General features: G+C 49.4%; 111 protein-coding genes, 1 pseudogene and 1 riboswitch (1 of these 113 only partly in view). Of the genes and pseudogenes, 32 read left to right on the forward strand and 80 right to left on the reverse strand.

Features of this window, described 5'->3' with window-relative positions; translation table 11 throughout:
- Positions 1–173: 173 nt before the first annotated feature.
- From fdx to suhB, 9 genes are all read right to left on the reverse strand, one after another.
- On the reverse strand, positions 174–512 hold the full coding sequence (fdx, locus tag ASC40_RS07535) for an ISC system 2Fe-2S type ferredoxin (RefSeq protein WP_055439189.1): 339 nt from the start codon (positions 510–512) through the stop codon (positions 174–176).
- Between the two features lie 147 nt (positions 513–659).
- Complete coding sequence (gene hscA / locus ASC40_RS12020) at positions 660–2,735, reverse strand: molecular chaperone HscA (protein ID WP_055439190.1); 2,076 nt, start codon at positions 2,733–2,735, stop codon at positions 660–662.
- 90 nt (positions 2,736–2,825) lie between these two features.
- Positions 2,826–3,326 carry a co-chaperone HscB gene (hscB, locus tag ASC40_RS07545; RefSeq protein WP_055439191.1) on the reverse strand — a complete coding sequence of 167 codons (501 nt, stop codon included), beginning with the start codon at positions 3,324–3,326 and terminating at the stop codon, positions 2,826–2,828.
- A gap of 9 nt (positions 3,327–3,335) precedes the next feature.
- Positions 3,336–3,659, reverse strand: coding sequence for an iron-sulfur cluster assembly protein IscA (gene iscA / locus ASC40_RS07550; protein ID WP_055439192.1), 324 nt, complete (start codon positions 3,657–3,659; stop codon positions 3,336–3,338).
- Positions 3,660–3,671: 12 nt separating this feature from the next.
- A complete protein-coding gene (iscU, locus tag ASC40_RS07555) occupies positions 3,672–4,055 on the reverse strand; it encodes a Fe-S cluster assembly scaffold IscU (RefSeq protein WP_055439193.1) in 384 nt (127 codons plus the stop codon).
- A gap of 15 nt (positions 4,056–4,070) precedes the next feature.
- Positions 4,071–5,285 carry an IscS subfamily cysteine desulfurase gene (locus tag ASC40_RS07560; RefSeq protein ID WP_055439194.1) on the reverse strand — a complete coding sequence of 405 codons (1,215 nt, stop codon included), beginning with the start codon at positions 5,283–5,285 and terminating at the stop codon, positions 4,071–4,073.
- Positions 5,286–5,310: 25 nt separating this feature from the next.
- A complete protein-coding gene (gene iscR / locus ASC40_RS07565) occupies positions 5,311–5,793 on the reverse strand; it encodes a Fe-S cluster assembly transcriptional regulator IscR (protein ID WP_055439195.1) in 483 nt (160 codons plus the stop codon).
- A gap of 267 nt (positions 5,794–6,060) precedes the next feature.
- A complete protein-coding gene (gene trmJ / locus ASC40_RS07570) occupies positions 6,061–6,771 on the reverse strand; it encodes a tRNA (cytosine(32)/uridine(32)-2'-O)-methyltransferase TrmJ (RefSeq protein ID WP_055439196.1) in 711 nt (236 codons plus the stop codon).
- Positions 6,772–6,911: 140 nt separating this feature from the next.
- Positions 6,912–7,712, reverse strand: coding sequence for an inositol-1-monophosphatase (suhB, locus tag ASC40_RS07575; RefSeq protein ID WP_055439197.1), 801 nt, complete (start codon positions 7,710–7,712; stop codon positions 6,912–6,914).
- A 201-nt stretch (positions 7,713–7,913) separates the two neighbouring features.
- Between suhB and ASC40_RS11775 the strand changes: the two genes are divergently transcribed.
- The gene (locus ASC40_RS11775; RefSeq protein WP_072243416.1) at positions 7,914–8,078 is read left to right on the forward strand and encodes a DUF3545 family protein; all 165 of its coding nucleotides are present in this window, start codon (positions 7,914–7,916) and stop codon (positions 8,076–8,078) included.
- Between the two features lie 97 nt (positions 8,079–8,175).
- Here ASC40_RS11775 and ung read toward each other — a convergent pair whose 3' ends face one another.
- The 7 genes from ung to ASC40_RS07610 all read right to left on the reverse strand — a co-directional run bounded on the left by ung (position 8,176) and on the right by ASC40_RS07610 (position 16,845).
- A complete protein-coding gene (gene ung, locus ASC40_RS07580; protein WP_055439198.1) occupies positions 8,176–8,823 on the reverse strand; it encodes a uracil-DNA glycosylase in 648 nt (215 codons plus the stop codon).
- Positions 8,824–8,831: 8 nt separating this feature from the next.
- Positions 8,832–10,877 carry a S9 family peptidase gene (locus ASC40_RS07585; protein ID WP_055439199.1) on the reverse strand — a complete coding sequence of 682 codons (2,046 nt, stop codon included), beginning with the start codon at positions 10,875–10,877 and terminating at the stop codon, positions 8,832–8,834.
- Complete coding sequence (locus ASC40_RS07590) at positions 10,874–11,956, reverse strand: polysialyltransferase family glycosyltransferase (protein ID WP_055439200.1); 1,083 nt, start codon at positions 11,954–11,956, stop codon at positions 10,874–10,876. The genes ASC40_RS07585 and ASC40_RS07590 overlap by 4 nt, the downstream gene beginning before the upstream one ends.
- Before the next feature lie 107 nt (positions 11,957–12,063).
- Complete coding sequence (locus ASC40_RS07595; RefSeq protein WP_072243417.1) at positions 12,064–13,908, reverse strand: DUF1302 domain-containing protein; 1,845 nt, start codon at positions 13,906–13,908, stop codon at positions 12,064–12,066.
- Positions 13,909–14,043: 135 nt separating this feature from the next.
- Positions 14,044–14,901 carry a hypothetical protein gene (locus tag ASC40_RS07600; RefSeq protein WP_055439202.1) on the reverse strand — a complete coding sequence of 286 codons (858 nt, stop codon included), beginning with the start codon at positions 14,899–14,901 and terminating at the stop codon, positions 14,044–14,046.
- Between the two features lie 268 nt (positions 14,902–15,169).
- The gene (locus ASC40_RS07605; protein ID WP_055439203.1) at positions 15,170–16,099 is read right to left on the reverse strand and encodes an electron transfer flavoprotein subunit alpha/FixB family protein; all 930 of its coding nucleotides are present in this window, start codon (positions 16,097–16,099) and stop codon (positions 15,170–15,172) included.
- A complete protein-coding gene (locus ASC40_RS07610; RefSeq protein ID WP_055439204.1) occupies positions 16,096–16,845 on the reverse strand; it encodes an electron transfer flavoprotein subunit beta/FixA family protein in 750 nt (249 codons plus the stop codon). Before ASC40_RS07610 ends, ASC40_RS07605 begins: the two co-directional genes overlap by 4 nt.
- Before the next feature lie 142 nt (positions 16,846–16,987).
- Between ASC40_RS07610 and ASC40_RS07615 the strand changes: the two genes are divergently transcribed.
- The 3 genes from ASC40_RS07615 to ASC40_RS07625 all read left to right on the forward strand — a co-directional run bounded on the left by ASC40_RS07615 (position 16,988) and on the right by ASC40_RS07625 (position 18,597).
- Positions 16,988–17,425 (forward strand): SufE family protein, encoded by a 438-nt coding sequence (locus ASC40_RS07615; RefSeq protein ID WP_055439205.1) that lies wholly within the window; start codon positions 16,988–16,990, stop codon positions 17,423–17,425.
- Between the two features lie 423 nt (positions 17,426–17,848).
- On the forward strand, positions 17,849–18,160 hold the full coding sequence (locus tag ASC40_RS07620; RefSeq protein WP_055439206.1) for a type II toxin-antitoxin system HigB family toxin: 312 nt from the start codon (positions 17,849–17,851) through the stop codon (positions 18,158–18,160).
- An 11-nt stretch (positions 18,161–18,171) separates the two neighbouring features.
- On the forward strand, positions 18,172–18,597 hold the full coding sequence (locus ASC40_RS07625; RefSeq protein ID WP_055439207.1) for a helix-turn-helix domain-containing protein: 426 nt from the start codon (positions 18,172–18,174) through the stop codon (positions 18,595–18,597).
- Here the strand turns inward: ASC40_RS07625 and tcdA are convergent.
- The 10 genes from tcdA to rppH all read right to left on the reverse strand — a co-directional run bounded on the left by tcdA (position 18,594) and on the right by rppH (position 27,606).
- Positions 18,594–19,385 carry a tRNA cyclic N6-threonylcarbamoyladenosine(37) synthase TcdA gene (tcdA, locus tag ASC40_RS07630; protein ID WP_055439208.1) on the reverse strand — a complete coding sequence of 264 codons (792 nt, stop codon included), beginning with the start codon at positions 19,383–19,385 and terminating at the stop codon, positions 18,594–18,596. The genes ASC40_RS07625 and tcdA overlap by 4 nt on opposite strands.
- 39 nt (positions 19,386–19,424) lie before the next feature.
- A complete protein-coding gene (locus ASC40_RS07635) occupies positions 19,425–19,757 on the reverse strand; it encodes a CcdB family protein (RefSeq protein WP_055439209.1) in 333 nt (110 codons plus the stop codon).
- On the reverse strand, positions 19,757–19,990 hold the full coding sequence (locus ASC40_RS07640; protein ID WP_055439210.1) for a type II toxin-antitoxin system CcdA family antitoxin: 234 nt from the start codon (positions 19,988–19,990) through the stop codon (positions 19,757–19,759). Before ASC40_RS07640 ends, ASC40_RS07635 begins: the two co-directional genes overlap by 1 nt.
- A 228-nt stretch (positions 19,991–20,218) precedes the next feature.
- Positions 20,219–21,547, reverse strand: coding sequence for a type II toxin-antitoxin system HipA family toxin (locus tag ASC40_RS07645; RefSeq protein WP_055439211.1), 1,329 nt, complete (start codon positions 21,545–21,547; stop codon positions 20,219–20,221).
- Positions 21,541–21,891, reverse strand: a complete 351-nt coding sequence (locus ASC40_RS07650) for a helix-turn-helix transcriptional regulator (protein WP_055439212.1) — start codon at positions 21,889–21,891, stop codon at positions 21,541–21,543. Before ASC40_RS07650 ends, ASC40_RS07645 begins: the two co-directional genes overlap by 7 nt.
- 436 nt (positions 21,892–22,327) lie before the next feature.
- Positions 22,328–23,179 carry a thymidylate synthase gene (locus ASC40_RS07655; protein ID WP_055439213.1) on the reverse strand — a complete coding sequence of 284 codons (852 nt, stop codon included), beginning with the start codon at positions 23,177–23,179 and terminating at the stop codon, positions 22,328–22,330.
- A complete protein-coding gene (gene lgt / locus ASC40_RS07660) occupies positions 23,176–23,982 on the reverse strand; it encodes a prolipoprotein diacylglyceryl transferase (RefSeq protein ID WP_055439214.1) in 807 nt (268 codons plus the stop codon). The genes ASC40_RS07655 and lgt overlap by 4 nt, the downstream gene beginning before the upstream one ends.
- A gap of 3 nt (positions 23,983–23,985) precedes the next feature.
- Positions 23,986–24,777: a sulfite exporter TauE/SafE family protein gene (locus tag ASC40_RS07665; protein ID WP_055439215.1), complete on the reverse strand. Its 792-nt coding sequence runs from the start codon at positions 24,775–24,777 to the stop codon at positions 23,986–23,988.
- A gap of 9 nt (positions 24,778–24,786) precedes the next feature.
- Positions 24,787–27,060 carry a phosphoenolpyruvate--protein phosphotransferase gene (ptsP, locus tag ASC40_RS07670; RefSeq protein WP_055439216.1) on the reverse strand — a complete coding sequence of 758 codons (2,274 nt, stop codon included), beginning with the start codon at positions 27,058–27,060 and terminating at the stop codon, positions 24,787–24,789.
- Between the two features lie 27 nt (positions 27,061–27,087).
- Positions 27,088–27,606 (reverse strand): RNA pyrophosphohydrolase, encoded by a 519-nt coding sequence (rppH, locus tag ASC40_RS07675; protein ID WP_055439217.1) that lies wholly within the window; start codon positions 27,604–27,606, stop codon positions 27,088–27,090.
- A gap of 57 nt (positions 27,607–27,663) precedes the next feature.
- Here rppH and mutH point away from each other — a divergent pair, with 57 nt between their 5' ends.
- The 8 genes from mutH (at position 27,664) to arcA (ending at position 35,258) form a co-directional block, all read left to right on the forward strand.
- Positions 27,664–28,356: a DNA mismatch repair endonuclease MutH gene (mutH, locus tag ASC40_RS07680; RefSeq protein ID WP_055439218.1), complete on the forward strand. Its 693-nt coding sequence runs from the start codon at positions 27,664–27,666 to the stop codon at positions 28,354–28,356.
- 26 nt (positions 28,357–28,382) lie between these two features.
- Positions 28,383–29,093 (forward strand): DUF2982 domain-containing protein, encoded by a 711-nt coding sequence (locus tag ASC40_RS07685; protein ID WP_055439219.1) that lies wholly within the window; start codon positions 28,383–28,385, stop codon positions 29,091–29,093.
- Positions 29,094–29,181: 88 nt separating this feature from the next.
- Entirely contained in the window at positions 29,182–29,613 is a 432-nt protein-coding gene (locus tag ASC40_RS07690; protein WP_055439220.1) for an ATP-dependent zinc protease family protein, read from the forward strand.
- Positions 29,610–30,515: a 30S ribosomal protein S6--L-glutamate ligase gene (gene rimK / locus ASC40_RS07695; protein ID WP_055439221.1), complete on the forward strand. Its 906-nt coding sequence runs from the start codon at positions 29,610–29,612 to the stop codon at positions 30,513–30,515. Before ASC40_RS07690 ends, rimK begins: the two co-directional genes overlap by 4 nt.
- 128 nt (positions 30,516–30,643) lie before the next feature.
- Positions 30,644–31,666 (forward strand): succinylglutamate desuccinylase/aspartoacylase family protein, encoded by a 1,023-nt coding sequence (locus ASC40_RS07700; protein WP_055439222.1) that lies wholly within the window; start codon positions 30,644–30,646, stop codon positions 31,664–31,666.
- The gene (locus tag ASC40_RS07705) at positions 31,663–32,706 is read left to right on the forward strand and encodes a methyltransferase (protein WP_055439223.1); all 1,044 of its coding nucleotides are present in this window, start codon (positions 31,663–31,665) and stop codon (positions 32,704–32,706) included. The genes ASC40_RS07700 and ASC40_RS07705 overlap by 4 nt, the downstream gene beginning before the upstream one ends.
- A 38-nt stretch (positions 32,707–32,744) precedes the next feature.
- Complete coding sequence (locus ASC40_RS07710; protein WP_055439224.1) at positions 32,745–34,397, forward strand: HAMP domain-containing sensor histidine kinase; 1,653 nt, start codon at positions 32,745–32,747, stop codon at positions 34,395–34,397.
- Between the two features lie 105 nt (positions 34,398–34,502).
- Positions 34,503–35,258 (forward strand): two-component system response regulator ArcA, encoded by a 756-nt coding sequence (gene arcA, locus ASC40_RS07715; RefSeq protein WP_055439225.1) that lies wholly within the window; start codon positions 34,503–34,505, stop codon positions 35,256–35,258.
- Here the strand turns inward: arcA and ASC40_RS07720 are convergent.
- Positions 35,238–35,576: an Hpt domain-containing protein gene (locus tag ASC40_RS07720; protein ID WP_055439226.1), complete on the reverse strand. Its 339-nt coding sequence runs from the start codon at positions 35,574–35,576 to the stop codon at positions 35,238–35,240. The two genes, arcA and ASC40_RS07720, sit on opposite strands and share 21 nt — an antisense overlap.
- 159 nt (positions 35,577–35,735) lie before the next feature.
- Here ASC40_RS07720 and folE2 point away from each other — a divergent pair, with 159 nt between their 5' ends.
- From folE2 to ASC40_RS11870, 6 genes are all read left to right on the forward strand, one after another.
- Positions 35,736–36,674 carry a GTP cyclohydrolase FolE2 gene (folE2, locus tag ASC40_RS07725; RefSeq protein ID WP_055439227.1) on the forward strand — a complete coding sequence of 313 codons (939 nt, stop codon included), beginning with the start codon at positions 35,736–35,738 and terminating at the stop codon, positions 36,672–36,674.
- A gap of 108 nt (positions 36,675–36,782) precedes the next feature.
- Positions 36,783–37,796, forward strand: coding sequence for an adenosine kinase (locus tag ASC40_RS07730; protein ID WP_055439228.1), 1,014 nt, complete (start codon positions 36,783–36,785; stop codon positions 37,794–37,796).
- Between the two features lie 108 nt (positions 37,797–37,904).
- Complete coding sequence (gene ahcY, locus ASC40_RS07735; protein ID WP_055439229.1) at positions 37,905–39,269, forward strand: adenosylhomocysteinase; 1,365 nt, start codon at positions 37,905–37,907, stop codon at positions 39,267–39,269.
- A 110-nt stretch (positions 39,270–39,379) separates the two neighbouring features.
- Positions 39,380–39,946 (forward strand): GNAT family N-acetyltransferase, encoded by a 567-nt coding sequence (locus tag ASC40_RS07740; RefSeq protein WP_055439230.1) that lies wholly within the window; start codon positions 39,380–39,382, stop codon positions 39,944–39,946.
- Positions 39,947–39,956: 10 nt separating this feature from the next.
- Positions 39,957–41,291: an NAD(P)/FAD-dependent oxidoreductase gene (locus ASC40_RS07745; protein WP_055439231.1), complete on the forward strand. Its 1,335-nt coding sequence runs from the start codon at positions 39,957–39,959 to the stop codon at positions 41,289–41,291.
- The gene (locus ASC40_RS11870; RefSeq protein ID WP_141656129.1) at positions 41,252–41,587 is read left to right on the forward strand and encodes a hypothetical protein; all 336 of its coding nucleotides are present in this window, start codon (positions 41,252–41,254) and stop codon (positions 41,585–41,587) included. The genes ASC40_RS07745 and ASC40_RS11870 overlap by 40 nt, the downstream gene beginning before the upstream one ends.
- On the opposite strand, the gene ASC40_RS07750 is transcribed toward ASC40_RS11870, so the two are convergent.
- The 11 genes from ASC40_RS07750 to mdh all read right to left on the reverse strand — a co-directional run bounded on the left by ASC40_RS07750 (position 41,516) and on the right by mdh (position 50,693).
- Positions 41,516–42,664 carry an ABC transporter permease gene (locus ASC40_RS07750; protein ID WP_055439232.1) on the reverse strand — a complete coding sequence of 383 codons (1,149 nt, stop codon included), beginning with the start codon at positions 42,662–42,664 and terminating at the stop codon, positions 41,516–41,518. The genes ASC40_RS11870 and ASC40_RS07750 overlap by 72 nt on opposite strands.
- On the reverse strand, positions 42,661–43,395 hold the full coding sequence (locus ASC40_RS07755; RefSeq protein ID WP_055439233.1) for an ABC transporter ATP-binding protein: 735 nt from the start codon (positions 43,393–43,395) through the stop codon (positions 42,661–42,663). The genes ASC40_RS07750 and ASC40_RS07755 overlap by 4 nt, the downstream gene beginning before the upstream one ends.
- Before the next feature lie 8 nt (positions 43,396–43,403).
- Positions 43,404–44,867 (reverse strand): alpha/beta hydrolase, encoded by a 1,464-nt coding sequence (locus tag ASC40_RS07760; RefSeq protein WP_055439234.1) that lies wholly within the window; start codon positions 44,865–44,867, stop codon positions 43,404–43,406.
- Between the two features lie 87 nt (positions 44,868–44,954).
- Complete coding sequence (locus ASC40_RS07765; protein WP_055439235.1) at positions 44,955–45,371, reverse strand: DUF3718 domain-containing protein; 417 nt, start codon at positions 45,369–45,371, stop codon at positions 44,955–44,957.
- Between the two features lie 131 nt (positions 45,372–45,502).
- On the reverse strand, positions 45,503–46,000 hold the full coding sequence (gene folA / locus ASC40_RS07770) for a type 3 dihydrofolate reductase (RefSeq protein ID WP_055439236.1): 498 nt from the start codon (positions 45,998–46,000) through the stop codon (positions 45,503–45,505).
- A 110-nt stretch (positions 46,001–46,110) separates the two neighbouring features.
- Positions 46,111–47,277, reverse strand: a complete 1,167-nt coding sequence (gene cgtA / locus ASC40_RS07775) for an Obg family GTPase CgtA (RefSeq protein ID WP_055439237.1) — start codon at positions 47,275–47,277, stop codon at positions 46,111–46,113.
- A gap of 127 nt (positions 47,278–47,404) precedes the next feature.
- On the reverse strand, positions 47,405–47,662 hold the full coding sequence (rpmA, locus tag ASC40_RS07780) for a 50S ribosomal protein L27 (protein ID WP_055439238.1): 258 nt from the start codon (positions 47,660–47,662) through the stop codon (positions 47,405–47,407).
- A gap of 18 nt (positions 47,663–47,680) precedes the next feature.
- Positions 47,681–47,992 carry a 50S ribosomal protein L21 gene (rplU, locus tag ASC40_RS07785; RefSeq protein ID WP_055439239.1) on the reverse strand — a complete coding sequence of 104 codons (312 nt, stop codon included), beginning with the start codon at positions 47,990–47,992 and terminating at the stop codon, positions 47,681–47,683.
- A 194-nt stretch (positions 47,993–48,186) separates the two neighbouring features.
- Positions 48,187–49,158 carry an octaprenyl diphosphate synthase gene (ispB, locus tag ASC40_RS07790; protein ID WP_055439240.1) on the reverse strand — a complete coding sequence of 324 codons (972 nt, stop codon included), beginning with the start codon at positions 49,156–49,158 and terminating at the stop codon, positions 48,187–48,189.
- Between the two features lie 21 nt (positions 49,159–49,179).
- Entirely contained in the window at positions 49,180–49,761 is a 582-nt protein-coding gene (rrtA, locus tag ASC40_RS07795) for a rhombosortase (protein WP_055439241.1), read from the reverse strand.
- Positions 49,761–50,693 (reverse strand): malate dehydrogenase, encoded by a 933-nt coding sequence (gene mdh / locus ASC40_RS07800; protein WP_055439242.1) that lies wholly within the window; start codon positions 50,691–50,693, stop codon positions 49,761–49,763. Before mdh ends, rrtA begins: the two co-directional genes overlap by 1 nt.
- Positions 50,694–50,883: 190 nt before the next feature.
- Here mdh and argR point away from each other — a divergent pair, with 190 nt between their 5' ends.
- On the forward strand, positions 50,884–51,354 hold the full coding sequence (gene argR / locus ASC40_RS07805; RefSeq protein ID WP_055439243.1) for a transcriptional regulator ArgR: 471 nt from the start codon (positions 50,884–50,886) through the stop codon (positions 51,352–51,354).
- A gap of 199 nt (positions 51,355–51,553) precedes the next feature.
- On the opposite strand, the gene ASC40_RS07810 is transcribed toward argR, so the two are convergent.
- Positions 51,554–52,468: a Dyp-type peroxidase gene (locus tag ASC40_RS07810; protein WP_245622246.1), complete on the reverse strand. Its 915-nt coding sequence runs from the start codon at positions 52,466–52,468 to the stop codon at positions 51,554–51,556.
- A 270-nt stretch (positions 52,469–52,738) separates the two neighbouring features.
- Between ASC40_RS07810 and ASC40_RS07815 the strand changes: the two genes are divergently transcribed.
- Positions 52,739–54,565 carry a DUF885 domain-containing protein gene (locus ASC40_RS07815; protein ID WP_055439245.1) on the forward strand — a complete coding sequence of 609 codons (1,827 nt, stop codon included), beginning with the start codon at positions 52,739–52,741 and terminating at the stop codon, positions 54,563–54,565.
- A gap of 54 nt (positions 54,566–54,619) precedes the next feature.
- Here ASC40_RS07815 and ASC40_RS07820 read toward each other — a convergent pair whose 3' ends face one another.
- From ASC40_RS07820 to acnB, 9 genes are all read right to left on the reverse strand, one after another.
- Positions 54,620–55,936 (reverse strand): S41 family peptidase, encoded by a 1,317-nt coding sequence (locus ASC40_RS07820; protein WP_055439246.1) that lies wholly within the window; start codon positions 55,934–55,936, stop codon positions 54,620–54,622.
- A 38-nt stretch (positions 55,937–55,974) separates the two neighbouring features.
- The gene (locus tag ASC40_RS07825; RefSeq protein WP_141656130.1) at positions 55,975–56,682 is read right to left on the reverse strand and encodes a hypothetical protein; all 708 of its coding nucleotides are present in this window, start codon (positions 56,680–56,682) and stop codon (positions 55,975–55,977) included.
- Positions 56,683–56,696: 14 nt separating this feature from the next.
- The gene (locus tag ASC40_RS07830) at positions 56,697–57,578 is read right to left on the reverse strand and encodes a hypothetical protein (RefSeq protein WP_055439248.1); all 882 of its coding nucleotides are present in this window, start codon (positions 57,576–57,578) and stop codon (positions 56,697–56,699) included.
- Position 57,579: 1 nt separating this feature from the next.
- On the reverse strand, positions 57,580–58,044 hold the full coding sequence (locus ASC40_RS07835; protein WP_055439249.1) for a putative periplasmic lipoprotein: 465 nt from the start codon (positions 58,042–58,044) through the stop codon (positions 57,580–57,582).
- A gap of 19 nt (positions 58,045–58,063) precedes the next feature.
- Complete coding sequence (locus tag ASC40_RS07840; RefSeq protein WP_072243419.1) at positions 58,064–59,296, reverse strand: tetratricopeptide repeat protein; 1,233 nt, start codon at positions 59,294–59,296, stop codon at positions 58,064–58,066.
- Entirely contained in the window at positions 59,253–59,885 is a 633-nt protein-coding gene (locus ASC40_RS07845; RefSeq protein ID WP_055439251.1) for a penicillin-binding protein activator LpoB, read from the reverse strand. The genes ASC40_RS07840 and ASC40_RS07845 overlap by 44 nt, the downstream gene beginning before the upstream one ends.
- Positions 59,886–59,916: 31 nt before the next feature.
- Entirely contained in the window at positions 59,917–60,444 is a 528-nt protein-coding gene (locus ASC40_RS07850; protein WP_055439252.1) for a hypothetical protein, read from the reverse strand.
- Positions 60,445–60,683: 239 nt separating this feature from the next.
- Entirely contained in the window at positions 60,684–61,772 is a 1,089-nt protein-coding gene (locus ASC40_RS07855; RefSeq protein ID WP_055439253.1) for an energy transducer TonB, read from the reverse strand.
- Between the two features lie 166 nt (positions 61,773–61,938).
- The gene (gene acnB, locus ASC40_RS07860) at positions 61,939–64,524 is read right to left on the reverse strand and encodes a bifunctional aconitate hydratase 2/2-methylisocitrate dehydratase (RefSeq protein WP_055439254.1); all 2,586 of its coding nucleotides are present in this window, start codon (positions 64,522–64,524) and stop codon (positions 61,939–61,941) included.
- A gap of 319 nt (positions 64,525–64,843) precedes the next feature.
- On the opposite strand from acnB, the gene ASC40_RS07865 reads away from it, so the two are divergent.
- The 3 genes from ASC40_RS07865 to ASC40_RS07875 all read left to right on the forward strand — a co-directional run bounded on the left by ASC40_RS07865 (position 64,844) and on the right by ASC40_RS07875 (position 65,858).
- On the forward strand, positions 64,844–65,179 hold the full coding sequence (locus tag ASC40_RS07865) for a hypothetical protein (RefSeq protein WP_055439255.1): 336 nt from the start codon (positions 64,844–64,846) through the stop codon (positions 65,177–65,179).
- Positions 65,180–65,285: 106 nt separating this feature from the next.
- Positions 65,286–65,555 (forward strand): type II toxin-antitoxin system Phd/YefM family antitoxin, encoded by a 270-nt coding sequence (locus ASC40_RS07870; protein WP_055439256.1) that lies wholly within the window; start codon positions 65,286–65,288, stop codon positions 65,553–65,555.
- Positions 65,556–65,858 (forward strand): type II toxin-antitoxin system RelE/ParE family toxin, encoded by a 303-nt coding sequence (locus tag ASC40_RS07875; protein ID WP_055439257.1) that lies wholly within the window; start codon positions 65,556–65,558, stop codon positions 65,856–65,858. It abuts the gene before it with no gap.
- On the opposite strand, the gene ASC40_RS07880 is transcribed toward ASC40_RS07875, so the two are convergent.
- Genes ASC40_RS07880 through ASC40_RS07890 form a run of 3 tightly spaced genes read right to left on the reverse strand, consistent with a single transcriptional unit; the run spans position 65,850 to position 70,743 of the window.
- Complete coding sequence (locus ASC40_RS07880) at positions 65,850–66,596, reverse strand: 3',5'-cyclic-nucleotide phosphodiesterase (RefSeq protein ID WP_055439258.1); 747 nt, start codon at positions 66,594–66,596, stop codon at positions 65,850–65,852. The two genes, ASC40_RS07875 and ASC40_RS07880, sit on opposite strands and share 9 nt — an antisense overlap.
- The gene (locus ASC40_RS07885) at positions 66,593–69,667 is read right to left on the reverse strand and encodes an efflux RND transporter permease subunit (RefSeq protein ID WP_055439259.1); all 3,075 of its coding nucleotides are present in this window, start codon (positions 69,665–69,667) and stop codon (positions 66,593–66,595) included. The genes ASC40_RS07880 and ASC40_RS07885 overlap by 4 nt, the downstream gene beginning before the upstream one ends.
- The gene (locus tag ASC40_RS07890) at positions 69,667–70,743 is read right to left on the reverse strand and encodes an efflux RND transporter periplasmic adaptor subunit (protein WP_055439260.1); all 1,077 of its coding nucleotides are present in this window, start codon (positions 70,741–70,743) and stop codon (positions 69,667–69,669) included. The genes ASC40_RS07885 and ASC40_RS07890 overlap by 1 nt, the downstream gene beginning before the upstream one ends.
- Positions 70,744–70,906: 163 nt before the next feature.
- On the opposite strand from ASC40_RS07890, the gene ASC40_RS07895 reads away from it, so the two are divergent.
- Complete coding sequence (locus ASC40_RS07895; RefSeq protein WP_055439261.1) at positions 70,907–71,782, forward strand: LysR family transcriptional regulator; 876 nt, start codon at positions 70,907–70,909, stop codon at positions 71,780–71,782.
- On the opposite strand, the gene ASC40_RS07900 is transcribed toward ASC40_RS07895, so the two are convergent.
- The 13 genes from ASC40_RS07900 to ASC40_RS07960 form a co-directional block, all read right to left on the reverse strand.
- Entirely contained in the window at positions 71,770–74,898 is a 3,129-nt protein-coding gene (locus ASC40_RS07900) for an efflux RND transporter permease subunit (RefSeq protein ID WP_055439262.1), read from the reverse strand. The genes ASC40_RS07895 and ASC40_RS07900 overlap by 13 nt on opposite strands.
- Positions 74,879–76,135, reverse strand: a complete 1,257-nt coding sequence (locus ASC40_RS07905) for an efflux RND transporter periplasmic adaptor subunit (protein WP_055439263.1) — start codon at positions 76,133–76,135, stop codon at positions 74,879–74,881. The genes ASC40_RS07900 and ASC40_RS07905 overlap by 20 nt, the downstream gene beginning before the upstream one ends.
- A gap of 62 nt (positions 76,136–76,197) precedes the next feature.
- Positions 76,198–76,575 carry a hypothetical protein gene (locus ASC40_RS07910; protein WP_055439264.1) on the reverse strand — a complete coding sequence of 126 codons (378 nt, stop codon included), beginning with the start codon at positions 76,573–76,575 and terminating at the stop codon, positions 76,198–76,200.
- An 80-nt stretch (positions 76,576–76,655) separates the two neighbouring features.
- Positions 76,656–78,719, reverse strand: a complete 2,064-nt coding sequence (locus ASC40_RS07915) for a M13 family metallopeptidase (protein ID WP_055439265.1) — start codon at positions 78,717–78,719, stop codon at positions 76,656–76,658.
- 17 nt (positions 78,720–78,736) lie between these two features.
- Positions 78,737–79,021, reverse strand: a complete 285-nt coding sequence (locus tag ASC40_RS07920) for an encapsulin-associated ferritin-like protein (protein ID WP_055439266.1) — start codon at positions 79,019–79,021, stop codon at positions 78,737–78,739.
- Positions 79,022–79,296: 275 nt separating this feature from the next.
- Positions 79,297–80,721 carry a dihydrolipoyl dehydrogenase gene (gene lpdA / locus ASC40_RS07925; protein ID WP_055439267.1) on the reverse strand — a complete coding sequence of 475 codons (1,425 nt, stop codon included), beginning with the start codon at positions 80,719–80,721 and terminating at the stop codon, positions 79,297–79,299.
- An 82-nt stretch (positions 80,722–80,803) separates the two neighbouring features.
- Complete coding sequence (gene aceF / locus ASC40_RS07930; RefSeq protein ID WP_055439268.1) at positions 80,804–82,615, reverse strand: dihydrolipoyllysine-residue acetyltransferase; 1,812 nt, start codon at positions 82,613–82,615, stop codon at positions 80,804–80,806.
- A gap of 21 nt (positions 82,616–82,636) precedes the next feature.
- A complete protein-coding gene (aceE, locus tag ASC40_RS07935; protein ID WP_055439269.1) occupies positions 82,637–85,306 on the reverse strand; it encodes a pyruvate dehydrogenase (acetyl-transferring), homodimeric type in 2,670 nt (889 codons plus the stop codon).
- Positions 85,307–85,316: 10 nt separating this feature from the next.
- Positions 85,317–86,072 (reverse strand): pyruvate dehydrogenase complex transcriptional repressor PdhR, encoded by a 756-nt coding sequence (gene pdhR / locus ASC40_RS07940; RefSeq protein WP_055439270.1) that lies wholly within the window; start codon positions 86,070–86,072, stop codon positions 85,317–85,319.
- Positions 86,073–86,283: 211 nt separating this feature from the next.
- Positions 86,284–87,066, reverse strand: a complete 783-nt coding sequence (gene ampE / locus ASC40_RS07945) for a regulatory signaling modulator protein AmpE (RefSeq protein WP_055439271.1) — start codon at positions 87,064–87,066, stop codon at positions 86,284–86,286.
- 6 nt (positions 87,067–87,072) lie between these two features.
- Complete coding sequence (ampD, locus tag ASC40_RS07950) at positions 87,073–87,633, reverse strand: 1,6-anhydro-N-acetylmuramyl-L-alanine amidase AmpD (protein WP_055439272.1); 561 nt, start codon at positions 87,631–87,633, stop codon at positions 87,073–87,075.
- Between the two features lie 26 nt (positions 87,634–87,659).
- Positions 87,660–87,971 (reverse strand): type II toxin-antitoxin system RelE/ParE family toxin, encoded by a 312-nt coding sequence (locus ASC40_RS12100; protein ID WP_055439273.1) that lies wholly within the window; start codon positions 87,969–87,971, stop codon positions 87,660–87,662.
- Positions 87,965–88,231, reverse strand: a complete 267-nt coding sequence (locus tag ASC40_RS07960) for a type II toxin-antitoxin system Phd/YefM family antitoxin (protein ID WP_055439370.1) — start codon at positions 88,229–88,231, stop codon at positions 87,965–87,967. The genes ASC40_RS12100 and ASC40_RS07960 overlap by 7 nt, the downstream gene beginning before the upstream one ends.
- A gap of 267 nt (positions 88,232–88,498) precedes the next feature.
- On the opposite strand from ASC40_RS07960, the gene nadC reads away from it, so the two are divergent.
- The 7 genes from nadC to zapD all read left to right on the forward strand — a co-directional run bounded on the left by nadC (position 88,499) and on the right by zapD (position 95,657).
- Positions 88,499–89,365, forward strand: coding sequence for a carboxylating nicotinate-nucleotide diphosphorylase (gene nadC, locus ASC40_RS07965; protein ID WP_055439274.1), 867 nt, complete (start codon positions 88,499–88,501; stop codon positions 89,363–89,365).
- Positions 89,366–89,446: 81 nt separating this feature from the next.
- A riboswitch (cyclic di-GMP riboswitch) is annotated at positions 89,447–89,541 on the forward strand.
- 191 nt (positions 89,542–89,732) lie between these two features.
- Complete coding sequence (locus ASC40_RS12055) at positions 89,733–90,281, forward strand: pilin (protein WP_082432509.1); 549 nt, start codon at positions 89,733–89,735, stop codon at positions 90,279–90,281.
- Between the two features lie 85 nt (positions 90,282–90,366).
- Positions 90,367–92,064, forward strand: a complete 1,698-nt coding sequence (gene pilB / locus ASC40_RS07975) for a type IV-A pilus assembly ATPase PilB (protein WP_055439275.1) — start codon at positions 90,367–90,369, stop codon at positions 92,062–92,064.
- Between the two features lie 47 nt (positions 92,065–92,111).
- Positions 92,112–93,338, forward strand: a complete 1,227-nt coding sequence (locus tag ASC40_RS07980) for a type II secretion system F family protein (protein WP_055439276.1) — start codon at positions 92,112–92,114, stop codon at positions 93,336–93,338.
- 12 nt (positions 93,339–93,350) lie between these two features.
- Positions 93,351–94,229, forward strand: a complete 879-nt coding sequence (locus tag ASC40_RS07985) for a prepilin peptidase (RefSeq protein WP_055439277.1) — start codon at positions 93,351–93,353, stop codon at positions 94,227–94,229.
- Complete coding sequence (coaE, locus tag ASC40_RS07990; protein ID WP_055439278.1) at positions 94,229–94,840, forward strand: dephospho-CoA kinase; 612 nt, start codon at positions 94,229–94,231, stop codon at positions 94,838–94,840. Before ASC40_RS07985 ends, coaE begins: the two co-directional genes overlap by 1 nt.
- A gap of 52 nt (positions 94,841–94,892) precedes the next feature.
- Positions 94,893–95,657, forward strand: coding sequence for a cell division protein ZapD (gene zapD, locus ASC40_RS07995; RefSeq protein WP_055439279.1), 765 nt, complete (start codon positions 94,893–94,895; stop codon positions 95,655–95,657).
- Here zapD and mutT read toward each other — a convergent pair.
- The 3 genes and pseudogenes from mutT to ASC40_RS08010 all read right to left on the reverse strand — a co-directional run bounded on the left by mutT (position 95,654) and on the right by ASC40_RS08010 (position 99,727).
- Entirely contained in the window at positions 95,654–96,067 is a 414-nt protein-coding gene (gene mutT, locus ASC40_RS08000; RefSeq protein ID WP_055439280.1) for an 8-oxo-dGTP diphosphatase MutT, read from the reverse strand. The genes zapD and mutT overlap by 4 nt on opposite strands.
- A gap of 150 nt (positions 96,068–96,217) precedes the next feature.
- Positions 96,218–98,759: pseudogene (gene secA, locus ASC40_RS08005) on the reverse strand (preprotein translocase subunit SecA); the annotation flags it as partial.
- A 35-nt stretch (positions 98,760–98,794) separates the two neighbouring features.
- Positions 98,795–99,727 carry a M23 family metallopeptidase gene (locus ASC40_RS08010; protein ID WP_055439282.1) on the reverse strand — a complete coding sequence of 311 codons (933 nt, stop codon included), beginning with the start codon at positions 99,725–99,727 and terminating at the stop codon, positions 98,795–98,797.
- Positions 99,728–99,754: 27 nt separating this feature from the next.
- Here ASC40_RS08010 and ASC40_RS08015 point away from each other — a divergent pair, with 27 nt between their 5' ends.
- Entirely contained in the window at positions 99,755–100,240 is a 486-nt protein-coding gene (locus tag ASC40_RS08015) for a DciA family protein (RefSeq protein WP_055439283.1), read from the forward strand.
- A gap of 158 nt (positions 100,241–100,398) precedes the next feature.
- On the opposite strand, the gene lpxC is transcribed toward ASC40_RS08015, so the two are convergent.
- The 13 genes from lpxC to ASC40_RS08080 all read right to left on the reverse strand — a co-directional run.
- Entirely contained in the window at positions 100,399–101,310 is a 912-nt protein-coding gene (gene lpxC, locus ASC40_RS08020) for a UDP-3-O-acyl-N-acetylglucosamine deacetylase (protein ID WP_055439284.1), read from the reverse strand.
- Positions 101,311–101,417: 107 nt separating this feature from the next.
- Positions 101,418–102,644, reverse strand: coding sequence for a cell division protein FtsZ (gene ftsZ, locus ASC40_RS08025; protein WP_055439285.1), 1,227 nt, complete (start codon positions 102,642–102,644; stop codon positions 101,418–101,420).
- Between the two features lie 64 nt (positions 102,645–102,708).
- Entirely contained in the window at positions 102,709–103,941 is a 1,233-nt protein-coding gene (ftsA, locus tag ASC40_RS08030) for a cell division protein FtsA (RefSeq protein ID WP_055439286.1), read from the reverse strand.
- Between the two features lie 51 nt (positions 103,942–103,992).
- Positions 103,993–104,718, reverse strand: coding sequence for a cell division protein FtsQ/DivIB (locus ASC40_RS08035; protein ID WP_055439287.1), 726 nt, complete (start codon positions 104,716–104,718; stop codon positions 103,993–103,995).
- A 1-nt stretch (position 104,719) separates the two neighbouring features.
- A complete protein-coding gene (locus ASC40_RS08040) occupies positions 104,720–105,643 on the reverse strand; it encodes a D-alanine--D-alanine ligase (protein ID WP_055439288.1) in 924 nt (307 codons plus the stop codon).
- Positions 105,640–107,136 (reverse strand): UDP-N-acetylmuramate--L-alanine ligase, encoded by a 1,497-nt coding sequence (gene murC / locus ASC40_RS08045; RefSeq protein WP_055439289.1) that lies wholly within the window; start codon positions 107,134–107,136, stop codon positions 105,640–105,642. Before murC ends, ASC40_RS08040 begins: the two co-directional genes overlap by 4 nt.
- Entirely contained in the window at positions 107,133–108,233 is a 1,101-nt protein-coding gene (gene murG, locus ASC40_RS08050; RefSeq protein WP_055439290.1) for an undecaprenyldiphospho-muramoylpentapeptide beta-N-acetylglucosaminyltransferase, read from the reverse strand. Before murG ends, murC begins: the two co-directional genes overlap by 4 nt.
- A complete protein-coding gene (gene ftsW, locus ASC40_RS08055; RefSeq protein WP_055439291.1) occupies positions 108,230–109,525 on the reverse strand; it encodes a cell division protein FtsW in 1,296 nt (431 codons plus the stop codon). Before ftsW ends, murG begins: the two co-directional genes overlap by 4 nt.
- A gap of 10 nt (positions 109,526–109,535) precedes the next feature.
- Complete coding sequence (murD, locus tag ASC40_RS08060) at positions 109,536–110,903, reverse strand: UDP-N-acetylmuramoyl-L-alanine--D-glutamate ligase (RefSeq protein ID WP_055439292.1); 1,368 nt, start codon at positions 110,901–110,903, stop codon at positions 109,536–109,538.
- A 4-nt stretch (positions 110,904–110,907) separates the two neighbouring features.
- Positions 110,908–111,990, reverse strand: coding sequence for a phospho-N-acetylmuramoyl-pentapeptide-transferase (mraY, locus tag ASC40_RS08065; protein ID WP_055439293.1), 1,083 nt, complete (start codon positions 111,988–111,990; stop codon positions 110,908–110,910).
- Entirely contained in the window at positions 111,984–113,423 is a 1,440-nt protein-coding gene (locus ASC40_RS08070) for a UDP-N-acetylmuramoyl-tripeptide--D-alanyl-D-alanine ligase (RefSeq protein ID WP_055439294.1), read from the reverse strand. Before ASC40_RS08070 ends, mraY begins: the two co-directional genes overlap by 7 nt.
- Entirely contained in the window at positions 113,420–114,916 is a 1,497-nt protein-coding gene (murE, locus tag ASC40_RS08075; RefSeq protein WP_055439295.1) for a UDP-N-acetylmuramoyl-L-alanyl-D-glutamate--2,6-diaminopimelate ligase, read from the reverse strand. Before murE ends, ASC40_RS08070 begins: the two co-directional genes overlap by 4 nt.
- Positions 114,909–115,343, reverse strand: the 3' portion of a protein-coding gene (locus tag ASC40_RS08080) for a peptidoglycan D,D-transpeptidase FtsI family protein (RefSeq protein WP_425415071.1). Its footprint extends 1,308 nt past the window's final position; only the last 435 of its 1,743 coding nucleotides appear in the window; its start codon lies beyond the right edge, outside the window — the gene reads right to left on this strand; the stop codon is at positions 114,909–114,911. Before ASC40_RS08080 ends, murE begins: the two co-directional genes overlap by 8 nt.

Raw genomic sequence — 115,343 nt, forward strand, 5'->3', positions numbered from 1 at the left:
CTGCCCTCCAGGCAGCCATAACATTGAAGAGTACAGCTTGTATGAGGCCAGGGTTAACGAAGCGTTAAGACTGGGTAAAGAAAAAAGGTAGGTTAAAAATTGATCAATATCAAGAAAGGTGAAAAAAGGAGAGCGGGGCGGCCCCGTGGCCGCCCCCTTCTCTGCTACAAAAATTAGTGGTTTTCTTTGGCGTGGTTGATGCTGTATTTGGGAATTTCGACAACCAGGTCTTCGCCGTCTAAGCGGGCTTGGCAGCTAAGGCGTGAGTCTGGGTCTAGGCCCCAGGCTTTGTCGAGCATGTCGTCTTCGTTTTCTTCGATTTCGTTTAATGAGTCCATGCCTTCGCGTATGTACACGTGGCAGGTGGTGCAAGCGCATACTTTTTCGCACGCATGTTCAATACCGATGCCGTTGCGCAGCGCAACGTCGAGTACGGTTTCGCCGTCTTGGGCTTCAAGGGCGGCGCCTTCTGGGCAAAGTTCTTCGTGCGGTAAAAAAATAATCTTTGGCATAAATAAAAAACCTCGCGTAGCCCGGCGTTCTACGCCGGGTGGCACAACGTGCCGTTAATCTAAACTTTTCTGCGGTGTCGGCGACTTAGCATCACCTTTTAATTCAGCATTCACGGTGCTGCGCACCACCCGGCGTGGAACGCCGGGCTACAGCTCTTCGGCTTTTTTGCCGGAGAGCGCTTTGCTGATGCTGGCGTCCATGCGGCGGGCGGCGAATTCGTCGCTCGCTTTGTCGACCGCTTCAATGGCTTTTTCTATGGCGTCGGCGTCGGTGCCATTGCGCGCAATGCGCAGGGCGTCCATAGCGTCATCTAACACGCTGCGCTCGTCGTCATTCAATAACTCTCCGTCCACGGCCAAGGCGCTGCTTAATGCTTCAAGCACGCGGTCGGCTTCAACTTGCTGTTCGCGCAACATGCGTGCGGCCATGTCTTCTTTGGCGTTGGTCATGGATGACTGAATCATTTTGGTAATGTCGTCATCGCCCAAGCCGTACGATGGTTTTACCTGTACCGACGCGGTAACGCCACTGGATTTTTCCATGGCGGTAACGCTTAGCAAACCGTCGGCGTCAACTTGAAAGGTAACCCGAATATGTGCGGCACCGGCGGCCATTGGCGGTATGTCGGTTAATACAAAGCGCGCTAAACTGCGACAGTCGTCTACTAGTTCACGTTCGCCCTGCACCACGTGAATCATCATCGCGGTTTGGCCGTCTTTGAAGGTGGTAAATTCTTGCGCTTTGGCCACTGGAATTGTGGTGTTACGCGAAATCACTTTTTCTACCAGGCCGCCCATGGTTTCAAGGCCGAGCGACAATGGAATGACGTCTAGCAGCAACATGTCTGAGTCGGGCTTGTTGCCGGCTAAAATGTCAGCCTGAATGGCGGCGCCAATGGCGACGACTTGGTCTGGGTCAATTGAGGTTAACGGCTGGCGGGCAAAAAACTCGCCCACTGCTTCGCGTACACGCGGTACCCGGGTTGAGCCGCCTACCATAACGACGTCGATGATTTCATCGGCGCTAACGTCGGCGTCTTTTAGGGCGCGACGGCAGGCTGACAAAGTGCGGCGCACCAGAGGCTCAATAAGCTCGTTCAGCTTCTCACGCGTTAGTACCGCGTAGCCCGGCGTTTCACGCCGGGGATCAAGGGTTGATTCGTCATGCGCTTCGATGGTGAATTCGGCATTAACGGCTGCGCCACCCGGCTCGATATCGCTGGTGAATTCGGCATTAACGGCTGCGCCACCCGGCTCGATATCGCTGTTGGATTCGAGATTAACGGCTGCGCCACCCGGCTCGATATCGCTGTTGGATTCGGCATTAACGGCTGCGCCACCCGGCGTGGAACGCCGGGCTACGACGCAATTGACGTCGGTTAATTGCTCTTTTGCGGCTTTGGCAGCGTTAACGAGGTCGCGTTCGGTGCGGGCGTCGACGCTGTCAGGCAATTGCCATTCTTGCTTCAGCCAATTGACAATCAATTGGTCAAAGTCGTCACCGCCAAGGGCGCTGTCGCCGCCAGTGGCGAGCACTTCAAACACGCCGCCCTGTAGGCGCAAAATAGAGATATCAAAAGTACCGCCGCCTAAGTCATACACCGCTATCAGGCCTTCTTGGCCAGAATCAAGGCCATAAGCAACCGCAGCTGCGGTCGGCTCGTTCAATAAGCGTAAAACTTTTAAGCCTGCCAGTTGCGCCGCGTCTTTGGTGCTTTGGCGCTGGGCATCATCAAAATAAGCCGGTACGGTAATCACCACGCCGGTGAGCTCGCCGCCTAGTGACGCTTCAGCGCGCGCCGCAAGGGTACGCAATATGTCAGCTGACACTTCAACGGCGTTGCGGTCGCCCGCTGCCGTATGAAACACCGGTACGCCGTTATCGGTTTCGCTCATGCGATATGGCAGGTTCGAGAAATTCTTTTGCACGTCAGCAATGGTGCGGCCAATAAAGCGCTTCACGGAAACAATGGTGTTTTCCGTGGCAATGGTTTTATCCGCATGTTTGGCTAACGCTTCGTGGCCGGTCAATACTTCGTCGGCGCCGTAATACACCACCGATGGTAAAATGGCGCGGTCTTGCTCATCTCGCAAAATAACCGGTGAACCGCTGCGAACGCTGGCCACCAATGAGTTGGTGGTGCCCAAGTCGATGCCGGCGGCAAGTCGATGTTGGTGCGGCGCGGTGCTTTGCCCGGGTTCTGCAATTTGTAGTAAAGCCATTCATTACCTCGTTTTTCGTTATTCGTTATTCGTTATTCGTTGGTGTTTACGCTTTTTCGAGTAACGACTAACGAATAACCAGTAACGCCTTTATTCCATTTGTTCTTCAATGCGTTCGAGTTCGTGGTGCAGCTTGTGCATGAATTTTAGCTTGCGCACCGTAATCGCCGCATTGTCATTCGCATCTTCAGCTAAAAACCCTTCCAGCTCCGCCTGCAAATCACGCATTTGCTCTTGCAAGTCTTTGTAAGCCGCATCTAACGATTCCCAATCATCGACTTCTTCAATGCGTTCACGCCATTCCATTTGCGCCATGAGAAACTCAGGATCTTGCAGCGTGGTCTGCTCGTGCGCAAGGTCAATGCCGCGTAATTCAAGCAGGTACTCTGCTCGCGACAACGGTGAACGTAGGGTTTGATAGGCATCGTTAAGTTGCGCGGTGCGCTGTACCGCGAGCAGTTTGTCGCGCTCACTGCCGTTGGCAAACCGATCGGGATGCATGGTTTGTTGCAGTTTGCGGTAGCGCTGTTGTAGCTCCGCCGCATCCAACTGGAATGCGGCGGGCAGATTAAACAGTTCGAAATGGTTCATTATCGGCTGCTATACGTTGAAACTTTCGCCACAACCACACTCGCCTTTGGCGTTCGGATTGCGAAACTCAAAGCCTTCGTTCAAACCTTCTTTGACGAAATCGATTTCGGTGCCGTCTAGGTACACCAAGCTTTTACCATCAATGACAATATTCACGCCTTTGTCTTCAATAATGGTGTCGGTGTCTTCAACGTCGTCGACAAATTCCATCACATAGGCTAGGCCTGAGCAGCCGGTGGTTTTCACCCCCAAGCGTATACCCACACCTTTGCCTCGTTGTTCCAAAAACGCGCGCGCGCGTTGCGCTGCGGCTTCGGTAATCGTAATTGCCATGCTGAAACCTAATTATTTAGCGTGTTTCGTTTTGTAGTCAGCAATCGCTGCTTTAATGGCGTCTTCGGCCAAAATTGAGCAGTGAATTTTAACCGGTGGCAGTGCAAGCTCTTCTGCAATTTGCGTATTTTTCAACTGCGATGCTTCGTCAATAGACTTGCCTTTTACCCACTCAGTCACCAACGAGCTAGACGCGATAGCCGAACCACACCCGTAGGTTTTGAACTTGGCGTCTTCAATAATGCCGTCGTCGTTAATTTTCAATTGCAGTTTCATAACGTCACCACAAGCTGGTGCGCCGACCATACCGGTTGCAATTGACGGGTCATTTTTGTCGAATGCGCCTACGTTGCGCGGGTTCTCATAATGGTCGATTACTTTTTCACTATATGCCATACCGTGATACCTCTCTTAGTGTGCCGCCCACTCGACGGTGCTTAAGTCGACGCCGTCTTTGTACATTTCCCAAAGGGGTGACATGTCGCGCAAGCGACCAATTGAACTGTTGATTTGCTTAATGGCGTAATCAACTTCTTCTTCGGTAGTAAAACGGCCGAAGCTGAAGCGAATTGAGCTATGTGCCAACTCGTCATTGCGGCCTAGAGCGCGCAATACGTACGATGGCTCAAGGCTAGCTGATGTACAGGCTGAACCTGAAGAAACCGCAAGGTCTTTCAGTGCCATAATCAGGCTTTCGCCCTCCACAAAGTTAAAGCTAATGTTGAAGATGTGTGGCACAGCATGCTCTTGGTCGCCGTTTACATACACTTCTTCGATATCTTTTACGCCGTTCCACAAGCGGTCGTGCAGCATTTTGAAGCGCTCACGCTCTGCCGCCATTTCTGCTTTGGCAATGCGTGCAGCTTCACCGAAACCAGCAATTTGGTGGGTTGCCAAGGTGCCTGAACGCATACCGCGCTCATGACCGCCGCCGTGCATTTGGGCGTTTAAACGTACCCGTGGCTTACGACGCACATACAAGGCGCCAATGCCTTTCGGGCCATACATTTTGTGAGCTGAAATGCTAAACAAATCAATCGGCATTTTTTCCATATCAACGTCGATTTTACCGCAGCTTTGGGCGCCGTCCACGTGGAAAATAGTTTTGTTGGCGCGGCACAAGTTACCGATGGTTTCGATATCTTGGATAACACCAGTTTCGTTGTTTACGTGCATAACGCTAACTAACACCGTGTCTTCACGCAATGCTGCTTTGAACACGTCCATGTCAATCAAGCCGTCTTCTTTAACGTCTAAATAAGTGACTTCGAAGCCTTCGCGCTCCATTTGGCGGCAGGTGTCTAGCACTGCTTTGTGCTCGGTTTTCACCGTAATAATGTGCTTACCTTTTTTGCTGTAGAACTCAGCTGCGCCTTTAATGGCCAAGTTATCTGACTCAGTCGCGCCTGAAGTAAATACAATTTCACGCGGGTCTGCGTTAATTAATTCGGCAATTTGATTACGGGCAATATCTACTGCCTCTTCAGCTTGCCAACCAAAACGGTGTGAACGCGACGCTGGGTTGCCGTATTGACCTTCTGGGGTCAAGAACTGAATCATTTTTTCGGCAACACGCGGGTCAACCGGGGTGGTTGCTGCGTAATCAAAGTAAATCGGTAATTTCATCAGGCTACTCCTCTTGCCAGACTGCTTACTGGCTCAATGCAATTTGGTTTTCGCGTCGTTTCTGGTCGTTTGCCAGGTTATTTTGGCGTAGCGCCACTTTGGCGATGTCTTCTTGAGTGACCAATTCGGCCAGCGTGATGCTGGTTAGAAAATCTTCAATACGTTCGCTTAAGTCTGTCCATAGCGAATGGGTTAAACAACGGGCGCCCCCTTGGCAACCGCCTTTACCTTGGCAACGGGTAGCGTCAATGCTTTCGTCAACCGCTTGAATAACAGCGCTAATTGAAATCATGCTAGCTTCAAGCCCTAAGCGGTAACCGCCACCAGGCCCACGCACACTGCTAACTAGTCCTTGCTTACGTAAGCGCGCAAATAATTGTTCAAGATAACTTAACGAAATGCCTTGGCGTTCTGAAATATCAGCCAATGGCACTGGCCCTTGTTCTGTATGTAGCGCTACGTCGAGCATTGCGGTAACGGCGTAACGGCCTTTTGAGGTTAAGCGCATAGCGGTGTTGCCTCCTTAAATGTATGCCGTAATTCTGCCATTCCCGACTAATTTAGTCAAGTATTCGCGACAAGTCGCGAATACCGTAGCCCGGCGTTCCACGCCGGGTAGCGCGAAGCCGCGAATACCGTAGCCCGGCGTTCTACGCCGGGTAGCGCGAAGCGCTGTTATTGCCCGCTATTCGGCGATGTTATTGCCCACTATTCGGCGATATTCATTCAATTCGACATTCACGGTGCTGCGCACCTCCCGGCGTGGAACGCCGGGCTACTTTTTATCGATTGAGGTGAGAATGCCGCGCAGAATATTGAGCTCGGCCGACTCTGGGCGCGCCCGACTAAACAACCGACGTAGCTTCGCCATCACCTGACCTGGGTGATTCTTAATGATAAAGCCAGTGTCAGTCAGCGTGTTTTCTAGATGCGCGTAGAAGCGTTCTAGATCTTCAGCGAGTGGGTACTCACTTTGCTCACGTTGTGGCTTCTCGTCTGCTTCTAAGAATTGCATGCGCACTTCGTAGGCTAAGGTTTGCACCGCCATGGCCAAGTTCAATGAGCTGTAATCTGGGTTTGACGGAATATGCACATGGTGAGTGCATTGTTGCAGCTCGTCGTTGGTTAGGCCGCTGCTTTCGCGCCCGAACACCATAGCTACTGGGTAATTGGGTGCTTCGGCTAGAACTTTGGCGGCGGTTTCGCGCGGGCCAAGCAATGGCCAGTCGAGTGTACGATTGCGAGCACTGGTGCCAACCACGAGGCCGCAGTCGGCGATGGCTTCGCTTAAGGTCGGTACTATTTTCGCATTGTACAGCACGTCGGTGGCACCGGCCGCTAGCGCTGAGGCATGGCTGTCGGGTTCTTGCACTGGGTCGACCAAGTACAGTTCGCTTAGCCCCATGGTTTTCATGGCGCGCGCGACTGAGCCAATATTGCCGGTGTGGCTGGTGTTAACGAGTACTATCCGAATTCTTTCCAGCATATTAAAACCTCAACTATTTTGCCGTAGCCCGGCGTTTTACGCCGGGACGTGGCTTCGCCACGGTTATACTTAACTTTCTGGCGATAGGCTTTCAATTCAACATTCACGGTGCTACGCACCTCCCGGCGTACAACGCCGGGCTACTTCAAGCTTTCAGGTAAGTGCGGGCGGGCTTTGGTGAGCAAGTGCTGCACCACTTTCGGGTTGCCCGCAACCACGTTGCCGCTACGCATAAAGCCATGACCGCCAGCAAAGTCAGTCACAATACCGCCCGCTTCACGCACAATTAGTTGGCCTGCGGCAATGTCCCACGGCTTCAAGCTAAATTCCCAGAAGCCGTCGATGCGGCCGTTAGCAACATAAACTAAGTCAAGCGCTGCTGAGCCGCTGCGACGCATGTCTGCGGTGTGCTCGAACAATGCCGAGAATACGGCCAAGTAGTCTTTGGTCATGTCTTTGCGCTTGAATGGGAAGCCGGTAGCTAACAAGGCGCCGTTGAGGTCGCGCTGTTTGGTGGCACGAATACGCTTACCGTTGAGCTGTGCGCCTTGGCCTTTTGAGGCGGTAAATAATTCTTCACGCAATGGGTCATATACGACGGCCGCTTGCACGACGTCTTTGTATAAATAAGCAATTGAGATGGCGAAATGAGGAACACCGCGCAAGTAATTGGTGGTGCCGTCGAGTGGGTCAATAATCCACTTGTGATCGGCTTCTTTACCTACCTGCTCGCCGCTTTCTTCAGCAAGAAACGAGTGGTCTGGGTAAGCTTTTTGAATGGTGCGAATGATGGCACTTTCAGCCGCTTTGTCGAGTTCGGTGACGAAATCGTTTTGGCTTTTCGTTTGAACATTAAGGTCAACTTCTACGCCAAAGTTTTTGACTAAAATTTTGCCGGCCGCACGCGCTGCGCGCACCGCTATGTTTAACATCGGATGCATACCAATTACCTGTGCTGTGAAAGAACAATTTTGTGGCCGCGGATTATACGCAGTTTGCGACAGCGATGCAAGTTAAGGCAAAGAAGCCTAGGGTGGTTAGCATTTGTACATTTATGTTCCGTTTTTTAATCGGTTATGTTATAACGCTGTTGCGCTACGCAAGAAAATTAGAACAACATAACAAAAAAGCCGGAGGGTCCCATGGATCATTCAGAAGAGCTAAAGCAAGTTGAATCTAAGTCTAAGAAAAATGCCCCACGCAAATGGCGTGAAATTGAAATGTTGAAAGAGAAGTATCGGTTGCGCGATGAGTTGCGCGATATGGATTTCGACTTTGACGCCGACCTCGACGAATTTGATCTGTAGCCCGGCGTTGCACGCCGGGACGCCGAAGGCGGTGATTCTACATCGCCTGATAACAAGCAATAACAGTGCTGCGCACTGCCCGGCGTAAAACGCCGGGCTACCACAGAATTGGCTTCGCCAAAAGTTCGTTGGTGCGGCGGAAGTGGCCGGCTGTGAGAAAGCCGCGATGCGCTGACAATGGCGATGGATGCACAGCTTCCAATACATGATGCCGTGCGCGGTCAATGAGCGCGCCCTTCTTTTGCGCATGGGCGCCCCAGAGTAAAAACACCACGCCTTCCCGGTGTTCATTCACTGCTTCAATAACGCGGTCGGTAAAGGTTTCCCAACCCCATTTGGCGTGCGAGTGCGCTTTGCCCTGCTCTACCGTCAACACCGTATTTAGCAACAAGACGCCCTGCTCGGCCCAGTGGGTTAAGTCACCCGATTTAGGCACCTCAAAATTAGGGTAGTCGTGCTGTATTGCTTTAAATATGTTGCGCAACGAAGGCGGATTCTTAACGCCTTCGGGTACTGAAAAACAGAGACCATGGGCTTGGCCGGGGCCGTGGTATGGGTCTTGCCCTAAAATAACCACACGAACATTGGCAAGCGGTGTTAATTTCAGTGCGGCAAACACTTCAGCAGCGGGCGGATAAATGGCTTTACCCGCGTCACGCTCAGCTTGCACGCGAGCAAGCAGCTCAACAAAGTAAGCTGCTTGCTTTTCTTCGGCTAATACGTCTTGCCAGGTGGTAACAGTCACGTTGCGCGTTACTCGTTCGGCTTATTCTCGTCGGCCTTATGGCTATCAAACCAATGCAGAATATACGCCACTTTGCTCATCAAGTTTGACGGCCGACCAGCAATACCGTGCGGCGCGTCAGGAATACGCACCATGGCGGTTTCCACACCGGCTAGTTTCAGCGCTTGGTAGTACTGCTCAGTTTCAGAAATAGGCGTACGGTAGTCGGCCTCACCGGTGAGCAACATGGTTGGTGTTTTCACGTTACCCACGTAGCTAATTGGTGAATACTTCATGTAATGTTCCTGATGCTCCCACGGCACGCCTGGGAACCAGTATTTGGTGAAGTAGTTGTATGCGTCTGCAGTAAGCACAAAGCTATACCAATTGATAACCGGCTTGGCGACCACAGCCGCGGCAAAACGATCGGTATGGCCAACTATCCATGCGGTGAGCACGCCGCCACCGCTACCGCCGGTAACGTACAAACGGTCTTCGTCAATAAAGCCTTTCTCGATGACTGCGTCCACGCCGTCCATAAGGTCGGTATAGTCGTTACTTGGGTAGTTATGGTGAATTTCTTGGGCGAATTTTTCGCCATAACTGGTGCTACCACGCGGGTTGGTGTACAGCACCACGTAGCCTTGCGCGGCCATCAACTGAATTTCTGCAGCAAATGAGCCGGCATAGGCGGTGTGTGGCCCGCCATGAATTTCCAAAATCAACGGATATTTTTTGGTCGCGTCAAAGTTTGGTGGGTAAGCAATCCAGCCTTGAATTTTGTAGTCATCGTGGCTGGAGTCGTACCAAATTTCTTCAATACGCCCTAGCTCCTTATGCCCAAGGGCGTCTTCGTTTAAGGCGGTTAGCTTACGTTTTAGTTTGCTGGTTTGCAGCATTAAGTCAGCCGGACGGTATGGGCTTGCCATAGTAAACACTAAGTCGCCGTCTTTGCTGACATCAAAACTGCCGCCGCTGTACGGGCGTGTATAGGTTAACCCGCCCATGCTGTCGGTCAGCACACGGCGCTTGCCGTTGAGGTTTTGATAAGCAATGTGGCCTTTGCCTTCACGGTCGTAGCTATAATAAACGCCGCGGCTGTCGGCTGACCATTTAACGCTATCCACGGAGTAGTCCAGCTCGCTGGTCATTAACTTTGGTGTTCCGCCGTTTATGTCCATCACGTACAACTGGGTAAGCTGGTAGCTCATGCGTTGGTCGTCATAGCCTAACCAAGCTATTTTTTTGCCGTCCGGGCTTACTTGCGGTGAACGGTCAGGGCCGTTGCGGTCGGTTAATTGTTTGATTGCGCCATCGGCCACAGCTAGCTGATACAGCTCTGAGTTATTAGGTTGCTCGAACGCGTTGGCACGACGATTGGCCGAAAAAATAATGTGCTTGCTGTCGCCAGTCCAAGTTAGTTGCCCGCCGTGATTAAACTCGTCGTGGGTTAACTGGCGTGGAGTGCCACCACTTGCTGGCACGACATAAATTTGCGTGTAGCCTTCAGGCGCATAGCCGGCGCCGTCAAAGCGGTAATTGTCTTTGTCAATATAACGTGCAGGTTCAGCCCACTCAGCACCTTGCGGCTTGCCTGGTAAGCTCACTGGTGCAGGTTTGCTGCCGGGGGTGAACATGGTAAATGCCAACCATTTGCCGTCTGGCGACCAGCTTAAATTGCTTGGGCTGCCGGTCAGCCGAGTTACCGGCGCATCTTCGCGAGTGTCGGTCCAGTACAAGTGAATTTGGTTGCTGCCTGAGCGGTTCGACACAAACGCTAAGGTTTTGCCGTCTGGCGACCAAGTTGGTGAATGGTCATTGGCTTCGCCGCCGGTTAGCGGGCGTAGTTCGCCTTTGTTGTCTACGCGCCATAAGTTGCCTAAGCGACGGTCGGACATAATATCCATATAATTACGCACAAACACCGTGTAACTGCCGTCTGGGTGCACAGCAGGTTGGCTTGCGTATTCAAGCTGAAAAACATCATCAAGCTTTAGCGTGTTGTCGTTGGCGTTAGCGTTGGCGTATACACTGGTTGCCGATAGCAACAAGCCTAACGTTAAGAATTTTTTCATAGTGTGTTCTCCAGCTCGTCATAACTTAACTGCGGTACATTTACTGAGCTTAATAAATTAGCGAGGGGCTGCACAAAGTGATCTGGCGTTTTTTGCTGTAGCTTCACCGCTAATACTTTCTGATTCTGGTTTAACCAACGAATAGTAAACAAAGTGGAACTTACATCACCAATAAAAGTACAGTTTTCATGGAACTGCGATAACAACAGCTCAAATCCAACACGGTTATCAATGTGCACCAGCTCGGGGTGTTCACGTTGAAATTCTGCTAAGTGCTCAGAGCGCGGGTGTGGCTTCAATGCAATACGGTTTTTACTGGTTTTCTTGGTTAAAACATCGAGCAGTTTGTTCAAATGTGCGCGCACGTCGGTGTAAAACGAATCACCGGTTAGCAAGATCACGTAGTCGACATTTTGCAATGGCACGGGGTCAATATCGGAAAGCTCCATGAGCTTTTTGGTAAACGCAGCAAATTCTGGCGTGGCGAACTGATCATGAGAAATCGCCTTGATTTCTTTGTCCTTATCGTCGCGCAGCACAGGGTGCACTAACTCTGGAAAAGTAGCATGAATGGTTTTTATCCAACCCGATGCGCCTATCATTTTGGGGCTCTTCCACCACCATCCATAGGCTAGTTTCTTCAATAACGGTTCTACGTACAGGTGCACAAACTTATGCATATAACGGTGGCCGAGGTAGGTTTGCGTGCCCTCGTCAAGGTACTCGCCTTCCACTGTGCGGCCATTTTTATTGCTCAAATGCATGCAGTATTGAAATTCAAGACTGCGATCAGAACCCGTATAAATACGCGACGGCGGAGTTTGCCCGACAAGTTCAGATAACGTCTTCAGCCGTGCTTTGCGTTTGGTTACTTTGCTTTTAATGTGTGAGTCGTCAAAGCTAATCACAGTTTCGAATATATCGCCTTGTTGTAGCACGTCAGTAAACAACTTACGGTTGCTTTCTAGGTAGTAATCTATAACGGCGATATTTCGTTGTTGCTTATTTTCTAGCGCTTTCACAACGCTAAACAAAAGATGTAGAGGGGATGCAATAAAGTAATAATTGGTAGTAGTCACGGTTTTTCCATTCGTTAAACGTTAAAAAACCCCCGCAGTTGTTTTGACAACCACGAGGGCTTTCTTAAAACGGTATTCCGTTTTGCTCTGTCGGCTGAAACTAAGCCTTAGAAGCTGTAGCTAAAGCTAACTGATGCGAAGTCACGGTCGTCAGCTGGGTCAAAATCAGCACCATCGGTGATGTTATAACCAACGCCAATTTTGTACTCGCTTAAGTAGCTGAAGTCTACGCTCAAGCCCAAGGTTTTACGACCTTCGATAAAGTTCGAGTTCGCAGAATAACCTTTCACATCGTGGCCAAAGGCAATAGTTGGAAACATGTTCCAACCTGAGAATACGTTGTTGTATTCACCCACTACGCGAGCACGGTAGCCCCACGATGTAGCGGTAACAAAGCCTTCACAGTTAATATTCGTGGTTGCCGTTGGGTTACCCAAGGCATTTTGGTCAGCAACGGTTAAGCACTTACCGAATACTGGGTTACGACCATAGCGCTGCTCGTCTAAGTCAGCAAGGCCATGTACTTTACTTACCGCTACTTCACCAATGAAGGTAATACGGTCAGAACCTAATGCACGGTCAAAGAAGCGCACACCTGTTAACTGCCATTGCGACACGTCGTACTCGTCATAACCTTCTTGCAATTCACCGAGGTTGGTAATTGCGCCAGTACCGTCACGTTGAATACGGTTAGAGAAGGTGCTTGGTACGCCGGCACGTAAACCTGCACTTAGGATTTCAGTGGTGTTAATTTGCACTGGCATGTCTAAGCGGTGGCTTACTTCACCGCCAACAGACCATTCACCGATTAAGGTTGAAGCACTCAAACCAAAGATTTTTTGATCTTCAGGGAACTGCAACACATAGTCAGGACCAGCAATTGGAATACCATCTGGGTGGCTCAATGCTGGAGACGGTTGTTGTTGCCAGTTGTAGGCAGAAATAATTGGCGTCTGCGTGTGAATGTTCATGAAATAGACACCAAATTCAGTGTCGATACTAGTCGCATAATGACGCAACGCAAAACCATATTGACCGCCGTCGTCTGGCTCAATGTCTGGGCGACGCTCTAAATAGGTACCATATTGAATAGACTCAAGGTCGCTCAAGTTTGAGCTAGCTAGGCCAGGCACCAACTGCGGGTTCAGGGTAACTTTGTTACAACCTGGGCCGCCTAAAATGTCTACCGTAGAGAAGAAGGTACCACAACCATCAAGTTTGTAGTCGTCCCACTCGTACTGATAAAACATGTCTAAACTGGTTTCGTCGGTTAAACCAACGTTTAAGTTGATCATGCCAACCGGTAACAATGCTTCTTTAATTTCAACACCTGGACGGCGAACCGCGTTCACGTCGACTGGGTTGATAGCGTTAATACCGTTAAAGATAAAGGTACTTTCACCCCAACTTAGTACTTGGCGACCAACACGCAAGTTAGCTGGCATGTCACCGATGTCAAAGTAACCGTATACAAACGCGTCAAGTAATTTAATACCTGAACCGGTTGACCAGTCGTCTAAACCGTCGTTGTCTAGGGTTACGTTTGGATAGTAGTTGGTTGACGTGTGGCCATGGGCAACTTCGTTATTCTTGATAACGTCGTCATACCAATATTTGAAACGAACAAATGCGCCGTAGTCGCCACCGTCGATGCTCAAGTCATGAACACCTTTAAGGACTGACGATACCATGTCGCCTTTGTCGTAGTTTAGGTTACCGTCGTCGGCTACGCCTGACTGGCCTAAACCACCTTCCATATTGCCTGGGTGGATGAGACGCATGTCGCGCTCTTCCATACGCCACGCGGCACCATAGGAAATAATGGAGTCGAATTTAACACGGAAATCACCAACTTCAAATTCCGCGGCTTGAACGCTTGCTGTTCCTGCTAATGCCAGCGCGATAGCTGACGCGATAGGTAATTTTTTTAGCATAGTTGTTCTTCTTTTCATGTTAGCCACCTAATCCGATTAGGATGTTATAGGTTCAATCATGTCCGATGAGTTACAAATATGCAAGTGATTCGTTGGGAAAAATTGCAAGTGCGATATCAGATAACAGATATTAGATATTAGAGGGGGCTGCGCTCAGAGTGAGCGCAGCAGTTGGCCTTGGGCACGACCGGTGATGGTACCCGCTTGGCGGAGTTCTTTGGCAAGGTGAGATACGCAAGAAACGGTGTCACCGTGGTTGTTGGCTTGCGCGAAACAAGCTTTGACGTGATCGGCTATTGAGCAGCCAGCAGCATCAATGCTGTTGGTCACGCCAGAGTCATTAGTACCTACCATCACTGTCGCTGTGGTGTCGGAGCCTGGGCAGCTATCGAGATCGTCCAAGACACCATCGCCGTCACTATCCACGCTAGCTTCTTGAATGCTAGTTACAGGCCCCTGCAAATAAAGGAGCGAGGTACCAGCGGCAGTTTCCACGCTTGAGGTTAGCGTTGCGTTCACGTACCTAGGGTTACTTATGAAGCGTGGAAACTCTGCCGTTGATGCCAAAAGCGATTCTCGTGGGCCTTGCAGGTTGAGCTTGGTTTGGCTGTTCATGCCCGCTGCGGTAACACCATTAAGTGTCCAACTGACAAAGTCTGTGTAACGGCCTTGATCAAAATAAAAAGTATTGGCGAGAGGCGTTAACTCAGCTGCCACAGTAATAGGTTGATTGACAATGATGTCGTTGCCTGCTGCGTCTTTTATTGACACCGTAACTTGCTCAATGGCGTCTTTGTATTGGCCCCACGAGCTGGCCGCATAAACCAGCGGCATATTAGCCTGTTGGCTTACTTCTATTAAATAAGTGGCTTGGTTGAATTCGGTGCGTTCATCTGCTTTCTGACTGTAGCCATAGTTAATGCTGCCGCGCAATTCTAGTTTGTTTGCTTGTGCCGCTAAGCTTGCTGAAGATAGGGCTAATGCTACCGCGAATGTTATTGTTTTTCTCATGTTCGGTATCCTCACATAAACCGCTTTATATGATCATTGACGTATGAGGATGTTATAGCAACGGGTGTAAAAACTGTCCACGCACTTTACTTCGTAAGAAATTTGTAAAGGCAAAGGCGATATTAGCTATTAGATATCGGATATTGGAAGGGCGAGCGCGATATTGGCTATTGGATATTGGATGGGCGGGCGCGATATTAGCTTTAGGGTAAAGCCCGAAGTTTCGGGCTAATATCCAATATCTAATAGCTAATATCGCTTTTGCTTTTTAAAGTTTTTGCTCGAGTTCTGGGAGAACGTCGAACAAATCAGCAACCAAACCATAGTCTGCAACTTGGAAAATTGGTGCTTCTTCGTCTTTGTTAATCGCCACAATAACTTTAGAGTCTTTCATACCGGCCAAATGCTGAATGGCACCGCTGATACCTACCGCAATGTACAGGTCAGGAGCGACAATTTTACCGGTTTGGCCAACTTGCATGTCGTTTGGTACGAAGCCTGCGTCAACCGCGGCACGTGATGCACCAACTGCTGCGCCAAGTTTGTCAGCTACTTTTTCAAGCAAATGGAAGTTTTCGCCATTTTGCATACCGCGACCACCTGAAATAACCACGCTTGCAGCGGTTAACTCTGGGCGTTCTGACTCGGCAAGTTCTTCGCCAACAAATTCAGCTTTGTCGTTGTTCACAACATTGCTGACTGCGTCAACGCTAGCATTGCCACCTTCGGCCGCGACCGCGTCAAATGCTGTGGTACGTAACGTGATCACCTTAATGGCGTCTTCTGACTGCACGGTAGCAATGGCGTTACCGGCGTAGATTGGACGCTTGAAGGTATCTGCGCTTTCTACCGCAATAATGTCTGAAATTTGCGCGACGTCTAACAACGCGGCTACACGCGGCATAAAGTTTTTGCCGGTAGTGGTTGCTGGGGCCAATACGTGTCCGTAGTCTTTGGCTAAGTCAGCAACGAGTTGGCCGAGGTTTTCTGCCAAAAAGTGACCGTAGGCAGCGTTGTCAGCTAACAAAACTTTGCTAACGCCTTCAGCTTTTGCCGCTTCATCGGCAACGGCTTGGCAACCTTCGCCAGCAACTAGAACATGAATGTCGCCGCCGATTTGTTTGGCAGCAGCTAAGGTTTTTAGTGTTGCCGCGTTTAAGCTGGCATTGTCGTGTTCGGCAATAACGAGAATACTCATATCACTTTTGCCTCATTCTTTAATTTTTCAACCAATTCAGCCACATCGGCAACTTTAATGCCGGCACTGCGTTCTGCGGGTGGCTCAACCTTCAATACTTTTACGGTACGCTTAACGCTCACGCCAAGCTCGTCTGCAGTCATGACGTCAAGCGGCTTTTTCTTCGCTTTCATAATGTTTGGCAATGATGCATAACGCGGCTCGTTCAAGCGTAAGTCGGTGGTTACTATTGCTGGCAATTGCAGCTTCACCGTTTGTAGGCCGCCGTCAACTTCACGGGTTACGTTTACACTACCGTCAGCTACGTCAACTTTTGACGCGAAGGTGCCTTGTGGCATACCAGTTAAGGCGCCAAGCATTTGGCCAGTTTGGTTATTGTCTGAGTCAATGGCTTGCTTGCCCAGAATGACCAACTGCGGTTGTTCTTTTTCAACCACGCCCTTGAGTAGTTTGGCTACCGCAAGCGAGTCTGGCATATCTTCAGTTTCTACCTGAATGGCGCGATCGGCGCCTAGTGCTAAAGCGGTGCGTAGCTGTTCTTGCACGGCTTTAGGGCCAATACTCACTACCACGACTTCTTCAGCAATGCCTTTTTCTTTGAGTCGTACTGCTTCCTCGACGGCGATTTCACAGAACGGGTTCAGGGCCATTTTAACGTTGGCCAGATCAACGTCTGAATTGTCCGCTTTTACGCGAACCTTCACGTTGTAATCAATGACGCGTTTGACCGCCACTAATACTTTCATGTTGTCGTTCCTGTTGTTTAAAGTTCTGTTCCAATGAATTTGAGACCGAGCAAGATTAACATTTTTCGATGCAAAAATGGTACTCTTACGGCCGCTTTTATTGATAAACCCGACGAATTTCTAATTTTCATTAAGGAATTTCATGCGCAAATCTGACACATCTTTACCTGACAACAGTTGCTACGGCATTTTGGCGGAATCTGATCTGTTAGCGCTGCGCAGCCAACTCGGTTCGCGCGAAAACCGCATGCGTTATTTGGTGCAGCTAGCCAAGCAGGCCGCGGTAGACCACGAGTTTCGTACACCTGAGCGCGAAGTGTTTGGTTGCGAGGCGCGCGTATGGATGCAAGCTGACTGGCGCGCTGACGCCGTTGCAGGCGAAGCCTTAAGCTTAACCGTCGACAGCGAATCGCGCGTGGTTCTTGGGCTACTGATGATTATTCGCCAAGCGCTCCATGGCGCGTCACGCGCTCAGGTAGCCGCCTATTCGCTTGACCAACACTTCGACACGCTGGGGCTTGCCGACTTCGTCACCAGCTCACGCCGCAACGGCCTACGCAACGTTATCGCGAAACTGTAGCCCGGCGTTCTACGCCGGGACGAGCGCAGCGAGGTTATACCTGTCGCTAAGATATTGCTCAACGTTCTACGCCGGGACGAGCGCAGCGAGGTTATACCTGTCGCTAAGATATTGCTCAACGTTCTACGCCGGGACGAGCGCAGCGAGGTTATACCTGTCGCTAAGATATTGCTCAACGTTCTACGCCGGGACGAGCGCAGCGAGGTTATACCCACCACTAAAGTAATGTTCAACGTTCTACGCCGGGTGGTGCGACGCACCGTGATTGCTCGAGTGCGCAGCACCGCACAACAGAATACGTATTCTCCCGCTATCCCTATTTTCCATAAAATTGCTAGCATCAACTTCATGGACTTTCGATTGGTTTACCTATTGTAAACCACCCTCACCCCTGTTAAAGTTTACCAAAAGTGAACCAGTAAAATGCATGTAATTTCTCGTAAACCGTTTTCTGATGCCACTAAACGTTTCCCAAACAAGGCGGCGAGCATCGATTTTGTATATCGTCTGCTAAGCAAGCACGACTTCGACAGCCCTACGGCAATGAAGAAAGTATTCGTTAGCCTTGATAACTTTAAATACAAGCCGAAACGGTGGGTGATCGACATTGGTGGCAATCAATTGCGATTAATTGCTTTCATCGATTTTGTTCATCATAAGGTTTTCGTTAAACACATTTGTGATCATAAAACCTATGACGCGCTGTGCGAAAGCTACCGCAAGATCAACAAGTGAGGGATAAGCTGATGAATTTTGAACGTCATTCGCAAGTTGCCAGTTTAATTACAGAATTAAATCACGCTTTTCCGCTAGCCCGTGAAATTCGCAATACCCGTGAGCATGCGCAGGCTTTAGAGCAAGTTGAAGACTTGCTTGAAGATTACGAAACCAATTACATTCTAATAGAAGCGCTGTCCGCTTCGATAGAACGTTACGAGTCATCTGCTGATGAATTCAGTGCGTTTAACCAACGTCAAACCGACATCGAGCCAGCCGTTGCCACGTTGCGTTTCTTAATGGAGCAGCACAATCTGAACACCACAGATTTTGAGAACGAAATTGGCAAGAAAAGCCTGGTATCACAAATTTTAAACGGTCATAAACAGCTAACGCGCCGCCACATTGAAAACCTAGCGGCACGCTTTGCTATTTCTCCAGCTTTGTTTTTTTAGCGCGCGAGCTTTTTCAATAGCAGGGCGACGGCATGCATGGCGAAGGTGGCGGTAACCGGCATGGCGGCACCGAAACCCGTGGCGCAGTTCATGCGCATGCTGCCGGCGCCTGGCTTGGCATGTGACCATTCGCCGTCTGCGGTTGGGTAACGTAGCTGCTCGGTGGAGTACACCGCAGTGACGCCAAACGAGCGCTTCGGGTTTTTCGAAAAGTTATAATCACGGCGCAGCATAGAGCGCACTTTGGCGAGCAACGGGTCTTGCGTGGCTTTGGCTAAATCAGCTGATGCCACTTGGCTTGGGTCAATTTGCCCACCGGCACCACCGCAGGTAACTAGCGGCAACTTACGCCGTTTGCACCAAGCAATTAGTGCGGCTTTCACGCTCACACTATCAATGGCGTCTAACACGGCAGTGACTGGCGTGCCGCTGTCGCCCGATCCTAAATATTCATTAAGATTATCTGCCGACAAAAAGTCATCAATCACCCGCACTTGGCAGTCCGGGTTGATGTCGCGCACGCGTGCTGCTAACACTTCGGTTTTCAGCTGCCCGACCGTGCTCGTCAACGCCGGTAGCTGGCGATTCATGTTGGTGACGCATACATCGTCAAGGTCAATGAGCGTTAACGCGCCGATGCCTGAGCGCGCAAGCGCTTCAACCGCCCACGAACCAACGCCACCTAAGCCAATAACGGCCACATGATGTTGGGAGAATTGGTTTGCCGCGGCGTGGCCATATACCCGCTCGACACCCGAAAAGCGCTGATTATTTTTTTCTGTCGTCATGGGGCGAATTTTACCACGCTCTTTGACACTTGTGATCAGCTAACTGCCGGTAATTAGAAAATCGAGCGCATTGAGCAGAACAAACTGCTGGTCTTTCAATGAAACCACTGGCACTTGATTGGCCGGCAATGGAATACTAGCAAGCTGATGCGTCATCACCACGAACTCTTCGTTACTGTCATACGCCCTTATCCCACGCACAACAGGACACAATGCTTGTATCGGCGCGCCATTAAAACTTTGCTTAAGAACAAGAGGCGCTACAACGCGTGTATTCAAGTCGTGCATTAGATCATTTTGCAAGTCGACAAAGAATGGATAGGCTTCTCGAGTATCGGCATCCAAATTCTCATACACATCAAACTGTGCCATTAGAACACCCGATGCTTCGCGGCAAACAAACCATGTTCGGTAACATAGCTATTCGCTTCTTGAATAGCCTGCTTATTTTCCTGCTGCCAACGTTGCTGTTTTTGCTTACGTACTTCTTCGACTAGCGCCGCCTCAAATGTTGCCGACAAATTAATCTTCAACGCTTTAGCTTCTTGCAACAAGGGTTCGCTAACACTCAAGTTGGTCGCTTTTTTAGGTGCTTGATAGTTCATTGCTATGCCCCTCTAATTCATGACAGTAGGTGTGGTGGTCGGCTTGAACTTTGAGTCAATGACATTGATTGCCAGCAGCCCTTTATGCGCATTAGCTATGCGCATTAGCTATGCGCATAAAACTTATACATAAATGTAGTCGTGATTCAGAGTTTGCGCAACGAATTTTTGATGCCGATTACTGAAAAACCGGCACCAACTAATGTTTCGAGATACTCACACCGAGCCCTATAAGTCGAGCCGTTGATGCCGCGCTATCAACTCAGCAAGCGACTGCGGCACGTCGTGTTGTTTGGCAAGAACCGGCCAGCGGCTGACCGCCTCAATGGTTTCATCAATCATGGCATCAAGTTTGCGCCGACTAAACAGTGGGCTGACTGGTTCTAAACTGTAAATATCGGCGCGGGTGAAGTTTTCGCGCTTGCCGTTTAGTTGCATCCAATGTTGGTTCACCCATTTGCTGTCGGGTTTATAGCTAAAGGCAACATCATAGGCCGGAGCTAGCTGCCAGCGGCTATTGCGATATTGAAAAGCAAAGTTTTTCGCGTGATCGTCGTGATTGCGCGCCACTAAATTAAATATCATGCGGCGCATCAATTGTTCAGCTTCAGGGGCGGTTAAACGTAACTTCCGAGCCACCGCAAAGAGTTCGCTGTACGAGAAGCTCCCCGGTTGTTTGTAGTCTACGTGGGCAATACCGTTGAGCGTTTGCGTATGTATTTTGCTGTTTCCAATGCGATCAAAACGCTGCGTAAGAAAATGTCTACGGTTACCTTCAGGCAATAAATGGCAAGGCATCATGTCAATGCCGCAAGCACTCGCCATTAAATAGTACACATACTCCATGGCCCCATAGCCTTGGGGGTCACCGAAGGTTTCATGGCCGCTGCCGCTTTCTTTTACCCCGTCAAACTTCATCAAGTAATGGGTAAAGCCTTCAGGCGCGTCGGTTTGACCTGAACGCACCTGTGAAAAGTCATGGTTAAAAGCCAGCACCGCTTTGGGCCGGGCACCGCCGGCACTGGTTCCCACCGACAACAACGCCAGCATGGCTTCGCGGTCAATATCACCGTTACTTGGCAGGTTTTGCTGAAACTGCGCGCGGTGATCAAGCACCTCTTGGGCAATTTCAGTCAGCTGAGCAATGTCTACTTGCTGCAGCGCTTCAAAACCACGCACTTTGGTGGCGGGCCGATATTCCAATGCGCCCATGCCGCGCCTACCTGTGTATTGCAGGCGTTGCAGTGGGGTAATCTCGCTTGGCTGCTTACCACGGTTTGCCACCCAAGCATTGAGCACTGCATTGCCGAAGTCATCAGGCAGTGAATCAGCCACTAGGCCAGGAAGCCCATGAAAGGTGCTGTTATTAAGCTGCGGGAAGCTGAAAATTTGTTTAGCATTCGTGGTTGGTAGCGGCATGGTTAATGGCGCTAATTCAAGGCCGCTGCGAATAAATTCCGGCGTGTACTCAAATGCACCAAAGCCTTGGTCACTGTCAAAGCTTAATGCACCAACTTCGTGCTCGTGATACCAAACGCTGACAACTTCCATCACCATGATGGCTCACCTTCGTCGGTTTTACCGCTTGGTTGGCTGCTACTTGCACGACGACCGCTTGCCCGCTCGCGCTTTTTGCCTTGCAACTTTTGCAGCTGTATTGGCGAAATTTGTGGTTTGGGAATGAAATTATTCAGCTGCTCGGCGAGCCCTAGCGCCAACAATAGCGCAGCGAAGTTTTCCAGCTGCACTTGACCTTTTTCAGCGCTAAGCACAATTTTACGGCTGACGCCGGCGCGCTTGGCCAGCTCAGCTTGGGTAATATTGGCATTCAGCCTAGCTTGCTTGAGACGTTGGCCGAGTTCTTCGGCAAGCGCGGCTGGTGATAAGTGGCTTAGTTGCATTATTCGTCCGCTTCGCTGTTCGTGGTTCGTGCGCTGCGCTGCTCGTCCGCTTCGCTGTTGGTAGCCCGGCGTTATACGCCGGGTAGCGCGTAGCGCTGTTGGTGGTTCGTGGTTCGTAGCCCGGCGTTATACGCCGGGTAGCGCGTAGCGCTGTTATTGTCGAACATTAGCCAACACTTGCACAGCTCAAGACCATTAAAGTTCCATATATTTAACTTTAAGAACATTAAGAGTATTAAAGTTCCTAATTTTGTACTTTATAGGAGTTTAGCTTTAAATTATTAAATAGCAAGAAAATACACAATGTTACCCAAAAAGAACTTTATACCTATAAAAAGATTATAATGTTACATAAACGGAACATTAACAAAATGAGAGTAATGGCTGGGTACTAACCATTAACGGCGCTGCGCGCCACCCGGCGTATAACGCCGGGCTACACGCTAAACGGATATTGAATAGCTGGGTGGTGCTGATAATTATGAACCGCAAAGTCGTCCATAGTTACCCAGGCTTCTAGGTCTTCTAGTGACTTAATGTCGGGGTTGATTTCTAGCTGTGGCGCAGGGAATGGCTCGCGCTTAAGTTGCACGTCGCGCATTAGCTCGAGTTGGTCTTCGTAAATGTGAGCGTTGACAATTTTATGATAAGCCACGCCAGCTTTGTGGCCAGTAATTTGCGCCATGAGTGCCAAAAACGTAAATACTTGTACTTGGTTGAAGTTTAAGCCGAGCGGTACGTCGCATGAGCGTTGGTAGCTGGTTAAGTACAAGGTGTCGCCAAGTAGCGAGAAGTTATGGGTGTGCATGCAGGGGCGCAAGCAGCCCATGTGAAACTCGCCGGGGTTATAAAAGCTGATAATTTCGCCGCGATCGTCCAAGCCGCGCGACAGGTTATCCACCACTTTACGCAGTTGGTCTACCACACCGCCGTCTGGTTTCGCCCAAGCGCGACCTTGTACACCGTACACGCGGCCCATGTCATCTTCGCCCTTACGGTGCGGGTTGGCTAGCCAGGCTTCGTTTAGGTTGGCATTGGCGTCCCATGTTGGGGTGCCTAGTGCGCGAAAGTCGGCCGCATTGGAATAGCCACGAATATAGCCCAGTAGCTCGGCAATGGCTGCCTTCCAATAGCTTTTGCGGGTGGTAATAAGCGGGAATTCGTTGCGATCAACACGGTATTCTAAGTCAGCGTTAATGACCGTGAGGCAGCGTTTGCCAGTGCGTTCGTTTGCTACCCATACGCCGTCATCAACAATACGTTGGCATAAGTCTAAATACTGTTTCACGCTTTGCTCCCACGTTTATAGGCAAATACCATTAACAATACGCCGCCCACAATCATGGGCGCTGATAGCCATTGCCCCATAGACCAGCCAAATAGTAACAAGCCCAAATGTTCGTCAGGTTGGCGGGCGTACTCCACCACAAAGCGGGCAAGGCCATAGCCAATTAAGAATAACCCGCCTATAGCACCGGTTGGCCGTGGCTTGCGACTATAAAATGCCAAAATAACAAACAATGCTAAGCCTTCAAGTCCGGCTTGGTACAGCTGTGACGGGTGCCGTGGCTCTGGCCCCGCCGCTGGGAAAATCATAGCCCAAGGTACGTCGGTAACCCGACCCCACAGTTCGCCATTAATGAAATTACCAATACGCCCTGCGCCCAAGCCTACTGGCACCAGCGGTGCGACAAAGTCGCCGATGGCCAAAAACGATTGCTTTGATTTCACAGAAAAAATCCACAGCACCGTAAGAACGCCGAGCAAACCACCGTGGAACGACATGCCACCACTTGTAATATCAAATAAATACAATGGGTTATCTATAAAGCGCTCGAATTGATAAAACAGCACATAGCCCACACGGCCGCCTAAAATAACGCCCATAAATGCCCAAAACAGTAAGTCGCTGAAGCGTTTTTCTGTCCACCCCTGAGCGGCGTAGTGCGGCATGCGGCATTGGCGATTGCCCCACCACCAGGCGAATAAAAAGCCAACGAGGTACATTAACCCGTACCAGCGCAAGTCAAACGGACCAATACTGACAATGATTGGATCGATATTGGGGTGCACCAAATAGTCTGACTGCATGAATTATCCTATGACGAGTTTTATTGAAATAATCACTAAAAATATCGCAAAACCGCGCTGCAAATGTTTCACCGGCAAGCGCTGGGTTAAGCTAGCACCAATGGGTGCACACAGCATAGAGGCGATAGAAATAGCTAACCAAGCTTGCACATGTACATAGCCAGACAGGCCGTCGGCGCCTTCAAGTTGCTGGCCCAACACCACAAAAGCGATTACCGCGCTTAAGCCAATGCTTAAACTTCCAACTGAGGATACCGCAATTGCTTGGCGAATAGGAACCCTTAAGCGCTGCAATAGCGGCACGGTTAACGAGCCTCCGCCAATGCCGACTAACGCTGACAGCGTTCCCATGCCGGCACTAATAAGTGCCATTAAGCGTTTCGAGACGTCAGTGAGTGGCTCGCCGCTGCGTTGCGGTATTAACATACGAATAGATAGCGCCATGAGCACCACGGCGAAGATACGTTGCAGCCAGTCGGGGTCAAGCATGGTGGCTAACCAGGCGCCACACACGGCCCCAACCATAAGGCCAGGAATAAGACGACGAACCCAAAAAAAGCTGACTTGCCCGTGTTTCAGGTGCGAGCGCGCTGAGCTTAAGGTGGTCATGACAATGGTGGCAAGCGAGGTGGCTACCGCCATTTGTACGACTAAATCGGGCGCAACACCCAGTAATGGCAGTAAATAAATTAACAGGGGAACAATAACAAGGCCGCCGCCGATACCTAACATACCGGCAAGTAGGCCCGCGACTACGCCCCCGGCAAGACACCATAACCAGCCTGCTAACAGCACATGTTCTCCTTAGCTTCCCGCCCTGACAAAACCACCGAGACCGGCATTTTCAAGTGCCATCACCACGTGTCTTTTCACTTCTTGAGGGGTGCGCGACGCCAGCGCTTTGTGTAGTACGTCGTGTAAGTCGGCGGCTTGAATATGGCGAATAATCCAGCGAATACGATCTATATTGTAGCTGTTCATGCTGAGGTTGCGATAGCCCATGGCCAATAGCAGCAAGGCACCACCTGGCTCACCAGCGAGTTCGCCACACACCGACACCGGTTTGTTCAGCTCGTCGCAGCGGTCAATAATTTGCTTCAGGGCATGCAACACCGCGGGGTGAAACGCATCGTATAAGCTCGCCACCCGCGAATTGTTGCGATCAACCGCCAGCATGTATTGGGTTAAGTCATTGGTACCCACCGAGAAAAAATCAATTTTATCGGCCACGCAGTGCAGTTGATAAATCATAGCTGGCACTTCTATCATGACGCCAATTTGTGGCTCATAAAGCTGTTCATCAACGCTGCAGGCAAGTTCTTCGGCTACTTCGTGGTATGCCTGATGAATCATGCGCACAGCTTCGTCGACTTCTTCGGCGCTGGTGATCATGGGCAGCAGAATGCGTAAATTGTTGCGCCCTACCGAGGCTCGCAGCAGCGCCCGAATTTGCACTAAAAATATTTCCGGGTGATCAAGCGTTAAACGAATACCGCGCCAGCCCAAAAATGGGTTTTCTTCATTCATGGGTAGATACGGCAGCGGTTTGTCACCACCAACATCTAGGGTGCGCATAACCACCGGCGCACCGCGAAACTGCTCTAGCACTTGCGCGTATAGCTCTTCTTGTTCGTCTTCCGTGGGCAAGCGCTCGCGCATCATAAATGGAATTTCAGTACGGTACAGCCCAACGCCTTGTACGTTCAGGTCATTCAACCAGTCACGTTCGGTGTTCAAACCGACATTTAAATTAAGCTGTACCCTCACCCCATCAATGGTCTCAGCCGGTAAGCTACGCGCTTGCATGACTTTTTGTCGTAGCACCAGCTCTTCATCAGCCAACTGGCGGTATTCGTTTTCAACCTGCAACGGCGGATTTACAAACACGTCGCCATTGTAGCCATCAACAATGAGGGTTTCGCCGTTAACGTCGTTAAGCGCAATACTGTCAACGCCAAGCACTGCCGGAATACCCATACTGCGTGCCATAATAGCAGCATGCGAATTGCCAGAGCCGCGTAATGACACCATACCAATAATATCGGCTTGCGGCAGTTCCGCTAACATAGTTGCGGTGACTTCGTCAGCCACTAAGATGCATTGCGACGGCGGCGTTAAATTGCGTGCCTCGCGATTTTGCAAATGGGCCAAAATACGATTGCCCAAGTCACGCACGTCGCTGGCACGTTCGCGTATGTATTCGTCATCAAGGTTTTCAAATTGGTCGACCAGTTGCTCAACCACCATTTTTAATGCGGTTTGCGCGCGCCAGCCTTCCTGAATAGTTTGTTCAACTTGCTGACCCAAACTCGCCGAGTCCATCATGGCGTGATAAACATCAAAAATAGCCAAAGTTTCTTCGGCCACATGGCCTTTCATGCTGTCGCTAATGTCGAGCAGTTCTTGTCGCGTTCGTGCAACCGCAGCACGAAAGGCACGAATTTCATGTTCGTGCATGTCGCTACGTTTGGGAGTAACTTCACTAAGCCGGGCTGGCGGTTTCACCACAAAGGCTTCGCCAATGGCCACCCCTGGTGCTGCGGGTAAGCCCTTAATGGTTTGCAGCCATGGAGATTGCTTGGCGGTGCGCAATAGGCCTTTGGCTTCGGCATGAGCAATAACCACCGCTAACTGAGCCGCTAAGGTGACCACAAAGGCTTCTTCGTCGCGGGTAAAGGCGCGCGCATGTTCTTGCTGCACGGCTAAAACCCCAAGTACCCGCCGGCGATGGATAACCGGCGCCGCCAACATGGCTTTGTAGCGGTCTTCAATAACGTGTTCTAGCTTTAAAAAGGCTGGGTGCTCAGAAGCATTGGGAATATTCAGTGGTTCTTCGCGCGAGGCGGCTAAACTAATAACCCCCTCGCCGAATGGCACATGAATAGGTTCGTCAGAGCGAATTTCTAGACCGTCAGTAGCGGCCAAGGCAAACATATGTTGCTCATGGTCGGCTAAATAAACAGTACAAGAGTCGGTATGTAAGGCTTCTTTTACTTGACGCACCATGGTTTGCAGCGCCAGCTCGAAATCTGGCGCCTGATTCACCGCTTCCACAATGCGTTGCAGTACTCGAAGCATATGTTGTTTAACCTAAGAGCTACCGACTCAAGAACGGCGGCGCCGGGCTGGACGGTGACGTTTATGCGACTGCAGATTTAGCACCACCGCGCTGAACTCTTTCAGCACCCGACGATAAACCTCACGCTTAAACGACACAACTTGTCGCACAGGGTACCAAAAGCTCACCCAACGCCAATCATCAAATTCAGGATGTGACGACTGAGTGACGTTTACATCCTCTTCATTACATTTTAACCGCAGTAAAAACCATTTCTGTTTTTGACCAATACAGGTCGGCCGCTGTTCGCGTCGTACCAAGCGCTTTGGCAACCGATAACGGAGCCATTGCCGACTGGTGTAAACTAATTCAACTTGTTCGGGCTTTAATCCGACCTCTTCCCAGAGCTCGCGATACATAGCCTGTTCTGGCGTTTCGCCATCATCTATTCCGCCTTGCGGAAACTGCCAACTATGTTGCCCGAATCGACGCGCCCAAAATACCTGTCCCTGCTCGTTACAGATAATGATTCCTACGTTAGCGCGGAATCCTTCTGCGTCTATCACGCGAGCGCCCTCATAAATTCGACATATGCTTTGGATTTTTCCATAATCGCGTCATGAATGAAAGGATTAATCCGTTTCGATGAGGTAAATGTGCAGCTTAAACAGCTCTTTGATAAGGCCAGCGCACTGGCTGGCTATAGCTTTGCCGAATTAGCCGCCGAACAAGGCATGGTGGTACCGAATGACTTGCGTCGCAACAAAGGTTGGGTAGGCCAGTTACTTGAAAGCGCTTTAGGTGCTAGCGCTGGCTCACAAGCGTTGCAAGATTTCCCCGAATTGGGCGTGGAGCTAAAAACCATTCCTTTAGATGCCAACGGCAAGCCGCTAGAAACGACTTTTGTATGCACCACACCGCTGGTCAACGTGCATGAGCTATCGTGGGAAAGCAGCAACGTGCGCAATAAACTACAATGTGTGCTGTGGATTCCAATTGACGGTCGGCGCGAGATACCGCTAGCTGAGCGCACCATTGGCACCGCGTTTTTATGGCAGCCAAGCGCCGCGCAAGAGGCGCAATTAAAAGCCGACTGGCAAGAACACATGGACAAAATTGCCCTAGGCGAAGTGGAGTCAATTACCGCCCACCAAGGCGAAGTACTGCAGTTGCGCCCCAAGGCCGCCAATAGCCGTGTATTAACCGACGCCATTGGCGCCAACGGCCAACCCATACAGACTTTACCGCGTGGTTTTTATTTAAAAACTAAGTTTACCGGCCAAATTATTCGCGATATTTTCAAGCTTGAGGGCTAGCTCTTTCAGCAAACCATAGGAGACATATGGCACCCAACACGCCAGCTCACGAACAACGCCACGTTACCGTTACCCCTTTAGCTCGTGCCCACGGGGCTGGTTTTAGTGCGCTAGGGTTGGTGATTTTTGCCGTGGCTATATTCTTGTGGCTGATTGACGCGCCCCTCCCTCCAGCGGCCTTCGGCTTACTATACATTGCGAGTGCGGCACTGTTATTTTTAGGCAGCGCCAAAGTATTCGAGCCGCCAATCAGTTTTGAAATAACCCCCGAAGCCATTCGTTACTGCCATCGCCGCGGCCACTGGCAGATTTTCTGGGATAATATTGTGCGCTATGACATACCACGCGTACACCGAGGCCTAGAGCTCGACGAAGTACCCTATATTGGCTTCGCTTTGCACGACATTGAGCCCCTTCTGGCCGATATAACTCCGCGCCTCGCCGTATATTTGCTTAGCGAGCAGCGCCACTTACTTGTCGTCGCCTTGCGGCACGAGCGCCCCGACATTCAAGATTATTCGCCCTATTTTGAAGTTCCTGACCGCTTTGTGGCAGCATCGGGAAAAATTTATAAGGGTGTACAGGCAATGTTCGCAACACGATGTACACACTTTCGTGAATTATTAGGTTATGATCTGTTTGTTCCGGTCAGTGCGTTAGATCGTCCACCCGAAGAATTCGTGGCCTGGCTTCACGCACTGCAAAATACAAAAGCGCTATCAGATATTGGATATTAGATATTTGGTGCGAAGTATCGGGTATTTGTGTTTCATCTAATATCTAATATCCAATAGCTAATATCGTTTTCGCTTTTAAAGAGGTTTTATGCAGACATTAGGTTGGCGCGAATGGGGCTCACTTCCTGAGCTTGGCATCGACGCCCTAAAAATGAAAGTTGACACGGGGGCGCGTACCTCTTGTTTGCACGCATTTAAATTAGAGCCGTTTGAAAAAAATGGCGAAGCTTGGTTGCGTATTTGGTTGCACCCAGAGCAACACAGCGATCGCGAGTTAATGATTGAGTCGAAAATACATGATCAGCGCGAGGTGACCGACTCTGGAGGTCACACCGAACTGCGCTATGTTATTCGCTCAACCTTGCACTTAGGTGAGTTTAAGCAACCGATTGAACTCACCTTAACCAATCGCGACACCATGAAGTTTCGAATGTTATTGGGTCGACAGGCCATGCGTGGCCATTTTTTAGTTGACCCCGACAAATCTTATTTACTCGGTCAGCCTGGAGCCACCGCATGAGAATAGCCATTTTATCGCGTAATCCGCGTCTTTATTCTACCCGCCGCTTAGTTGAAGCTGGCGAAGCACGCGGCCACACAGTCGATGTGCTTGACCCATTGCGTTGCTACATGAACATTAACGCGCGTGAGTCATCTATTCACATGAAAGGTAAAGACTTACCGCAGTACGACGCGATTATTCCGCGTATTGGTGCGTCCATTACGTTTTTCGGCACCGCGGTACTGCGTCAATTTGAAATGATTGGCACTTACCCATTGAACGAGTCTGTTGCGATTTCACGTAGCCGCGATAAATTGCGCTCGCTGCAATTGCTAAGCCGTAAAGGTATTGGCCTGCCAACCACTGGGTTTGCTAGCCAACCGCAAGATATTCCCGACTTGATTGACATGGTTGGCGGCGCGCCATTAGTGATTAAATTACTGGAAGGCACCCAAGGTATCGGTGTGGTGCTTGCTGAAACCCGCCAGGCTGCTGAAAGCGTTATTGAAGCATTTATGGGCCTTGAGTCGCACATTATGGTGCAGGAATACATTAAAGAAGCCGGCGGTGCAGATATTCGCTGTTTTGTGATTGGCGACAAAGTTATTGCGGCCATGAAACGCCAAGCCAAGGCTGGCGAATTTCGTTCGAATTTACACCGTGGTGGCTCGGCCAGTTTGGTTAAACTAACCCCAGCCGAGCGCGCAACCGCCGTGAAAGCTGCCAAAACCATGGGGCTGAATGTTGCAGGTGTCGATATTCTACGCTCAAACCATGGCCCGTTGGTGATGGAAGTAAACTCTTCGCCAGGCCTTGAAGGCATTGAAGGTGCAACCGGCAAGGATGTTGCCGATCAGATCATTTCGTTTATTGAAAAGAACGCCAAGGCCAATAAAACTCGCACCAAAGGCAAAGGCTAACAACGACAACGACGATATTAGCTGTTAGATATTGGATATTAGATCAAACCTAGATACCCGCTGCAGCAGCACTAATATCTAATATCTAATATCTAATATCTAACAGCTAATATCGCATTAAGGTTTTTATGAAGCATAAATCGTTTCAACTGGCGAATCAGCGTATTGCACCGGGCTCGCGGCATAGCGTTAAAATTCCGGCGGCGCGGCTGTATAACGACACGCCAATGGATTTGCATGCCGAGGTTTTTCATGGCGTGAAGGCCGGCCCAACCCTGCTGGTGTGTGCCGCTATACATGGCGATGAACTAAACGGCATTGAGGTATGCCGCCGTTTAATGGGCGAGTTAGATCCACTGCAGTTATCCGGTACGGTGATTATTGTGCCGGTGGTGAATGTGTTTGGCTTTATTCAGCAGTCACGGTATTTGCCTGACCGGCGCGATTTAAATCGTTGCTTTCCTGGTTCTGAGCGCGGTGCTTTGGGTAGCCGCTTGGCGTACTTGTTCAATGAAAGCTTGGTGCAAAACGCAACACATATTATTGACTTACATACCGGTGCTATTCATCGCAGCAACTTGCCACAAATTCGCGTTGACACCGACAACAAAGACGCGCTGGCCATGGCTGAAGCTTTCGGCACACCGGTTATTTTGCACAGCAAAGAACGTGACGGCTCGTTGCGCTCGTTAGCTTCCGAGCTTGGCATTCCGCTTATTTTATATGAGGCGGGTGAAGCCTTACGGTTTGACTATGCGGCAATTAAGGCCGGTGTTATTGGTGTACAAAACGTCATGAAGCGCTTAAAAATGCTTAAAGGCCGCCAACGTCGCAAAAAAGTGCAGCCGGTGGTTGCTCATCGTAGCGCTTGGATTCGTAATGAATATGACGGCTTGGTCGTACCTAAGGTTGAGCTGGGGCAAACCATTAATAAGGGCCAAGTGATTGCTCAAACAGTGAACCCGCATGGTGATGAACTGCATGCCATTAAGAGCCCATATCATGGTATTGTGATCGGCATCAGTAATATTCCGGTCGCTAATGAAGGCGAAGCTTTGTTTAACGTGGCACAATTTGATGGCGAGCGAATTGAACACGCAAGCGAAAACGTGGATGTCTTTGTCGAAGCTTACGATCAAAAACCAATATGAAACATTTAAGTACACCGTCTCAATTAGTGCTGCGCCATCAGCAGCGCTTTGATAATACGCCATTATTATTGGTCAATGCGCCTGATGCTGAAGTAGCTGATGCCCTGAATGTAGTGCAGTGCTGGCATTTTCATGCTGGGTACGCCAAACAATGGCGAGCATATGCGCCACAGGTGATGCACCACTTTGGTGCAGACGCACCGATGTATGATTCCGCCCAAGCACCGCAAGCCGCACTAGTATGGCTACCGAAAGAAAAGCAGCTTACTTGGTATTTGCTCGACGCGTTGCGCTCGGTATTACCGGCCGGCACGCCTATTTGGCTGGTGGGTGAAAATCGCGGTGGTATTAAAAGCATCAATAAACAATTTCCTGCCAGTTTAGCGCCAGCGCAAAAAGTAGCCGTGGGTAACCATAGTTTGTTACTGCGTAGTGAGGTTATTGAGACATTATCGAGCTTTGATGTGCAACAGCGCTTTGAATATGAAAGCTTAGCTCAGCCAGGCCAACCTACCCCATTGAAGCTGGCCAGTTTACCTGGCGTATTTGCGTTTCCTGGTATTGATGCTGGTAGCGCAATGTTGCTTGAACATTTACCGAGCTGGCAACAGGGCCACGTGTTGGACTTTGCCTGTGGGCATGGCGTATTGGGTGCATGGCTGCAACGTCAGGCTAAGCACCTGCGGGTTACTTATCTTGATGTGAGCGCATTGGCGTTAGCGGCAACTGCGGAGACGCTGCGGCAAAATGGTTTAACGGGCGAATGCATTGCCAGTGACGGGCTGACCAGTAATTTGCCCCAGTTTAATTACGTGGTCAGTCACCCACCGTTTCACACCGGCCTTGCCACCGACTATGAAATTGGTAAGCAGTTTTTACGACAAGTCCGTCAGCATATGTCGCCTGGCGGCGAGTTATGGTTAGTTGCCAACCGCTTTTTACCTTGGCCAGAGCTTATTGAACAAGCTTTTGCGCATTGCGAGCGCGTGGCCCAAGATAATAAGTTTGCAGTATATTTGGCCCGTCGTGGCTCCCGTTAACGAAGCAGAGTTTAACTAGCAAGGTTTAAGTAGCAAGAATGCAGATAAAACTCAGTTCTATTAAACGTAGCTTAACTAGTATGGTGATTTTAATCACCACGGTACTGGTGACTTTAGCCTGCGCGGTGCTGAGTTTTAGTTTTATTGCTGATACACAATCAAGGCTGTTACGCCAAACCAGTGAAGTTAGCCAAGTAATTGCTGAAAACTCCACCTCGTTTATGGTGTATAACCAGCCCGACGTTGCTGAGCGCTGGTTACAGAGTTTGCGTCATACGCCGCAGGTTCTGCATGTGCATCTATACCGTTTTGACACTGCCACCAATAGTTTGAAGTTTTTCGCAAGTTATTATGCTGACCGCGAATCGCCTATTCCGGTGCGCTTTGAGCGAGTGGCGAATCTTTCGAATGCGCGCATTACCGACACCTATGTTGAGTCATCAGTGCCTATTTACGTGCAAAACGTGTTGCAAGGTTATGCGTATGTGCGCACCTCGCGCCAGCAGTATGACGAGGCAAAACTATATGTACTTGCCATAAGCGGTATTATTAGCACCGCTGGTTTAATATTTAGTTGGTTGTTGTCGTTATGGCTGCGCCGCGCTATTACCCAGCCGCTTGATGGCATGGTTGAGAGTATTCAAGATATTGCCCGCGACAAAGAATATAACCGCGCCCTGCCTGAGTTCGACTTGCAAGAACTTGACCGCTTGGCGAACGCTTTTAATTCATTGTTGAGCCGTATACAACAGCACATAGAACGCCAAGAACAAGCTGAAAAGGCTGCTAGCGAACTCAATACCGAGCTTGAAGCACAAGTTAGACAGCGTACGCAAAAACTGTACGAGTCAAACCAAGAATTGCATCAAGCGCTTGAAACCGCTCATCGCTATCAAAGTGAGCTGGTGCAAGCGGAAAAAATGTCGTCGTTGGCTAAGCTGGTTTCTGGAGTTGCCCACGAAGTCAACACGCCTGTGGGGCTTGCGGTTACCTCAACCTCAATTTTGCAAGACACGCTACGCACCTTGAAGCAAAAGTTTGCTGAGAAAAAGCTGACCGCCCAAGAGTTTCAGCGGCATATGACATCATTTGATCAAAACTTGGCATTAATTAGCCGTAATATTTCGCGCACCGCTGATTTAATTAGTAATTTTAGTAAGCTTTCAATGGACCAGTTTAGTGACGAAGACCGTGCCATTCACTTAGCGAAATTCTGGGACGACGTGTCGCAAAGTTTACGCAATCGTCACGCCGAGCTCGCTGACGTTGAATTAAGCGCTAATGTTGCCGATGATTTGATTATTACCACACTGCCGGGCCCTCTGAATCAAGTAATTAGCCAACTGGTGCAAAACGCCTTACAACATGCGTTTACCAACACCAGCAAGCCCCACATTCATTTCGATTTCGAACTGCTTTCGAGTAGCGCAGCGACTGACGATACACTTGAATTACAAATGACTTACACCGACAATGGTGATGGCATTCCTGAAGAGCTATTAAAAAGTGTATTTGACCCCTTTGTCACGAGCAAGCGTAGTCATGGCGCTGCTGGCCTTGGTTTGCATTTAGTTTATAACTTAGTGGCCCAAGTTTTACATGGCCACATTGAGCTGCAAAGCGCGTCTGGCGAAGGCACCCGATACACAATTACGTTCCCTGTGCGTCATGCCAAACATTTGAAGGCTTAAATTAAAGAATTCTTGCACGATTATCGAGCTATATATAAAATCACATGCTACACTAAGTTTGATTACCAAATTTCAACACATGTTAACAGATTCTCGGAACTACTTATGAGCGCCAGATTATTAATCGTCGAAGACGAAGTCGTAACACGGAATACACTCACGCGATTGTTTCAGCAAGAAGGCTATGACGTGTTTGATGCTGCAGACGGCATGCAAATGCAACGCATTATGGCTCGTCAGCAAATCGATTTAGTCATTATGGATGTGAACTTACCGGGTAAAAGCGGTATTGAGCTGGCAGAAAAATTACGTGAAAACGATAACATTGGCTTGGTGTTTCTTACCGGCCGTGACGCGGAAGAAGATCGTTTGCTAGCCCTTGAATTAGGTGCAGATGACTATTTAATCAAGCCGTACAATCCGAAAGAATTGATTATTCGCGTACGCAACTTATACCGTCGCATTGAAGCACTGAAAAGCCAACAAAGAAACGTGGGCCATGACAGTGTGATATATGACTTCAATGGTTGGCGTTTAGAAAGCGACAGCCGCTGCTTATTCTCACCAGATGGCAAAATGTTCCGCTTGCCAAAAAGCGAATATCGCGCCATGGAATTATTTTTAACCAACCCTGGTAAAATTCTCGACCGCGAAACTTTGGTGAAGAAAATGCTTGACCGTGAGTTACGTCCGAATGACCGCACCGTTGATGTAGCCATTCGCCGTATTCGTCGTCATTTTGAGGCTGACCAAACCTCGCCAAACTTAATCACCACCATTCATGGTGAGGGTTACCGCTTTATTGGTGATGTGTCGATTAAGCACCTAGAGCAACCGTCTCTAAATACCCCGAGCATGTAGCCAGTGGCGTAACTCGTGTTGGTGCAGTGGTAATTCTAGTGACCACTGCGCCATCAGCTCATCAGCGTCTTGCCAGTGCCATTCTTCTCGTTCTAAGCGTTCCATTTGACTTGCTAATTGGCGTAGCCCAACCGATCGACAAGCTCCTTTAAGCTTATGAGCTTGACGTCTGGTTTCTGTTTCATCGCGCTCTTGCACCAGCTCGTTTAAACGCTTTAAATAACCGCCAATGTTGTCACTGAAGGTTTCGTACATTTCATGTACACCTTCTTTGCCTAACAACTCATAATACTGCTCAAGTAACTTTTCATCTAACATGGTGGTTTCCTTATCCATCTTTTTCGATACCCTTAATCGAAAACTTTTCCTTTGGTTCTGAACCCAATCTGGCAAACTACCGTATTGAGCTTAAATCTTGTATACTATCGCCCCCTTTTACGGGACTAAGTATTTTTAAACGTTTGGAGCCGTACACGCATGCCAACAGCTACACCAACTTTGATGCCAGATATCGCCAATCAAACCCGCGCGCAAACCGAGGGTAAACTCGATTGGGTGGGCATGAGCAACATTGAAATGCCACTGGTTGTCTTAGCTGCCCAAGAGCCGGAGCGCCCTGTGGGTGCACATGTCGATGCGTTTGTGAACCTCACAGACCCGAAAGCGAAAGGCATTCACATGTCTCGCTTATACCTGCTGTTGGAAGATTTATCAAACAATGATGTGCTTAGCCACCAATCGTTAGGCAAATTATTGCATGACTTTATAGATAGTCACGATGGGCTAGCAGATCAAGCCTATGTGAAGTTTAGTTTTGACTATCATTTACGTCGCAAATCTTTAATCAGCAAAAAGCAAGGCTGGAAGGCCTACCCAGTGACAGTGACTGGCCGTTATGACAACGGTCATTTAACCTTAGAGCTTGGCGTAGAAGTGCCGTACTCAAGTACCTGTCCGTGCTCAGCAGCTTTAGCTCGCCAGTTAATTCAAGATGCATTTGCTGACCAATTTGGTACCGACGCAGAGGTAGATGCAGAGTTAGTACACCGCTGGCTAGGCACTACCCAAGGTATTGTAGCAACGCCTCACAGCCAGCGCTCAGTGGCGCAAGTGAAAGTGATTATGGGCAACGACATTAGCGAACTGCCAATTATTGCCTTAATAGATGCCATTGAAGATGCCTTGAAAACACCAGTGCAGGCCGCCGTTAAGCGTGAAGATGAACAAGAGTTCGCGCGCTTAAACGGGCAAAACTTAATGTTCTGCGAAGACGCCGCTCGACGTTTACAGCACGCTCTAAATCAGCAATCACACTTCTCTGATTTCTGGGTGCGGGTAAACCATTATGAGTCGTTACACGCGCATGACGCGGTGAGTATTACCACCAAAGGTGTGCCTGGCGGCTATAAAGCTTAAGCATTTTATCGACCATCGAATCCGGCTGCGGTATACTTTGCGGCCGGATTTTTTTTGTTTTAAAAACCTAGTTTTAACTAGCTAACCAGAACCTTAATCGAGACAGGCATGGAACCTATTGATATCGTTGGCATCGGCAACGCACTCGTCGACCAGGAATTTGAAGTCACTGACGAATTTTTGCAGCAACACCAAATTGAAAAAGGCATGATGACGCTCATTGAAGACGCCGACCAAGAGCGCTTAATTCAGCTGCTTGCCCAACGTGGTGAACTGAAAAAGCAATCGGGCGGTGGCTCCGCAGCTAACTCTTTAGTTGGCTTCGCACAGTTTGGTGGCAAGGCTTTTTATTGTTGCAAGGTTGCTGACGATCAAGCCGGAGAATTTTATTGTGAAGACCTAGAAAGTATTGGCATTACCACCAATACCGGTAGCAAAAAACACGAAGGAAAAACCGGTCGCTGCTTAGTCATGGTAACCCCAGATGCCGAGCGCACCATGCGCACCTACTTAGGTATTACCGCCGACTTGTCAACCGATGAGCTTGATGAAGAAGCCATTGCCCGCGCCCAATACTTATACATTGAAGGTTACTTGGTCACCTCACCTATTGCGCGCCAAGCCATTGCCCGCGCCAAGGAGGTTGCGCGCGCTAACGGTACCAAAATTGCCATGACCTGCTCTGACCCTGCCATGGTCAAATATTTCCGCGACGGCATTGATGAAATTCTTGATGGCGGCGTAGACGTTATGTTCTGTAACGAAGAAGAAGCACGGATCTTAACCGGCAGCGATGACGTACAAGAAGCCATGCAGCTGTTACAAAAGCATGCCGATTTGGTGGCCATTACTTTAGGTAAAAACGGTGCTTTACTTGGCGATGGCGAGCGTTTAGTCACGGTGCCTGGCGTACCAGTGAAAGCCGTTGATACCAACGGTGCTGGCGATATGTTTGCCGGCGCCATGATGTTTGGTTTAACGCGTAGCTATTCGTTGGCGGCCTGCGGTTTGCTTGCTAGCAACGCTGCAGCAGAGGTGGTGTCGAATTTTGGCCCGCGTTTGAGTTTAGATCGTCAGCAGCAGTTGCTTATACGCCTGCAGCACACCCCAGAATTTAATTAACAACAACGATATTAGCTGTTGGATATTAGATATTAGCAACAGCAAATACCCGATACTTGGGCTCTAATATCCAATATCGAATAGCTGATATCGCAGTGAGGTTTTAACATGCAAGATTATAAAGTCGCAGATATCAACTTGGCCGCTTGGGGCCGCAAAGAAATCTCAATTGCCGAGTCAGAAATGCCGGCTTTGATGACTATTCGCCGCAAATATGCTGACAGCAAGCCACTTGCCGGTGCACGTATTATTGGTTGTATTCACATGACCATTCAAACTGCTGTACTTATTGAAACGCTAGTTGAGCTTGGCGCTGAAGTACGCTGGTCGTCGTGCAATATTTTCTCTACTCAAGACCATGCGGCGGCGGCTATGGCTGCAGCTGGTATTCCCGTATTTGCTTGGAAAGGCGAAACTGAAGAAGAATACGAGTGGTGTTTAGAGCAAACTTGCCACCAAGACGGCGAGCTGTGGGATGCCAACATGATTTTGGATGACGGCGGCGATTTGACCCTGCTCATTCATGACAAATACCCACAAATGTTGGACAAAATTCACGGTATCACCGAAGAAACTACCACTGGTGTGCACCGTTTGTTAGAAATGCTGAAACACGGTACCTTGCGCGTGCCAGCAATTAACGTGAACGACTCGGTTACCAAGTCGAAAAACGACAACAAGTATGGTTGCCGTCACTCACTGAATGACGCGATTAAACGCGCTACAGACCATTTATTGGCTGGTAAAAAAGCCTTAGTAATTGGTTACGGCGACGTGGGTAAAGGCTCTGCGGCAAGCTTACGCCAAGAAGGCATGATTGTTAAAGTAACTGAAATTGACCCAATTTGCGCCATGCAAGCATGCATGGACGGCTATGAAGTGGTGTCACCGTTTGTTAACGGCGTAAATACCAACTCGGCCGAAGGCATCAACCGCGATTTGTTGCAGAACATTGACTTAATTGTCACCACAACGGGTAACGTGAACGTGTGCGATCGCCACATGCTAGCTGCGTTAAAATCAACTGCGGTGGTATGTAACATTGGTCACTTCGACAACGAAATTGACACCAAATTTATGCGTGATAACTGGCGTTGGGACGAAGTGAAGCCACAAGTTCATAAAATTCATCGCAGCGATGATGACAACGATTACTTGTTGTTGTTATCAGAAGGCCGCTTGGTGAACTTAGGTAACGCAACAGGCCACCCAAGCCGTGTTATGGACGGTTCATTTGCAAACCAAGTTCTGGCGCAAATGCACTTGTTTGACGAGAAGTTCGCTGACTTGCCGGCTGCCGACAAAGCTGCGAAACTACGCGTTGAAGTATTGCCGAAGCAGCTTGATGAAGAAGTTGCACGCTATATGGTGCAGGGCTTTGGTGGGGTGATGACGAAGCTTACTCAGCAGCAAGCGGATTATATTCATGTTGCTGTTGAAGGCCCATTCAAGTCCGACGACTATCGCTACTAAACTGCAAAAGCGATATTAGCTGCCGAAAAGCGATATTAGATATTAGATCTGGTGTCGCTTTGCTTTTTCTAATATCTAATATCTAATATCTAATATCGAAGTTGCCCTTTATGAAGATTACGTACAAACAACTGACGACAGCTGAATATGACGAAGTGATCGAGCTTGGTAATCGCGTACACGGCGAGAACTATTTAACGCCCGAGTCACTTGCCGATTATCATCAACGTGGCGTGGTGGGCGACATCAATTTAAATTGGCTAGCCTATGCCGACGGTAAACTCGCAGGAATTCGGTTAACCTTTGCTCCGGGTAATTGGGACATTGATGGCCACTGTAGCCCCTCGCAATGGCCTGTGCCAGCTGAACAAATTTGCTATTTCAAGTGTGTGGCAGTAGACCCGAACGTGCGTGGCGGCGGCATTGGCCGTGGGTTATTGCAGCGCTCTATTAAAGAAGCAAAAAAACTGGGTTGTACCGCTGGGCTTGCTCATATTTGGATGCAAAGCCCCAAAAATGCGGCGTTTGAATATTTCACCCGCTGCGGTGGTGAGCTTATTCAAGAGCATAACAAGCGTTGGTACGACTTATCTGTCAACGAGGGCTACCATTGCCCAGTGTGTGATGGTGTTTGTTATTGCACTGCCGGCGAAATGATTTTGCCATTTAACAGGTAGCCTTTAGGGTATGTACGATCCGCTTGAAAGCAACAGCATACCCTCACAACAGCCTCATGCTGCTAGCTATTGGCATCAGCATACCCAAGTCGAGTTTCCCACTACCACAGAACAATTGCCTGATACCGCAGATGTTGTGGTGATTGGGGGCGGCTATTCTGGCCTGAACGCCGCTTTAGAACTGGCGGAAAATTATCAACAACGCGTGGTTTTAGTTGAAGCCAATCAGCTGGGCTGGGGCTGCTCGACTCGTAATGCAGGCTTTGCCATGCCAGGTACCGGGCGGCTTGGTTATTCGGCATGGAAGAAGCGTTGTGGAGAAGCTGTTGCACAAGGCATTCAAGCTGAATACCAACTTGCTTTTGCGCGCTTAGAACGCCATTTGGCGGCCTGCCCACAGCAGTTGCAGGCCCAACGGGGCGGTTATGTGAAAATTGCCCACCATGAGCGAGCTATTGCTGATTTGCACAGTCAATACCAGGCGTTATGTGAGTACGAGCCCAATACAATGTGGCTTAACCGTGAGCAAATTCGAATTCGGGTTAATTCGCCGCAGGCTCATGCAGCCATTCACTTTCCGCAAAGTTTTGGACTGAACCCGCTATTATTGCTGGCAAGCGTGGCTCGGCAGGCCGTTGCAGCGGGCGCTAGCTTGGTAGAGAATGCGGCGGTTAACGGCTGGCAAACGGAGCCAAGCGGCATGCATGTGCTGCACACCAATAAAGGCACTATTCGTGCGCCCAAGGTTATCGTGGCGACCAACGGGTATACGCCAAACCATTTACACCCCAGTATTCACGGCCGCTCGTTACCGGTGTTATCAAGTGTTATTGTCACGCGTACTTTGAGCCTTGACGAACGCGCTGCTATTCGGCTTAAACCCCATGAATTAGTGATGGATACACGCGCGTTAAAATATTACTTTCGGTTGTTGCCTGACGGCCGTTTGTTATTTGGGGGGCGCGGCGCTATTCGTGGCCGTGACGCCGAGCATCCGCGCTACGTAAGGCATTTACTACAGGCTATGGCAGCAACGTTTCCGGCGTTAAACCGCTTAAGCCAACAGGCGCCCGAGTATAGTTGGAGTGGCTGGGTATCGGTTGCTCTGGATGACTACCCACGCATTTACAGCCCTGCAGCGGGTATTTTTACCACCATGGGATATTGCGGTGCTGGAGTCACCTTCAGCCAGCTTGCGGGGCAGCGTGTTGCGCAATTGGCAATGGGTGAGACCATGCCCACCCTGCCTTTTTATCAGTCGCCGTTACCCAAATTTCCGCTACCTCAGCTGCGCCGCCTAGGCCAGTGGCTGTACTACGTAGTGAGCTACGTAGCCCGGCGTTGACGGACTCCTCCGTAGCAGCGGGCAATAACGGTGCTGCGCACCACCCGGCGTTGACGGACTCCTCCGTAGCAGCGGGCAATAACGGTGCTGCGCACCACCCGGCGTTGACGGACTCCTCCGTAGCAGCGGGCAATAACGGTGCTGCGCACCACCCGGCGTTGACGGACTTCTCCGTAGCAGCGGGCGATAACGGTGCTGCGCACCACCCGGCGTTGAACGCCGGGCTACAGGCCAAACACCACTTTTTCGCTGGCGAGCATGCGGCCGATGAAACGGATCAGCAGCCAGCTGACTAACAAGGTGGCAAGTGCGCTAATACCCATTGGCAGCCAATGCAAGCTTTCGCCTTTAATAATATCTAACAGGGCTTGGTGTTGGCCGGTAAGCGGCAAGTAATACAGCACTGGGTTTTTCAAGCGGGCGAATTCCACACCAAACACCGCCAACATAGGCAGCATTAATAAGAACGAGATATAAGTTTGCGCTTCTTTAAAGCTCTTCGCGCGAAAGCTAACAAACAGTTGCAGCGACGTGGCGAATAACGCAAGCGGTACTAGCATGAGCACAATTAACACCATCATGGTCCAATCAAGCGACAAGCTAATACCAATATTATGCAGCGGTAAAAAGCGGAAAATAATCGGTATTAACACCACACTTAACACCCCGCCAAAAATAGCAAAGCAGCTTGCAGCTAAGGCTTTGCCAAGCACCAACTGATGTGCGTTCAGCGGCTGTGAGAGCAACAACTCGAGCGAATTACGTTCGCGTTCGCCAGCGCTAATATCAATAGCCACGTTCATACCAGAAAAGAACACAGAAAGTAGGATAAAAATCAGCACGCTACCCATTAAAATAGCGGCGCGCGAACCCTTGGTGGCGGTATCATGCTTAACTAAGTCAATAGGCTTCACCACTCGCGGATCTAGACCGCGCATTTGCAGGCGTATATAGGCAATCTGGCTACCATATGCCTCAATTGCACGTTCAATACGATTGATATCGCCGCGTTGTTTAGTGGCACTAAAATCGGCTGTTAAGGTTACTTTCGCGGGCATAGCCATGGCTAAGTCATCAGCCCAGCTTGCGTCAATTTCTAGCGTAATAGGCTGTTGACCTGCCGCCCATGCTTTTTCGCGTTTAACAATACCGTTGCTATTTAAATGTTCAATAAGTGCCGGCGCATGCTCTGCGCCTTGAATGTCAATTTCAACATCGCTTGGGTCGGTCAACTGGCTGATCATCACGTAAAACGCGACGGCCATAAGCAGCGGACCAAAAAATGCGTACGACATTGCCGCCATAACCGAACGCTTATCACGAATGGCGTCTCGTAATTCTTTGCGCCAAACAATTTTCACCGGATTCGTCATGCTGCAATACCCTCGTCGGTACCAATAATCTTCACAAATGCTTCTTCTAATGCTGTTTCACCGGTGAGCTCACACAGTTCTTGTGTGGTTCCCTGCGCTGCCACTTTACCTTTGGCAACCACGACTACTTGGTCGCAGAGCGCTGCTACTTCTTGCATAACATGGCTTGAGAACAAAATACTGGTACCTTGCGCTCTAAGTTCACGCAATAAGTCACGTAAAATACGAGTACTCATCACATCGAGGCCGCGGCTCGGCTCATCTAAAATAAGGTGTTTGGGGCTATGAACAATAGCTTGTGCTAAGGCGACTTTCATACGTTGTCCCTGCGAAAACCCCGTCGCTCGACGGTCAGCAATCTCGAGCATATCAAGGCGCTGCAGCGCGGCTTCTGTTGCTTGGTCACCGGCTTCGCCCGCCAAACCATGCAGGGCCGCGAAATATGCCACCTGTTCGCGCGCGGTTAAGCGCTCATAAAGGCCAAATTTGTCGGGGAATATACCAATATTTCTGCGCGCTTCAAGCGGTTGCTGACCTGCGTCTATGCCGTCTATAAAAGCCTGCCCACTATCTGGTTTTAATAAGCCATAAATGGTGCGCAAACAGGTGGTTTTACCTGCGCCATTGGGCCCTAGCAAGCCGGTAATTTGCCCTTCTGGCGCAGAAAACGACAAACCGTCTAATGCGGTAACCTTGCCGAATTGTTTACGTAAATCTTTGACTTCAATCATTGCGCCTCCTACAGCCCTTTACCGTTTGCATTTAGTACGAACGGCGCCGGTTTTTGCTGCTGCAAGCAACTATCGTCGAGCGCTTCTAAGTTCAGTGTTTCTATAAACTCGCCAGCCAATTTATTGGCGCAGGTATGTCCGGCAATAGTGTGCGAACCTTGCGGTGCAATTAGATGACGGCTGTTACTTAAAGTTTGTGCCGCTAACGCACCCCAAGTTGGCGGGGTAACCGGATCATAGCGCCCCGACAATAATAATGTCGGTATATCGCTATACACAGGTTCGAACCAGGCTTCGGGCCTAGGTGCTTTGGGCCACACCGAACACATGTCAATAAATGCATCAGCGGTACGACTGCCAATAAAGTCGTTGTCTGCATCGGCTTGCAATAGCGCGTCTGTCGCACGTGGTAAGTCTTCACTGCACAAAACAGACAGCGTTAAGCCCATATACATTTCAGATTGGCTCATGATACTACCAAGCAGCCCTACCAAGGGCGTATAGTTTTCGACGTTGGTTTGTTGAATGACATAGGGCAGCATTTGTCGCGTGGTTGGATGGTACAACCCCACGCGCATTACCGAAGTAAACCGCCCGGCGGTAATTAAAATATCGGTTAGTTCATTCGTTAATGGGTCATTAACCTTTAACGGTACGGGCTTGTCTTCAAGCTTGCTTAATGTCTGCAAATAGGTTTGTTTTAAATTGGGGAAAGTTTCATTGCACTTTGGCGAGGCGGCACAGCGCTCCACCAGTAAATCAAATGATTGTGCACCGTGCGCACCAAAGGGGCCCACCACTACCTCTGGCGGCGCTACTGCGTCTAATGTTGCAGAGCGCACCGCCTGCGGTGCTTCTCGCATATAAACTAAGCCAGCGCGGCTGCCGTACGAACCGCCGTAAAGATTTACTTGGGCATAACCTAAATGTTCACGTACTGCTTCAAAGTCTTTAATGGCGTTAACCGTATGGTATTGCGTTAAGTCTTCTTCGCTATAGCGCGCTAAACATTCGCCGGCCATACGATCAAGCGCAATGTCTTCGTCGGCTTTAACAAGTTCATCCACATGACTTACTTCACAACTTAACGGATTAGATTTGCCGGTACCACGTTGATCAATCAGCAAAATGTCTCGTTGCTTACGCACGTCACTGAACATTCGGTTAATCATGGCTGCTAGTTCAGTGGCTGCTTGGCCTGGCCCACCCGCTAAAATTAATAACGGGTCTGGTTTTTTGTTTTCATTAACCGCCGGCAACACAGCGTAATTAATAGAAATTTTCCGACCTTGTGGCTGCTCATAATTTTCCGGAACGCTCAGCTGGCCGCATAATACTTGTTCGCTTATATTGCTCAAGTAACACGCTTCTAAGGGCAAACTTGGCTGTGCCTCCGGTTCATTGGTTTGTGCGCTTGCGTTAAACGTAACCAAGGTAAATAGCGCCGCAGTTATGAAGCTTTTATTTGTCATGAATTGTTATCCAGTTGTAACAAGATAACCTAGTGTATCTTTGCCCGTGAGGAATAGAAAGCAAGAAACTGTAAAAGATTGTGATGGTTAGCGATCGCTGCGAGCTGCTTGACTGCGCGCCCGAACAACTTCTGCAATGGGATGCGTTGGTTCCTGATTTTTAACCCAAGCAATGTCGCCTGAGCTATACAAGTCATCAATAAGAACGCTGTGAGCAATAAAGCGGCCGATATCGTAAGCATTACTGCTAGCGGAAAATTGGATCATGGAAGAACCATTACAACGAACTCGGGGGTAAATATCACGTAAGCGTAAACGCAAATCGCGCAAGGCATTGCGAAAGCCGGTAGAGTCATTTGCTTGCACATAGCTACAAAACAGCAACGCCAAATCATCGCCATTGGCACGGTACTGTGCGTGGCTAGGCGCTGTATAGCTCATTAAAACAAAACTGATAAATACAATGGCAAGTGCACTTGTTGACTTGCTACCCCAGAACAACATATTGATTTCTTCACTATTAATGATTACGAGCTCATGTTAGCTAGGGCTTTTGAAGGGTGCAACGGAATAAATTGTTAAGAAACCAGGTTACCTAACTTTTTTTTTACAGTTGGTAAGGGCTGTCTTAAAACTTACACACGGCGATAAATTTCTGTTACAAATTCATGCGGATTTTGAGCGTTTGCTAGGTGTGTTTCTGACTCGAGCAATTGCCAGTTTGCGTGAGCTTGGTAGTCAGGAAAGTAAGTATCGCCAGCGGTTTCTAGTTTTATTTGAGTAAGATAAAGTAAGTCGGCAAGTGGTAAAAATTCAGCGTAAATGCGCCCACCACCAATAACCATTAACTGTTCAATGTCGCCGGCTGCGTCAATGGCTTGCGCGGGTGAGCTCACCCAAATCACGCCTTTGTCATCGGTAAAAGGTTGCTTATACTGGCGGCTAAGCACAATATTGGTGCGCCCAGGTAACGGACGGCCGATGGACTCATAGGTTGCACGACCCATGACGACAGGTTTACCAAGGGTTATTTTTTTGAAGTGTTGCAGTTCTGCCGGCAGATGCCATGGCATATCGCCATCTTTACCGATCACTCGATTTGCAGCCATTGCTGCCACCAATGCAATCTTCATTACCCCCCCCCGTAGCCCGGCGTTTTACGCCGGGTCGTGACAACGTCACGGTTCATGTCTCACTTTTATCGATTCACGATGCTGCGCATCACTCGGCGTAAAACGCCGAGCTACTTTTGGTAGATTACTTCGACGTCGTAGTCGTCATCGTCGTCGTCAAAGTCGTCATCATCGTCTTCAAACTGCTCAAGTTGCTCTTTGTGGTAATCATCCCACTTGAACTCAACGCTTGCTTTCGCTTCAGCTTCCATTTCTTCCGGCGTTTGTTTTGGCAGCTTTTCTAAGTACTCAATAATGTCTTTGCAAAGCGCGTCGGTATTAATGTGCGACAAGCCAGAGATTTGATAAACCGGGCCGTCCCAATCAAGCGCAGCTTTCACGCGCTCAATACCTTCAGCAATTTCTTCTTCGCTTAACAAGTCAACTTTGTTGACCACCAACCAACGCGGTTTCGCGGCAAGCTCTGGGCTATACTTTTTTAGCTCATGAACAATTTTAACCGCTTGCTCGGCCGGATCAGTTTCATCATACGGCGCTAAATCAACAAGATGCAATAATAAACGGCAACGCTCAAGGTGCTTCAAGAAACGAATACCTAAGCCAGCACCTTCCGCTGCGCCTTCAATAAGGCCTGGAATATCAGCAATAACGAAAGTGGCATGTGGCACTGGGCGTACAACACCTAAGTTTGGCACCAAGGTGGTAAATGGATAGTCTGCAACTTTAGGTTTTGCCGCGGATACTGAACGAATAAATGTCGATTTGCCGGCATTAGGCATGCCAAGCAAGCCAACATCGGCTAACAGCATGAGCTCTAGTTTCAAGTTACGAATTTCGCCTGGGGTACCCATAGTTTTCTGGCGCGGTGCACGATTGGTTGAGCTTTTGAAGCGCGCGTTACCTAAGCCGTGGAAGCCGCCTTTGGCAACCATGCGACGCAAACCGTGACGGGTTAAGTCACCTAATACTTCGCCAGTTTCTTGATCTGTTGCACGGGTACCTACGGGCACTTTCAGTACTAAGTCTGAGCCGCGTTTACCAGTACAGTTTTTGCCATGGCCGTTTTCGCCGCGCTGGGCACGGTGAAAACGCTCAAAGCGATAATCAATCAGCGTGTTGAGGTTTTCATCGGCTTCTAGATAAACGTCGCCGCCATCGCCACCGTCACCGCCGTCGGGACCGCCTTTGGGGATATATTTTTCACGTCGAAAACTGACTACGCCGTTGCCGCCGTCGCCTGCTTCTACGCGAATTTCGACTTCATCTACAAACTTCATGATATTACCTACCTGCTTACATGAAAAAACCCCGCCACTTCGGACGGGGTTTCAATACTTCATTGTTAGCTGTATTAGAGAATAACCGTAGCTTCGCTACGTCCCGGCGTATAACGCCGGGCTACCATTATTCGGTAACGATGCTAACGTATTTGCGGTTTTTAGGACCTTTCTCCGCAAAAGAAACTTTGCCGTCCGCTAATGCGAACAAAGTGTGGTCACGGCCGATACCGACGTTATCACCAGCGTGGAATTTAGTACCACGTTGACGAACGATGATGCTACCAGCTAAAACTGACTCACCACCGAAGCGCTTTACACCCAGACGTTTACTTTCTGAGTCACGACCGTTACGAGTTGAACCTGCGGCTTTTTTATGTGCCATGTGTCGTTACTCCTTCAATTAACCGTTAATACCAGTGATTTTCACTTCGGTGAACCACTGACGATGACCTTGGCGTTTCATGTGGTGCTTGCGACGACGGAACTTGATAATGTTCACTTTGTCTGCACGACCGTGATTGATAACTTCCGCCTTGATAGATCCACCAGAAACAAAAGGTGCGCCGATTTTCACGTCGTCACCGTTCGATAGCATTAACACTTGATCGAACTCAACCACATCACCAGTGGCCGCTTCCAGCTTTTCCAGGCGGACGATTTGGCCTTCAGTTACACGGTGTTGCTTACCGCCACTTTGGAATACTGCGTACATGTCTTTCTCCGATTTTCCCCGAGGGGGTCTTATTTGAATTAAATTCAGGGCGCGAATTATATGCCCCTACCGGGCGAAATGCAACTACGATATTAGCTATTAGATATTAGATATTAGACAAACAATAAATACCCGATACATCAGTTCTTATATCCGATATCTAATAGCTAATAGCTAATATCGCTTTTGCTCTTCTAAGCGATGCGGTCGACGGCGATGTCGGCGAGAGCATGCAACGCATCGCGATGCGCTGAAGCCGGCAACTGCTCAAGCTGCTGCTGCGCTAGTTTCGCTTCGGCTAAGGCGCGATCACGCGTGTAGTCCAATGCGCCGGTGCGTTGCATGGCGGCTAAAATTGGCTGCAACTGGTCACGGCCATTGCCATTTTCTATGGCACCGCGGATCATTGTTTGCTCCGCTTCATTGCCGTTCCACATAGCGTACAGCAGTGGCAGGGTCGGTTTGCCTTCAGCCAAGTCGTCGCCCGCTTGCTTACCCATAACGTCGCTGTCTGCGGTGTAGTCCAGTAAGTCGTCAACCAATTGGAAGGCGGTGCCAAGATGGCGGCCATATGCGGCTAACGCGTCTTCAACCGCTTGTGGCTGGCCAGCTAAAACGGCGCCTAGCTGCGTGGCAGCTTCGAATAATTTACCGGTTTTGCCATAAATAACCTCAAAATAGCTGGCTTCGGTGGTGTCCGGATCATTGCAGTTCATTAACTGCAACACTTCGCCTTCAGAAATAATATTGGTGGCGTCAGCTAGAATTTTCATCACTTTCATTGAGTCAAGTGTGACCATGAGCTGAAACGCGCGGGTATACAAAAAGTCACCAACCAACACGCTGGCTTCATTGCCAAATACCGCGTTTGCCGTTTCTTTGCCGCGCCGTAATTCTGAAGCGTCAACGACGTCGTCGTGCAGCAAAGTGGCGGTATGAATAAACTCGATGATGGTTGCGAGTGTTAAGTGCCCTGCGCCTTCGTAACCGACAGCGCGAGCGGCGGTTACCGCCAATAGCGGACGCAAGCGTTTGCCGCCGCTATTCACAATATATAAGCCAAGCTGGTTAATCAGCGCAACGTCTGAGCGTAATTCTGCGCCAATAAGCTGGTTCACACCGTTCATGTCGGCGGCCATCAAAGCATTGATTTCTGATAACTTCATAGCTTCAGTTTAACAGGTAAATTAAGCCCCAGATTGTACATGAAATTTACCGTGCGCACAGCCTAAAAATACCAGAAACATGCCGCATATCACGCCACTCAGGTGCGCATAAATGGCAATGCCATCGGCAAACCCGGGCAGCACAAAATCAAGGAGGGTTTTGAGTAGAATTCCGGCCAGTACAATAACGCTTATCCAGTGCTTTGGAGACTGCGGCAACAGCAAGCTGTCTTTGAGCGCGGCCCAGGCAAATAAGCCATATAGGGTGCCCGAGAAACCAGCATAAATAACGTTAGGGGGCGCCAAAAAATACTGTCCGGCGCTAACTGCTACCACAATGGGCAGCACTGGCCACCAGTCTTGGTTATGGCGAAACTGATCGGGGAACAACATCCACCCCATCCACAACCCAGCAATGTTGTACCAAAGGTGTGGTTGGTCGTGGTGCATAAATTGACTGCTGAGCGGTTGCCACCAAGAGCCCTGTGCAACGGCTCGGTAGTCTAACAGCAACAGCTCATGCCATGGCATAAGCAGGTAATAAAACGACAAAAGCAGAGCGCTTAACACCAATGGGGCGAGTACGCTCTGCTTTTTAGTCATTACTTAACGAAGTCAAGGCCAATTTGAATGTCGTTTTTCAAGCCGTCAAGCATGTCTGCTTTGGCTTTTTCTTCGTATGCGCTTAATTCGCCGTATGGCAGAATTTCTTCAACGCCGTTGGCGCCCAAACGCACTGGGTGAGCGAAGAACAATGCATCTTTACCGTCAGTTTCAACGTAAGTGCATTCAACAACACTGTTGTCGCCTTGCAATGCTTTTACTAATGACAAGCAGAAACGTGCTGCTGCTTGACCCATAGACAAGGTTGCAGAGCCGCCGCCTGCTTTCGCTTCAACAACTTCGGTACCGGCGTTTTGAATACGCTTAGTTAAGGCTTCAATTTGCTCGTTAGTGAAGCTCAAACCAGTTTGTGACAACAATGGCAAAATAGTTGTACCGCTGTGGCCACCAATAACTGGCACGGTTACTTCAGCAGGGTTTTTGCCATGTACTTCAGCAACGAAAGTTTCTGCACGTATTACGTCAAGCGTGGTTACACCGAACAATTTGTTCTTGTTGTATACGCCTTTTTTCTCGAGCACTTTCTTGGCGATAGCAACGGTGGTGTTCACTGGGTTGGTGATAATACCAACACAGGCGTTCGGGCAGTTGTCTGCAATGGCTTCAACCAAGTTGGCAACAATGCCAGCATTAATGTTGAACAAGTCAGAACGGTCCATACCCGGCTTACGTGGTACGCCAGCTGGAATTAACACGATGTCGCTGCCCACTAACGCAGAAGCTAGGTCGTCTTTGCCGTAGCCTTTGACGTTTACAGCCGTTGGGATGTGGCTGAGGTCAACTGCAACGCCAGGAACAACAGGCGCTACGTCGTATAACGCAAGTTCAGAACCAACCGGTAATTGGGTTTTCAAAAGTAATGATAGTGCTTGGCCGATACCGCCAGCTGCACCTAAAACTGCAACTTTCATCTCAGACTCCATCCAGTTATTTGGGGAAATTTCAGGGCGAAAACTCTACTCCTTTTACGCCGAAATTACAACCAAATGGCGGCATATAAACGGCTTGCAACGCACTTTAAACAGTTGCTTAACGGCGCCGAAGCGCTATGATGGCCTATTCTTTTTTTTACCATGACAGCATAAATTTAGGTGCGAAAACATGCCAGAACATAAGCCTGAAGCGATGATTGAAGCCTTTAAAACGCTACTGCGAGAAGAGCGCTATGGTTCGCAAGGTGAAATTGTTGACGCCTTGAAAAATCAGGGGTTTACCAATATTAGTCAATCAAAAGTGTCGCGCTTGTTGAGCAAGTATGGTGCGGTGCGAACCCGCAATACACGGCAAGAGATGGTGTACTGTTTGCCCGCAGAATTGGGTATTCCAAGCACACGCGCGCCATTAACGCAGCTTGTTTTAGATATACAGCACAATGATGTCATGGTGATTATTCGAACCACTCCTGGCGCCGCGCAATTAATTGCTCGCTTGCTTGATTCGGTAGGTAAGCAAGAAGGTGTGTTAGGCACTATTGCCGGCGATGACACCATTTTTATCGCGCCATTGAAGGTTTCCGATATTGATTTCACGTTGCGCAATGTTAAGGCTTTGTTCGAAGAACAAAGCCGGTAGCCCGGCGTTGCACGCCGGGTGGTGCGCAGCACCGTGAATGTCCAATGCAATGGCTGCAGTTAATCGAAGCAATGGCTGCGGCTAATCGAAGCAATGGCTGCGGCTAATCGAAGCAATGGCTGCGGCTAATCGAAGCAATGGCTGCGGCTAATCGAAGCAATAACCGTGGCTGCGCCACGTCCCGGCGTAAAACGCCGGGCTACGCCCCTTTCAAGAACTCAATGGAAGGGGCGAAATAGGCGGCGTTACTGACTGCTTCAATGTAATCCAATAAAGGGTCGTAATCCCCCTGGTCATCCGCGATATAGCGGTTCTTCAGCCATTGCACGACATGCTGTGGCTTACCCGTGCAATACAAAGCCAACAAACCCTGATCACGCAAGTTCCCCCACGGCATATTCTGTCGTAGCAACTCAAACGGTTGTTCTTTAGCATCAATAAGCTGTGATTTTTGTGCATGGGTTACCATGTTAAGCACCGACTCAGGAATACGTTCGCCGGTTACTTTTTTGCGCCCCATGACGTGTTCTTGAATGTCGCTACTTAACTGTTCCCAACGGCGCAAGTCATAACGAAACTTCTGTATAAACACGTAGCTACCGTCAACAAACGCGGGGTCATCTTGCACTAATGTGACTTCGCGGCGCCGCATACCGCGTGGATTATCTGGAGAATCAATAAAACCCATTAAATCTCGCCCATCCATATAGCGAAACGTGTTGATTTGATCGATTAACTCGACGTCATGTCCCAGCCACTCCATGAGGGTTCGTGCCGCCTGAAAGTTAACGTCAAAGCGGTCAGAGCGAATGCTCAATAATAAGTCAGCTGGCTCGCGTGGGGCCTGGCGATCGCCATTGTCGAGTTCAGGAAAACCGGATAGTTGCAGCGGACGCTTTTCAGGGTAGAGAATATCCCAGTAGTCGCTGCCTACCGCAATAAAACCATTGAGCATAGATTCGGAAAAGCGTTGATCAAGGTCATCGAGCAACTGCGGAATACGCGAAAGTTTACGTCGAACATGGTCAACGTCATCGGTCATCACGTTAAGTAATAACGTGACGCCATGCAAATTAGGTTCCGCATAAATTCCCGTTTGTGCCTGCGTCATCATATTTCCGTAAGGTCCTTGTAAATTTCTGCTGCCCAAGACAACCTTTGTGTCACTTCCTCGTCAAATAAGACACATCGGTCGCATTGTACTTGAGTCGGTAAAGCGCTTGGTGCTTATATATTGACACGCCTTTTTGTGTCGTTAGAGTTTAGCATGAGTTTAACATAATCAAGTGTTGTAAAAACCTTGCAAAATCATGCCACAAAATAACGACTTGTATAGCTATAGTACAAGCTCAACTAAACGTTTTAACCAATGCGCGGAGTCACCATGGCAAAGACAACCATATCACGCTTACCTGTTTTTAAATCTACCTTCATTGCGGCGTCTTTAACGTTGCTATTGGCTGGCTGCGCAAATACCGCACCAAGTTCAGAAGCAACCGCTGCCGCTGAGCAAAACTTGAGTGCAACTCAATCCGCAGACGCTAGCTATACCGAATTAGCCAAGCGAATTTACCAAGCCATGCAAGAACACAGCTCTTGGGGTTCGGCCGAGTTGCCAGACATGTCTGCGCAAGCACTTGCTGAAAAGTACGAGCGCCAGCAAGCATGGTTGAACGAACTTATGGCGGTGAATGTTGCAGCGTTATCAACCCAAAACCAAATTAACCACAGAATGCTAACTTACGGGTTAAAAAACCAAGTGGATGGTTACCAATATAAAGACCACTACATGCCGCTAAACGCAGAAGGTGGTTTTCATTCTAGTCTTGGCTTTATGGCCCGCAACGCCAGTTTCCGTTCACAACAAGACGTTGATAACTACTTAAAGCGCCTGCGTTCTATTCCGCGTTACATGGCACAACAAACGGCTTGGCTAGAAAAAGCCCTAGCCGAAGGTTATACACAACCCAAAGCGTCGATGGTTGGGTTTGAAGAGAGTATTACTGCATTTATTGCACAAAACCCACAAGAAAGTTTGTTCTTTGGGCCGTTTAAAGTCGCAAAGCCTGTTTTTGTGACTACTGAGCAATGGGAAGACATACGTCAACAAGCGTTACAGATCATTGATCAAGAGGTGGTACCGGCCTACCAAAACTACTTTGACTTTATGGTCATGAACTATCTGCCAAACAGCCGTGAAAGCGTTGGCGCAAGCGAGCTGCCAAATGGTCGTGAGTTTTATCAGAACCGAATTAAGCACTACACCACGCTAGATTTAACGCCAGAAGAGATTCATCAAAAAGGCTTGGCCGAAGTAAAGCGTATTCGCAACGAAATGGCTGTGGTGATTGAAAAGACAGGATTCAAAGGTAGTTTCGAGGAATTCACCAACTTCTTGCGTACCGATCCTCAGTTTTATCCGAAAACGGCCGAAGAGCTGCTAAAAGAAGCTGCTTATATTTCAAAACAAGCCGATGGCCAGCTACCAAAATTCTTTAAGTTGTTGCCGCGCCAACCCTATGGCATTGCGCCAGTACCAGCAGAAATTGCACCAAAATACACAACCGGCCGCTATTCTGGCAGTAATAGTAGTGACCGCGCAGGTTTCTATTGGGTAAACACTTATGCATTAGACCGTCGTCCGCTGTACCAAATGGAAGCCTTGACCTTACACGAAGCCGTACCTGGGCACCATTTACAGGGCGCCTTGGCGCGTGAGCTTGAAAACATGCCAGATTACCGTCGCTACACCTATATTTCCGCATTTGGTGAGGGTTGGGGGCTTTATGCTGAGTGGCTTGGCAAAGAAATGGGCTTTTACCAAGACCCATACAGCGATTTTGGGCGGTTAAGCTACGAAATGTGGCGTGCCGCCCGCTTAGTCGTTGATACCGGCATGCATGCCATGGGCTGGAGCCGTGAACAAGCGATGGACTTTATGGCGTCTAACACCGCGCTAAGCCTGCACAATGTGAAAACTGAAATTGATCGTTACATTACATGGCCTGGCCAAGCGCTGTCGTACAAACTAGGTGAAATGTTAATTCGTCAGTTGCGCACCGAAGCCGAAGAAGCCTTAGGCGCTGATTTTGACATTCGCGAATTTCATTATCAGGTGCTCAAAAACGGTAGTATTCCACTGGATATTCTCGAGCGCGAAATTCGCCAGTGGATAGATGAGAGCGTCGCCCAACGCCCTGCGTCAGAGTAAAACGCGCAGCGCTGCGATCATCTGAACGCAGCGCTGCCATGACCGGCGAACAGGCTATTGCCGGGCTTTTTTATTCCCACGCGGAAATAACACCTCAACGGGCAAAGTATCGTCCGGCGTTAAGCCTTTGGTTTCTGGCAAAGGATTACCAAGCCCGTCCAGCACTTCATGTGGCGGATACATAGACATACCCACAATCCAGCCATTTGGCAGCGTGCGTACTGTGGTAGGGGCAAATGCCCCTCGAGTATGTTGCCCTTGCAGCACAAAGCCTCGCAGCCGTAACCCATGAGCCAAATGTTCTGCAGCACTGGCTGTTACTTCAGTGACCAGAACCTTACCGCGTTGATGTAGTCGGCTTAAGTCTGGCCGCCGTTGTTCGTTCACCTTATGCCCCGAAATTATTGCCAATGGCTCATCTTTTGGGACTAAACTCTGCGCCAACTGACTTGCGAACAACAAACTGCCGCCTTCGTTGTAGCGCAAGTCAATTATCAACTTTGGTGCTGCGCCCTTTACCTGCGCTACACGCTGCAAGTCTTCAGCAATTGAATGCAACGCTCGCTGCAAACAACGTTGACCGTTTTCACTATAACTGGCTTCGGGTGTAAAACGGTGCAAGCGCAACACACCAAGGTAATAGTCACCAGTGCTTAACAGCCCCCACCACAACGCCTGCTCACAGCCAGAATACAAGTCACTCGCCGTTAATTGGCGCAGTAAATCGCGCCGCGATAGCTCGCGTTGCGCCTCGCCCACCGCAAAATTGGTCACACGATAATAGCGCTCAAGCTCACGCGACAATAAATACGCATGTTCGTCGTTGCTGTCTGCGAGTAGTTCTGACAACAGCTCAAACAACCCCAAGCTGCTGGCTAGGTCAGACTGATTTTGGCTATCGAGCACAGTGGCCTGATAACGCCATTTTAGTAGCGCTGAATGAGAAATGCCGTGATGAAACTGGTGCAGGGTGTCTACCAAGGTATCAACCGCCACTACCGCGCTTGATTCGACACTACGTTCACATAACTTTGGCAAAAGTGGCTCTCGGGTAAAGGTTACGGGCAGGCCATCCGATAGGCGCTTAAACACAAGCGTTTGAAAACCCGCCCCCATCCATTCATGCTGCCCTGCGTTCGCCGCCGGACTAAATACGCTTGGCATTAGCCCGGCTGGCGCCAACCAGCAGTTGGTTGGGGTAAATTGGTAGCGGCTAACAATATTGTCATCGACAACTAAGTAACTCTGGTAACGCGACGACCAATAGACGCCGTCTTGCAGGGTTAACTGCGCCCCACCATAACGGTGCCCGCTACAACCGGCCCCAACCAATAAGCAACTTAAAACAATCGCTATTATTCTGGCGTTCACACTCACCACTCTAAATTAGCACAGACCTTTGGGCGCTATTAGGACTCAGGTGGCTCGTCCAATAAATGCCAAAGATGACGATTGTGCTTTTGCACAATATTATTTTTTACCCACTGGTATTTATCATAACGCAGATATTCAGGTGGTGGCGCAAAATAGCAATTGCCGTAGGAAATAAACGTGTTTGGCGTGCCGTGAATACAGCGCTTAGCGTAAGGTCCCGGAATAATCCAGACTTTAAAAAGCTTTTCATGCGCGCCTGGATACACAGCATCTAAAACTTGCACAATGTCGTCAAAATTTGGATGTAATGAATGGGTTGCATACATCCATGCCATCAAATCTGTCAGTTCGTTAAATGATAAGTCAGAGCCTGCGCGTACACCTTCTGCTCCGCCGGTTGCGCTCTGAATTGCATTACGTTGAGCGGCTTTACTCGCGGCGCTAACAAAGGCTCCAACAAAAGGAATGGCTTCACTCCCCAAATCTTGACTCGCAGCGAGTAACGATGCTGCTGAACCGCCCAATGCACCGGCAATTTGCCCACTTCGGTGAGCGTTCACCCACTCAGCTAGCACGCCATCAGAGGTAAACGGCACCATATAATTTCCGGAGTTATCGGGAATAGGTGTCGGTGCAATGATTTCCCATGGGTATGCATGTCTACGGTCATTGTTTAGTTCAGTAGTTCCACAACTAACTAAAAATGGCATCAGTAATACGATGCAAATTAACGGCTTTATCATTTTTTGGTTAGCCCTTATAAATAGCGGTCATAAAGCATTTGCAGGGTGGCTTGAGCTGCTAGCTCACCTTGTTCAGCCCAAAGTTCTGGGGTTTCTTCAATAATCTCGTAGCCGCCAGCTTGAGCGCTTACACCAGCCATTTGCCGCGGCCGCTCGGCGCTATAGCCCCCTCGACGCCCTCGATATTCCAGCATTCCCTGCGGAATTGGTACACGCTCGTCCGCCAACAATGTCGCGTCTTCAAGCGACGTCATGGTAATGTGATAACCAATAGGTTCGTAATTGAGTTTATTCTCACGATAGGGCATCACTTCAAGAATTAAACTTGTATGCTTGCGCAGCATATCCATTTCTAGCCGCTGGTTATCGTCTTGTGGATTACGATTGGTTTGGGCACGAATTTCTGAGTCGAGCAGGCGCATAGCAACCGCACGGTTAACCAAGCGAACACCATAACGCATGAGCATACTTTGATAGCCGCGTTGGTATTCGTCCCATTGCTCGTTGGTTAGCATGCCAGACCGCTTAGACGGCGCATAGCCACGCTGCTCAACACCAACTTGAACACTCTGCGATTCGGGCACAAAAGTACCTTGGGTTCCAGTTGCCTGCGCGTTAACACTAACGCGACGTTGCATGTGCCATTCAGACACCATACCGCTGAAAGGTTCGCCAACTAACATCACCAACTTCGGCCGCCCAGCCTTTTCGTAGGCGGCTTTGAAGGTGGCTTCGTCAACTGTTACTAAGCTTGTGGACTGCTGTTCAGCTGCACGTGCACGGTCAAAATACGAATCAGTCAGCATCGGTTGAGCCGGTGCATCCTGAGCCTGTGCATCGCTACTTAAAAGCAGAATAGCGGCTGCACATAAAGTGGATACAGGAACGGCTTTCATATTAACGCCCTTCTCGAAGTTCAACTAGAAAGTATTCAGCTTGGCTATTTAATGAGGTTTCTTTGTAAATTGCCGTGCCGTTGGCTGGTACATAAACGCGCCGCCACATAGACTCATCCATTAGTGGTGCTTGATTGGCGTCAAAAAACAATGCTTTTCCTTCAATTTGCAGATCATAATCTGTGCGGTTGCGTATCATGGTCCACACTTCAAGCTGTCCCGTTGCGGTGTTACTCATACCACTGCGATCAAGCGTCACCTTCACCGTATTACTGACTTTTTCACCAAATATGGTCTTGGTAATGTCGGTGCGGTTGAGGTTGTGATCAATAAATACAATTGTATTCAATTCGTTGGTGATAGTGCGCTGCACAGGGTTAGCACCGGTATAACCGTTTTGTGTGGTTGTTCCACAGGCTGCTAACGTCAACACCAGTGCAGAGGCCAAAGCTAATCTTGTTTTCATTGTGGGTCCCTTTTTATTGTTATCGAGCCCGAGAGCTATGCCAAATTAAGTGGTTACCCTTGGCGTCTTGGTAATGCCGAAACACGCCCGACTTCACTGCCACTGGGTTACCGTCTACGTCTGAATATTGCGCTTGCCACGCACTCACATTATTCGGGTTTGCTCGCATAGTTGCGCTGTGAACGGCGTCAGGCAGGCGCGACCAATACCGAATGTCTGCACGCGGTTTTACGTTGGCCGACAACGCCATACTCGCAACACCAATTAGCGCGAGCGTATTGCCTACTTGGCCACTACTACCACCGAGCGCTGGCGAGAACACGCGCGCTGTCACGCCAAGTTGGGCCAAGTCACGACCGAAATCTGCGGTGTTATTCGCAAACGAAGCCTTGCCTTCAATAATTTTGTCAACCGGCCGACCGCCTCGCGAGGTGGCTTGCCAATACACGCTTTCTACCGGCTGCAAAGACAGCTCTTGACCACCGGCATTCACACTTACGTGTTTTTCGGTAAAGTTTTTACCCGGCCGAAACACCAACTCGTAATGCCCCATACCGTCAGCCAGCTTGCGCGGCGAATAGCCGGTTTCGGCAATGATCAATACATTGTCGTCTGCACTAGGAATGGGAAAATCAGGGCGTAACGTCAGCAGCTCCGCATAAGCTTCTTCAGCCAATACTGGGCTACCCATTTTTTGCGCTGACCAGCCAGCAAGTAGCAACATCACGGCAAAGTCACTGCGGTTCTGTTCTTCTTCGGCGAAGGCATCCTGCATTAAGCCACTGACAAAGCTAGCGCGGGCGTTATCATATTGGCCATCTATAAGGTAAATTAGGCCGCGATAGTAGTACGCCATAGCGCGCTCATAGGGCTCGCCTTTAAAGTCTTTGCGGCCCTCTTCATGCCATAAACTGCGGGCTTTGGTAGCATTTTCATTGTCAGCGTATACCGTTTCTATCACTTCTAGGGCGGCGTCAAAGTTCTCACGAGCTAAATCAATGTCACCGCGGTAAAACGCTGCGGTGCCAATTTCCATGCGATTGAGTACTTCGTTGCGCTTGCCTTCTTGAAATAGCTTACGATACAGCGGCTGTGCATAACCTGGCTGGCCGGCAATCGCATCTTGTTCTTGTTGATTCAGTGCTAGCGGTTGGTACTGCGTTGGCCCAGTGCTCATGCACCCAGCCAACGCCAACACCAAAGCTGCACTAGCGATACATGATGTCGTCTTGTGCAGATTTCTTAAATTCATACATGCCACTCCAAACATAAGTTCCTAGCTCGAGGTCAACCAGCTCAAAGGTTATCTGGTGATAACGTGAGCGTTCTTGACTTTGTGCATCCATGGCATCTAGTGACATGATACGACCAACAAGACGGAAATCGGCGCCGGCAGTGGCTTGGGTTGAACGTATAGTGCCACCGTCAACCACGCCCATGCGTTTTAAGTCACGCTCCTTTTCAACCATATCTGCGTACTCACGCCCAACGAAAGTTAGGCGCCCGTTGGCAGCGCGGTTAAGGTTAATGCGGAGTCGGTCGGTGAGCATGTTTTTATTAATACGTGAGGAGCTTTCGTTGGTGAAGTATTGGCTGTCAATAATAATGCGCGGCGATACTTCTCTATTCATGAGCTGCGGGTTGCTTAACATGTCGCGCATCATTTGGTCGGTAACCGCCATAATGTCTTGCGACTCCACCCCAACACCCTGAACTTTCCCTGGTGAGCGCGTGTCTTCATAAACCGTGGCTCGCCCTGCACTATTGTCTATGGTAGATGTACTTTGGCAGCCGGCAAGCACTAAGGTGCTTGCGGCTACGGTCAATAAAAAATATTTCATAGCAAAGACCTGTTATTTGTTAGGCGTGAACTTAATACCCACTGCGCGCTGATGCAGCATACAAAGCTTGGGTATAGACGGTTTTCAGTTCAGGGTAAATTGCCATGGCTGACTCAAGCGCATCTTGATAGTGAGGGTGCGCAGAGTGAGTGACATACATCCAGACTGACAATTCTTCGAGGCTATTAAAGGAAATATCTGAAGTACCTCGAATAACTTCCTCGCCGCCAGCGGCTTCAAGCGCTATTTCACGGCCCACGGTATTACCGATTTCTTGACCTAGCCAACCACCAAAAAATGGAATGTTTTCAGCCAATTTTTGACCGGCATAAGCACCTGCCATGCCACCAATTGCGGCACCCATTTCGGCATTGCGAGCGTTATTCACCCACTCAGCAAGCACACCGTCTGAGGTGTACGGGCTCATGAATTGACCGCCATTGCTCTCAATCGGCGGTGGTGCGGTTAACTGATAAGGTTGCGCTAATTGGGGGCTATAAGCGCAGGCAGAAAGAAGTAGGGCAATAAATGCAAGGAATAAGAGTTTGATTGTATTCATGAGAGCTCTCCGATGAGCTGATGTTTGTTGTTATTTTTGCGATCGATCAATAATTAATCGATGATGTAAAGATTATGCAAAGATCGATTTAGCGCAAGTCGAATTTATAACATTTATTATAAACCCATGAATAACCAACAAAAAAAGAGCGCTTAAAGCGCTCTTTTGGTTTTATTCCGTATTCTCTTCAGGCTAGGGATGACCTCTCGATAGCTCGAAAATCTCTGCTCAAGCGGCAATTACTCCATTTCAAACACCATTTGCACCATACGACCCGTCGCAACCGTTGGTTTGCCATCTTTGATATATGGGGCATAACGCCATTGCTTCACTGCTTCTATCGAAACATTTGCAAGCGCTTTATAAGCGGATTCGATAATTTCGATGTTCTCAACCATGCCGATAGCATTAATATCGAACTTCATGGTGACTTTACCGCCCCGTTCAAGGCTTGCCAGCGACGATGGGTATTTGGGGTTAACCCGATAAAGAGGCTGCGGCTCTCGCTCTTCGCCAATACCATAACCAAGGTTTGCTATGGCCACGCAATGTTCCGTCGCTTCATCACTACGACCGAGTTTCTCAAGATGATTCACCAAACGAGCATGACTGACATATTTGGGATAGCTTAAGTTACGCGGTACCTTTTCAACTGCAGTTAGTTTTTGGAAATTTGCTACGGCCTGCTCGACCTCTCCTTTTGCTTCAAGGTAGCGACCAGCATGAAAGCTAGCCAATAGTGTCAACTCATGCTCATCACCAAACTGCTTATTGGCCGCCTCTGCAAACTCAACGAGCTCACTGCTAGCGCGGCTACCTAAGCGAAGCATTTGTGCACCTGCATCAACTTTCTCACGCAGCATGACTTCGGGCTGCGAAGCCATGTTCGCGTCCGCCACGTCAATCAGCTCATAAAAAATGTCTTTAAGTTTATTCATGTCACTTGAGCTGTCACGCGTGCTTAACACCATTTGCAGGGCCCCAATTAATTCAGGTGCGTCCGCTTGATAATGCTGGCGATAAGCTTCCAGTGCGCTATCCGCGAGCTGCTGCGATTCAGCTGAGCGTAAAGTTTCTATGGGAACCAAGTTGAGGTAAGACATTTTTAAATTGGCGGTGTTGATGTTATCTACGCCAAAATATTTTTCGCCAGTTTGGTAACTTTGCTGCGCAAGCTCAACCAGCTTTGACGATTCCGCTTGTTCGTTTAACGCCTGCTGAAATGCGCTATAGGTTTTTTCGAAATTTACTTTATCGCTATCGTTTGCGGCAGCGCTAGTGCTGACAGCGACAATGGCTGCTGCCACCAATAGTTTTTTGATCGTCATGAATTAGCCTTGTTGTTTGTTTTTTTTGTTATTAGCTGAGGCTAGCAGTATTGGTGGTAAAAAAAAAGAGCTCGAATGAGCTCTTTTTAGGGCATTAACGGCGCTTCGCGGCCGACATTAACGGCGCTTCGCGCCACCCAGCATTTCCTGACGGAAAAACGCCGGGCTACAGGTTAATGCTTGGGATGATGTTGGCTTTGGCGGTGGCTTCTGCCTCGCGGAAAGCGTCCATCTGATCGAAGTTCAAGTATTTGTAAACTTCGCCAGCCATTGCGTTAATGTCTTGTGCGTATTCCATGTACTCTGCAGGCGTTGGCAACTTGCCTAAAATTGCGCCTACTGCAGCCAATTCAGCTGAAGTTAAGTACACGTTCGCGCCGTCACCTAAACGGTTCGGGAAGTTACGCGTTGAGGTAGACAATACGGTTGCACCGGCTTCTACGCGTGCTTGGTTACCCATGCACAGTGAACAACCTGGCATTTCGGTACGTACGCCGTTGTTGGCGTAAATATTGTAGTAACCTTCTTCGCGTAATTGCGCTTCGTCCATCTTAGTTGGTGGCGCAATCCACAAACGCGTGTTTAGCTCTTGAGTGTTTTTCTCAAGCAATTTACCAGCTGCGCGGAAGTGACCGATGTTGGTCATGCACGAACCAATGAATACTTCGTCGACCTTGTCGCCAGCTACTTCGCTTAAGAATTTCGCGTCGTCTGGGTCATTCGGGCAACAAACGATTGGCTCTTTAATGTCAGCCAAGTCAATTTCGATAACCGCTGAGTATTCCGCGTCAGCGTCAGCACGCATGAGCTGCGGGTTCGCCAACCACTCTTCCATTTTACGTGCACGACGCTCAAGGGTGCGCGCATCACCGTAGCCTTCGTTGATCATCCAACGCAACATGGTAATGTTTGAACGTAAGTACTCGGCTACAGACTCTTCTGACAAGTTAATTGTACAACCTGCAGCAGAACGTTCAGCTGAAGCATCTGACAATTCAAACGCTTGCTCAACGGTTAAGTGATCCAAGCCTTCAATTTCTAGAATACGGCCTGAGAAGATGTTTTTCTTGCCGCGTTTTTCAACGGTTAGCAAACCTTCTTTAATAGCAAACGCAGGAATAGCATGTACCAAGTCACGTAGCGTGATACCCGGCTGCATTTCGCCTTTAAAGCGCACCAATACTGACTCAGGCATATCGAGTGGCATAACGCCAGTTGCTGCTGCGAAAGCAACCAAACCTGAACCCGCTGGGAACGAAATACCTAATGGGAAACGCGTGTGCGAATCGCCGCCAGTACCTACGGTGTCTGGTAATAACATACGGTTCAACCAGCTGTGGATGATACCGTCGCCTGGGCGCAAGCTCACACCGCCACGGTTCATGATGAAGTCAGGCAAGGTGTGCTGAGTTTCAATATCAACCGGCTTCGGATACGCCGCCGTGTGACAGAACGACTGCATGGTTAAATCAGCTGTAAAACCTAAACAAGCTAAGTCTTTCAGCTCGTCACGAGTCATTGGGCCGGTAGTATCTTGCGAACCTACGGTGGTCATTTTCGGCTCACAATAGGTACCTGGGCGTACGCCTTCCATACCACATGCTTTACCAACCATTTTCTGCGCTAACGTAAAGCCTTTACCGCTGTCTGCTGGTTGCTCAGGCTTCAAGAATAAGTCTGATGGGCCTAAACCTAATGATTCACGCGCTTTTTCAGTCAAACCACGACCAATGATCAAGTTGATACGACCACCGGCACGCACTTCGTCCAGAATAACGCGTGAAGCGTAGTCATATTCAGCAATAACTTCGCCAGCTTCGTTTTCAATTTTACCTGCGTATGGGTAAATAGTGATGACATCACCCATGTTCATTTTTTCAACGTCTGCTTCAAACACTAACGCGCCTGCGTCTTTCATGGTGTTGAAGAAAATTGGCGCCACTTTGCCACCAATACAAATACCGCCAGCACGCTTGTTTGGCGTACCAGGCATATCTTCACCAATGAACCACAACACTGAGTTGGTGGCTGATTTACGCGAAGAACCAGTACCTACTACGTCGCCTACGAAAGCAACTGGGTGGCCTTTTTGCTTCAATTCTTCAATTTGCTTCGCCGCGTCAGTTACGCCTTCGCGAGGCATTTTGTACATAGCTTTGGCGTGCAATGGAATATCAGGGCGCGACCAAGCATCTGGTGCTGGTGACAAGTCGTCGGTGTTGGTTTCGCCGGTGACTTTAAATACTGTCGCTTTAATAGCTTCAGCCATTTCGTCACGGCTAGTAAACCACTCTGCTTCAGCCCAAGACTCAATCACTTCTTTGGCTAGGGCGTTACCGTTTTTCATTTTTTCTTCCACATCGTGGAAGGCATCAAACATTAACAAAGTGTGCTTCAATTCCGCAGCAGCTAGCTCGCCTAACTCAGCGTCATCTAACAACTCAACCAAAGTCACGATGTTATAACCACCGTGCATGTTACCTAACAATGATACCGCAGCATCTTTGCTAATAATTGGGCTATTCGCTTCGCCCTTCACGATAGCTGACAAGAAACCAGCTTTTACGTAGGCCGCTTCGTCAACACCCGGCGGTACACGCTCAGAAATAAGCTCAACCAGGAAGTCTTCTTCGCCGGCTGGTGGGTTTTTCAGTAATTCAACTAAGTCAGCAACTTGCTCTGCTGTCAGTGGTTTTGGCGGAATGCCTTCTGCGGCCCGCTCTTCGACATGCTTACGATATTCTTGCAGCACTGGGTACCCCTTTTGCTGTTGCGGTTAGAAATTTGCGGCGAATTATACGGTTTTTTTGTGAGGAATTAAATTCATACAAGGATATATACGTCAATCTTTGCGATAAATACCGTGAATAAGAGCGAAAACGATATTAGCTATTAGATATCAGATATTAGCAGGATGTGGCGGGTATCTAGGTTTCATCTAATATCTGATATCTAATAGCTGATATCGCACTTGATTTACTATTGGTTACATTTGCGACATAAACCTTTCACACTTGCCGACTATCTTAATAAGTACGAATCTTGATAACCGTTCTGTGGGGGAACTTGTCATGAAAGTACTAACATTAACTACATTGGTTGCCGCAGCCATGATTACTAGCGGTGCAACAGCAGCACAAGCAAATGAAGCGAACCAGGGTAACGGTGCACCTATGCAGGTTTACAGCTATGTCTATTCGCCAGAGCGTGCGGTCGGTAGCTTGTACCATAGCTTCGATGCTGCTGCGCATGATATTTCGCGCCAAGCAGGGGCTTCAGCAAAGGCTGACTCTATCGCCAGCATTAAAGCTGGTTACGACCAACTGAAGCAGCAATTTGCGTACGTTATTTACGTGCCGAAAAAGCCGCAAGGGGAAGAAACTATCGATTGGCGGGGTTTTGCTTAGTTTAGAGTTTTCGTTACAGACTCTTTAAATCGGCGTGGCTATTGCCAGCAGCTAGAAGTGGCACTATAGTATCACTTTGGTTATCAAAGTGAGTGATACCCTCATCATGAAAGTTGAATTAGTCACTAGCCTGAAACGTCGAGCGACAAAAATTTTGGCCGAGCTTCATGAGTCTAAGGAGCCCGTGCTTATTACTGAACATGGGCAACCGTCGGCTTACTTGGTTGACGTGGAAGATTACGAATTTACCCAGCGGCGATTACGACTTCTCGAGGCGATTACGCGTGGCGAGCAAGATATTCTTGAACAACGTACACAAAGCCACGAAGACATCACTAGTGAATTACAAAACAAGATTGCCCGTTGGTCAGAATAAATGGCCGAAATAATATGGACTCTCAACGCCAAAAATGACTTGGTTGGCCTAGCCGATTACATTGCTTTGAACAACCCTAAAGCGGCTGCAAAACTGGTTAACTCAGTTTTAAAACGCATAAGTACACTAACCTTATTTCCTGAGTCAGGTCGTTCCGCACCCGAGCTTCCCAGCTTACCCATTCGTGAGCTTATCGTACCCCCTTGCCGTATATTCTATAAGGTTGCGGACCAGCGTGTTTACATCTTGCACATTATGCGCGAAGAGCAGCAGCTAAGGTTGTTTATGCTTAATTTAGAGTAGCTTCCACGCGCTTGGCAGTTGCGGAATAATTTGCTGCTCTACGTCTGGTTTGAGATGGTTTATCCAGATATTCCGCGGCTGCACGGCAAGTTCGCTGAGTAGTTTATCGCACAAGGCCGGGGTTAGATGGCACGACTGATTCGCAACGTCTTCAAGCTCATTTGGGAAGGAGCACTCAAGAATAATGTCGTCAATGGGCCCCAGCGCGTTCAAGTTGACGACCACACTTTGCGCATAGCCGCTGTCGGCGACAAATACGGTTTGGCGGCCGGTGCGGCGAACGGCGAAACCAAGCGTGGGCACGGTGTGGTAGGTTTTGAAAGGCTCCAGTGTGATATCACCGAACTGAAAAACTTCGCCTGCTTCTATTTCTTGTAACCGCAGTAACGGCTTTTCTTTGCTTGGTAATTCGCGCATATCGGGCCACACAACCCAGTTAAATACGTGCTCGCGAATAGCTTCTAAGGTGTCGTGTGAACCATATACCGTGACCGGTTGTTCAGTACTAGCCACATTAAATAAGTTACCCAACAGCATCGGTAAGCAGCAAATATGATCGCTATGGCTATGGGTTAAAAACACGTGCCGGACTTTTTGCATCTGCTGCAAATTAAGCGCTGTAACACCGGTGCCGACATCAATAAGAATATCATCAGCCACTTGCACGCAAGTACTGCCATTATTGGCACTGACATTGCCGCCTAATCCACCACTGGCACCTAAAAACTTCAGATTCATTTCACTCGCATAACCAACGCGTACATAACGGGAACCACAACCAGGGTTAGCAAGGTTGCGAAGCCTAAACCAAACATAATCACCACGGCCATACTGACAAAGAAGTCGTCGAATAACAATGGAATCATGCCAACAATGGTGGTGGCGGCGGTCATTGTAACTGGGCGGACGCGGCTTACTGAAGCGTCAACTAAGGCATCAATGGCTTGCTTACCAGCACGTAATTCGACACGAATTTGTTCCAGTAACACCACGCCGTTTTTAATGAGCATGCCCGATAGGCTTAAAAAACCAAGCAATGCCATAAAGCCAAATGGTTGATTGGTAACCCACAAACCTAGGGTCACGCCAATAACGCTCAACGGCACCGTGGTCCACAAAACACCGGCTTGGCGAATGGAGCTAAACAGCAACACGGTAATGATAAACATGACCAAAAATGCTAAGGGTAAGGCTTCGAAAACGGCTCCGGTAGCTTTCTTCGATGCTTCAAACTCACCGCCCCAGGTTAGTTCATAGCCTGCAGGTAACGAGATTGCTTCAATGGCTGGCCGTATGCGCGCCAGTACCATGGCTGGCGTTTCTTCACCAAAAATATCGTGATCGGCCATCACGGTAAGTGTTCGTTTTCGGTCACGGCGAACAATTAAGTTGTCTTCCGCTAGCAGTTGCATATCACTGACCACTTGGCCCAGCGGCACGTGTCGTTGCAGTGCGTTGCTGTATACCGGCAGCTCGCGCCAGTTTTCAAGGTCACTACGCTCATCGGCAGGGGCCCGCAAGACAATGGGTAGCAAGTCGGTGCCATCGCGATAAACGCCCACGCTCTGCCCCGTGAAATTACGTTTTAAGACATCATCAACGTCGGCTTTAGTGATTCCTAAACGACGCGCGGCAGCTTCATTGAAAACCGGCTGCAGTACCTTGCTACGTTGCCGCCAATTGTCGCGCAAATTGTGAATGCCCGAGTCGGCGGCCATAATCTCGCGTGCTTGTTCAGCCAACTTGCGCAGTACCACAGGGTCTGGGCCACTAAAACGTGCTTCAATTTTCGCTGCTTGGGTAGGCCCCATTTCCAGCGGCTTCATTTTGTATTCAACATCAGGCTGTTGAGTTTTAAGAAACTGTTCAAAGTCTTGCAGCACTAGCTGCAGCTGTTCTGTCGTGTCTGCTCTAAGAATAATCTGGGCATAACTTTCGTACGACTTTTCAACCATATAGGTCAGTGTAAACCGCGGCGCACCTTGCCCAACCGTGCTTGCCACATAAGCGACGCCATGCTCTGCTTCTCGCTGTAACAAATAGTGTTCAAGTTGGCGAACTTGCTGACTCGTCGCACGAATATCCGTACCTTGCGGGTACCATAAGTCAACAAATGCCATTGGGGTGGTACTCGGTGGGAAAAAGCTCTGCTTGACGGTGGTAAAGCCATAGCCGGCAATGACCAATAAGCCAAGCATGACCGCCAACGTGGTTTTGCGCCAACGCAAAAAGCCCTGTAATAACCGACGGTAGCCGCGAAATACCCAGTGGTTATAAACATGATCGTCGTCTTCAGGTTGCTCACGTGCTGAACGAGCGCGGGCGTCTTTACGAAATAGAATATTCCCCAAAAACGGCGTTAGGGTTATGGCTGTGAACCAGCTTAGCAACAGCGATATCAACAACACCCAGAACAAAGAATTGGCATATTCACCGCTGGCATCACGCGACAGCCCAATGGGCGCAAAGGCAATCACTGCAATAGCGGTCGCGCCAAGTAATGGCCATATATTTTGCTGTACCACGTCGCTAGCGGCCTGTATCCGAGACAATCCGCGTCGCACGCCAACTAACATACCTTCGGCAATGACAATGGCATTATCGACAAGCATACCTAACGCGATAATTAGTGCGCCAAGCGATACGCGCTGCAGTTGAATGTCCATAAGGTACATGAATATAAAACTACCGAGCACGGTCACTAGCAGCACACTACCTATGAGTACCCCCGAGCGTAGGCCCATGGTCAGCAATAGTGCAATAACTACAATGACCACAGCTTCGGCAAGGTTGATTAAGAAGTTACTTACCGAGTGCGCCACTTCACTGGGTTGATCATAAATTTTATCAATGTGCATGCCCACGGGCTGCACATAGCGCAGCTCTTCCAGCCGCTGCATAACTCGCTCGCCCACGTCAACCACGTTCACACCTTCGGCAAAAGACAGCGCCAGCCATAGTGACTCTTGGCCGTTGTAGCGCACTAAATGGGTGGGAATATCTTGGTACTGACGCGACACCGTGGCAACGTCGCGCAAAAGAATACGCTCTTGTGCACCGGGGTTGCTAATCATAAGGTTTGCTAACTCATCAACGCTTTTAAATTCACCGGTGGTTTGTAGCCGAATACGTTCACGACCAATTTGTACGCGGCCTGCATCGCTGACGACATTTTGGGTTTGCAGTAAATTAACCACTTGTTGCGGTGCAATTCCAAAGTTAGCTAGTTTTTCTCGTGAAACCTCAACAACGACTTGTTCGTTCTGCTTGCCAGACACCATTACTTTGCCAACGCCTTTTACCAGCACCAGCTCGCGCCGCAAGTAGTCGGTGTAGTCAGATATATCTTGGTAACTGTAACCCTCGCCACTAATGGCAAATGTCATGCCGTACACATCAGCGAAGTCGTCTTTGACCATTGGCTCACTGCTGCCAGGCGGCAGCTGTGCACGGGTATCGTTAACTTTACGTCGCAGCTCGTCCCACACTTGCGGCATTTGGTGCTTGCGCAAGGTGCTGTGCATTTCAATCATAATTTGGCTTAAGCCAGGCTTAGATACCGAGGTAATGTGGTCCACGTAGCTTAGCTCTTGAATAGCGTTTTCAAGACGATACGTCACCTCTTCTTCCACTTGTTGTGCGCTAGCGCCTGGGTACTGGGTAATTACCATCGCTTGCTTGAGTGTAAACTCCGGATCTTCCAAGCGACCAATTTGCTGTAACGCGACCAGGCCACCTAAAAGGAGTATCAGCAGCAACATCCAACTGGTGGTGGTGCGCTTCATACTAAAGCGCGCAATATTTAACATTACAGGCCTCGCTCCTTCACCCACTCGCGAACTTGCTGGCCGTTTTGCAAGGCATGCACCCCTGCCGCCACAATGCGCTCACCGGCAGTTAGGCCGCTGGATATTTCAACACCGTCGTTGGTTAGTGCCAGCACTGTCACTTGGCGGCGCTGCACGGTTTCGCTTTGCGCGTCAAATACCCAAACAAAATGGCCCTGCTCTGGGCTTTCGGAAGGCGGCGAAAATAGTGCCGATGTTGGCACTACTAAACTATGTTCTGCGCGCTGCGATACCGCACTCGCGTCAACGGCTACCACCGCTGACATACCGGGTAATACATTCAAATTTGCCGGAGTGGGCAGCGTAAACACCACTTTATAGGTGTTAGTGGCAGGGTCTGCGGTGCTGTCCCATTCTTTTAATGTTGCTTTGAAACGCTGTTCGGGCGCAGCTGCAAAAATAACATCTGGTTGATAGTCCAATTGACGTTGCACCCGCGCAAATAACCCTTCTGGCACCTGAATACTTACGTCAATGGCATTGCCCATTTGCAAGGTTGCAATAGGTCGCTGCGGTTGAACCGTTTCGAAACGCTCGACAAATACATGCGCAACGGTGCCGGCAAACGGTGCGCGCAATTCGGTGTAGCGCACATTGGCGCGGGCGGTTTCTAAGTTGGCTCGGGCCACGTCTAAATTTGATTTCACTTCGTCAAATTGTTGCGGTGAAATAACGCCTTGCTCAACCAAGTTTTTGGTACGGCTGAACTGTGCTTGTGCCAGTTCAAAACGGGCTTGGGCTTGGTCTAGCACCAATTGGTAATCGGTAGGGTCAAGTTTGGCAATTAAGTCGCCTTGGGCGACATCGTTCCCCGCTTTAACCGGAAACGCGCTAATTTCACCACCCACGCGAAACGCTAATTGCGCCACTTGGGCAGCTTCAACCACCGCCGGGAAAGTACGCATACGTTCGCCCGCGTTATCGCGCACGGTATACAGCTTCACCGGCTGCACCAGCGGTTCTTTGACCTGTTGCGCGGTCTCTGGTGAACACCCAGCCAACACCGTTAGCGCCAATACCATAACCGTAATACGCATATTTCCCCCAAACACCGAACAGTGCGCAGCACGAATAACAGCGTCGCGCACGAATAACGAATAACGAATAACGAATAACGAATAACGCTTTGTATTCTAGCTCGTTAAATATAAAATAATACTTAATTAAAATTTAATAGATATTAAGAATACCTTAACAAACATGAAGATTCAGCAACTGCAAATGCTCAACGCATTAAGTGAAACCGGTACCTTGCAAGGTGCGGCCGATACCTTGCATCGTACGCAATCTGCGGTGAGTATGGCCTTGAAAAAGCTTGAAGACGAGGCCGGATTTCCGCTGTTTGACCGCGAGGGCTATCGCTTAAAGCTGACTGCTTATGGTGAACAATTTTTGCGCCAAGCGCGTGAAGTGTTGCGTCAACAACAGCGTTTACAGTCGTTAACGCAACAGTTGCGTGAAGGCGCCGAGCCGATGCTGCGCATTGCCTACGACCACACCTGTGCGCCAAGCAGTTTGTTTGCAGCCATGCGCACGGTGCAAGCGCGCTACCCGACGACCGATTTGTTACTGAACGGCGAAAGCCAATTACGGGCGTTGCGCGCGGTGCGTGAGGGTGACGCCGACATTGCCCTGACCCCATGGTTGCCCGTATTTCGTCAGCATGGCGATTTTGAAACCAAGCTGGTACGGCCGTTTGAGTTGCTAGTGGTTTTGGCGCCTGCGTTAGTGCGAGAATTCGGTATGCCGAAGCAGCGGCGCGATTTACTTGATATTCCCATGCTAATGCCACAAAACCAAGATATTGGCATTAACCTTGATCAAATGATACGTATGCCCGGCCAGCAACGCATTCGGGCTAATGACTCGATAGCGCAGCGTGAGTTGCTCGTAGCGGGTATGGGCTGGGGCATTGTGCCGGCTGATATTGTTGGCGATGAACTCAGTCGTGGCGACTTAGTATTGATAGAAATTCCCGATTTTATCAACCAAGTACACTTAGAAATTCATATCGTTAGGTCAGCCGAGCGCATTGCTGGCCCGGCCGCCCAACTTATCTGGAACTATTTTTCTTGAGCTTTCAGCTTACGTTGCCAGTACAGCCAGTACACAGCAGGTAACACATATAAGCTCAATAACGGTGCTAAAATCATACCACCAATCATCGGAGCGGCAATACGCTGCATGACTTCACTACCGGTACCTTCGGTAAGCATAATTGGCAGCAAACCGGCAATAATCGTAACGACCGTCATGGCTTTCGGGCGCACACGCTGCACAGCCCCTTCCATAATGGCATCATGCAATGTAGTTAGCGACCGCTTACTTACGTCGCGCCACGCGTTGTTTAGATAAAGTAACATTACGACTCCAAACTCAGCGGCAACGCCGGCCAAGGCGATCATGCCCACGGCGACAGCAATCGACATATTAAAGCCCAGCGCCCAGATGTACCAAAGGCTACCCGCTAGCGCTAATGGTAACGTAGCCATAATCAGCACCGCTTGCTTAAGAGAACGGAACGTGAAGTACAGCAAAATAAGAATTATCGCCAAGGTAACCGGCACTACCTCAAGCATTTTTTGCTGCACGCGCTGCATTGACTCATACTGCCCTGACCATGTCACGCTGTAACGTGGTGGTAGCTTATAGTCGGCAACAATGGGCTCGGCCGCTGCTAATGCGTCACCTATCGGTACGTTCGCGGCCACATCAACAAATACCCAGCCGGTCGGTCGCGCATTTTCACTACGGATCATCGCTGGGCCATCGGTTACACGTATGTCGGCTACTTGCGAAAGTGTTACCCAAGCACCGTCACGGCTAATTATCGGTAGCTGTTGCAGTTGCTTAACGTGGTTACGTTGCGCGCGCGGATAGCGCAGTGTTATGGGATAGCGTTCGGTACCTTCTACGGTTTCCGCAATTTCGGCACCCCCAATGGCAAACTGAATCACCCGCTGGATATCGGTTTGACTTAAACCATAACGTGCAGCTTGTGCCAACTGTGGCCGAATTTCAATATACCGCCCTGCAGCTGGTCGCTCAGCAAATACCGAGCTAATGCCTGCAACCCCTTGTAACGCCTGCTCTAAGTCAGCTCCTATGCGCTGAATTTCAGCAAGATCTGGGCCGGCTATTTTTAGCCCTAACGGCGTTTTAAGACCCGTTGACAGCATGTCGATGCGGGTTTTAATAGGTTGCACCCAAGCATTGGTAATGCCCGGTACGCGCACGGTTGCATCAAGTTCGGCAATAATGTCATTAATGGTTACACCTTCACGCCATTCTGACTGTGGCTTTAACTGAATAGTGGTTTCCAACATGGTCAGTGGTGCCGGATCAGTCGCGGTGTCAGCCCGGCCAGATTTACCAAACACGGTAAGCACTTCTGGCACTTGCTTAATCAACCGATCGGTACGCTGCACTAAATCTGACGCGGCCTGTGGGCTTATACCTGGCAGCGTTGTTGGCATATACAACAAATCACCTTCTTGCATGCTTGGCATAAACTCACTGCCCATTTTTTGGAGGGGGTAGTAAGCACTAACTGCCACTAGAAGCGCCACAAGAATGGTTGCTTTAGGCCATTTCATCACCACATCGAGCGTCGGCTTATACACCGCAATCAGCAAGCGCGTAATTGGGTTTTTCTGCTCGCTAATAATCTTGCCGCGCACAAAGTACCCCATTAAAACTGGTACTAGCGTAACAGCCAACAACGCAGCCGCTGCCATAGCAAAGGTTTTGGTGTAGGCCAACGGCGCAAACAGCCGCCCTTCCTGTTGTTCAAGCGCAAATACCGGCACAAAGCTGAGGGTAATAATCAACAGTGATAAAAACAATGCTGGCCCTACTTCGCTGGCCGCTTTACTCATTACTTGCCAGTGCTCGGCACCCATAGGTGCATGGCCATGTTGCTCACGATAGCGTTCAAGATGTTTATGGGCGTTTTCCACCATCACAATGGCGGCATCAACCAGGGCGCCAATGGCAATAGCAATACCGCCTAGGCTCATAATGTTGGCGTTAATGCCCATTGCGCGCATCACCATAAAACTAATAAGCACCGCAAGCGGCAAAGTGACAATGGCCACTAACGATGAACGCACGTGCAGCAAAAACAACACGGTTACGAGCGCAACAAACGCCATTTCTTCTATCAATTTGGTGGTGAGGTTGTCCACCGCGTTGTTTATTAGCCCAGAGCGGTCATACACCGGCGTTATTTCTACCCCAGCAGGCAGGCCCTGTTGCAAGGTTTTAAGCTTGTCTTTTACGCGTTCAATGGTGGCCAGTGCGTTTTCGCCATGGCGCATTACCACAATGCCGCCAACCACTTCACCTTCACCATTGAGTTCCGCAATACCACGCCGGCTTACCGGGCCACGGCGCACTGTTGCTACGTCGCTTAAGGTAATTGCGGCGCCCGCCTCGCTGCGGACACTTAACGGTAAATTGCGTAAATCATCTAATGACTGAATGTAGCCGGTGCCGCGCACCATGTATTCGGCTTCCGCCATTTCAACAATGCCACCACCCACTTCGGTATTGGCGGTTTGAATGGCGCTTTGCACTTGCTCAAGCGTTAACCCATATGCAAGTAACCGCTGTGGCTCTAGCACCACTTGATACGCTTGCACCATGCCTCCAACAGTAGCGACTTCTGACACGCCGCTTACGCTCTGCAGTTCTTGTTTTAAGAACCAGTTCTGTAAGCTAGTCAGCTCGCCTAAGTTGTGGCCGCCACTGCGATCGGTTAATACGTACTGGAACACCCAGCCAACACCGCTGGCATCTGGTCCTAAGGCTGGCGTTAAACCTGCCGGTAGTTGCGATTGTGCTTGGCTTAAATACTCCAAAACGCGGCTACGGGCCCAGTAAATATCAGTGCCATCTTCAAACAAAATATACAGGTACGAGTCACCGAAAAACGAGTAACCACGCACATCGGTTGCGCCGGGTACCGCCAACATCGCATTGGCTAATGGCCAAGTTACTTGCTCTTCAACTAATTGCGGCGCTTGGCCGGGGTAACTGGTTTTAACAATTACCTGTACATCGGATAAATCGGGTATAGCGTCCAACGGGGTAGTGGTCATGGCACGCCAGCCAAACCATGCGGCGAGCACTGCCGCAAACAGCACGAGCATGCGATTACGCAGCGAGGCATTAATGATGTGCGTGAGCATCGGCTGCCTCCTCTGGTTGGTTCGTCGCTTTACGCTGTAGTCGGTTACCTTGCAATGTGGCCTCAGAGTCAAGCAAGAACTGTCCTGCAACGACAACCCGCTCACCCGCTTCTAAACCGTGTAAAATCTCGGCTTGTTCGCCAACCACCAAACCTACATGCACTGGGCGCTGTTCAAAGTCGCCAGCGGCGTTTTGTACAATCACGCGATTATCATTGCCGGTTACGATTAAACTGCTAAGCGGTACCACCAACGCTTCACGTTTGGGGCCTCCGTACAAGTCCACACTGGCTTGCATGCCAACCCGTAGCTGCTGGCCAACATCGCTATTGGGTAGGCGGACCCGTACGCGTTGCGTGCGCGCCACTGGATCAAGCTCTGGGTAAATATAATCAATGGTGGTTTCGTAGGCGTTCAAACCCGCTTGTGGCAAGGTAATATCTACTGGTGCACCCTGAGTTACCCAGTCACTGTAGCGCTCGGGTATATCGGCGATCAGCCAAAAACTATCGGTGCCGATTAGGGTCATCATCGCTAATCCGGGTTCAACATACATTCCCTCGGCAATCGTTAGCTCGGTGACTACACCGGCATGGGCAGCAAATACGGGTACGCGGTACAAAATAGTTTGGGTTTGCTCAAGCTGCTTAATCAGTTGCGGTGCAAAACCAAGTAGCTCCAAACGCAACTTCGCGTCACGCAATAAACGACTATTGGCGCCACTATTTAGGGCCTGCAGAAAATCTTGCTGTGCTACCACGAGCTCTCGGCTATAAATTTCATACAACTTGTCGCCTTGCTTAACCTGCTGTCCTTCGCTGCGCACGTGCAATTGCTCAACCCAGCCAGCTGCACGTGAATGTATATGCTGCTGCGCATTCTCGTTCCATTGCACCGTACCGATGGTGGGGTAATACCGCCATAGCGTGTCATACGCTGCAGCAGCGGTTTGAATACCAAGGTTTTGTTGCATTTGACCACTTACTGCCACATTAACTTGCTCGGCACGCTGCTGGGGCTCTAGGTCCATACCGCAAATTGGGCATGTGCCGGGCTCGTCACTGACAATGTGGCTGTGCATTGGGCACACGTATTCAACGGCTTGTTCAGCACTTTTTTCAGTGCTGTGTTCGGCGTCATGCTCTAGGTGAAACTCTTGCGCATGCACTAACGGGTGCGTATTTGGCATGATCAGTACAATGCCAATAATGATCAAAAACAGTCGAGCGAATTTCATAATGAATACCTACCTTTAAATTAAACATCGCGAACGCATGGGTTCGCCGTACAGCGGTTTAATTAGGCAGACATTGGGGGACGAATTTGGCTTTCCTGACGAGATAACGGAACGCCGTGGCTATGCGGCCACTGCGTTAGGGGGTGATATTGCGTGGGTAGCTGAATTAGCGCAATAAGCCCACTGGCTGACGAGCTACAATGGTGCTGACAATCGCCACAGCTGTTGTCACACTGCTGGTGCGCAGCTTGACTGAAATTAGCTTGCTGTTCGGTATCACAGCAGTCGTGGTTTGCCATCATAGCTGAATCATCGTGCATGGCATGCATTGCGTGCATGTCATTTGAACTATCGGCAGTTGGCATAGCAGAAGCTGCCGACCCCGAAAACGGCGCCAGCAACAGACTTACAATAACCAATAGCTTTATCAATATGTTCATGGTCTCGATTATAAACCCACTTCTGGGCAAAATGCCAGAAGTGGGTTTTGTTTTAGCAAATGCACTTTACCAAATGCACTTTACCAGATAGTAACGCGCTCTTCTGGTGGTAAGTACAAATCGTCACCTGGCTTGACATCAAAGGCTTCATAGAAGGCCGGGATGTTCACTACGGTGCCATTGACGCGGTAATCGGCTGGCGAATGTGGATCACTCAACACTTGGTTGCGAACAAACTCGTCGCGAGACTTGTTTTTCCACACTTGTGCCCAGCCTAAAAACACCCGTTGTTCACCGGTGTAGCCATCCATCACTGGCGACTCTTTGCCGTTGAGTGAATTCACGTAGGCACGGTAAGCAATGGTTAAACCAGCCAAGTCACCAATGTTTTCACCTAGGGTTAATTTACCGTTTATAAACGTTTCTGGAATAACTTCGTAGCTGTCGTACTGCGCGGCCAACTGTGCACCACGCGCGTCAAAGGCTTCGCGGTCGCCGTCTGTCCACCAGCTGTTCAAGTTTCCGTCACCGTCGTATTTAGAACCTTGGTCGTCAAAACCATGGCCCAATTCGTGGCCGATAACCGCACCGATACCGCCGTAGTTCACAGCGTCTTCTGCTTCCATATCAAAGAATGGCGGTTGCAAAATGCCAGCTGGGAACACAATTTCGTTACGCACTGGGCTGTAATAGGCGTTAACGGTTTGCGGTGTCATGCCCCAGTCTTCTTCTTTTACTGGCTGGCCGATTTCTGAAATCATTTCTTGGTAATCAAACGCATAAGAACGCTTAATGTTTTCTACCAAGTTATCGTCAGTAACGACTAAATCAGAATAATCACGCCATTCACTCGGGTAACCTACGTATGGCGTAAACTTGCCAAGTTTTTCAAGTGCTTTTTGTTTGGTCTCTTCAGACATCCACTCAAGCTCTTTAATAGACTCACCGTAAGCCACAATCAAGTTGTCAACCAACTCTTCCATGCGCGCTTTCGCTGCTGGCGGGAAGTACTCAGCCACATACAACTGACCTAACACTTCGCCCAATGCGCGGTCGGTCGCGTCTACACCACGCTTCCAGCGCGGCTCTTGCTCTGGCGTACCGCGCAATACCTTGCCGTAGAAGGCAAAGTTGCGATCATTAATTTCTTCAGTAAGCACAGAAGCGAAGCGGTTTACAGTACGCAGCGTCATGTAGTGCTTCCATGTTTCAACGCTAACGTCGTCAAACATGTCACCAAAAGTTTCGAAATAACTCAACTGCGACACAACGTATTCGTCCGCGCCATCGATGCCGGTAATTTTGGCGTAGGTTTCAAAATCAAAGCTACCCATTAACTGTTTTAGTTCTTCAGGCGACTTCGGATTATAGGTCGCTTCAGCATCACGGCTTTGTACGCGGCTCCAATGCGCTTGTGCAATTTTAGTTTCTAACTCTAAAATGGCGTCTGCAGCAGCTTCCGCTTGCTCGTAATCCACCATCGCTAAAATATCTTTAATATAGTCTTTATATTGCGCGCGAATTTCGACGAACTTTTCTTCGTCTTTCAGGTAATAGTCACGATCTGGCAGGCTTAACCCTGACTGACCAAAATACAACGCGTTGTAATCTGGGTTTTTCTTGTCGCCATAAACGTAGAAACCAAATGGCCCGCTTACGCCCAACTTCGCTAATTCTGCAAAACGAGCTGCCACATCAGCGTGAGTCTCAACTTGCGCAATGGCTTGCAAGTCTGCAGCAATTGGCGTGTAGCCTAAGCTGTTAAGTTTCTCAACATCCATGAAACTGTTGAAGAAATCACCGATTTTTTGCGAATTTGTGCCCGCTTCTGCTTGCTCTGCGGCGGCTGTTTCAATCAACGTGCGTAAACGCTCTTGATTGCGCTCACGCAACTCGAGAAACGAACCGATACGTGACTTGTCTGCTGGCATTTCAGTGTTGTCATACCATGTGCCGTTAACAAATTGGAACAAGTCGTCTTGGGGGCGCACTTCGGTGTTGAAGGCATCAAGGCGCAAGCCCGAAGTAAGCTGTTGCTGCTCTTGTTGAGCTTGGGTGTTTTGTTGTTCAGCCTGTTGTGGTGAGCACGCAGCCACACCTAACGCGAGCGCAACGCTCAGCGCAATTGTACTTACCTTATTCATATGTTCCCCGTTTTAAATTAATGACCTATTACTTCGTCGGTAAATAGGTACTCTTTAAGCTCTTCATCAAAAACTTTGTCACGGCGCCGTATCCACTCTAGGGTCATGGCTGCGTGTTCTTTTTCTTCATCGCGATTGTGAATTAAAATTTTTTTTAATTCTTCGTCTTTGCAGACATCAATGCGTTGGTTATACCAATCAACTGCTTCAAGTTCTTCCATTAACGAAATAATTGCCCGGTGCATGTCGCGGGTTTCGTCAGACAATAATTCGTACGGCTCGTGATACCCTTCGTTGGCCATAACTGCCTCCGTTGTTGTATGCGTGAATTGTCAGTGATTGTTGTCAGTACCCTTCTACCATATGCCATGCGCTAATTGTTCACAACATAAATGCTGTGCTAAGCGCCGCATGAGAGGGATTTTTTGTCGCAAAATGTTACTGAATGAGCATAAAAAAACCCCGTGATGTGTGTCACGGGGTTTTGGCATTAACAGCGCTGCGCGCTACCCGGCTTGACCTTGCGGTACCGGCCGGCAATCACAGCGCTGCGCGCTACCCGGCGTATAACGCCGGGCTACTTTTTCGCTTTTTTGTTTGGCAGGTCGGTGATTGAGCCTTCAAACACTTCGGCGGCTAAGCCAACTGATTCATGCAAGGTTGGATGCGCATGAATGGTTAATGCGATGTCTTCTGCGTCACAGCCCATTTCAATGGCTAAGCAGATTTCGCCTAATAGCTCACCAGCGTTTGAGCCAACAATTGCGCCACCAATAATGCGGTTGTTTTTGTCAAACAATAACTTGGTGAAGCCATCGGTTGCGCCTTGCGCAATGGCACGGCCAGAAGCAGCCCAAGGGAATACTGCGGCTTCGTACTCAACGCCTTGCTCTTTCGCTTCTTTCTCAGTTAAGCCAGCCCATGCAACTTCTGGGTCAGTGTAGGCAATTGAAGGAATTACTTTCGGGTCGAAGTAGTGCTTCTTACCAGCAATAACTTCAGCCGCTACGTGGCCTTCGTGCACTGCTTTGTGCGCCAACATTGGTTGGCCAACAATGTCACCAATTGCGAAGATGTTCTTCACGTTGGTACGCATTTGGTTGTCTACTTCAATAAAGCCACGGTCAGTCACGTTTACACCCGCGTTTTCTGCGCCAAGTTTCTTACCATTTGGCGCACGGCCAACAGCCACAAGAACAGCGTCGTACTTCACTGGTTTCTCAGGCGCTTTGTCGCCCTCAAAGGTCACGTGAATACCGTCTTTTTTCGCTTCAACTTTCGCTGCTTTAGTGTTCAACATAATGTTGTCGAACTTCTTCGAAATTGACTTGGTGAAGGTTTTGATAATGTCTTTGTCAGCTGGTGGAATAAGCTGCTCAGTCATTTCAACCACGTCTACTTTCGCACCTAATGCGCTATATACACAGCCCATTTCTAAACCGATAATACCGCCGCCCAAAATCAACATGCGACCCGGTACAAATGGCAGTTCTAGTGCGTCGGTTGAGTCCCAAATGCGCTCGTCGTCATGCGGAACGAAAGGTAGTTTGATTGACTGAGAACCAGCCGCGATAATCGCGTTTTCAAAGTTCACTACGGTTTCTTTACCGTCTGCGTCTTTTACTTTCAGTTGCTTGTCGCTTGCAAATTCGCCAACGCCGTTTACCACGGTAACTTTGCGCATTTTCGACATTTGACCTAAGCCACCGGTCAATTGACCGATTACTTTTTCTTTGTGCTTACGAATTTTGTCGAGGTCGATTTTTGGCTCGCCGAATTCTACGCCTTCAGCGCCCATGTGCTTCGCATCTTCAATATGCTTGGCAATGTGCAGCAACGCTTTTGAAGGAATACAGCCAACGTTCAAGCACACGCCACCTAAGGTGCTGTAGCGCTCAACTAATACGGTTTCTAAACCTAAGTCAGCAGCACGAAATGCCGCAGAGTAACCACCTGGGCCGCCACCAAGAACGACAACTTGGGCCTTCACTTCTTTGCTCATATCAACCTCGTTAGAATTCGGGAAAACAATTCGGTAAAAACGTTGGGGCTGATTATAACAGCCCCAGGGTCATTTGTTTAATTTATAGAACCAATTTGCGAATATCGGACAAAACAGCGCTTAAATACACACTAAAGCGTGCCGCAACAGCACCGTCGATAACACGGTGATCATAGCTTAAGCTCAGTGGCAACATTAAGCGTGGTTCAAACTCTTTGCCATTCCACTTTGGTTTCATGTCGCTTTTTGACACGCCCAAAATAGCAACGTCTGGCGCATTCACAATTGGCGTAAACGCTGTACCGCCAATACCGCCGAGGCTTGAAATTGAGAAACAGCCGCCTTGCATATCTTGCGCTTTAAGCTTGCCGTCACGCGCCTTGGCACTAATTTCTAGCAGTTCGTCAGAAAGCTCGTAAATGCCTTTTTTGTCGACATCACGAATAACCGGAACCACCAAGCCATTTGGCGTATCAACCGCAATACCAATATGCACGTATTTTTTCATGATCAAGTGCTCGCCGTCTTCGGCTAGCGACGAGTTAAACACTGGGTACTCGCGCAGCGCTTTGGCAACCGCTTTCATGATGAATACTAGCGGAGTAATTTTCACGCCGTCTTTTTTCTTCGCTTGCAGCTCGTTTTCTTGCTTACGGAAGGCTTCAAGCTCAGTAATGTCCGCTTCGTCAAATTGTGTAACGTGCGGAATAGTTACCCAGTTACGATGCAGGTTCGGCCCTGAAATTTTCTGAATACGCGTTAATGGCACTTTTTCAATTTCGCCAAATTTGCTGAAATCAACTTTCGGCGGCGCAATGACTTGCAACCCGCCAGCACCTTGGCTAACGCCACTTGAGGCAGTCGCTTTCGGACGCGACAGCTCGTACTTCACGTACTCTTGCACGTCTTCTTTAAGTATCCGCTCTTTACGACCAGAACCTTTTACATTGTTTAGATCAACACCAAACTCATGCGCTAAGCGGCGAACCGCAGGCGATGCATAAGCCAAGCCCTCAGCCTTTGACTTTTTATCCAACGGGTGGTCCGGCACCGGCGGTTGACGCACCTCGCCGGGTGCAGATCCAGCCCCTTGGGCTGGGTCTGCATCCCCCTTCACCTCTTCGCCTGAAGGCGAAGAGGACACGTCTTTCCCACCACTTTCCGCAATGTCAGCATTAACGGCAGCTTCGCTGCCACCCGGCGTAGAACGCCGGGCTACGGTGTCCGCAGATTCACCAGCAACCTCAAGCATCACCACCAAAGAGCCCTGCTTCACCTTGTCGCCAACCTTCACCTCAACAGACTTCACCACACCCGCCTCTGGGCACGGCACATCCATCGTAGCTTTGTCGGTTTCAAGCGTAATCAGACCATCTTCAGCGTTAACTTCGTCACCAGCGCTGACCAGCACCTCAATAACATCCACCTCACCATCTTCACCGATGTCAGGCACCGCCACCTCTATCACGCTGGGTGCAGATCCGCTCTCGTCGCTACCGCGATCGGGGTCAGATCCAGCGTCAGCTGGGTCTGACCCCACTTTCTCCTCTTCGCCTTCAGGCGAAGAGGCCATGTCTTTACCACCACTTTCCGCGGTCTCACCATCAACGCCAGCTTCGCTGTCACCCGGCGTGGAACGCCGGGCTACGTCATCACCTGCCGCTTCAAACATCGCCAACAAATCACCTTCTTTAATCTTGTCGCCAACCTTCACTTTCATCTCAGCAACAACACCAGCAAACGGCGCCGGAATATCCATTGAGGCTTTATCGCTCTCAACCGTGATCAGCGAGTCTTCAGCTTCAACGCTATCGCCGTTGCTGACCAAAATTTCGATGACTTCAACTTCATCACCGCCCACATCGGGGGCTTTTACTTCTTTTAAATCTGCCATGCTTGCCTCCGCTCCCGTTGCTTACGCGTATAGTGGGTTGATTTTGTTGGTGTCGATGCCGAAGTCTTTAATGGCTTTTTCCACCACTTTGGCATCAATGTCACCCGCTTTGGCTAACTCAGTCAGCGCCGCAACAACAATGTATTGCGGGTTCACTTCAAAGTGACGACGCAAGTTTTCGCGGCTGTCTGAACGACCAAATCCATCCGTACCTAACACACGGTAAGGCGTTGGCACCCACGCACGAATTTGATCAGCGTACTGCTTCATGTAATCGGTTGCTGCAATGGTCGGCCCTTTGGCTTTGCTTAGCACATCAGTTACGTAAGCAGTTTTCTGCTTCTTGCCAGGGTTCAGCATGTTGTATCGCTCAACATCATAACCATCGCGCGCCAATTCGTTAAACGAGGTTGCGCTGTATACTTTAGCGGTTACGCCATAGTCGTTCGCCAAAATTTTCGCAGCTTCACGCACTTGCTGCAAAATGGTACCAGAACCCAACAACTGAACTTCGCCCTTCGCGCTTTTCGCTTTCACGCTTTCGAATTCGTACAAGCCCTTAATAATGCCCTCTTCAACACCTTCAGGCATTTCCGGCTGCGCATAGTTTTCGTTCATCACGGTTAAGTAATAGAACACGTTTTCTTGCTCGCCATACATGCGGCGCAAACCGTCTTGCACTATCACCGCCACTTCGTAACCGTAGGTTGGGTCATAAGTAATACAGTTAGGCACCGTGTTGAACAAGATGTGGCTGCTACCGTCTTGGTGCTGTAAGCCCTCACCGTTCAAGGTTGTACGGCCAGCCGTACCCCCCACTAAGAAACCACGTGCTTGGCTGTCACCAGCGGCCCATACCAAGTCACCTACCCGTTGGAAACCAAACATAGAGTAATAAATGTAGAACGGAATCATCGGCTCATTGTTGGTTGAGTAGCTAGTCGCTGCCGCCACCCATGACGCCATAGCGCCAAGCTCGTTAATACCTTCTTGCAATACTTGGCCCTGCTTGTCTTCGCGGTAGTAAGCCACTTGGTCAGCATCTTGCGGTTCGTATTTCTGGCCTTGGCTAGAATAAATACCCACCTGACGGAACAAGCCTTCCATACCGAAAGTACGGGCTTCGTCTGGAATAATTGGCACAATGCGTTTGCCAATTTTCTTGTCTTTTAACAGCGCGGTTAGTACGCGCACAAACGCCATGGTGCTTGAAATTTCACGCTCGCCTGAACCTTTAGTTACCGCTTCAAACGCCTTCAAGGAAGGAATTTCAAGTTCAACGTCAGTTTTCGCACGGCGCACTGGCATGAAGCCACCCAGCGACTCGCGACGCTCGCGCATGTACTTCATTTCTTCGCTGTCATCAGGGAACTTGTAGAACGGAATATCTTCAAGCTCGCTGTCTTTAATTGGAATGTTGAAACGGTCGCGGAAGTGTTTAATCGCTTCCATGTCCATTTTCTTCACTTGGTGGGCAATGTTTTTACCTTCGCCCGCTGCACCCATGCCGTAACCTTTCACGGTTTTCGCTAAAATAACCTGCGGACGACCTTTAGTGTTCACTGCTTTGTGGTAAGCCGCGTACACTTTCATTGGGTCGTGGCCACCACGGTTTAAGCGCCAGATATCTTCGTCTGTCAGGTTCGCCACCATGGCCTTGGTTTCTTCCGTTTTACCGAAGAAATGCTCACGAGTATACGCACCGCCTTTGGCTTTGTAGTTCTGGTACTCACCGTCCACGCTGCTTTGCATAATGTCGGCTAGCTTACCTTCGGTGTCCCGGTACAATAGTGGGTCCCAATAGCGGCCCCAAATAACCTTGATCACTTCCCAACCCGCACCACGGAACGTACCTTCAAGCTCTTGAATAATCTTACCGTTACCGCGCACAGGGCCGTCAAGGCGCTGTAAGTTACAGTTCACAATAAAGGTAAGGTTGTCTAAACCTTCGCGAGTAGCTAAGCCAATAGCACCTAAGCTTTCTGGCTCGTCCACCTCACCGTCACCTAAGAAGCAATAAACGCGCTGATTAGAGCAGTCTTTAATACCGCGGTCGGTTAAATATTTCAGATAGCGAGCCTGATAAATTGCCTGCATTGGGCCTAAGCCCATCGATACCGTTGGGAACTGCCAAAAATCTGGCATTAAATGCGGGTGTGGGTACGACGAAATGCCTTTACCGTCTACTTCTTGACGGAAGTTCTCTAATTGTTCATCGCTAATGCGGCCTTCGAGGTATGCACGAGCATAAATACCTGGGCTCGCGTGCCCCTGAATAAACAGGAAGTCACCGCCGTCTTGCTCAGTTGGCGCACGGAAGAAGTGGTTAAATCCTACGTCATACAACATCGCTGAAGACGCAAAGCTGGAAATATGACCGCCTAGCTCAAGGTCTTTTTTCGAGGCGCGCAACACCATTGCTAACGCGTTCCAGCGAATAGCCGAGCGAATGCGGTGCTCAATGGTACGGTTGCCCGGCATTTCGGGCTCTTGGCTGGCCGGAATGGTATTTAAGTACGCGGTGGTTGCGTTAAACGGCAAATAGGCACCGCTACGGCGGCCTTTTTCAATAAGCGATTCGAGTAAGAAGTGCCCGCGTTCTGGGCCGTCTTGTTCCAACACCACCTCGAGAGCTTCAAGCCACTCGCGCGTTTCTTGCGGGTCGATGTCGTCTTTTAAATGGTCAGTCATACTTCTGTCCTTACCCTTGCTGAGTTCGGCGTAGCGACCGCTGAATTCGTGATTGTTCACGATTCGAGGTGAGCAACGCATGTTCAATATAGGCTAGCAACTGATGACAAGCTTCGCGCGCTTGTTCGGGTTCACCAGCCGAGATGGCAGCGACAACCTGCTGCCGGTGTTCGTGTAATTGCTGCATGACACCTGGCTTGTGCGCAAGGTCCTGCAGGTTCTGAAGAATATTTTTCTGCAACAGTGGCAACATGCTGCGCACTAGGTGCAATAAGATCACATTGTGTGAGGCTTCGGTAATGCGCAAGTTAAACTCGGTTAATGCCTGCGCCTGTGCGGCCAGCTCCGTACCTGGCTCTTGCTTAAGCCCCTTAAAAGCCGCTTGAATGGCTTCCATATCTGCCGGCGTACCGCGCATTGCTGCGTAATACGAACTAATGCCCTCGAGCGCGTGGCGAAATTCAAGCAAATCAAATTGTGACTCGGGGTGCTGCGCCAGCAAGTCGAGCAATGGCTCTGCCACACGTTCTTGCATGTTATCGCAAACGTAAGTGCCACCACCTTGACGGCGCTCAACTAATCCGCGCGCTTCAAGTTTTTGAATGGCCTCACGTAAACTTGGCCGCGACACTGAAAATTGGGCAGCCAAATCACGCTCCGAGGGCAACCTAGCCCCGGCTTCGAGGGTTCCATCGACGATCATGGCTTCAATGCGTTCCATAATCACGTCAGATAATTTGGTCTGTTGTATGCGCTGAAATGTCATTTGTAACGTCAAACCCGATATTAGCTATTGGATATTAGCTATTGGATATTAGATATTGGAAAAATCAAAGTTCCTGTTCGGTGCTCAGAGTTCTAAAAGCGCCTCAAATATCTAATATCTAACAGCTAATATCGTCGTTGCTTTTGCCTTTGGTAATACCAATTGGCCAACATTTTAGATCAGGGTTCGGGAAAACCCAAGCACAAACTACCTAAACCCATCCGCCAATCGTCAAAATCGCCACTAAAATGATATATAACAACAAGTTACGCTTTACGAGTGCAACAGTGGTCAGAGCAGTTAGATCTTCCGCTTGCTCAGCAACCTTGGTGAGCGCAATGAAGTTGTTTTGTGGTTTGTTGCCCACCGAGTTTAGCCAAATGGCTGCTGCTTTGGAAAAGTTTCCAACCAGCAAAAAGCCAAGCGTCATAAACCGCGTTGGTAACCAGTTGATAATTTGGTTAGCTAGCTCCCAGCGCTGGCTGCGGCTGTGGCGCATCTCGCGCAAGGTGGCATAAACAAGTGCGCCAGTAATACCGAACAGCACAAAATAAACGAGCACCGCAAAGTAATGGCGTAGGTGTATCCACAACAATAAATGTTCAACTGGAGCTGCTTCGTTGCGCCCAGCGGCTTGCTGTAATTTCTTTAATTGATGCGCTTGCTCTGCGCCGTCTTCTTCGGCCTCAGCGATAAGGTATTTCTTGTAGGCTTTGCGTGCCTCTGGCGCTTGTATGGCCAGCAACACCCCAGCTGTACTTACCAGAAACGTGATCAACGTGCTATTTAATAACAGTAAAACAAAGCCAATGGCCAACGCCGGTATAATGGCCCACAGCACTTGGCCTAAGTCATGTTGGCGCCAGCCTTCTAGCTGCGTACTTTTCACTTGCCAGTGCTGCCAACGCAAAATTATGCGGCGCCAATGAAAATTGCGGGTAATTTCCAACGTTCGCTCAAGCGAATAAGCAAGCAAAATAGCCAACAAGTACATGGGTGTTTATACCTTCTTCGTCAAATTATCGTTCAACAATTGTTTGAAACGCTTCCAATCGAACGCTGGGCCGGGATCTGTTTTGCGCACCGGCGCAATATGTTCGTGCCCTACTATACGATGCCGCGTCAAAGCCGGATAGTGATCAATAAGTTGTCGGGCCACTTCGGCTAAGCGCTGATACTGCTCTTGAGTGTAGGGCGTAGTATCGGTTCCCTCAAGTTCGATACCAATGGTAAAGTCATTACAGCGGCGTCGACCACAATAGTTTGAACGCCCTGCATGCCAGGCGCGGCGGTGAAATGGCACGTACTGGATCAGCTCGCCGTCACGGCGTATTAGGCAGTGCGCTGACACACGCAGGCCTTCAAGAATAGCGAAATCAGGGTGTGCCGTGGTGTCTAGCGTGCCCATAAATAGCTCATCAACATAAGGCCCGCCGAACTCACCGGCCGGCAAGCTAATACCATGCACCACCAATACGCTGATATCGCTCAAGTCTGGGCGCTCATCGGCGTGGGGTGACTCGCGTTGTATGGCTTGCTCAAGCCAACCGTTTTTAATCATTTTTAGTTCTCACAAGGTTAAGCGAACTATTTGTTTTCTTTCGAGTCAGTCAGAATTCGGTGAGGCAACATTCGTTGGTGCAAAATGCCATGGACAACCAAAATATTTTTATTCACCCGATAAAAAATGATATGGCTGGAAACTGAATACCCCCTAAATGAATTATCCAATTCACTATATACGCTACCTAAATCTGGAAACTCACTTAATAAATGAAGCGCCGTTTCAATCTGTTGGCTATACGTATCAGATTGCTTACTCCCCCAATGGCTTTGGCTATATTCTCGAATCTCTATAAGATCGGCTAAGGCTTGTGAAGTAAATTTATAGCTCAGCATTGGTCAAATTTGCCGGCACGAATATCTGAAAATACAGCGTCACCATCGTGCAGCTCACCGGCTTGCTCTTGTCTCAAAGAAACCTCTAACCGAGCTTTTAGGGTCGCTAGCTTCATCTCCTCAATCATTTCATATTCCTCCATGGAAATAACCACCGCAACCGGCTTGTTGTTCTTAGTTATTGTTATGGGCGTTCCTTGCACCTTCATAATGAGTTCTCCAAAGTGGGTTTTGGCTTCATTGGCTGTCATCGTTTTCATCGTCACACCGTTCAATTCGTTCGATTTGTACGATATATAGCGTAAAAATTCATCATAAGCCAGCGAAACGAACTGTTTTAGCATGTTTTGCGGTGACAGTTTTCAAATTAAGACATCGCGTGTTTTGCGGACCGCTTCTTTCGCAAACAAAAAGTCGCAAACCACATGTCGTAAACAAAAACTACTGACTTGTGAGAACTGCGCGGCAACCCTACAATAGGTGCACTTTTATAGTCATAAATAACCACCGAACAAAAAGGCACACCGATGGATACTCGAGTAGACCCTACCTTGTTGGCTGCAGACCGTGAGCAGATGGTGCAGCGCGCGCTGCAAGAAGATTTGAACGGGCTCACTGCCGACTTGGACATTACCGCGCAACTCATTCCCGCTGGCGAAGAGGCTCGCGCCCGCGTGATTACCCGTGAAGACGCAGTGATTTGTGGTGTTGACTGGGTGAACGAAGTGTTTAAGCAACTCGGTGACGAGGTGACGGTTACTTGGCATGTGGCCGACGGTGACGACGTGGTCGCCGATAGCTTGTTATGCGAACTTGAAGGCCCCGCCCGCGTAATCTTAACCGGCGAGCGCACCGCCTTGAACTTTCTGCAAACCTTGTCGGGCGTTGCCACCACCACAGCCTATTACGTGCGTCATTTAGAAGGCAGCGACACGCGCTTGCTAGATACCCGCAAAACCATTCCAGGGCTACGTACCGCATTAAAGTACGCCGTTGTCTGCGGTGGCGGGTTTAATCATCGTATTGGTTTGTACGACGCCTACCTTATAAAAGAGAACCACATAATGGCTTGCGGCGGCATAGCACAAGCCATTGCCGAGGCGCGAAAGCTCAATCCGGGCAAACCGGTGGAAGTGGAAGTTGAAAATTTAAGCGAATATGACGATGCGCTTAAGGCCGGAGCTGATATCATCATGCTTGATAACTTCCCTTTACAGGATATTTACACAGCAGTAGAACAACGTACAGGTCAGACCCGTTTAGAAGTGTCCGGAAACATAACAGATAAGCGCTTGAAAGAACTAGCGTTAACAGGGGTGGACTTTATCTCCTCGGGCGCTATAACAAAAAACATACAGTCTATTGACCTTTCTTTAAGATTTCAAAAACTTTAGGTATTGACGAAATAAATTGTTCTGCTATGTTTTAACTGCAATGCGCAACTAAGCACCAGAAATGGGCTTAGCTGCCAGGCACGCTTTAAAAGGCAAAGCCACCGAGAGGTGGTGACGCAAAACCTCCGGTCCAACTAGCTACCTTTGGGTAGTCAGCGGATAGCGGGGCTGCAGGCTAAAGTCTGGTGGGTTGAAGTAGCTTTCCGATGTATGTCGACAAAGCAATACCACTTGTTCTTTCGGCTGATGCAGATGACTTGTTTGGTTCACTTTTGGTGGCCACCAAGTGCTGTAAGCATCTGGTTGCTACTTTAAATGGACTACAACAACAACTAATAAGTTCGAAAATACTTTCGGGAGATATTTCATGAAAGCGCAAGTACAAAAAGGTTTTACCCTAATCGAATTGATGATCGTTGTTGCGATCATCGGTATTTTGGCCGCTGTTGCAATTCCTATGTACAGCGATTACACACAACGTGCTAAGGCTGGCACTGGTATGGCCGCGCTAGCGTCATATAAAACTGGTATTGCAATGTGCTACCAAAAGCGCGGTATTTTTGATGCGGACAATTGCAGCACGGCTGGTCAAGACGGTATCCCTGGACGTATTGATTTAGACGGTACGACTGTTTCAGTGACTGGAGTTCGCTCTGCTACAGTTGCAACGGCGCAAGTTCCGGTGGACACCGATGGCGATGGTACAGCGGATGGTAATGAAGACGTAACCGGTATCATCGCGGAATTAGACGCAACTGATACTTCAGGCGCTTACATTGTAGTAAACCTTACCCCAAAATTAGTTGGTGGCAATATGTCTTGGGACATCACTTGTTCAGACTACGATGCAGAAGGTAATTCTCGAGTAGACGGTTGTACTGGTGAAGCTGTAGCTACCACCGTTCCTGCTGGTTAATAATAAATTCAATACATTATTAAGATTAATCATTATTTAGTTGGCTCCTTTTGGAGCCAACTACAATCTCTAGTAAAGGTAAATCATGCTGCATCACTCCCTCGCGGCGCTGCTGCTGCGTGACAAACTCATTCCTGAAGATAAGCTCACCCGTTGTAGTGAGTATGCTTGGGAAAATAAGCTACCATTTAGTGCTTGTTTAATTGAACAGAAGCTTATTTCGCCAAGCGAACTTGCCAACTTTTGTTATCTTGAATCAAATGCCCCTTGGCTTGATCTTGACGCCTTTAACCCAGATTTTCTGCCGCAAGAATTCATTAACGAGCGATTAATTCGTAAAAACCATGCGTTGCCGTTGTATATGCGTGGCAACGTGTTGTATGTAGCGGTTTCGGACCCAACCCGTATTGAAACACTGGACGAATTCCAGTTTCGTACCCGCATGCAAACCGAAGCGGTGTTGGTGGAAGAAAACAAGTTACAAAAATTAATTGATACGGTATTAGAAAATGAATCATCGGCTCTTGGCGTAACCGCAGAAGACGAGCAAGAGCTGCGTGATATTGATGCCACCGAAGAGCGCCAAGACGACACCGGCGCAGTGAGTGCAGACGTTAAAAACGATGCGCCCATAGTTATTTACATAAACAAAATGCTGCTAGATGCTATTAAGCGCGGTGCGTCGGATTTGCACTTTGAGCCTTATGAGCAAGAATATCGCATTCGTTTTCGTATTGATGGCGTACTGCATGAAATTGCCAAGCCGCCCGTGCAGCTTGCAGGGCGTATTGCCGCGCGTTTAAAGGTTATGTCGCAGTTGGATATTGCCGAGCGCCGTTTGCCACAAGACGGTCGTATTAAGCTAAAGCTTTCAAAACACAAAGCCATTGATTTTCGGGTAAGTACTCTGCCGACGCTATACGGCGAAAAAATAGTACTGCGTATTTTGGACGCTGCGGCGGCCATGATTGGTATCGAGTCGCTTGGTTACGAGCCCGATCAGCAGAAACTTTACGAAGAAGCCCTTGAGAAGCCGCAGGGGATGATTTTGGTCACCGGCCCCACAGGTTCAGGTAAAACCGTATCACTATATACCGGCTTGAACATACTCAACACGCCAGAGCGTAATATCTCCACCGCGGAAGACCCGGTAGAAATTAACCTTGTGGGTATTAACCAAGTTCAAATAAACGTGAAAGCCGGCTTAACCTTTGCTGATGCGTTACGCTCGTTCTTGCGCCAAGACCCGGACGTGGTCATGGTGGGTGAGATTCGTGACCTTGAAACCGCAGAAATAGCCATTAAAGCGGCACAAACCGGTCACTTGGTACTCTCGACTTTGCACACCAACTCGGCAGCAGAAACCTTAACCCGTTTAATGAACATGGGCGTGCCGGCCTATAACATTGCCGGCTCGGTCACACTCATTATTGCTCAGCGCTTGGCGCGCCGTTTATGCAACCAATGCAAAGCTGAAGAAAAGCTACCGGCAGAAGAAATGCGCCGCCAAGGCTTTAGCGAAGAACAAATTCAAACCAACACCATATTTAAAGCCGTGGGCTGTGACCAGTGCACTGGCGGCTACAAAGGCCGTACCGGTGTGTACGAAGTGATGCCGATAACGCCAAACATTGCCGACTTAATTATGGAAGGTTCGTCGTCACTTGAAATTGCCAAACAAGCGCGCGAAGACGGTATTAACTCATTGCGCCAATCGGCGCTGTTAAAAGTAACCGCGGGTATTATTAGTTTGGCGGAGGCCAACCGCGTTACGAATTTCTAATTATAATCATAATAATTTAGCTAACTTTCTTACAAGCAGGTGCAGTAATGGCGAAGAAACCACAAGCCGTGAAGGAAATCACCGAATTCGCATGGACAGGTATTAATAAGCGCGGCCAAAAAGTAAAAGGCCTCATGCGCGCAGATAACGACCGCATGGTACGCGCTCGTTTACGCGACCAAGGCGTAATGCCAAAGAGTGTGAAGAAAAAGGCCAAGTCGCTATTTGGAAATAAGAAAATTACCGGCGGCGACATAGCACTATTTACCCGCCAAATTGCCACCATGCTAAGTGCTGGCGTGCCTTTGTTGCAGTCGTTAGAGATGGTCGCTAAGGGCGTCGAAAACCCGAAGATTCGTGACTTAATGCTAACAATTGCCAACGATGTTGGCGCCGGTTCGCCGTTAGCTGCGGCCTTACGCAAGCACCCCGCAATTTTTGATACTTTGTATTGTGACTTAGTTGACTCGGGCGAACAGTCGGGTTCTTTAGAGACAATTTTTGATCGTATCGCCACTTATCGCGAAAAGTCTGAAGCCCTCAAAGCCAAAATCAAAAAAGCCTTGGTATACCCGGCGTCGGTTATTGTGGTGGCCTTAGTGGTAACCATTATCTTGCTGGTATTTGTAGTGCCGCAATTTGAAGCTGTGTTTAAAGATTTCGGTGCCGAGTTGCCGGCTATGACGCAGTTTGTGGTGTCATTGTCGGAAATTGTGCAGGCATATTTCTTATATGTAGCTGCTGGGTTCATTGTTGCGGGCTGGTTATTTAAGCGCGCCTACAGCAAAAGCCAAAATCTGCGCGACAAAGTTGATGCGATTTCCTTAAAAGTGCCGGTTATTAAAGAAATTTTGAACAAGGCCGCCGTCGCACGCTTTGCCCGCACACTTTCCACCACCTTTGCTGCTGGGGTGCCGCTGATTAACGCCTTAGACTCCGCCGCTGGTGCGTCGGGCAACGCGGTATATCGTGATGCAATTTTCCGCATTCGTGACGAAGTCACCTCAGGTATGCAAATGAATACCGCCATGCAGTCACAAGATTTATTCCCAACCTTAGCCGAGCAAATGGTTTTTATTGGTGAAGAATCTGGCTCGCTCGATGATATGCTAGCTAAAGTAGCGAGTATTTATGAGCGTGAGGTTGATGACTTGGTTGATAACTTAACCGCGCTACTTGAACCCATGATCATGGTGGTGATTGGTGTGCTTGTCGGCGGCTTAATTGTCGCCATGTACTTGCCAATATTCTCGCTTGGTAAAGTAGTTAGCTAAGGAATAAACTCAATGGAATTGATTTTAAATTACCCCGCCCAAACGGCTTGGGTAACGGCCTTCGGCCTTGCTTTAGGCCTTGCTTTAGGCCTTGTTGTGGGCAGTTTTTTAAACGTGGTTATTGGCCGTTTTCCGGTGATGATGCAGCGCCAATGGCAAAAAGAATGCGCCGAAGTGACGGGTATGACACCCGAACCACAGGCCAAATTTAATTTAGCTACGCCAGGCTCGCACTGCCCCAAATGCAAAACCGCCATTAAGTGGTATGACAATATTCCCGTCATAAGTTGGCTTGTGCTGAAAGCCAAATGTCGCGCTTGTCACACAAAAATCAGCGCACGTTATCCGTCAATTGAACTGCTAACCGGCATTATTTTCGCAATTATTGTGTGGCAGTTGGGCTTTACCTTCACTACCTTCGTGTATTTATGGTTAGCCTGTTTGCTGATTAGCATGTTTTTTATTGACGCTGACCACATGCTGTTACCCGATCAAATGACCTACCTGATGCTGTGGACCGGTCTAGGTTTTGCCATGTATAGCGGCCATATACCGCTACAAGACGCTGTCATAGGCGCAATGGCGGGTTATTTAGCTCTCTGGAGCGTGTACTGGGCGTTTAAATTACTGACTGGTAAGGAAGGTATGGGGTACGGCGACTTTAAGCTGCTAGCAGCGTTTGGCGCGTGGCATGGATACCAAATGCTACCGGTTACGGTTATTGCTTCAGCCGCTAGTGGCGCTGTTATTGGTATTATTTGGCAGCAAATTAACCGTAACAAGCAAGGGCAACCTATTCCGTTTGGTCCGTTTTTAATCTGCGGCGGCGTTATTGCCATGCTGTGGGGTGAAGAGCTCCTTGGTAGCTACCTGAATTGGGTGCACGGCTAATGTTTGTTGTAGGCGTTACCGGCGGTATCGGCAGTGGTAAAACCACCGTGACCGACCTGTTCTACCAACAAGGTATTGATGTGATTGATGCTGACGTTATTGCTCGTGGCATTATGGACCCAGGCTCTCCCGCGCTTGAAGCGGTTATACAGCGTTTTGGTGAACAAGCATTAACTCAAGATGGTCACTTAAATCGCGCTTGGTTACGCGAGCGTATTTTTGCCCACCCAGAAGACAAAACTTGGCTAAATAACCTAACCCACCCACTGGTTCGCGAACAATTGTTGCAGCAATTAGCGCAAGCTCAGTCGCCTTATGTGATCTTGTCTGCGCCGTTATTGGTTGAGAACCGCCTGACGAAATTATGCGACCGAGTTTTGGTGGTAGATGTTAGCGAAGCAACACAAATAGAGCGAACGGCCACGCGTGACAAAACTAGTGCTGAGCAAGTGCAGGCTATAATTGAGGCCCAAGCTAGCCGCGAGCAACGTTTAGCCGCCGCCGATAATGTCATTGATAACAACGGTGTGGTGGAAGCGTTACCCAAGCAAGTGGAAAAATTACACGAACTTTACCTGCGCCTAGCTGCCAATAAACAAGCAACTCGTTGAAACTTCAAAATAAGCAGCTATTATAGGCTCATGCACACACATAACCGAGCTCATGGATAACAATAATAATAACGGCACCATTGACTACGAATATCCGCTTTTAGAGCGGGTACGTACTTATCTGCGCCTTGAGCATATTCTGCTGGCGTTGCAACCTGCTACGCCTGTTACTCAGCAAAATTACACCCGTTACTTTAGTGCGCTGTTCGCTATTTTAGACTTGTGCGAGCGCAGCGACGTGCGAACTGATGTGCAAAAAGATCTTGAGCGCCGTAAAGGCCAACTGAAAGTGTGGGCACAACACCCCGATGTAAACCAAGAGCAATTACAGCAAACCATTGAACAGGTAAACCAAGCATTAGCCGCTATTCAGCCGTTAAACCGCGTGGGCAGCAGTTTGAAGCAAGACCGTTTGCTCAGCGCTATTCGTCAGCGTTTTGCAATGCCAGGTGGTACCTGTAACTTCGACGTGCCGCAGTTACATTTTTGGCTGAATCAGCCACAGCAGGTACGTGACAATGACAGTGCACGCTGGTGGAATGAGCTAGCCGTATTAGTTTCTGGGCTTACCTTAGAGTTAGAGTTGATGCGCGGTCAGGCTCGCTTTGAGCGGGTTACTGCGGTAAACGGTATGCTGCAAGAAAGTACCGAGCCGTTAAGCTTACTGCGAATAAGAGTAAGCGCTGACTTACCTGCCTACCCAGTTATTTCGGGCCATAAGCAACGGTTTAATATTCGGTTTTTACGCTACGAGCCAGAAAACGGCCGCGCGTCGTTTGATCAAGATATTGAATTTGGTTTAGCGCTGTGCCCTTAAGGGTTGCGGCGTAAAAAGTCTTGTAAGCAGTCAATAATCGCCACGTTCGCTGCTGGAAACTGGTACGCATCAAGCTGATGCACCGGCACCCATACCCATTCTTGCCCCTCTTTTTGGCGAACGTCACCACTGAAGTGCGTCACCATCCACACATCAAGTAGCACATGCTTATCGGGGTAATCAAAGGTAATTGCGGTTAGCGGCGAGGCCTCATGCACGGCAATGTTACATTCTTCATGCAACTCGCGGCATAAGGCTTGGTAGACATCTTCGTTGGCTTCAACTTTACCCCCAGGGAACTCCCATTTGCCCCCTTGGTGCAAATGCGCATGACGGCGGCTAATAAACACCGCGCCGTCGGGGTTTTGTATCACCCCAACAGCAACGTGTACGCGTTTAGATTTTGCCATGACAATGTTTGTATTTTTTACCTGAACCACATGGGCATGGCTCATTGCGGCCTACATCTGGCTTCGCTTGCGCTGGGCCTTGCGCTGCTGCGCTATCCGTGCCGCTTGTTGGTGTGCCTTGATGTTGAAACTCTTTTTGCTGTGCAGCTTCGGCGGCGCGGCGCTTCGCTTCTACCGCTTCAACGTCTTCTTCGGCCCGAACCCGAACCTTACTTAGAATAGTAATGACTTCAAGCTTCAAGGCCTCAAGCATGTCAGCAAATAATTCAAAGGCTTCGCGCTTGTACTCTTGTTTTGGGTTCTTCTGAGCATAACCGCGCAGATGAATACCTTGACGCAGATGGTCCATGGCTGCCAAGTGCTCTTTCCAGTGCATGTCTAGGCTTTGCAGCATGATGGTTTTTTCAAACTGACGTAGCACTTGTTCGCCAACCATCTCTTCTTTTTCTTTGTAAGCTGTTACTAACGACTCAAGAATACGCTCGCGCAAAATTTCCTCGTGCATTTTGGCGTCTTCGTCTAGCCACTTGCCCACTGGCAAGTCGACCGCGAAATCAGCGCGCAAACGCTCTTCTAGGCCTGGAACATCCCACATTTCAATCAGTGAACCTGGTGGAATGTATTCGTTAATAACGCGCTCAATAACGTCTTCACGAATAACCGTAATGGTTTCTGAAATATCGCCTTCGTCAAGCAACTCGTTACGTTGCTCGTAAACCACTTTACGTTGGTCGTTGGCTACGTCATCGTACTCGAGCAATTGCTTACGAATATCAAAGTTGCGGCCTTCTACTTTGCGTTGCGCGTTTTCAATGGCACGGCTTACCCACGGGTGTTCAATTGCTTCGCCACGCTTCATGCCAAGGCGCTTCATCATGGTCGCCATGCGATCAGACGCAAACATACGCATGAGTGAGTCTTCCAGTGACAGATAAAAGCGTGATGAACCTGGGTCACCCTGGCGACCTGAACGACCACGTAACTGGTTATCAATACGGCGTGACTCGTGACGCTCAGTACCAATAATATGCAAGCCACCTGCTTCAATAACGGCGTCATGACGTTCTTGCCATGCAGCTTTCAGTTGTTCAATTTTTTCTGGCGTTGGCTCTTTGAGCTCTGAAATTTCGGTTTGTAAGTTACCGCCCAACACAATATCGGTACCACGACCGGCCATGTTGGTAGCAATTGTCACTGCGCCTGGCAAGCCGGCTTGTGCAACAATCTCCGCCTCACGGGCGTGAAACTTGGCGTTCAACACGTTATGTGGAATTTTCTTTTTCTTCAACAACCGTGACAGCAGCTCTGAAGACTCTATCGAAATAGTACCCACCAAAACAGGGCGCTTGGCCGCACGGCATTCTTCAATGTCGGCCACAATGGCTTCGTATTTTTCTTCCGCACTAATAAAGATTAAGTCGGCGCGGTCATCACGAATCATTGGGCGGTTGGTTGGAATAACCACCGTTTCTAAACCATAAATTGACTGAAACTCGAAGGCTTCGGTGTCTGCAGTACCGGTCATACCGGCTAGCTTGGTATATAAACGGAAATAGTTCTGGAAGGTAATCGACGCTAATGTCTGGTTTTCATTCTGAATTTTCACACCTTCTTTGGCTTCAATAGCTTGGTGTAAACCTTCTGACCAACGGCGGCCCTCCATGGTACGGCCGGTGTGCTCATCAACAATAACAATTTGGTCGTCTTTGACAATGTAATCAACGTCTTTTTGGAACAAGTGGTGCGCGCGCAATGCGGCATTCACGTGGTGCAGCAAGGTAATATTTGCCGCTGAGAACAGTGAGTCATCTTCGGCCAGCATGCCGCGCTCTTTCAAAATTTCTTCCACGCGCTCTTGGCCGTTTTCGGTCATGTGCACTTGTTTCGACTTCTCGTCGATAGTGAAGTCGCCTTCGCCACGCTCTTCTTCGGTGTCTTCTTTTTCCTGCTGTTGCAGCAACGGCACAATGTCATTCATTTTAATGTACATGTCCGAGCTGTCTTCCGCGGCACCAGAAATAATCAATGGCGTACGCGCTTCGTCAATTAGAATAGAGTCAACTTCGTCGACAATGGCATAGTTTAATTCGCGCTGAACGCGATCTTGCGGGCTAAACGCCATGTTGTCGCGCAGGTAATCAAAGCCAAATTCGTTGTTGGTGCCATAGGTAATATCGGCCGCATAAGCTTCACGCTTGGCTTGCGGGTTCATGCCTGGAATATTAAACGCAACGGTTAAACCAAGAAACTCAAACAACGGGCGGTTCGTTTCGGCGTCACGACGTGCTAAGTAGTCGTTCACCGTCACAATGTGTACGCCCTTACCACTTAGGGCGTTTAGGTAGGCCGACAAGGTTGCGGTTAAGGTTTTACCTTCACCGGTGCGCATTTCAGCAATGCGATTGTCGTTTAAGATCATCCCGCCCACTAGCTGCACATCGAAATGGCGCATTTTAAACACGCGCTTTGATGCTTCACGCACGGTGGCAAAGGCTTCAACCAGCAAATTATCTAGGTTTTCGCCCTGTTCAACACGCTGCTTAAATTCGACTGTTTTTTGCTTGAGCTCTTCGTCGCTGAGCGCTTCAAATTCGGGCTCGATGGCGTTGATTTGTTGAACTTTTTTCTGCAGACCTTTGAGGATACGGTCGTTGCGGCTACCAAATACCTTACGAAATAGACTACCTAACATGTGAGTTTTAGTTCCTGTTGTGACAACCGTGACGCTTAATCAGCGTCACGATAGACAAATTTGTATGGGTCAATTTGACGATTATTACGCAGTACTTCGTAATGAACGTGAGGCCCCGTAGAGCGGCCCGTACTACCGATAAGCGCAATCTTCTGGCCGCGCGTTACCACATCGCCTTCTTTCACCAACAATTCTTTACTATGACCATAACGGGTTTTTAAGCCACCGCCGTGGTCAATCTCAATAAGTTTACCGTAACCTGAGCGCTCGCCGGCCCACGTCACAACACCAGCCCCAGTTGCGAACACGCCAGCACCTTCTTCCAAGCTGGCAAAGTCTAACCCTTTGTGCATAGCCGGTTGGCCATTGAAGGGGTCTTTACGAATGCCATATTGTGACGATAACCAGCCAGACTCAATTGGACGGCCAGCAATATAGCTCTCTGCTGAGATATGGTGACTCATCATCACAGACTCAAGTAGGGCAAGCTGTTTTTGTTTCTCTGACAGTTGTCCCATCATGTTTTCAATTTGGTCGATAACATCACGACCATCAACACGTGGCGCATCTAAAATGGACGCCTCTGGGCCACCCATGATGTCACCTTGAGACTCGGTAAATGCGAATTCACCGTTGTCGAGATCGGCGACCGAGGCTAACCGCTGCCCAAGTGCATCTAAGCGACGAAGCTGCGACTGCATTTCGCCCAAATAAATCGTCATTGCGGTAAGCTTTTTCTCGGTTTCGTTTTTAAGCTCACGAACAACTTCTTGCTGGGCGGCAAGTGCAATCTTCTCATCGTTAATTTTTGCTTGCGCGGCTTTCACGTCAAGCTGTGCCGGTGCCCATGGTTTTGCCAATGCCACCGCACCAAGCGCAGCTAAGCCCGCCAGCGACAACATCCGTCGACGGCTTAGCTCGAAGCTGAATTTTACTTTGGAGCCTCGGTAGAAGACTGATAAACTCATGCAATCTCTCGCTGCGTATTATTATTTATGGCACGTAAACGACCACGCGATATACAACAATTGTTCGGCCGTCAACGCTTAGCGCGTTTTACTGACTTTACCGAGCAATACCAACTCTGGCAACAGCAATTGCAACATTGTTTTGATGCATTGCAGCTGTCGCCTATGTTGGCACATTGTAAAGTGGTGTCGGTTCGTGCGCACACCCTCGTGCTGGAAGTATCTTCGGCTGCCTTGGCAAGCCGCCTGAAACAACAGCAAGGACGCATTATAACGTATTTTCAGTCAGGATCTACGTTACCGATCACTGACTTGGAAGTGCGGGTGCGGCCAGGCACTCACGCCAGTGCGCAAACCGCACTGCAAGCCGTTCAAAAAACAGACATTATAGAGACGAAGCCTGAAGCCCCGAAAGAAAACGAAGCCGTAAGAAAGCTGCGTGAACAAGCGGAATTATGCGAAGAACCGCTACGCTCCCAGCTGCTCGCGCTAGCCGATAAGTATGAGCTGTAGCCCGGCGTTTTACGCCGGGACGTGGCGTAGCCACGGTTAATGCCTAATGGATATCAATGATGTTCGTCGAAAGAATATCAATGATGTTCGTCGAGAGAATATCAATGATGTTCGTCGAGATTAACGGTGCTGCGCACCACCCGGCGTAGAACGCCGGGCTACGCCAGCGCTGGGGTGGCGAACGCAATAGGCGCGGTGGCTTCGTCGTCAAAGGTGACGAATTCCCACGCTTCTTGATTTTGCAACACAGCACGCAACAAGTTGTTGTTCAACGCATGGCCCGACTTAAACGCTCGCAAGTTACCCAAAATGGCATAACCGCCCATGTACAAATCGCCAATGGCGTCGAGTACTTTGTGCTTGACGAATTCGTCGTCATAGCGCAAGCCGTCGCTGTTAAGAATACGGAATTCATCAAGCACCACGGCATTATCAAAGCTGCCGCCAAGCGCCAAGTTGTTGGCGCGCAACATTTCGATGTCTTTCATAAAGCCAAAGGTACGCGCACGGCTAATTTCTTTGATGAAATTGCTGCTGCTAAAGTCAATGCTAACCACTTGGCCAGTGTCGGCAATGGCTGGATGGTCGAAATCGATGGCAAAATCGATGCGGAACCCGTCATGGGGTAACAGTTCCGCCCATTTGTCGTCTTCTTCAACCCGAATTGGCTGTTTGATTTTGATAAACTTTTTCGCTGCGCCCTGCTCTTCAATGCCCGCGCTCTGCAGCAGGTAAATAAAGGGGTGAGAGCTACCATCCATGATCGGAATCTCATGGCTATCAACTTCAATGATTAAGTTATCGATGCCCATTGCAGCAATAGCGGCCAATAAATGCTCCACTGTCGACACGCGCACGTTGTCATCGTTGATCAGACAGGTACACATACGCGTATCCCGCACTAACTCAGCGTTAGCAGGAATATCAACAGCAGGGTTCAAGTCTACACGGCGAAACACCAACCCTGTATTCACAGGCGCTGGGCGCAGCGTTAGCTGAACCTTGTTGCCTTTATGCAGGCCCACACCTGTGGTTGCAATAGGCTGTTTGATTGTACGTTGTTTAATCATGTCCGCTCTTCTTAATCTTAAAGTCAAAGAAGCCATTGAGTCTTTTGACTAGCAAAAGGCGCAATAGTTTACCGGATTATCTAAAAAACCGCAACATCTAGCAGTTCTTAATCGACTTGGCGACGTAAGAACGCTGGAATATCCAGATAATCCATGTCTTTGCCTTGATTCGCCTGAGGCTTAGCGGCTGGTTTGCTGCTTACCACAGGTTCTTCTTCCATTGGCTCGTCATCAAGTTCCGGTTCCATCTTGCGTGCCGTCGCTGCATTGCTGTAACCACCTTGCGGGGCACTTGGTGCAGTAGACGTACGCTGGCCGTAGCTTGGTGCTGGTTCACGACGGTTCACCAGCGAAATATCTGGCTTTCGTTCGCCACCAATACCGGTTGCTACAACCGTAACGCGCAACTCTTCTGACATATCCATATCGATAACGGTACCAACAATAACTGTTGCGTTTTCAGACACAAAGCCTTTAACCACGTTACCGACAATTTCAAATTCTTCCATGCTCAAGTCCATGCCAGCGGTAATGTTCAACAACACACCACGTGCACCCGACAAGTCGATGTCTTCCAGTAGCGGGCTGTTGATAGCCATTTCTGCGGCTTCTTGAGCACGGTCTTCACCACGCGCAATACCGGTACCCATCATGGCGGTACCCATTTCGCGCATTACCGCACGTACGTCTGCAAAGTCGACGTTGATCAGGCCGTCGCGGGTAATTAAGTCTGAAATACCTTGTACAGCGCCTAATAATACGTCGTTTGCCTTTGCAAATGCATCTAGCAGACTGGTGCCTTTACCTAAAACTTTCAAAAGCTTCTCGTTTGGAATGGTAATTAACGAGTCAACGTTACGCGCCAACTGGTCAATACCTTCTTTCGCCGCAGCCATACGGCGCTGACCTTCAAACGGGAATGGTTTGGTGACCACGGCCACAGTCAAAATACCCAGTTCGCGTGCTACTTCAGCCACCACTGGCGCCGCACCCGTACCGGTACCACCGCCCATACCGGCGGCAATAAAGACCATGTCAGCACCTTGCAACTGCTTACGAATTTCGTCGCGTGCTTCTTCGGCTGCTTGACGGCCAATTTCTGGGTTCGCACCAGCACCAAGGCCTTTGGTGATGTCGGTACCCAATTGAATGGTTGAATGAGCCCCATGATTACGCAACGCTTGCGCATCGGTGTTGGCAACAATAAATTGCACACCTTCAATAGACTCGTTAATCATATGTTTGACAGCGTTACCTCCGCCGCCACCGACGCCGATGACTTTAATCACCGCGTCTGTATCAAAGTTGTCGACTACTTCGAATACTTCAGACATGTTGTTTCTCCTTTAACCTGCTTATTGTACAACCCCTTAACAAATATCCAAAACGTTGTTTTGCTTAAAATTCGCCTTTAAACCAGCTCAGCAAACGTTTCCCCATACCTATAACGTTTGTTGTGCTCGCTTCTTGTTGACGGTTTTGGACATCTTCCTGGCCATAACGTAACAACCCAACCGCTGTTGCATAGGTTGGATCTTGCACGTAATCGCTCAAGCCTTGCATACCAAGTGGCTCACCTAAGCGCACTGGCATTTGAAATATTTCTTCTGCAAATTCAATGGCTCCTTCCATGCGGCCGCAACCTCCGGTGAGCACAATACCTGCTGCAATTTGATCTTCTAAGCCGCTTTGGTTGATTTGATCGCGAATTAATTCAAACAATTCTTGATAACGCGGCTCTACCACTTCGGCCAAAATATGACGTTGCATGGTGCGTGATGGGCGTCCGCCCACTGAAGGCACTTCAATGTTGTCGTCTTTGCTGACTAATTCGCGCAACGCACATGCGTATTTGGTTTTTATTTCTTCGGCGTGGTTCAGCGGGGTGCGGAATATTTTCGCGATATCACTCGTTACCTGATTACCGGCCGCCGGAATAACTGCCGTATGGCGCAACACGCCGCCGGTATAAATATTAATATCGATGGTGCCGGCGCCCATATCAACCAAGGCTACGCCAAGATCTTTTTCGTCTTCAGTCAGCACCGCATAGCTGGACGCTAGCGCTGAAAAAATTAAGCGGTCAACAGTTAAGCCACAACGCTCTACCGCTTTGACAATGTTTTTCGCCATGTCGTTGGCGCAGGTAATAATGTGTACTTTGGCTTCCATACGCACACCCGACATACCAATCGGGCTTTTAATGCTTTCTTGCGAGTCGATAATAAACTCTTGCGGCAGTACGTGCAGAATACGGCGCTCTTGGGCAATAGGCACCGACTTGGCGGCGTGAATCACGCTGTCCACGTCGTCTTGTGTTACTTCGGCTTCGTTAATCGGCACCATGCCTGACTCGTTTTGGCAGGCAATATGGCGACCAGATATATTCAAATACACCGAAGCCACACGGCAGTCTGCCATGAGTTCGGCTTCTTCAATGGCGCGTTGAATAGACTGCACCACCAGGTTCAAGTCATTCACGCCGCCTTTGTCCATGCCACGCGCAGCTGCCGCGCCTACGCCAATAACGCTAATTTCAGCGTCAGGCATTACCTCGCCAATAAGCGCAACCACCTTACTGGTGCCTATATCTAGTCCTACGACCATGTTGCGTTCTGCTGCTTTTGACATGCTGTTATGCTCTCTTTTTATGTCTGCTTGTTGTACTTTTTAACGCTGTTTCTATTGCTGTTTCCAGGCCACCGCAACGCCGGTGTCATATCGTAAATCGACATAATCTATCGGCTGTGTTTTGTGCCGAATAATTGTCGGGAACAAGTCTATAAATCGCTGTACTCGCTCCAATAATCCTTCGCGGCCAATATGTAGCTTAATGCCCGACATTAACTCCACGTCTACGGCAAACCGCTCGGTTAAGGTTAATGCCACTACTGTGTGGCCGTTTAGTTCAAGCAACTCATGCACTTGCTGATATTGCTCAACTGTTTCTTTCACGGCGTGCTCAGGCCCAGATAACTTAGGCAATAGCACGTCTATTTCTGTTTTATCTACCTCAAACACCTCCCCATCACGGGTAACTAAAGCATTTGGGCGTTGCTGTTCATTCCAGTGCCCTAACGGTTGTTGCTCCACCACAAATACCCGCAACACATCTGGCCATTCTTTGCGCACCGACGCCTGTGCTATCCAAGGGTGTGCTTCTAAACGCTCGCGAATCACATCCACATCGGCCGAGAAAAAGCTCCCTAACGGCTCACCGGCTAACGCTTGTCGCACTTCTGTGCGATCGAGATAATGCAGTTCCCCCTGCACTACCAAACGTTTTAACGGCACTTCGTTGGCATCCATAGCCAAGTAATATAACGACACAGCACCGGCTATCGCCCCGACGACTACGCTGATAAAAAAGCTAAATCCTAGCCAAAACTGCCAGCGTACTGCCGCCACTTTACACCTCGTTTTGTTCGAGTATGCGTCGCACTAATTGCTCAAAACTTAAGCCCACTGCTTTCGCTGCCATTGGCACTAAGCTTTTTGTGGTCATGCCTGGAACCATATTGGCTTCAAGCAATTTAAAGTTCCCGTCTTGGTCGCACATCACATCAATGCGGCCCCAGCCACGACCGCCGAGCGCGCGAAATGCGGTTACCGCTAACTGCTCTAGCGCGCGTTCTTCAAGTTCACACAAGCCAGCGGGACAATGGTATTGCGTATCACCCGCTTGGTATTTAGCATCATAGTCATAAAATTCATGGGTCGACTGCACCCGAATAGCTGGCAATGCTTGGTCGCCCAAAATTGAGACCGTATACTCTGGCCCACTTAGCCAGCTTTCTACCAAGGCTTCGTTGTCATAGCGGTGTGCTAAAGCCACTGCTTGTTGCAATTCTTCGGCACTGTTCGCTGGGCTCATACCAATACTGCTGCCCTCTTGCGCCGGCTTCACCATTACCTTGCCACCTAGCTCGTCTATCAAGCTTTCCCAATCTACGGCTTTGTTTCGCGTGATCACTGCGCTTGCCGCAACCGGTAAACCGGCCGCTTGCCACACTTGTTTGGTGCGTACTTTATCCATGGCTAGCGCGCACCCTAACACGCCACTACCTGTGTATGGAATGCCCAAATACTGCAACGCACCTTGTATACTACCGTCTTCCCCGCCGCGCCCATGTAATACAATAAATGCGCGTTCAAATTGTTCGTTTATGAGTGCTGTTAACGGCTGCTCTGCTGGGTCAAACGCGTGGGCGTCAATGCCCTGTTGTTGCAACGCTGTGAGCACGGCTTGCCCAGAGCGCAACGATACTTCGCGCTCTGCTGAATGGCCACCACACAAAACGGCTACCTTGCCGAACGAATTGCCCTGACTCATGAGCTTTGTTCTCCTTCGAGTGATTTGGCTTTTTCTCGTAATGCCGTTGGTGCTAATTCTGTCGCCACTAGGTCACGTGCAATAGTGGTAATATTACCGGCCCCCTGCGCCAGCATAAGGTCATTAGGGCGAAGAGCGTCAGCGAGCACGGTGTATAACTCGCTGCGATCTCCCACATATATAGGCTCAATTTTTCCGCGCAAACGAATTGCCCGCGCTAGAGCGCGACTGTCGGCGCCTGTTACCGGCGCTTCGCCAGCGCTGTACACGTCAAGTAGCAGCAACACATCAACTTCACTAAGCACGGCGGCAAAGTCATCAAACAAGTCACGCGTGCGCGAGTAGCGATGTGGCTGAAAAGCCATGACAATGCGCCGTTCAGGCCACCCTGCGCGTGCCGCTGCAATGGTGGCAGCCACTTCTGAAGGATGGTGACCATAATCATCGACCAGCAAAACGTCACCTTGTTTACCATCATGCTCACGAGCAAAAACACCCAAGTGCTCAAAGCGACGGCCAATACCACCAAATTGTTCAAGTGCCGCAAAAATAGCGTCGTCGTTTAAGCTTTCGTCACTGGCCACCGCAATGGCCGCTAATGCATTGAGCACGTTATGTTTACCCGGCAAATTAACGGTAACCTCGCGCGGCTTATGCCCATTTCGGTAAACGGTGAAGGTACTTTTGCCCCCCTGCTGACGGTAATTATCAGCGCGCACGTCGGCATCTTCATGAAATCCGTAAGTGACCACTTGGCGACCTACCCGCGGAATTAAGTCACGCACGACAGGGTCATCAACACACATTACGGCCAAACCGTAAAACGGCAGGTTGTGTAAAAATTCTAAATAGGTATCCAGTAGCTTATTAAAGTCGCCTTCATAGGTGTCCATGTGGTCGGCTTCAATGTTCGTCACCACCGAAACCATTGGCTGCAAATGCAAGAATGACGCATCAGATTCATCGGCTTCGGCAATCAAGTATTTACTGGTACCTAAACGAGCATTTGCACCGGCACCTTTTAAGAGGCCACCAATAACAAAGGTTGGGTCACGTTCGTCGGCTGCAAATAAACTCGCAATTAAACTGGTGGTGGTGGTTTTGCCATGCGTACCGGCAATAGCAATGCCGTAACGAAAACGCATGAGTTCAGCAAGCATTTCTGCCCGGCGCACAATCGGAACATTTTGTTCTTTCGCGGCAATGACTTCCGGATTATCAGCTTTAATGGCAGACGACACGACCATGACATTGGCATCTTTGATATTGGCCGCATGGTGGCCTATAAACACGGTTGCGCCAAGTTCGCGCAAGCGCGATGTATTGGCGCTTTCTGCCATATCTGAGCCGCTAATAGCATAACCTTGGTTCAACAATACTTCGGCAATACCCGCCATGCCCGCGCCACCTATTCCCAAAAAGTGAATATGTGACACGCGACGCATAAGCGGCGGGTTACCTTGGAAGTATTGATGACGACTCATTTCACTCATGATTTACTGCCTACCTTTAACTGTTCTGGGTTCGCCCAGCGCTCGCATTGGTTCACCACGGCTTCCGTTGCCGCTGGGTACGCGGCATGTTTAGCATTTTGCCGCATGGTTGTGCGCAACTCCGTGTCACTAAGAAGCTCGTTGAGTAATGTCACCAACGGAGTTATTTGGACTAATTCGCTTTGTGGTAACAAGCGGGCCGCCTCGGCATGAACTAATTCACCGGCATTGGCGGTTTGGTGATCATCAACTGCGTGCGGCAATGGCACAAAAATGGCCGGCGTGCCTACCACAGCTAGCTCCGCCACGGTTAACGCGCCAGCTCGACAAATAACCACATCGGCGTTGCTGTATGCGCTGTGCATATCGGTTATAAACTCATCTACCTGTACTTGTACCGGCGTATTCTGATAAGCGGCTTGTACTGCCGTTACACGGCCCTGTCCACATTGGTGCTGCACGGTTAATTGCTGCAGTATAGGTTCGGGCAACTGCGCCACGGCAGCGGGTACCGCTTCATTTAATGCTTGCGCCCCTAGGCTACCGCCAACAATTAGCACGCGTAAGCCCTCGTGTGATTGCTCGGGTACGGGTTGCAGCCAAGCTGCACGCAACGGGTTACCGGTAACTTCCGCCTGTGGCAATTGCTCTTTAGCTGCAGTAAAGCCGACCATGACATGATCAGCGAAGCGTGCAAGTAACTTATTGGTCATGCCTGCCACCGCATTTTGCTCGTGCACCAATAATGGCACACCGAGCGAGCGCGCGGCTAAACCTGCCGGCCCGCACACATAGCCACCAAAAGACAACAGCAATTGTGATTGATGTTGTTTCAGCAACTTACGGCACTGTAAAAATGCTTTGAATAAGCGCCACGGCATTGTAAGTTTGCGCAGCAAACCATGGCCACGCACGCCTTGCATGGCTATTTGCTCTAATTTAAATCCAGCTTGCGGTACTACTCGGCTTTCTAGGCGTTGCTCGGTGGTTCCCAGCCATACCACTTGCCAACCGTAACTACGTAACTGTTCGGCAACAGCAAGAGCTGGAAAAACGTGGCCTCCGGTACCTGCAGCGGCAATCATAATACGGTTCATGCTGCACCCCCGGCTTTAGCAAGTGAGCGCGTGCTAGCACGCCGACGTGGCGTTACTTTTACTTGGCTTACCCGCACTTCGTAATCCAGGCGCAATAAAATGCCCACGGCAATACAACTAATCAGTAAACTGGTACCGCCGTAACTAATCAAAGGTAGTGTTAGGCCCTTGGTGGGCAGCAAACCAATAGCTGCACCAATGTTCACCATGGCCTGGAATGCAAACCATATACCAATGCCGTAGGCTGCAAAACCACCATACTGATGGCCGGCAACCAAGGCCTTGCGACCAAGCTGCATAGTACGCAGCACTAGCATAAACGACAGTACCAACACCAAGATAATGCCAAAGAAGCCGAGCTCTTCGCCAACAACGGCCATGATGAAGTCGGTATGCGCCTCAGGCAAATATTGTAATTTTTGTATGCTATTACCAAGACCTTGGCCAAACCAGTCACCACGGCCAAATGCCATCAGCGACTGTGTCAGTTGATAACCGCTACCAAACGGGTCTTGCCAGGGGTCCATAAACGATAAGATGCGGCGCATACGATACTGTTCTTTGACAATGAGCAGCACCATACCGCTTACCAATACCATCATGACCGCAAAGAACTGCCAAATTCTGGCGCCTGCCAAAAACAACATGCCAATGACAATACAGGTCATTACGACTAATGAGCCAAAGTCGGGCTGCGATAGCAACAGTACCGCGAATAAGAACAACACCACCATCGGTTTCAAGAAACCGCGCATGTTGTCTTGCACTTCATCCACGCGACGGGTGAGGTAACTCGACATATAAATTACAAAGAATAACTTGGCGACCTCGGCAACCTGCAATGTCAGCGGGCCGAATTTTATCCAACGTTTTGCGCCGTTTACTTCATGACCAATCACTAACACCATGGCTAACATACCAAGTGAAATCAGCAACAGCACACCACTGCCGTTATGCCACCAGCTAATTGGTATTTGCATCACGGTAAACAGCAAACTAAGCCCTAACAACACGTACAAGCCATGTCGCAGTACAAAGTGAAACGGGTTGCCGGTTAAACGCTCTGCAGCTGGGAACGACGCTGAGCTAACCATAATTAATCCAATCGCAATGAGTGTTAGGGTTAACCAAATAAGCACACGGTCATAAAGCAGGTTGCTGTCGGCCGCCCACCAGTCACGACAACGCTGCCACAACGTCGGCTGAGCAAAATCAGGGGCTGCCTGAATGCCCAGCTCGAGCTGCTGCTCGTTGTTATGTGAAGTGCGCGCTTTATGCGCTTTTGCGACCATGTTATGTGCCTTAGTTACTTTTCGTTGTTGCCGTTAATTGCATTACCAGGCGACGGAATTCGTCGCCACGATGCTCATAATTTTTAAACATGTCTAAACTGGCGCACGCTGGTGATAACAACACCATGCTGTTGGCATCGGCCAGTTCGGCGGCCGTTGTCACGGCCTGCTCCAGAGTTGTCACACGTACTGCGTGTTGTACTTGATTAGCAATACGCTCTGCGTCTTTGCCAAACACAATCACCACGTCCACCTGCTGTAACGCAGCACGGAAGTGACTAAAATCAGCGCCTTTGCCATCGCCGCCAGCAATAAGTATTAGCTTTCCCGACACCAGCGGCCGCAGGCCGAAAATAGCAGCTTCGGCGGCACCTATATTGGTGGCTTTGGAGTCATTCACCCACTGCACTTTATTGACTTCGCCAAGCGGTTCGCAACGATGCGGCAAGCCTTTAAATTGTTTTAAAGCGCCAATAACATCCGGCGGATTTACCCCAACGCTATACACCAATGCCAATGCTGCTTGCACATTGAGCAGGTTGTGGGTTCCGGTAATTTTTAATTCGCTGGCTCGTACCAATGGCTCGCCGGAAAACTCAATCACGATATCGCCATCTATTTGACGCAGGCCAAACATATCTGGACCACGCTCTTCGCTTGGGTTAAGGCCAAAGGTCACATGGGCGTTCAGTGGTATCAGCGCCGGCGCGGTCATCTCTTGTTCACGGTTCCACACAGCAACATCAGTGCGGTTATAAATTCGATGTTTCGCATTTGAGTAATCACGTAAATCGTTGTAACGGTCCATGTGATCATCGCTAATGTTTAGCAGGGTTGCGCCGCGAAGGTGCAAGTCATGCATAAGCTCTAACTGAAAACTAGAAAGCTCTAACACAAACACATCGGCAGGTTGGCCAACTAAGTCCAACACTGGCACGCCGATATTGCCGCCCATGGCGACTTTTTTACCCGCCGCAGTTAATAAATCAGCCACCAAGCGGGTCACCGTAGATTTGCCGTTGGAGCCGGTAATACCAAGCACTGGTTTATTGGCATGGCGGGCGAATAAGTCCATGTCGCCGACCACGGGTATGGCTGCGTCTATGGCGAGCTGCAAGGCCGGCAAACGCAAGTCAACGCCAGGGCTAACAACGAGTAGATCAAGGCCAAGTACGTGCTCAATTTCGAGTGGCCCCGTATGAACTTCCATGTCGGCGTGAAGTTGCTCAAGCTCAGCTAAGCCGGGCGGCTGTTGGCGAGTATCAAACACCACCGGTACAATGTCGCGCTGCAGCAAATAGCGCACGCACGAGAGCCCGGTCTGTCCTAAACCGACAACGCCTATCGTTTCGTAACTATCTAATGCAGCTAATTTCATTGGCTTATCTCAATTTCAAGGTTGCTAAACCGATGAGCACAAACACCAAGCTCAAAATCCAAAAACGAACGATCACCCGTGGCTCTGGCCACCCTTTGAGCTCATAGTGATGGTGAATAGGTGCCATGCGAAACACCCGTTTACCGCGCAATTTGTACGAACCCACCTGCAACATGACGCTCAGAGTTTCCATAACAAACACACCGCCCATAATAAACAGCACCAGTTCTTGGCGTACCATCACCGCAATAATTCCAAGTGCAGCGCCTAGCGTGAGCGAACCCACGTCGCCCATAAACACCATGGCTGGGTAAGTGTTGAACCATAAAAAACCTAAGCCGGCCCCAAAAATGGCGGTACAGACAATCAGTAGCTCGCCTGATAATGGCAAAAATGGAATATTGAGGTAGCTGGCAAAGTTGGCGTTACCCGAGGCATATGCAAACACCCCTAAAGCACCGGCGACCATAATGGTTGGCACAATGGCTAAGCCGTCCAGCCCGTCGGTTAAGTTAACAGCGTTACTGGTGCCAACCACCACAAAATAAGCCAGCACAATGTACATCAGACCAAGTTGTGGCATGACGTCTTTAAAGAATGGCACCAACAGTTGTGTTTCTGCACCCACAGTAGCGTGCGCGTACAAATAAACTGCAGCAACAGTGGCAATAAGTGACTGCCAAAAGTATTTCCAGCGGGCCGGCAAGCCACGCGAGTTTTTTTGCACCACTTTGCGGTAGTCATCAACAAAGCCAACCGCACCAAAACCCAGCACAACGCCAAGCACAACTTGCACGTAATGATTGGTTAAATCAGCCCACAACAAGGTAGAAAGCACAATAGACGCAATAATAAGCACACCCCCCATGGTAGGTGTGCCGGACTTGCTCAAGTGCGACTGCGGGCCGTCATCACGCACCGCTTGGCCAATTTGTAGGCGTTTCAGGTATTTAATTAAAGCTGGTCCCATCCACAGCGAAACCAGCAATGCCGTAAGGACACTTAATATGGCGCGCATGGTTAAGTACGAGATAACGTTAAACGCACTCGCAAATTGGGTTAAATATTCAGCTAACCACACTAACATGCGTGCTTTCCTTCTGTTTGTTGTTGTAATGCTTCAATAACACGCTCCATGCGAGCACTGCGTGAGCCCTTCACCAAAATAGTGACAAGTTGCCTGCTGCTGTGGTCGCTAATAACTTGTCGCACCGCCGTTAGTAAATTTTCCAAACTCGAAAAATGGCGGCCGCCTTGCCCATTAAAGGCTTCACTGGCACTTTGACTAAGCACGCCAAGGGTAAATAAATTATCAATGCCGGCTTGCAACGCGTGCTGGCCAACCTCGGCATGATACTCACGTGCTTCACTGCCCAATTCACCCATATCACCGAGCACCAGTAAACGGTAACCTGGATACACGGCTAGCATATTAATTGCAGCCTTCACCGAGCCCACGTTCGCGTTATAGCTGTCGTCAATCAGTTGAAGATTGTCGTTGATAGAAATGACGTTTAAGCGTCCTGCCACCGGCGTTAAGCTTGCCAAAGCTTGTTGGCAGTCTTCGAGCGCACACCCTACCGCAATCGCAGCGCGAATAGCTACGAGCGCGTTGTCAACATTGTGTAAACCCGGCAGGCTAAGCACCACATGCCCTTGCTGCGCCATTTCGCCGGTAAGCTCAACATCAAATTCAGCACAACCATGAGCATTCAATTGAATATTGCGTGCACGCACTGTTGGCTGTGCTTGGTCGCCCTGTTCAGTGTCATTTTCACTAACAACCTGGCCAAATGTTTCATGCTTCAAGTGCGCCAATTGTTGCGCCCAACCTTGCGCAAACTCTGAATGAAACGGGGTCATGGCGAGGCCATTCGGACCTAAGCCACGAAATATTTCCGATTTAGCTTGGTACACGCCATACACACTACCGAAGCCTTCCACATGCGCCGGCGCGACGTTATTGATAATGGCAACATCGGGCAGGGTTAAACCCGTGGTATAAGCAATTTCACCAATATGGTTGGCACCTAATTCAATCACCGCATACTCATGCTGTGGCTCTAGGCGCAATAACGTGAGCGGCACGCCAATGTCATTATTAAAATTACCGGCGGTGGCCAACACCTTACCGCGGCGACTTAAAATAGCTGCGAGCATTTCTTTGACGGTGGTTTTGCCGCTGCTGCCAGTAATGGCTATGGTTTTTGGCGCGACATATGCTTTTACTGCAGCGCCTAACAACCCTAGTGCGTAACGAGTGTCTTTCACCACAATATATGGCGCACCTTGTGCTTCTTCAGCACTTAATTCGCGCTCGACAACACACGCACTGGCGCCGTCTTTAATTGCCTGCGCAATAAAGTCATGGGCATCAAAATTTGGCCCTTTTAAAGCAATAAACAAACATTCTTTAGGTAATTTACGGGTGTCGGTACTTACGCTGTCTAAGGTACGGTTAGCACCGACCAAACGGCCATTGACGGCAGCAGCAATCCACGCCAAATCAATACGTATCATATTGGCGCCTCCTCAGATGAAGTCGTCGGATTCGCGATAATTTTTGCCACCAGTTTGCGCTCGTCGTAGTCGTACCGTTGTTGGCCGATAACTTGATAGTCTTCATGGCCTTTGCCGGCAAGTACCACAATGTCCTGCGGTTTCGCTTGCGCAATCACTTGGCGCACTGCGTTTTCGCGACCCATAATTACCTGCACGCGCTGACGGCTTGGCATACCGGCTAAAATATCTTGCACAATTTGTTCTGGCACTTCGGTTCGCGGGTTATCGTCGGTAACCACCACTTGATCTGCTAACTCGGCTGCTACGGCCCCCATTTGTGGACGTTTGCCGCGGTCACGATCACCACCACAACCAAACACACACCATAACTGGCCATGACAATGCCGGCGTAAAGCGGTTAGCACCTGCTGCAGTGCATCCGGCGTGTGTGCGTAGTCAACAATAACTAATGGCTGTTGCGGGCCGGTAAATGCTTCCATGCGGCCTGGTACCGCATGCAAATTGGCACATGCTGCAGCGGCTGCCGCTGGGTCATGCCCTAAGCTAATCACCGCTGCTAACGCGGCCAATAAATTGTAAACATTAAACCCACCTAACAATGGCGAATGCACTGCGTGAGTGCTCACGGTTTCGCTATCAACACGCACATTTAACGTAAATTCAGTGCCATCTTGTGCATAGCGCACCTCGGCAGCCCACAAACTGCGCGCCGCGTTTTGCGGCGTTAGGCTGTAGCGCCAGCTTTCGGTGCGGTCGGGCAACCAGGCTGCAACCGCAGCGTCATCAACATTAAGAATGCTGTGCTGGGTATCAAGCTCGGTAAACAATCGACGTTTGGCACCCGCATAATTGGCCATAGTGCCGTGATAATCCAAATGGTCACGACTAATATTAGTCGCCACCCCAACAGCAAAGTGCACTTGTTCAACACGGCGCTGAACTAAGGCGTGCGACGACACTTCCATGGCTACTGCTTGGGCACCTTCGCTGGCTAACACGTGCAACCGATGCTGCACCGCAATTGCATCTGGCGTGGTATGACTTTCAGGTAATAACTGGCCCGGAAAACCGCTGCCCGTAGTACCAATTACGCCGCAGCGAACGCCCAACTGCTCCAGCAACTGCGCTGTTAAATAAGTGACCGAGGTTTTGCCATTGGTGCCGGTAACGCCTATTACCTGCAGGCGCTGTGAAGGCTCATGAAAAAAGCGCCCAGCAATGGCCGATAGCTGATTTTTTAATTGTGGAACTTCAATAACCCAAGCGCTACCGCGCTGCTCCATACCCACGGCTTCAGAGTCAGCAAGCACAACACTGGCCCCAGCACTAATAGCGGCATCAATAAAGTTGCGGCCATCACTTTGGTAGCCAGGCACAGCCACAAACACATCATGTGGCGCAACCTGGCGACTATCGAGTTTAATACCGCCCACTTTTATTGCCGGCAGCGGCAATGGATACTCTGGAAGTAACGTAAACAACTCAATCATGGTTCCCTCCAAAGCCAGCTGCTTTTAATTCGGTGTCGGCCAGATTGTCTGGCGGAACATTCATGACGCGAAGCGCGTCACCCACAATTTCAGCAAATACTGGGGCTGACACTTCGCTACCGTAATATTCATCGCCGCTAGGCTCGTTAATGGTCACCACCACTGCAATCCGTGGGTCGCTCACTGGCGCAATGCCGGCAAACAGCGTGACATATTCATCGCCATAGCCACCGGCAACTGCTTTGCGTGACGTACCTGTTTTACCTGCTACGCGGTACCCACGAACTTGTGCACGGCTACCTGATCCGTTCGCCACCACGCTTTCTAACATTGCTAAGACGGCCCGAGCCGTTTGCGGCGAAATAACTTGTTCACCCTCAGGAGCTGCTTCGCGCCGTTGAATACTCAACGGCCGGCGCACACCTTC

The sequence above is a fragment of the Pseudidiomarina woesei genome (genome assembly GCF_001418345.1).
GTDB lineage: Bacteria > Pseudomonadota > Gammaproteobacteria > Enterobacterales > Alteromonadaceae > Pseudidiomarina > Pseudidiomarina woesei.

Bases quoted from the DNA above. Each gene is read 5' to 3' on its own strand.
- ASC40_RS07700 (WP_055439222.1), top strand. From the start codon at position 30,644: ATGAAGCATAAATCGTTTCAACTGGCGAATCAGCGTATTGCACCGGGC.
- rrtA (WP_055439241.1), bottom strand. From the start codon at position 49,761: ATGACTAAAAAGCAGAGCGTACTCGCCCCATTGGTGTTAAGCGCTCTG.
- ASC40_RS07615 (WP_055439205.1), top strand. From the start codon at position 16,988: ATGCGCAAATCTGACACATCTTTACCTGACAACAGTTGCTACGGCATT.
- suhB (WP_055439197.1), bottom strand. From the start codon at position 7,712: ATGCATCCGATGTTAAACATAGCGGTGCGCGCAGCGCGTGCGGCCGGC.
- ASC40_RS07810 (WP_245622246.1), bottom strand. From the start codon at position 52,468: ATGATGACGCAGGCACAAACGGGAATTTATGCGGAACCTAATTTGCAT.
- aceF (WP_055439268.1), bottom strand. From the start codon at position 82,615: ATGGCAGATTTAAAAGAAGTAAAAGCCCCCGATGTGGGCGGTGATGAA.
- ASC40_RS07960 (WP_055439370.1), bottom strand. From the start codon at position 88,231: ATGAAAACGATGACAGCCAATGAAGCCAAAACCCACTTTGGAGAACTC.
- ASC40_RS07755 (WP_055439233.1), bottom strand. From the start codon at position 43,395: ATGATTGAAGTCAAAGATTTACGTAAACAATTCGGCAAGGTTACCGCA.
- ftsW (WP_055439291.1), bottom strand. From the start codon at position 109,525: ATGGTCGCAAAAGCGCATAAAGCGCGCACTTCACATAACAACGAGCAG.
- ASC40_RS07685 (WP_055439219.1), top strand. From the start codon at position 28,383: ATGGCACCCAACACGCCAGCTCACGAACAACGCCACGTTACCGTTACC.
- cgtA (WP_055439237.1), bottom strand. From the start codon at position 47,277: ATGAAGTTTGTAGATGAAGTCGAAATTCGCGTAGAAGCAGGCGACGGC.
- ASC40_RS07720 (WP_055439226.1), bottom strand. From the start codon at position 35,576: ATGTTAGATGAAAAGTTACTTGAGCAGTATTATGAGTTGTTAGGCAAA.
- ASC40_RS07595 (WP_072243417.1), bottom strand. From the start codon at position 13,908: ATGAAAAGAAGAACAACTATGCTAAAAAAATTACCTATCGCGTCAGCT.
- ASC40_RS07765 (WP_055439235.1), bottom strand. From the start codon at position 45,371: ATGTTGTTCTGGGGTAGCAAGTCAACAAGTGCACTTGCCATTGTATTT.
- ASC40_RS07900 (WP_055439262.1), bottom strand. From the start codon at position 74,898: ATGCTCACGCACATCATTAATGCCTCGCTGCGTAATCGCATGCTCGTG.
- murG (WP_055439290.1), bottom strand. From the start codon at position 108,233: ATGAACCGTATTATGATTGCCGCTGCAGGTACCGGAGGCCACGTTTTT.
- ASC40_RS07880 (WP_055439258.1), bottom strand. From the start codon at position 66,596: ATGAATCTGAAGTTTTTAGGTGCCAGTGGTGGATTAGGCGGCAATGTC.
- ampE (WP_055439271.1), bottom strand. From the start codon at position 87,066: ATGTACTTGTTGGCTATTTTGCTTGCTTATTCGCTTGAGCGAACGTTG.
- murD (WP_055439292.1), bottom strand. From the start codon at position 110,903: ATGAAATTAGCTGCATTAGATAGTTACGAAACGATAGGCGTTGTCGGT.
- coaE (WP_055439278.1), top strand. From the start codon at position 94,229: ATGTTTGTTGTAGGCGTTACCGGCGGTATCGGCAGTGGTAAAACCACC.
- mutH (WP_055439218.1), top strand. From the start codon at position 27,664: ATGAAAGGATTAATCCGTTTCGATGAGGTAAATGTGCAGCTTAAACAG.
- ASC40_RS07875 (WP_055439257.1), top strand. From the start codon at position 65,556: ATGGCCGAAATAATATGGACTCTCAACGCCAAAAATGACTTGGTTGGC.
- fdx (WP_055439189.1), bottom strand. From the start codon at position 512: ATGCCAAAGATTATTTTTTTACCGCACGAAGAACTTTGCCCAGAAGGC.
- ASC40_RS07840 (WP_072243419.1), bottom strand. From the start codon at position 59,296: ATGAATTTAAGAAATCTGCACAAGACGACATCATGTATCGCTAGTGCA.
- ASC40_RS07600 (WP_055439202.1), bottom strand. From the start codon at position 14,901: ATGAGAAAAACAATAACATTCGCGGTAGCATTAGCCCTATCTTCAGCA.
- mdh (WP_055439242.1), bottom strand. From the start codon at position 50,693: ATGAAAGTTGCAGTTTTAGGTGCAGCTGGCGGTATCGGCCAAGCACTA.
- ASC40_RS07895 (WP_055439261.1), top strand. From the start codon at position 70,907: ATGAAGATTCAGCAACTGCAAATGCTCAACGCATTAAGTGAAACCGGT.
- ASC40_RS08040 (WP_055439288.1), bottom strand. From the start codon at position 105,643: ATGAGTCAGGGCAATTCGTTCGGCAAGGTAGCCGTTTTGTGTGGTGGC.
- ASC40_RS07585 (WP_055439199.1), bottom strand. From the start codon at position 10,877: ATGAAAAAATTCTTAACGTTAGGCTTGTTGCTATCGGCAACCAGTGTA.
- ASC40_RS07915 (WP_055439265.1), bottom strand. From the start codon at position 78,719: ATGAATAAGGTAAGTACAATTGCGCTGAGCGTTGCGCTCGCGTTAGGT.
- zapD (WP_055439279.1), top strand. From the start codon at position 94,893: ATGGATAACAATAATAATAACGGCACCATTGACTACGAATATCCGCTT.
- tcdA (WP_055439208.1), bottom strand. From the start codon at position 19,385: ATGACGACAGAAAAAAATAATCAGCGCTTTTCGGGTGTCGAGCGGGTA.
- pilB (WP_055439275.1), top strand. From the start codon at position 90,367: ATGCTGCATCACTCCCTCGCGGCGCTGCTGCTGCGTGACAAACTCATT.
- nadC (WP_055439274.1), top strand. From the start codon at position 88,499: ATGGATACTCGAGTAGACCCTACCTTGTTGGCTGCAGACCGTGAGCAG.
- murC (WP_055439289.1), bottom strand. From the start codon at position 107,136: ATGAGTGAAATGAGTCGTCATCAATACTTCCAAGGTAACCCGCCGCTT.
- iscA (WP_055439192.1), bottom strand. From the start codon at position 3,659: ATGGCAATTACGATTACCGAAGCCGCAGCGCAACGCGCGCGCGCGTTT.
- ASC40_RS12100 (WP_055439273.1), bottom strand. From the start codon at position 87,971: ATGCTGAGCTATAAATTTACTTCACAAGCCTTAGCCGATCTTATAGAG.
- ASC40_RS07920 (WP_055439266.1), bottom strand. From the start codon at position 79,021: ATGGCCAACGAAGGGTATCACGAGCCGTACGAATTATTGTCTGACGAA.
- folA (WP_055439236.1), bottom strand. From the start codon at position 46,000: ATGAAGATTGCATTGGTGGCAGCAATGGCTGCAAATCGAGTGATCGGT.
- iscR (WP_055439195.1), bottom strand. From the start codon at position 5,793: ATGCGCTTAACCTCAAAAGGCCGTTACGCCGTTACCGCAATGCTCGAC.
- ASC40_RS07730 (WP_055439228.1), top strand. From the start codon at position 36,783: ATGGAACCTATTGATATCGTTGGCATCGGCAACGCACTCGTCGACCAG.
- rplU (WP_055439239.1), bottom strand. From the start codon at position 47,992: ATGTACGCAGTATTCCAAAGTGGCGGTAAGCAACACCGTGTAACTGAA.
- ASC40_RS07855 (WP_055439253.1), bottom strand. From the start codon at position 61,772: ATGACGATCAAAAAACTATTGGTGGCAGCAGCCATTGTCGCTGTCAGC.
- ASC40_RS07750 (WP_055439232.1), bottom strand. From the start codon at position 42,664: ATGACGAATCCGGTGAAAATTGTTTGGCGCAAAGAATTACGAGACGCC.
- ASC40_RS07745 (WP_055439231.1), top strand. From the start codon at position 39,957: ATGTACGATCCGCTTGAAAGCAACAGCATACCCTCACAACAGCCTCAT.
- ftsZ (WP_055439285.1), bottom strand. From the start codon at position 102,644: ATGTCTGAAGTATTCGAAGTAGTCGACAACTTTGATACAGACGCGGTG.
- aceE (WP_055439269.1), bottom strand. From the start codon at position 85,306: ATGACTGACCATTTAAAAGACGACATCGACCCGCAAGAAACGCGCGAG.
- folE2 (WP_055439227.1), top strand. From the start codon at position 35,736: ATGCCAACAGCTACACCAACTTTGATGCCAGATATCGCCAATCAAACC.
- ASC40_RS07870 (WP_055439256.1), top strand. From the start codon at position 65,286: ATGAAAGTTGAATTAGTCACTAGCCTGAAACGTCGAGCGACAAAAATT.
- ASC40_RS07835 (WP_055439249.1), bottom strand. From the start codon at position 58,044: ATGAAAACAAGATTAGCTTTGGCCTCTGCACTGGTGTTGACGTTAGCA.
- hscA (WP_055439190.1), bottom strand. From the start codon at position 2,735: ATGGCTTTACTACAAATTGCAGAACCCGGGCAAAGCACCGCGCCGCAC.
- ASC40_RS07710 (WP_055439224.1), top strand. From the start codon at position 32,745: ATGCAGATAAAACTCAGTTCTATTAAACGTAGCTTAACTAGTATGGTG.
- lpdA (WP_055439267.1), bottom strand. From the start codon at position 80,721: ATGAGCAAAGAAGTGAAGGCCCAAGTTGTCGTTCTTGGTGGCGGCCCA.
- iscU (WP_055439193.1), bottom strand. From the start codon at position 4,055: ATGGCATATAGTGAAAAAGTAATCGACCATTATGAGAACCCGCGCAAC.
- ASC40_RS07825 (WP_141656130.1), bottom strand. From the start codon at position 56,682: ATGATAAAGCCGTTAATTTGCATCGTATTACTGATGCCATTTTTAGTT.
- ASC40_RS07650 (WP_055439212.1), bottom strand. From the start codon at position 21,891: ATGCAACTAAGCCACTTATCACCAGCCGCGCTTGCCGAAGAACTCGGC.
- ASC40_RS07760 (WP_055439234.1), bottom strand. From the start codon at position 44,867: ATGACAAATAAAAGCTTCATAACTGCGGCGCTATTTACCTTGGTTACG.
- murE (WP_055439295.1), bottom strand. From the start codon at position 114,916: ATGATTGAGTTGTTTACGTTACTTCCAGAGTATCCATTGCCGCTGCCG.
- ASC40_RS08070 (WP_055439294.1), bottom strand. From the start codon at position 113,423: ATGATACGTATTGATTTGGCGTGGATTGCTGCTGCCGTCAATGGCCGT.
- ASC40_RS07640 (WP_055439210.1), bottom strand. From the start codon at position 19,990: ATGAACTATCAAGCACCTAAAAAAGCGACCAACTTGAGTGTTAGCGAA.
- ispB (WP_055439240.1), bottom strand. From the start codon at position 49,158: ATGAAGTTATCAGAAATCAATGCTTTGATGGCCGCCGACATGAACGGT.
- ASC40_RS07705 (WP_055439223.1), top strand. From the start codon at position 31,663: ATGAAACATTTAAGTACACCGTCTCAATTAGTGCTGCGCCATCAGCAG.
- ampD (WP_055439272.1), bottom strand. From the start codon at position 87,633: ATGATTAAAAACGGTTGGCTTGAGCAAGCCATACAACGCGAGTCACCC.
- ASC40_RS07890 (WP_055439260.1), bottom strand. From the start codon at position 70,743: ATGCGTATTACGGTTATGGTATTGGCGCTAACGGTGTTGGCTGGGTGT.
- ASC40_RS07740 (WP_055439230.1), top strand. From the start codon at position 39,380: ATGAAGATTACGTACAAACAACTGACGACAGCTGAATATGACGAAGTG.
- ASC40_RS07625 (WP_055439207.1), top strand. From the start codon at position 18,172: ATGAATTTTGAACGTCATTCGCAAGTTGCCAGTTTAATTACAGAATTA.
- ASC40_RS07620 (WP_055439206.1), top strand. From the start codon at position 17,849: ATGCATGTAATTTCTCGTAAACCGTTTTCTGATGCCACTAAACGTTTC.
- ASC40_RS08015 (WP_055439283.1), top strand. From the start codon at position 99,755: ATGGCACGTAAACGACCACGCGATATACAACAATTGTTCGGCCGTCAA.
- ASC40_RS07690 (WP_055439220.1), top strand. From the start codon at position 29,182: ATGCAGACATTAGGTTGGCGCGAATGGGGCTCACTTCCTGAGCTTGGC.
- ASC40_RS08010 (WP_055439282.1), bottom strand. From the start codon at position 99,727: ATGAGTTTATCAGTCTTCTACCGAGGCTCCAAAGTAAAATTCAGCTTC.
- mraY (WP_055439293.1), bottom strand. From the start codon at position 111,990: ATGTTAGTGTGGTTAGCTGAATATTTAACCCAATTTGCGAGTGCGTTT.
- ASC40_RS07865 (WP_055439255.1), top strand. From the start codon at position 64,844: ATGAAAGTACTAACATTAACTACATTGGTTGCCGCAGCCATGATTACT.
- ASC40_RS11775 (WP_072243416.1), top strand. From the start codon at position 7,914: ATGGATCATTCAGAAGAGCTAAAGCAAGTTGAATCTAAGTCTAAGAAA.
- rpmA (WP_055439238.1), bottom strand. From the start codon at position 47,662: ATGGCACATAAAAAAGCCGCAGGTTCAACTCGTAACGGTCGTGACTCA.
- ASC40_RS07815 (WP_055439245.1), top strand. From the start codon at position 52,739: ATGGCAAAGACAACCATATCACGCTTACCTGTTTTTAAATCTACCTTC.
- ASC40_RS07885 (WP_055439259.1), bottom strand. From the start codon at position 69,667: ATGTTAAATATTGCGCGCTTTAGTATGAAGCGCACCACCACCAGTTGG.
- ASC40_RS07980 (WP_055439276.1), top strand. From the start codon at position 92,112: ATGGCGAAGAAACCACAAGCCGTGAAGGAAATCACCGAATTCGCATGG.
- ASC40_RS07830 (WP_055439248.1), bottom strand. From the start codon at position 57,578: ATGAAAGCCGTTCCTGTATCCACTTTATGTGCAGCCGCTATTCTGCTT.
- ASC40_RS07985 (WP_055439277.1), top strand. From the start codon at position 93,351: ATGGAATTGATTTTAAATTACCCCGCCCAAACGGCTTGGGTAACGGCC.
- lgt (WP_055439214.1), bottom strand. From the start codon at position 23,982: ATGCAGTCAGACTATTTGGTGCACCCCAATATCGATCCAATCATTGTC.
- ASC40_RS07850 (WP_055439252.1), bottom strand. From the start codon at position 60,444: ATGAATACAATCAAACTCTTATTCCTTGCATTTATTGCCCTACTTCTT.
- ptsP (WP_055439216.1), bottom strand. From the start codon at position 27,060: ATGCTTCGAGTACTGCAACGCATTGTGGAAGCGGTGAATCAGGCGCCA.
- argR (WP_055439243.1), top strand. From the start codon at position 50,884: ATGCCAGAACATAAGCCTGAAGCGATGATTGAAGCCTTTAAAACGCTA.
- ASC40_RS07605 (WP_055439203.1), bottom strand. From the start codon at position 16,099: ATGAGTATTCTCGTTATTGCCGAACACGACAATGCCAGCTTAAACGCG.
- trmJ (WP_055439196.1), bottom strand. From the start codon at position 6,771: ATGCTGGAAAGAATTCGGATAGTACTCGTTAACACCAGCCACACCGGC.
- hscB (WP_055439191.1), bottom strand. From the start codon at position 3,326: ATGAACCATTTCGAACTGTTTAATCTGCCCGCCGCATTCCAGTTGGAT.
- ASC40_RS07645 (WP_055439211.1), bottom strand. From the start codon at position 21,547: ATGGTGATGGAAGTTGTCAGCGTTTGGTATCACGAGCACGAAGTTGGT.
- ftsA (WP_055439286.1), bottom strand. From the start codon at position 103,941: ATGTCAAAAGCAGCAGAACGCAACATGGTCGTAGGACTAGATATAGGC.
- ASC40_RS07905 (WP_055439263.1), bottom strand. From the start codon at position 76,135: ATGAAATTCGCTCGACTGTTTTTGATCATTATTGGCATTGTACTGATC.
- arcA (WP_055439225.1), top strand. From the start codon at position 34,503: ATGAGCGCCAGATTATTAATCGTCGAAGACGAAGTCGTAACACGGAAT.
- ASC40_RS07845 (WP_055439251.1), bottom strand. From the start codon at position 59,885: ATGAAATATTTTTTATTGACCGTAGCCGCAAGCACCTTAGTGCTTGCC.
- mutT (WP_055439280.1), bottom strand. From the start codon at position 96,067: ATGGCAAAATCTAAACGCGTACACGTTGCTGTTGGGGTGATACAAAAC.
- ASC40_RS07910 (WP_055439264.1), bottom strand. From the start codon at position 76,575: ATGAACATATTGATAAAGCTATTGGTTATTGTAAGTCTGTTGCTGGCG.
- pdhR (WP_055439270.1), bottom strand. From the start codon at position 86,072: ATGACATTTCAGCGCATACAACAGACCAAATTATCTGACGTGATTATG.
- ASC40_RS07635 (WP_055439209.1), bottom strand. From the start codon at position 19,757: ATGGCACAGTTTGATGTGTATGAGAATTTGGATGCCGATACTCGAGAA.
- ASC40_RS07610 (WP_055439204.1), bottom strand. From the start codon at position 16,845: ATGAAAGTATTAGTGGCGGTCAAACGCGTCATTGATTACAACGTGAAG.
- ASC40_RS12055 (WP_082432509.1), top strand. From the start codon at position 89,733: ATGAAAGCGCAAGTACAAAAAGGTTTTACCCTAATCGAATTGATGATC.
- rimK (WP_055439221.1), top strand. From the start codon at position 29,610: ATGAGAATAGCCATTTTATCGCGTAATCCGCGTCTTTATTCTACCCGC.
- lpxC (WP_055439284.1), bottom strand. From the start codon at position 101,310: ATGATTAAACAACGTACAATCAAACAGCCTATTGCAACCACAGGTGTG.
- ASC40_RS07560 (WP_055439194.1), bottom strand. From the start codon at position 5,285: ATGAAATTACCGATTTACTTTGATTACGCAGCAACCACCCCGGTTGAC.
- ahcY (WP_055439229.1), top strand. From the start codon at position 37,905: ATGCAAGATTATAAAGTCGCAGATATCAACTTGGCCGCTTGGGGCCGC.